Below are 99,936 nucleotides of genomic sequence, written 5' to 3' on the forward strand. Positions count from 1 at the left end.
CGGTCGGAATGACCCGCTCGGATCCCAACCGCGATGTCCGCCCGATCCGAGAACGTCAATGCTCTGCGCCCCACCAGGCAACTCCCTCTATCCAGTTATGTTGTTGCTACGACGCTATGACACCAAGCCGTGTACGCCACGAAGAAGCAGGCACGACGCGATGTCATTGCCTACATCGAAGGCTTTTACAACAGCCGCCGCCGGCACTCCGGACTCGGCCACCCGATACCCGAACGAGGTCTACTACAGTTACCGGCAGCCGGCCCTGGCAGCGTAAAGACAACCACCAACTCCGCTGTCCGAAATCACCGCAGCAGCCCAATCAGGGTGTGCCTGGATCGCCCGGGGTGGAGGTGACAGTGATCGCCGATTCCTTCGTCGCTGTTCTCACCCAGTGAATTGACGCACTCGTCGCCAAGCAGGGTCAGGTGTCGGTTCGATCGCTAGATGGTTGGAGCGGGCCCAGTCGTTCATGGCGGCTCCGACATTCTGGTCCTCGCCGTCGGTGTAGACATGGAACGTTCGACGGCCTGAGGTGGTCTCATGCCCTACCAGCAGACCGCGGAAGCCAAGAAGTGATTCCAGCTCGTCCTCGAGCCTTCGAAGGGGATCGAGGGCGGCTCCGTCCGCTGGAAGTCCATTGGCTTGCGCAGCGAACGCAGCATGAACGCCGTTGTGCACGTCAAGAGTCGGGTAATCGATCCACCGCAGGACTTGCCGGAAGCTCGCAATCGTCGGGACACCATCCGCGTCTTCCCAACGGAGCAGTGTCCATTTGTCCCGGTCTTGCTGCTCGGCAACCGACGCGACAGCATGAAGCAACCCGGCGCCGGTCACGAGCTCAGCCGGCGCCGTCTCGAGTGCCTCGATGTGGCCCAGCCACCGCTCGACGTCATCCTCGCCGAGAAGCCAGTCGAGAACTAGGAAGGTCACTTGCAGCCGTGCGGGCTCCGGTAGATCCGGGAACGCCGGGTGGTAGACACCAACGTGCACCCTGAGTTTCCGCGCCGAGGCCTCCGCCCTGAATCTTGTTTCTGAGAGATCAAGCTCGCTCCCGGCTATCTCCAGGACATTGCCCAGGGCGTTCGGGTCGGCCTCTTGACTCGAACGGAACTCCCAGACTGCATTCTCCGGCGGTGCGGCGTGCAGCCAGCGCTGGGCCGTCGGGCGTACTTCCGCAGTTCCCCCTGCTGAGACCGTGAGTCGGTGTTTGGACTCTCTGCCCGGGCCGAAACTCCAGGTCAGGTCTGGGTGGATCGCTGCGACCTTTCTGCTCAACTGTTCCAGCGCGGGCGATTGCTGGTGCGGATCGATCGTGTGGCCCTGGCTTGTCCACCATTCCCAAAAAGCAGAGATCGGGTGCGCGGAAATAGGGCTGTTACTTCTACGGAAAAGGCGCATAGCATGAAGACTTCCATTAGGGCCATGTTCACACAACTTCGTGGCATCCTCATGCCGCGTCGTGCGATTGTGTCAGCTCTTCGTGGCTTCCGCCAGTAATGCACGCGCAAATACCGACCAAGGACCTCGTAAAGAATGTTCTGCGGGCACTTACGCCGACTGGTCGAAGGAGCATCGCTCATACCGCTGATGGGGACAAAACTCTGCCCAGAACCCGGCCCAAAGACCACCGCCGACTTCCCGCACGAAGCCCGGCAGAATGAACACGGCAAGTGTTCTCGCCCGTATGCACATTCCGAGGACGACGCTGCTGACTGGAGTATCGGAGATCAAGCAAGGTATGCCATGGTTGCTCGCAACGTCTCTCACGCGTCAACGGCGTCGGCTCACGAGGACTCATCAGCGGGATGTCCCCACAGGATGGCGATGCTGTGCGCAGCAAGACGACCGCGCTCTTCAGGGACGATGACCGTGCGCTGTGCGTTCTGCGCCGAGCTCACCGGTGCAAGCGTCGCTGACCGTGAGCACCGGCTCCGGCCGATCGTCCGTGATCAGGTGAGGCGTTCGGTCAGGTGCACGGTGACCGCGTCGCCCAGCTCCTTGCCGAGCTTCTCCCGGAGCTTCGCACTGATCGAGAGCATGTGCCCGCCGACGCCCGTCGGCATCAGACCGGCTGTGACCGGTTCGCCGTCGACCGTCGCAACAACCTTGACGGTCTTTCCGGTGCCGAACCGCTCAACCGAATCCGGCACCTCCACGCAGGACCAAAGGTCGCCCTTCACGGTGACGCCGATCGGCGCGATGAAGGTGACGTCGAGTGGACCGGGGCTCTTGCTCACGGGGATACTCCTCATCCTCGATATCGGCTTATTCTCGATAGCGACGCGTTTCTCCTGAGGGTACCGAAGATCGGCAAGCCCGTCCCAGGACACCGGTAGCGGACCATTGCCGCTGTCTGCTTTCTCCCCTCGAAGGATTGCCTGGCGGGTGGCCCGAACGGCTGTCAGATCTGTTCGGTACCAGTTCCGTGCAGAGCCCGAGAACGAGGGCGGGCGCATCCTCCGGGGTCCACGGGCGCAACCCGACGGACATGGGTCCATTGTGCCGAATACGCGGACAACGATTGGCCCAGGGGCGTCGCCTCACGGCAGTACTACCGTGGTCTGCATGCCGAAAGACACGTGGTCGGCGGCCATCGCTCATCATGTCACCAACGCCGTCGGAGGTCTCGGCTTCTTTTCCCTCCCTTCCCGCGTGGTCGGAATCGGGAGCCATGACCACGGAAATCACTCGCTGCATCGAGGCGGCTCTGCTGATCACCAACCGAAGGGGGACCTACGGATCAGAACCGGCCTCGCAATAATGAGCTGAAGCGCCGTTGAGCTAGGCGCTTGCGGGGCTGTTTCACAAGCCGATCCCACTACAGACGAAGTGGCAATCGACTCAGTGCGCCGAGTCCGTATGCCGAGGTGGCCAGACAACCTCGAATCGCTCGAAGACGATCTCATCGCTTTCCGACCATTGACGTCCTTGAGCTGCGGACACCCGAGTCCAGTAGCGGCGGTGTTCACGCTGCCAGCTGTCGAGGCTTCGATCGTCTTCGCCTTCGTCAAAAGCGAACGCAGCATCAGCGCTTTCGAAAGAACCGATGCGCAGTTCAATACTGCGAATGATGATGCTCGGAGTGCCATTCCCATCACAGGCAATCCAGTGAGAGCCGATCCGGGGCACCTGTTCACCTCGCGCTGGGAAGTCCGCAACGAGCTCCGCGGTCGCCCGTTTCCTCCCGCTCACAACATGAGCGAGAAGTTCGTCAGCTAACCGCTTCGTGTCACCGAAGTGCTCGATTGTGTATTCCGGGGACGCCGCTACCGCCTCCGGGTGAGCAGCACAGTATTCCTGCCACATCCGAAGGCCTGCGTCATGGTCGGCTGGGCCAACAGATTGAGATTCCACGACTTCATGATGCCAGAAGCCGATGCCCGTAATCCGGTCGTCTCCGGTCCCTGCTGGAACCTCGAGGGTCCTTGATCATGAACGATGTAGGCGCGAGAAGTTCCACTTGCATCGGAGACTGGCGGAGGAATAGCCAAGGGATCTGACACCGAACACCACGGCCCGGAGCCCGAACACGAGTCGGTCTGCGGTCAGCAGTAACACTGCACTTACCGTGATCAATGCAGGAAGAATCAGCAGGACAATAAGCATGCTTTCAGGCTGTGCTCTCAATGCCCCCACGTGTCGAATTCACTCCCACTGAACATGCACCGTGGTGACTGCCTCACAAGGTCTAGGGTGAAGCACATGATCATTCGCAGTGTAGACATCTCTGATGAGCGGATCCTCGCTGATGCCTATAAGGTCGAGTGCGCTGCCAATGCAAAAGCACGGCCCAAATGGATCGGACGTGGTGTGGAAGCCCGCATTCTCGGGTGGCGCGCTGAGGACGGCTGGGCCAAACATCTCCTCGAGTCATGGGACAGTGCCGAATTACAGGGCTTCGTAGCCTCCAGGGCCTCCGAGGGTGAACCGGGAACGGGAACGACGTGGATCTTCCCGTGGGCTCATCCGCGGTACGAGGGCAAGGGGGTGGGCGCCGGGTTGATGCGTGCCGCGGAAGATGACTGGCCGTCAACGACGACACGATTCATCGCCAGCGCCTACCGTCCGGCCCTGGAGGCCATCGCTGCACTCGTGGAGCGGTTCCTCACTCCGCTCGGGTACACGGTCGCAACCACCGAGACCGTCGTCGACCTGGATCTAGAATCCTTTGGATCTGCCGCCCGTCCTGCTGGCAGAGCGATACAACATTCCCACCCACATCAACGGTGTGCCCGCTCCTCACCGTGAGCAAGTGCGTCAGATCAAGGGCCTGGTCGATGCGGAAGCACCTAACGGGGACCTGGGATGGGGTCGGCCGCGGTGACGCCGGCTGACCATGTGAGGGAGATTGACAGGTGGGTCGCACAAGGAGCGACTGCTGTGGAGTCGATAGCGGTCGATACTCGTGGTCATGTGCCCGCGTGGACGTGCGTGGTGAGCTCGACGACCAATGAGCGGCCGACCGCGGTGGAGGGGACCCTGGTTCTTCGCAACCATCGAGGACACGGTCGTGGAGCTGCAGTGAAACTTGCGTCCTTGTGGGAGGGGAAGGAACTCAGGAAAGCGCGTCGCGTGAGGTGAGAAGTCAGAAATTTGCAAGGATAGGAGGGCGCGGTTCTGATGACTTCAGCAGTAAATCTAATTCGGCCGACCACGTTGTCGGATGCAGTTCAGTATGCCTACGCCGCGACTGCGCCGGCCGATGCGCGACTGATCTTCCTTGCCGGGTCCTGTCCGCTCGACGAAGCGGGAGCAACGGTGGGCGAGGGCAACTACACGGTTCAGGCGGAACAGTGCGTTCGGAACATGACGGCTGCGCTCAAAGCAGCTGGAGCGACAATCGGGGACGTCATCAGTACCCGCGTACTCGTGGCGTCGACGAATCGGGATGATCTCGTCACCGCGTGGGAAGTTGTCCGTAGAGCGTTCGGTGCCCATGACGTTCCGAGCACACTACTGGGCGTGACGGTTTTGGGCTACGAGCACCAACTCGTGGAGATCGAAGCTGTGGCAGTTATCCGCGACTGATCATCCGCTCCAGCGTCCCAGCTAGCGAAAGTTCGCCGGTCCGCACGGGTCCGGTGACGTGTTGGCAGAGGTGATCGGCGATGATGCAGCGCCGGGGAGGGGCTGACCCGTTCTGGGAGAAGGTCGTCGAGGGCCTGCGGCCGTTTGATTCCTGAGTCTGCACCGGCGCAGTGGCCGACCATGGCGACGGGCGATTCTGGGTCCGCCCAGACGGCGCCCTTGCTGCAGGGGCAGGCCGGGGTCGTTCCTCGCCAAAGTGACGACGGATCGGGTGTGACTATTGTTAGCAGCGTGAATCGAGCTAATCAGGGTGGGGTCACGGGACAGGCGGCGTCATGAGCGAAGGCGCGAACCCTGATGCCACGGACGAGTCCATCCCTGAGGGACTTACTGCAGAGGATCTCCGTCTGGGCAAGAAGGCTTCCAGGTCGATCGACATCGCCTGCGTTGTCGCTTTCGCTGCGTGTGTCGCGATCGCTGCCTTCGTCTTCCTGAATGTTCCGTGGGACACCCGGATGCCGTACAGCGGTCGATTTGGCCGGAATGGCATCATTGCGCCGATCGCACTTTTTCCCACCTTGGTGGTCCTCTTCGGTTTTTGGAGGTCGGGGAAGAAGCCTGACGCCCATCACATGCGTAAAGGCTCCCGCGTCGGGTCATACGTCCTCGGTACAGCGATCATCGCTGCGTGCGTCTACTTCCAATCGATCTTCGCGGGGTCGATTCTGGAAGCCGCCGACTATGGCCGCTGATCATGAGCTGGAAGCAAAGAGGTCACTATGTTTGTTGATTGAGCCAGTATGCGCACCGCCGCCACGCGACCTGACTTCTCGTGCACCGGTTGCCTGGGTCATCACCACGGTACGGCTCTGGGTCCTCTACGCATTCCTGGTTGCTCGGCAAGGCTTCGTTCTTGCAGTCCTTCCGGCCGTCGTCGCATTGTTGTGGTCCGCCGATTGATTCAGTGGAGCGCACAGGCCTCAGTCCGGCAGTAAGCTGCCCTACTTCGACCAAATCAGTGGCACCGCCCTGGCTGACGGGACTGGGGCTTCTCAAGTTCCTCGTCATAGCGCTCGGTGGAGGAAGAGAAGCTGGCACCCTGAACCGCTTCGAAGTTGGCGACGGCGTGGACAACATTATTGAGATTCCTTCGGATTATGCGCCCCCGCTCCACAGCGTCAATCGGCTCCGTCAGTATCGGACACGCCAGTCCGTCGGGAGCGAGCGAACTCACCGGCAGGCAGAAGAGAACTGTGAGCCTTGCAGTGGCTGGTCTGGGACTCACGGCCATCGTCGTGGAACTTACCTGTTGAGGGCTGCCCGTAAGCCGGCCGTCTTCAGGGCCTGCTGGAACCTCAAGGGTTGGACGGCCCCTCAAACCGTGGGAGCGGGCGTATGCCCGGGACGATGAAAGCGGGCGCAGGAATGCCTTCGCAACACTGGGGCATCACCGGCACGAACGGCACCTGGCCAGGCCTGCGGGAGGCGCTGGCTTCCTGTCGACGCCGCCTAATACACGCGAGGCGAGATCGCCGAACTCGCGGCGTCTCCCGGACGACCGTTGGCCGGGAGATCCAACGATGAGCCCGACCTGCCACTTCAGGACCGCTTCAGCGGTGCCTCGAGGGCGGGGCCGAGGTCCCGCGGCGCGCGACGATCCGGGACCGGTTGGCTGGAGATACCTGCTGAGGATGACAATGGCGCCGTCGCAGCGTCTGCCCGCAGGTGAGAGATCGTGGGCTGGACCCGGAAGGACCTGGGAATGAAGCAGCTGCTGACGTCCGGAGGCGTGACCAACGCGTCGATCCGCAGGATGCTGGAGGCGATGCTCGGGAAGCCGGTGCGGAAGTGCGCTGCCCAGCATCGGGTCGGGCGGTTGGCTCCAGTGGGTGCACGATGCTGACGTCCTCCTCGCGGATGGCGGGGAGGCGATCCATCTCGCGCACTGGATGCGTGGTGATGCCTCCGCGCATCGGCCGGCAGTTCACGGACTGGACTCCCGGCGGGACCGACGAAGGGCTCGGCGTCGTGGACTTCTCGATCGTCCCTCACCTGGATTACCCGGGCTGGGCGTCGAACACGTCGGAGAGCGCACGTCGTTGGGCGGAGGACATCGGTGGACCGGCGTATGCGATGGATGATCAGACGGCCATCTCGGTGGTGGACGGCAGCGTGGAGGTCGTCTCCGAAGGTTCCTGGCACCGGTTCGCCCACAAGACCGAGGCACGGCGCTGAGGACGGCGGTCGGGACGTCACGCCCGGGGCACGCCGGACGGCGCATGGAACGGCCGCCTGGTCCTCCGCTGCGCGAATTCCCCGACCGCGCGGAGGCAGGCCTCCCGGAGCTGGCCGGCGGATTCCGCCCACGAGTAGGTTGCAGCACGCTCGAGCCCGGCACGCGACGCCTCGGCCCAGCGGGTCGGATCCTCGAGGGAGAGGACGGCATCCGCGAGCGCCGCGGGATCGTCGGGATCCACGAACAGGGCTGCAGTGCCGCCCACCTCGCGGAAGATCGGGATGTCGCTGGCGATGACGGGGGTTCCCGTCGCCATCGCCTCGATGAGCGGGAGCCCGTAGCCCTCGGCCCGGGAGAGGGTGACGAGCGCCGTGGAGTGGGCGAGCAGGTCCTCGTACTCGGTGTCGGTGACGCCGTCGTGGAAGACCACGCCTCCCGCCGCGGGGGAGAGCGCCTCGAGTTCTGCCCGGCGGTCGGGGGAGATCCTGCTCAGCATGTGCAGCGTGTGTCCGGGCAGGGACGCCATGGCACGGACGATGGTCTCGACGTTCTTGTACGGCATGAAGGACCCCATGTAGAGCAACGACGGCGACCGCGCGGCGTCGGGGTCCCGCCGCCGCGATGTGCTCCGGGGCGCGTTGCCCACGAGCACGACGGGCCGGCGGGTGAGCCGGTAGCGGCGCATCAGGTCCGCCGTGGTCGCGGAGATCGTGGCGACGACGTCCGCCCGGTCCAGCAGGAGCCGCTGGGGCCAGTACGCCAGGTGGTAGAGCCGCCAGAGCGCGCGGACCGGCAGCGGCAGGAAGGACGGCGGCGTCGGGTTCTGGTAGTAGATGAGGTCATGCAGCGTGAGGACCAGCGGATACCGTCGGCCCCAAGAGCCCATGGTCTGCATCGGGCAGACGACGACGTCGGGCTCCAGCCGGTTGATGCGTGCGGCGACGAACAGCTCGGCGGGGGAGAGCGGGCTGTTGATCAGCACATGCGGGACCTCCGGCAGGAGGGTGAGCTGGCGGCGGTCGCTGACGAGCATCACGACGTCGTCCGTCGAGGCAAGGGCGGCGATCAGGCTCGCGCCGTACCGGCTGATGCCGTCGTGGTGGTCGGTGCGGGTGAAGCGTGCGTCGAACAGGATCCTCATGCGGGGACGGCCTCCAGGAACTTCCCGATCAGGTGGGCCGCCTCGCGCGGCTTCTCGTAGTGGACGAGGTGGCCGACGGCGGGCAGGATCTCGAGGCTTGCCGTCGGCATGAGGGCCGCGAGCTCCCGCTGGCTCTGCACCGACCCGATATCGTCCTCCGCCGCGGCCACGAGCAGGACGGGCAGCCGCAGGTCGGCCGCCCGATCCCTGACGGTGCCCGAGATGGAGGCGCGGAAGGCCTCGAGCACCACCCGGCGGCTGGCGAAGGAACTGAAATACGCGCGGTGCTGGCCGTGGATCCAGCGGCGGAGCGCACGGTCCCTCGTCTTGGCCATGAAGCTGCTCATCCCGCGCACGATCGCAGGGTTGGCGAGGAGCGCCCGGCCGGCGGCCTCGGGCAGCCGGTCCGCCGCGACGTAATAGGCCTCCGCGACCCGGGACGCGGTGCGGCTCGGTCCCTCGAGGGCCGGGGCGCTGATGGGGTTGACCAGCACCAGGGCCGCGGCGAGGTCCGGGTCGAGCGCGACGGCCTCCGCCGCGACGATGGAGCCGAACGAGTGCCCGAGCATCACGCGCGGCCCCTGGGTGAGCTGCCGCGAGCAGGCGGTGATGAAGCGCGCGTAGGCTCCGACGTCGTGCGTGCCGGGCAGTTCCTCGCCCTGTCCGAACCCGGGCAGGTCCGGCAGGAGGACACGGTGTCCGGGGAGTTCCTCCGCGAGCCGCAGCAGGCCGTGGTGGTCACCGCGGAAGCCGTGCACCATGACGATCGGCGGGCCGGGCGTGATCCCGGGTCCCTCGGTCGCCGGGAAGTCCCACACGCGCTGGAGGGTGCCTTCCCACACCAGGGTGTGGACGACGGCCTGCCGCATCAGCCCACCTTGTCGGGATGCGAGCCGAAGCGCTGGTCGCGCTCCAGCGCGTCGAGCGCGTCGAGCTGGCCGTCGTCGAGCCGGAACCCGAAGATGTCCAGGTTGGAGGCGATGCGTTCGCGCGAACTGGCCTTCGGGATGGTCAGGATGCCGTGCTGCAGGTGCCACCGCAGGATCACCTGGGCGGGGGTGCGTCCCAGCTCCGCCGCGATCCGGGCGATGACCGGATCGGTGAGGACGTTGCCGCGCCCGAGTGGACTCCAGGCCTGCGTCGCGATGCCGTGCTGGTCGTGGAAGGCGCGGAGCGCGTGCTGCTGCAGGTACGGATGCAGTTCGACCTGGTTGAGGACCGGCACCACGCCGGTCTCGGCGATCAGCCGCTCGAGGTGGTCCTGCTGGAAGTTCGAAACGCCGATGGACCGGACGCGTCCATCCGCGCGAAGTCGCTCCAGTGCCCGCCACGACTCGACGTACAGGTCCCGGGACGGGCAGGGCCAGTGGATGAGGTACAGGTCGAGGTACTCGAGGCCCAGCCGCTCCAGGCCGGCGTCGAACGCCCGCAGGGTGGCATCGTACCCGTGGTCGTCGTTCCAGACCTTCGACGTGATGAACAGGTCCCCGCGCCCGCCGGCGTAGGCCCGGGCGGCGGCTCCGACGCCGGCCTCGTTGCCGTACAGGGCCGCCGTGTCGAGGAGGCGGTAGCCGGCGTCGAGCGCCGTCGTGCACAGTTCCTCGGTGTCCTCGGGCGGGACCTTGTAGACGCCGTACCCGATCACGTCGATCGAGTGGCCATCGGCCAGCGGCACGCGGGGAACGGAGGAGTCCATGGGTGAACTCTACCGAGAGCGCCGGGGCGGTGGTGCGGACGGGGCCTGACGTCGGTCAGTGCGGTGTGATCGCATCGAGGACCAGCTCCAGTCCGTGCTCGAACTCGTCCGCGAAGTCGTACCCGGGCTGCATCACCACCCCGCTCGCGATCTCCACCATCCAGGGGTACGTCCCGTCCGCGAACAGGTCCATGATGGGAGCCGCCACCTCGGCCACCGAGTCGACCCCCGCGAGGGGCAGGGCGGCCTCCTGGAGCGCGAAGCCGTAGAGGTAGCTGTCGAGCAGCGCGTAGGCGTGCGCCGTCGCCCGGAGGGGGAAGCCGTCGCTGCGGAGGGTGCCCAGCGTGGCGTCGTGGTGGCGCAGGGTGGCGGGGCCGGGAGCGGCCCTGGACTCGAGGAGGCCGACGGCCCAGCGGTGTCGCGCCAGCACCTCGCGCATCGATCGTGCGCGCCGCAGCATCTCCGGGCGCCAGGGATTGCCGATGACGGGCAGGTACACCTCCGCGAACACCAGGTCCACGATGCCGTCGAGGATCTGGTCCTTGGTGGCCACGTAGTAGTAGAGGCTCATCGGTTTGCTGCGGAGCTCCTGCGCGAGGGTGCGGATGGTCAGGCCGCTGAGGCCGTCGCGGTCGGCCAGGGCGAGGGCCGCCCGGAGCACGCCGTCCCGCGTCAGCCCGGTCCGGGCGCCGCCGTCGTTCCTCGTGACCATTGCACCCCTCGTTCTTTCGTACCTCGTACGATACGCTGCTCCGCATCTGGCGCCGCGCACGGTGTGCGGCCTGGAGGAGGCGGTCATGCGGCACCATTCACCCAGGAAGACAGTGACGCCGAACGCGGCACCCGGGGCGCGCGGGACCATGCGTGCCGTGGTGCAGGAGACATTCGGCGGCCCCGACGTGCTCGAGCTGCGGGAGGTCGCGGTGCCGAACATCGCGGGGGACGAGGTGCTGGTGCACGTGCGTGCCGCGGGCGTCGACAGGGGCGTGTGGCACACCATGACCGGGCTGCCGTACCTGGGGAGGCTCGCGTTCGGCCTGCGCCGACCGCGCAATCCCGTGCCGGGCATGGACCTCGCGGGCGTCGTCGTCGCGGTCGGTGCGGAGGTCACGGGCTTCGCCGTCGGCGACGAGGTGTTCGGGGGCGGGCGGAGCACCTTCGCGGACTACGCCGCCGCCGGGGAGCGGTCCCTCGCGCACAAGCCGGCGGCGCTGTCCTTCGCGCAGGCGGCCGCGGTCCCGGTATCGGCGGTCACGGCGCTGAAAGCGGTGCAGGACGTCGGACGCGTCGCGGAGGGTTCCCGCGTGCTGATCCTCGGCGCCTCCGGCGGAGTCGGCAGCTACGCGGTCCAGCTCGCGAAGGCGGCGGGGGCGCACGTCACGGCCGTCTGCAGCGGCGCGAAGACCGACTACGTGCTCTCGCTCGGTGCGGATCGCGCCATCGACTACGCGGCCGGGGACGTCGCCGGCGGCCCGGAGACGTACGACGTCGTCCTCGACATCGGCGGGAACCCGTCGGTGTCGCGCCTGCGGCTATACCTCACGGGCAAGGGCACCGCGGTCATCGTCGGAGGGGAAGGCGCCGACCGGTTGACGGGCGGCCTGCACCGGCAGCTCGGCGCGCTCGCGGTGTCCCCGTTCGTCCCGCAACGGCTGACGACGCTGCTGGCCCTGGTCCGGGCGGAGAGCCTCGAGCGGCTCCTCCCTCTGCTGGAGACGGGTGCTGTCGTGCCGAGCATCGACCGCACGTTCACGCTCGGGGAGGCCGCCCGGGCGATGGACCATCTCGCGTCGGGGAAGGTCCGCGGCAAGATCGTCCTCACGCTCTAGCCCCCGGGCCGCGCGGGGTACCTGCACGCGCGCGACCGCGGGCCCAGGCGCCGGGTCTAGGCGTGCAGGAGGCGGCGTGCGGAACCCTCGTCGAGGATGAGGTCCGTGGCGAGACTCGCGGCCAGGGCGCCCCGCAGGCCGTCGATCTTCGACTCCCCCGAGACCACGCAGATGCGCCGCCGGACCCTCCTCAGGGCGTCGAGGTCCGGACCGGTGCTGCGCTTGTTCAGGAGGATGTCGTGGTGGCTCCCGTCCGCGCGGAAGAACATGGTGGCCACGTCCCCGACCACTTCGTCCCGCTCGAGCGTGTCGAGATCCTCGCGGTCGAGGTACCCGCCGCTGTACACGTGGCTGGGAACCCCCGCACCGATGGACCCGACACCGAAGATCGCCATGGTCATCCGGCGCTGCAGATCGAGGATGCGCCGGACGCTGCGCTCGTCCCACATCGCTGTCTTCGTCTCCGCGTGGTCGAAGAACGCCGGCACGGGGAACTGCTCGACGCGCGCGCCGTAGGCCTGCCCGAAGCGGCGCAGGATCTCGCTCGCGTAGGTGATGCCGGTGGTCTGCGTGTTGCCCGCCCCGTTGAGCTGGACGATCGTGCTGTCGTGGGTCTGCTTGCGCGTGAGGTGGTGGCTGACCGCGCTGAGCGTCGAGCCCCAGGCGACGCCGATGATCGCGTTGGACTCGACCAGCGGGCCGATGGTCCTGGCTGCCTGGATCGCGACGCGATCGAGGACCTCGGTGTCGTTCACCGAATCGGCCACCGGGACCACGTGCGCCTCCACGGAGAAGCGCCGGCGGATCTGCTGCTCGAGCGCTGGTGCCCGCTCGGAGGGGTTGTTGACCTGGATCTGCACGAGGCCCGTCTCCCGTGCCATGGAGAGCAGGCGCGAGACGGTGGACCGCGAGGTGCGCAGTTCCCGGGCGATCGCATTCATGGTCAGGTCCTGCAGGTAGTACATCTGGGCGGCCCGCAGGGCATCCCGGGACCGGGATCCCGGGGAACGCTCGCGTGCTGCCTCGTCTGTCTCGGAACCACCCCACGTCGTCGTCATCCCCTCAGTCTGTCCTGCGCTGCACGTTTGTGCAATGCGGTTGACTGCTATTCCCAGTCCTCGAAGAATGAGAGGTGCAGTAACCAATCCCGACATTGACGTTACGGAGTAGTACCTTGAGCATTCCAGCCGACCGGACCGACGGTGAAGGCACGACGACATCGACCCGCAGGGTGGTGCAGGAGCTCCGGGACAACCCCCGGGCGAAGGTCCTGATCATCGGTGGCGGCATCAACGGGGTCGGCACGTTCCGCGACCTCGCTCTCCAGGGAATCGATGTCGCGCTCGTCGAGCGCGGCGACTACTGCCAGGGCGCCTCGGGTGCTTCCTCGCACATGATCCACGGAGGCATCCGCTACCTCGAGAACGGCGAGTTCCGCCTCGTCCGGGAATCCGTCGTCGAGCGCAACGCGCTCCTGCGCATCGCCCCCCACTACGTGAAGCCACTCCAGACCACGATCCCGATCTACACGACGTTCTCCGGGATCCTCTCCGCTCCGATGCGCTTCCTGACGCACCGCCAGGGCAAGCAGGTGGAGCGCGGAGCCGTGCTCATCAAGGCCGGCCTGACCATGTACGACTTCTTCTCCCGTGACGGCGGCAACGTGCCCCGTCACTCGTTCGTGGGCCGCAAGAAGGCCCTCGCGGCCATGCCCGACGTCCGCAAGGACATCAAGTACGCGGCCACCTACTTCGACGCCTCGGTGCACAACCCCGAGCGGCTGACCCTCGACGTCCTGCGAGACGGGAAGCTCGCCAACCCGTCGGCCCGCGCCGCGAACTACGTCAGTGCCGTCGGGACGAGCGACGACGGCGTGCAGCTCCGCGACGAGCTCACGGGCGAGACGTTCACCTTCCAGGCCGACGTCGTCGTCAACGCGACCGGCGCGTGGACCGACCGGACCAACGCCACCCTCGGCGAGGACACCCGCTTCATGGGCGGCACCAAGGGCTCGCACATCGTGCTCGACCACCCCGAGCTGCTCAAGGCGTGCAACGGCACGGAGATCTTCTTCGAACACGTCGACGGCCGGATCGTCCTGATCTACCCCATGGGCGACCGCGTCCTGGTCGGCACCACGGACATCGACGTCGACGTCGACGAGCAGGCCGTGTGCACCGACGAGGAGATCGACTACTTCTTCGAGCTGATCGGCCACGTCTTCCCGGACATCAAGGTCACGAACGACGACATCGTGTACAGCTTCTCGGGCGTCCGCCCGCTGCCGCGCCACGACGAGACCCAGCCGGGGTTCGTCTCGAGGGACTACCGGATCGAGAAGCGCGAGGAGAAGCTCGGCGACCGGAAGGTCACGACGCTGAGCCTTGTGGGCGGCAAGTGGACCACGTTCCGCGCCCTGTCGGAGCACCTCGCCGACGAGACGCTGGCCGCTCTCGGAGCCGCACGCAAGACCTCGACCGCCGGTGTCGCCATCGGCGGGGGTACGGACTTCCCGACCGACGAGGCCGCGGAGCGCGCATGGATCAGGAAGGCCGTGCGCCCCGGAGTCGACGAAGCCCGCGTCGAGGTGCTGCTCACCCGTTACGGGACACGCGCGACCGATGTCATCGACTACCTGACAGAAGGCCCCGACAGGGTGTTGAATTCCACGCAGGAGCTGAGCACGCGCGAACTCGCCTACATGGTCGAGAACGAGCAGGTCGGCCACCTGATCGACGTCCTGATCCGCCGTACCTCACTCGCATTCCGGGGACTCGTCACCGGGGAGCTGCTCGCGGAACTGGCCGACACCCTGGCGCCCCTCCTCGGATGGGACGCAGCGCGATCCGCAGCCGAGATCAAGCTCGCCGAGAAGGTCCTCGCGGACGCGCACCGGGTGCATGTCAAGAACCTGACGCCGTAGCGGCATCCGCCGTATCGGGGTCGAACCGCTGCTTCCCGCAGCGGTGCAGTACCAACGGCAGTGGTTGCCGGGGGAAGCGAACGGGTGCCGTCGAGGCGGCGGCACCCGTCGATAAGTGAATAGACAAAGGAGTCAAAGATGTCTCTGGACGTGTTCGTAGCCGAAGCATTCGGCACATTTATGCTGTTGCTGCTCGGTACCGGCGTGGTCGCGAATGTCGCGCTCGCAAGGACCAAGGGCAACAACGGCGGTTTTCTCATGGTCAACTTCGGGTGGGGGCTCGCCGTCTTCGCAGGTGTCTTCGTCGCCGCGCTGTCCGGCGCCCACCTGAACTTCGCCGTCACCGTGGGCCTCTGGGTGAACCCCGACACCGCCGAGTTCGCTCCCGGCGTCGACAAGGACTTCATCAACGCGATGGGCTACCTCGCCGCGCAGATGCTCGGCTCCATCCTCGGTGCGGTCGCGTGCTGGCTCGCCTACAAGCAGCACTTCGACGAGGAGCCGGAGCCCGCGAACAAGCTCGGTGTCTTCTCGACCGGTCCCGCCATCCGCTCCTACGGCTGGAACGTGGTCACCGAGATCATCGGGACGTTCGTCCTCGTGTTCGTGATCCTGTCCTTCGGCAACACGCCGTCCGGTCTCGGCCCGCTCGCCGTCGCGCTGCTCGTCGTCGGAATCGGCGCCTCGCTCGGTGGTCCCACCGGGTACGCCATCAACCCGAACCGTGACCTCGGCCCCCGTATCGCCCATGCCCTGCTGCCCATCAGGGGCAAGGGCAGCAGCGACTGGGGCTACGCCTGGGTCCCGGTCGTCGGACCGATCATCGGCGGTGCGCTCGCCGGTCTCGTGATCCAGTTCGTCTCGTTCCCTCCTGCAGCCTAGGAAGCCTTGCCACGTGGCGCCCCCACGGGCGCCCACTTCTCCACGTCGTCATCCAATGAAGGAGTAAGACATGTCGCAGCAGTACGTCATCGCCATCGACCAGGGCACCACCTCCAGCCGGGCCATCGTGTTCGACCACAAGGGCGATATCGTGTCCTCCGGCCAGAAGGAGCACGAGCAGATCTTCCCGAAGGCGGGCTGGGTGGAACACGATCCCGCCGAGATCTGGGCCAACACCCGCGAGGTCATCGGCAACGCGCTGTCCAAGGCGAACCTCACCCGCCACGATATCGCCGCCGTCGGCATCACCAACCAGCGCGAGACCGCCGTCGTCTGGGACAAGACCACCGGCCAGGCCGTGTACAACGCCATCGTCTGGCAGGACACCCGCACCCAGAACATCGTCGACGAGCTCGCCAAGAACGGTGGTGTCGAGCGCTACAAGGACAAGGTGGGTCTGCCCCTGGCGACCTACTTCTCCGGCACCAAGATCAAGTGGATCCTCGACAACGTCGAGGGTGCCCGGGCGAAGGCCGAGGCAGGCGACCTCCTGTTCGGCAACACCGACTCCTGGGTCACCTGGAACCTCACGGGCGGCACGGACGGCGGCGTGCACATCACCGACGTCACCAATGCCTCCCGCACCCTGTTCATGGACCTCGACACCCTGTCCTGGGACGAGTCGATCCTCGCGGACTTCGGCGTCCCGCTCTCGATGATGCCGGCGATCAAGTCCTCCTCGGAGGTCTACGGCACCGTCCATACCTCGCAGCTCCTCCGCGAGGTGCCGGTCGCCGGCATCCTCGGTGACCAGCAGGCTGCCACGTTCGGCCAGGCGGCGTTCGAGAAGGGCGGCGCGAAGAACACCTACGGCACCGGCAACTTCATGATCGTCAACACCGGCGAGGAGATCGTCCACTCGAAGAACGGCCTGCTCACGACCGTCTGCTACAAGCTCGGCGACGCGAAGCCGGTGTACGCGCTCGAAGGGTCGATCGCCGTCACCGGGTCGCTGATCCAGTGGCTCCGGGACAACCTCGGCATCATCCAGAGTGCCCCCGAGGTGGAGCAGCTCGCGACGACGGTCGACGACAACGGCGGCGTCTACATCGTCCCGGCGTTCTCCGGCCTCTTCGCGCCGTACTGGCGCTCCGATGCCCGCGGCGCCATCGTCGGCCTGACCCGCTTCGTGAACAAGGGACACATCGCCCGGGCGGCACTGGAGGCCACGGCATTCCAGACCCGTGAGGTGCTGGACGCGGCGAACGCCGATTCCGGCGTGAACATGGAGGACCTCAGGGTCGACGGCGGCATGGTCGCCAACGACGCGCTGATGCAGTTCCAGGCCGACATCCTCGGCATCCCGGTCATCCGTCCGAAGGTCACGGAGACCACGGCCCTCGGCGCCGCCTACGCCGCAGGCCTCGCCGTCGGCTTCTGGAAGGACACCGACGAGCTGTCCAGCAACTGGTCGGAGGACAAGCGCTGGAACCCGGAGATGGACGACGCCGAGCGTGAGCGCCAGCTGCGCATGTGGAAGAAGGCCGTGACGAAGACCTTCGACTGGATCGACGAGGACGTGCGCTAGCTGTACTGGGCTGGGACGTTGTTGACGCGGGGGTCTTGAAATGGAGGAGGACCTCCGGGCTAAGTGGAGCTGTCTAGTTCCCACACTTCGTGCTCGGAGGTCCTCGTGTCTCACGTTAACGCCCGCCTGACCGTTCATGGAAGGCGACTGCTTGTTGATCGGGTCGCCGCGGGCCGGCCGGTCGCGCATATCGCCGCGGAGCTCGGCGTGTCCCGGCAGACCGCGTACCGGTGGGTGCGACGGTTCCACCTTGAAGGCCCCGCCGGCTTGCAGGACCGCTCGAGCCGACCCCTGCATTCACCCGGACGGACCAGCCCGGACCGGGAACAGGCCGTCCTGGACGCCCGGCACCGGTTGCGGTTCGGGCCCTTACGCATCGCGGCGGCCACCGGGGTCCCGGCGCGGACCGTGACCCGGATCCTGCACCGCCACCATGTGCCGCGACTGGCGGACTGCGACCCGCTGACCGGGACCCCGATCCGTGCCTCCCGGGCGACGTCGACCCGGTACGAGCGCGATCGGCCCGGGGACCTGGTGCACCTGGATGTGAAGAAACTCGGACGAATCCCCGACGGAGGCGGCTGGCGCGCCCACGGCCGCTCCGAACAGGTCAGGAGCCGGGGCATCGGCTACGACTTCGTGCACGTCGCCATCGATGACCACACCCGGCTGGGCTACGCGGAGGTCCTGCCCGATGAGAAGGGCCTCACCGCGGCCGGGTTCCTGACCCGCGCCGCCGCGTACCTCAACACTCATGGCATCGACCGGATCGAACGCGTCATCACCGACAACGCGTTCGCCTACCGCAACTCCGCGGCCTTCAAGCAGGCCGTCGCGGATCTCGGCGCCGTTCAACGATTCATCAGACCGCACTGCCCCTGGACCAACGGCAAAGCCGAGCGCTTCAACCGCACCCTGCAAACCGAATGGGCCTACCGCCAGGTGTTCACCAGCAGCGCTCACCGTCAAGCCGCCCTTGCACCCTGGCTCGAGCACTACAACACTGAACGTATCCACACCGGCATCGGAACCACACCCATCACCCGAGTGTCACCAACCTGACGGCTCAGTACAGCTAGCACCGACGCGTCAGGGGCGTCCTGGGGTCCGACGGGCCGCAGGACGCCCTTTCCATGCCGCAGCGCGGCGGGGCACCGTCCCGCGCGCACTGCTAAAGTGAAGGCATGCTGCGCGCCTCGCTCCTTACGTAGCCGCACGGTCTCCGCCGTGCGGCCAGCCCCTCCCGTCTGCGAGGGGCTTTTGTGTGTCCGGTGCAGGACCGCCCCGGGGCCTCCGGGTTCGCAGCAGGAGCCAGGCAGCGACGCACCACCGCAGAACCACGTTCCACCGACAGGACAGGCCAACATACAGTGAGCAGCAACCCCGAGGTCGCTCAGCCGGACGACAACACCTATGACTTCCCGGCCATCGAGGCCAAGTGGCCGGCGGTCTGGGACCGGCTCCGGGCCTTCGCCCCGGCCGACGACGGGTCGCGCGAGCGGCGCTACGTCCTGGACATGTTCCCCTACCCGTCCGGCGACCTGCACATGGGCCACGCCGAGGCGTTCGCCATGGGAGACGTCGCCGCGCGGTTCTACCGGCAGAAGGGCTTCGACGTCCTGCACCCGATCGGGTGGGACTCGTTCGGGCTCCCCGCCGAGAACGCGGCGATCAAGCGCAACGCGCACCCGGCGGAGTGGACGTACGCGAACATCGAGACCCAGGCGAAGTCCTTCCGCCGCTACGCGATCAGTGCGGACTGGGACCGCCGGCTGCACACCTCGGATCCTGAGTACTACCGCTGGACCCAGTGGCTGTTCGTCCGGTTCTTCCAGAAGGGCCTGGCGTACCGCCGGGACTCCCCGGTGAACTGGTGCCCGAAGGACCAGACGGTGCTGGCGAACGAGCAGGTCATCAACGGTGCCTGTGACCGCTGCGGGACCATGGTCACCAAGAAGAGCCTGAACCAGTGGTACTTCAAGATCACGGACTACGCCGACCGCCTGCTGGACGACATGGAGCAGCTCAAGGGCCACTGGCCCGAGCGCGTGCTGGCCATGCAGCGCAACTGGATCGGCCGGTCCGAGGGAGCACACGTCCGGTTCCGGATCGGGGCCGACGCCGGCCTGCCGGACACGGACGTCACCGTCTTCACCACGCGCCCCGACACCCTGTACGGGGCCACCTTCTTCGTCGTCGCGGCGGACGCCGAGCTCGCGCTCGAGCTGGTCACCCCCGAACACCGTGCGGCCCTCGAGGCGTACCGTGAACAGGTCAAGGGCCTGTCGGAGATCGAACGGCAGGCGACGGAGCGGGAGAAGACGGGCGTCTTCACCGGCCGTTACGCCGTCAACCCCCTCAACGGCGAGAAGCTGCCCGTGTGGGCCGCGGACTACGTGCTGGCGGACTACGGCACCGGTGCGATCATGGCCGTCCCCGCGCACGACCAGCGCGACCTCGACTTCGCGCGGGCCTTCGACCTGCCCGTGCGCACTGTCGTCGACACCGGGGCGGACGACGCCGCCGCCACCGGGATCGCGACGACCGGCGAGGGCACCCTCGTCAACTCGGGGGAGCTGACCGGCCTGGACAAGACGACGGCCATCCGCCGCGCCGTCGAGCTGATCGAGGCGCAGGGCACCGGTGAGCACACCATCAACTACCGGCTGCGGGACTGGCTGCTGTCGCGGCAGCGCTTCTGGGGTACGCCCATCCCGATCATCCACTGCCCGTCCTGCGGCGAGGTGCCGGTGCCGGACGACCAGCTGCCCGTCACGCTGCCGGAAGGGCTCCGCGGGGAGGCCCTGGCGCCGAAGGGGACCTCGCCGCTGGCCGCGGTGGAGGAGTGGGTCAACGTGGCCTGCCCGTCCTGCGGAGGCGCCGCGCGGCGTGACACCGACACCATGGACACCTTCGTGGACTCGTCCTGGTACTACCTGCGGTTCATCGACCCGCTCCTGGAGACCGCGCCCTTCGACACCGAGGCGGTCAACCGCTGGCTTCCGGTGGGACAGTACGTGGGCGGCGTCGAGCACGCCATCCTCCACCTGCTCTACAGCCGGTTCTTCACGAAGGTGCTGTTCGACCTGGGCATGGTCTCGTTCACGGAGCCCTTCAGCGCCCTGCTCAACCAGGGCCAGGTGCTCAACGGCGGCAAGGCCATGAGCAAGTCCCTCGGCAACGGGGTGGACCTCGGCGAGCAGCTCGACCGGTTCGGCGTCGACGCCGTCCGCCTCACCATGGTGTTCGCGTCCCCGCCGGAGGACGACGTCGACTGGGCGGACGTCTCGCCGTCGGGCTCCGCGAAGTTCCTCGCCCGCGCCTGGCGGCTCGGTGGCGACGTGACGAGCGCCGCCGGGACGGATCCGTCGACGGGTGACCGCGCGCTGCGCTCCGTGACCCACAGGACGGTCGCCGACGCCTCCGAACTGATGGAGGCCAACAAGTTCAACGTCGTCATCGCCAAGCTGATGGAACTGGTCAACGCGACCCGCAAGGCGATCGACACCGGGGTGGGCGGCGGCGATCCGGCCGTCCGTGAGGCGACGGAGGCCGTCGCAGTGATCCTCGGACTGTTCGCGCCCTATACGGCGGAGGACCTGTGGGAGCGGCTCGGACACGAGGCGACCGTCGCCACCGCGGGCTGGCCCGTCGTCGACCCGAGCCTGCTGACGCAGGACAGCGTCGTCGCCGTCGTTCAGGTGCAGGGTAAGGTGCGCGACCGCCTCACCGTCTCGCCGGACATAGGCGAGGACGCCCTGCGCGAGCTCGCCCTGGCCAGCGATCAGGTGCAGCGTGTCCTGGACGGCCGCGATGTGCGCACGGTCATCGTGCGCGCGCCGAAACTGGTCAACATCGTCCCGGCCTGATGAGGTCCCGATGAGGCAGGCCCCGGCGGACGGTGGACCGGCACGGGAGGTTCGATGCGCATAGCGGTGGTCACCGACTCCGCCGCGGGCTTCCCGCTCGGCTGGCGCCTGCCCGGGGCGCCCGCCGAGGGGATCGAGGTGGTCCCCATGCCGGTGCTGGTGGGCGACGAGATCCTCACCGGCGAGTACGACGACGTCACCGGTCCGCTGATGCTGGCCCTCGCCGCCGGTGCGGACGTGCGTACCTCCCGACCGTCGCCCGGCCAGTTCGACCGGTTGTACGGCAGGTTGGCCGACGACGGGTACGACGGCATCGTGTCCGTGCACCTCTCGGGGCTGCTGTCCGGGACCGCGGACGCGGCGCGCCTGGCGGCGTCCCGCGCCGCGCTGCCCGTCGAGGTCATCGACACCCGGACCGCTGCCATGGCGCAGGGCAGGGCCGCCCTCGCCGCGCTGGCGGCCGCGCGCGGCGGCGGTGACCTGCAGTCCTCGGCCGCCGCCGCCGCCATGGCCGCCCGCGGCTCGGCGCTCTACTTCTACGTGCCGAGCCTCGAGCAACTGCGCCGCGGAGGGCGGATCTCCGGTGCTGCCGGGTGGCTGGGGACGCTGCTCTCCGTCCGCGTGATCCTCCATGTGCAGGGAGGGCGCCTGGTGCCGCTGGAGAGGATGCGCACCGCCGCCCGGGCACTCCAGCGGTTGCAGGAACTGGCCGAGGCGGACGTCACGCGGCGGGGCGGTGCAGCCCGACTGACCGTGCACCACTTCGGCAACGAGGAGGAGGCGTCGGACCTCGCCGAGCGGCTCGGCCACGGCGTCGGACCCGAGCGCGTGTCCCTCGCGTCCTGCCCGGCGGTGCTCGCAGCCCACGCCGGCCTCGGCGTCGTGGCCGTGACCGTCAGTGCGGAGCAGACCGGCATGGCCTGACACCGCGGGCGTGCGGGCCGGAGATGTCCACATAGCCGCACCGGCGACGGCCCGCGCGCCACGCCCCTCCTAGGTTGGCTGCATGGGTAAGCACCGATGGCCGACGGCCGGCGACGCCTGGCCGCCGCCCCATCCCGTTCCGCACCGCGAGGTCGACGGCGAGGGCGATGGCGACGGCTATGGACACCCCCGCGAGGACGACGCCGGTCCTTCCCCCCGCGGAGGCATCCAGTGGCGCGTCGCTCGCTCGGCGGCGCTCGTGTTCCTCGGGGTCGCGCTGGCGGTCGGAGCGGCGCTCTTCCTCGTGCGCAGTTCCGAACCCTCCGCCGCCGCGGTGTCGGTGGAGCTCGACGCCGGGCCACCCGATACCGGGCCTGCCGGTGACCGGGAGGCCGGTACCGGGCCTGCCGGAAGCGGTCCCGGGCCTACGGGTGGGGCGTCCGCGGCCGGGAGTGTTCCTCCTGGCGGAGGCGCAGGGCCCCACCCGCAGGCCGGGACAGGTCCGGGGGAGGGGCCGGTGATCGTGTACGTCACCGGGGCGGTGGCATCCCCGGGAGTCATCGAGGTCCCCGCCGGCACGCGCCTCGTCGAGGTGATCGAGCGCGCGGGAGGCGCCCTCCCGGAGGCCGACCTCGAAGCGATCAACCTCGCCGGCCTCCCGACCGACGGCCAGCACATCCACCTGCTGGCGGTGGGCGAGGAGCCACGCCCCGGCGCGGAGGGGCCCGCCCCCGGATCGGGCGGGACGGCGGCCCCGCCCGATCCTGCTGCCGGTGCTGCCGGTGCTGCCGGTGCCGCCGATCCCGCAGGGGGGATCATCGACCTCAACACCGCCACCCTGGCCGAGATCGAGTCGCTCCCGGGGGTGGGGCCCGTCCTCGGGCAGCGGATCATCGATTGGCGCGAGGAACACGGCCCCTTCACCCAGGCCGCCGACGTCGACGCCGTACCCGGCATCGGTCCCGCCCTGCTCGAGGGAATCCTGCCACGCGTCTCCGTCCGGTGAGCAGCTCGACCGCCCCGGGTACCCGCGGCCCCGGCGCCGGACCGGAACGACATCGGACGGCCGGTGCGACCGCGGACCCTGACGTATCGGACCTCCGGCCACCGGAACCCGCCGTGTCGTTCGCCGCGGCACAGGGCCGGGCAGCAGAGGTCCCGGCAGCACGGGACCGGGCAGTACAGGTCCGGGCAGCAGAGGATGGTCGGCGGTGGCTGCGCTGGAGCGGCGATCTCAGGCTCGTGCCCTCCGCCGCGGCAGCGTGGATCGCCGCCGCGACCGCGGTCCACGGCGGAGCGGCGGGCGCGACGGCGGGAGGCCTTCTCGCCGGCGCGGCCGGCCTCGTCCTTGGGTGCGTGCTCCTCCTGGCGCCCCGGGCACCGGTGGCGACACCACCACGGGTGTGGACCGTGCTGTCGGCACAGGCACTCGCCCCGGCCGCTGCGCTGGCCCTCGTCCTGCTGGCGGCAGGGGGCAGCCTCGCCCGCGCCGAAGCAGGACCGGTCGGGCGGGCCGTGCAGGCTGGCGTGCCGTTCACGGCGACCCTGCGGATCTCGGGCGAGCCGGCCCTCCTGCCCCCCGGCCCCTTCGGGGGCGGGAACCGCTACCTGGTGGACGCCGACGTCATCGGGGGCGTCCTGCAGGGGAACCGCTTCTCAGCCAGGACGCCGGTCGCGGTTCTCGCCCCCGAGCCGTGGGGCGGTGTGGGGACCGGGGACACCGTACGCGTGCTGGGGACCGCGAAGCCCTCCGATCGTGTCGGCAGGGCGAGGGCTGTCTTCCTCCCCGCCAGTGCGCCGACCGTCGACGAGGCGGACGGGTGGCTGGGCTACACCGACCGCCTGCGCACACGCTTCCGGGAGCACTCCCTGCGCGACGACCGGGACGGGGGCCTGCTCCCGGGAATGGCACTCGGTGACAGGACCGGCCTGGACCCCGGCCTGGCGGACGCCATGAGGACGACCGGCCTGACGCACCTGACGGCCGTCAGCGGGGCGAACTGCTCCTACGTCGTGGCGTTCGCCTTCCTGGCCCTGCGACTCGTCCGCGCCCCGCGCGTCCCGGCCGCCGCGGGAGCCGTGCTCGCCCTCGTGGGGTTCGTGATGCTGGTCCGGCCCGAACCAAGTGTCCTCCGCGCAGCCGTCATGGGTGCGATCGGCGTCGGAGCCGTCCTGTCCGGACGCGGCAGGGCGTCGCTGACCCTCCTCCTGGTGTCCGTCATCGTCCTGCTCGCCGCGGATCCCTGGCTCTCCGTGTCCTACGCCTTCGTGCTGTCCGTCACCGCGACCCTGGGCCTCGTGCTGGCGGGACCGCGGGTGTCGGAGGCCCTCCAGCGGGTGATGCCACGACCCGCCGCGCAGCTGCTGGCCATCCCCCTGACCGCGCAGCTGTTCTGCACACCCGTGCTCGTACTCATCCAGCCCGTGCTGCCGTTGTACTCGCTGCCCGCGAACGTCCTCGTGTCACCCGTCGTCCCGGCGATCACACTGCTCGGCATGCTCGCGGTCCTCGCGCTCGCCGGTGCCCCCGCCCTGGCGCCCGTGCTGGTCGGCGCGGCCCAGTGGGGAACGCGGTGGGTGGCGCGCGTCGCGGAGCTGCTGTCCGCCGGGCCGGGCGCGGGTATGCCCTGGCTCCCGGGGATCCCCGGCGCGGTCGCCGCAGCGGCGGTGTCGTTCGTGGTCTTGGCGGTCCTCGTCGCCGTCGCCCGGCGCGGCCCTCCCGGCACCACGCGGCGCTACTCATCCGTCGTCGTCCGGGGAGGCGCCGCCGGCAGCCGCCCGCAGCCCGCGGCCCGAGCCGCCCCGCACTCCGCCTCGAGGACCGCACGACTCCGCCGCGGGCGGGCGACGGTCGTCCTCGCGGTCCTGATCCTGTGCGTCGCCGTCGCCGTCGCGATCGTCCGGGTGAGGGCGGGACCGGCCGTCGCTGCATGGGATCTGGCCATGTGCGACGTCGGCCAGGGCGACGGCGTGGTCCTGGCGACGACGCCCGGGCACGCGCTGGTGGTCGACGCCGGGCCGGACCCGGACACCATGGACCGCTGCCTGGACGCGCTGCGGGTGGAGGTGATCGACGCCCTGGTCATCACGCACCTGCACGACGACCACTACGGCGGCGTGGAGGGCGTCGTCCGGGGACGGTCCCTCAGCGCCCTCTACTACTCCAGCGGGGAGCCCGGCCTCCCCGCGTCGGTGATCGACGTCGCGCGGGCGACCGGGATCGATCCCGAGCGGCTGGACACCACGACCACCCTGGACCTGCCGCCGCTCCGGGTGGACGTGGTGTGGCCCACCCCGGAAGCCGACGTGTCGGAGGAGAACAACGCGAGCGCGGTGCTCGACGTCGAGGTGCCGGCGGACGGCCGCCCGCTCAGGATCCTGCTGACGGGCGACCTCGAGGAGGACGCCGCGGCAGCCCTCCTGGGCGTCCATCCGGGTCTCGCGCACGGCGGGGTCGACATCCTCAAGATCGCGCACCACGGGGCGAGGAACGGGGGTACGGCGCTGATCGACGCGCTCGATCCGCGGCTGGCCCTCATCTCGGCGGGGGAGGACAACGAGTACGGCCATCCGCATCCGAGCATCCTCGACGCGCTCGGCCGGGCAGGGATCGTGGCGGCCCGCACGGACGACCTGGGGTCCTTCACGGTGGACGCCGTCGGCACGAGAGTCGACGTCCGCCCGCTCCGATGAGGCCCCTCCGCGTCGGGAGGGTGGGAACTTTGAGGCACGTCGGCGCCGTGCAACAGTAGGAGGTGTTTCGAGGGAAGGAACCCCGCCACGTGGCAACGAGATCACCGGCCGGCCGGACCGGCGCCGCCCACCAGCAGTCGGCCTCCTGGCGCGACGTGCAACCTGCCGGCGTCGTCCTGCTCGCCGGTCCGGAGGACTACCTCGCGTCGAAGGCGGCAGAGTCGATCCGGCAGCAGGTCCGCACGGCGCAGCCCGACGCCGAGCTGGTCCGGTTCGACGCAGGATCCTACGAGGCCGGCCACCTGGCGATGCAGGCGAGCCCGTCGCTCTTCGGGGACTGGAAGATCATCGAGGTGGCCGGGCTGGCCCAGATGAACGACGCCTTCCTGGTCGACGCGCTGTCCTACCTGGCCGACCCGGCGCCCGACGTCGTGCTGGTGCTGCGGCATTCGGGCGGCAATCGCGGGAAGAAGCTGCTGGACGCGGTCAAGGCCGCCCGGGCGACCGTCGTCGACTGCCAGCCGCTGAAGAAGGACGGCGAGAAGGCCGAGTTCGTCACGACCGAGTTCCGCGCCGCCCGCCGCCGCATCGACCCGGATGCCGTCCGCGCCCTCGTGGCGGCCGTGGGATCGCAGCTCCCGGAGCTCGCGGCGGCCTGCCAGCAGCTCATGGCCGACATGACCGGCGACGTCACCGTCGAGACGGTGGAGAAGTACTACGGGGGCCGCGTCGAGGCGACGGGCTTCAAGGTGGCCGACGCCGCGCTGGCGGGACGCACCGCGCAGGCCCTGTCGATGCTCCGGCATGCCCTCGCGACGGGGGCCGACCCCGTGCCCATCGTGGCCGCCCTCGCGATGAAGGTGCGGGCCGTGGCGAAGGTCCACGGGGTTCGCGGGTCCTCGATGCAGCTGGCCAAGGACCTCGGCATGGCGCCGTGGCAGGTGGATCAGGCGCGGAAGGAAGCCCAGCGCTTCAGTCCCGACGCCCTCGCCCGCTGCGTGCGGGCCCTCGCGGAGGCCGATGCCCAGGTGAAGGGCGAATCCCGCGACCCCGTCTACGCCGTCGAACGGGCCGTGACCGTCATCGCACTCGGCGACGGCTGACCGGGCGTCCGGCCGGGCGGCGGCCCTGACGGATTCCGATGGAACGACAAAGGGCCGGCCCCGTCAGGAGCCGGCCCTTCGTCGAAGGTTCCGTCGCTCAGAGCGCGTTGACCTTCTTGGAGATCGCGGACTTGCGGTTCGCTGCGTTGTTCTTGTGCAGCACACCCTTGGTCACAGCCTTGTCGAGCTTGCGGCTGGCCGCCTGCAGCGCCGTGGCGGCAGCATCCTTGTCCGCGCCCTCGACGGCCGTGTTCACGGCGCGGATCGCGGTCTTGAGCTCGGACTTGACCGAGTTGTTGCGCTGCCTCGCCTTCTCGTTGGTGAGGATGCGCTTCTTCTGGGACTTGATATTTGCCACGTATGAGAACTTTCTTTGTTTTTGCGGACTGGTCGTGAGGGTATTTCGGCCGACCGGAGACTGAGCGGCGTGGGGACACCGTGGAGAGATCGGCCAAAGTGCCCGAAGACCTGCGCGGACACACAGCTATACAGATTAGCAGAAAGCCGCCCGCAACCCGAGCGGTCCGGGGCCGGGAACCCGTTCCGGCCGCGACGTGGGCGACCGGCGACTCACCCGAGCAGATGCCGGGGGACCCTAGCGATCACCGTCTCGTAGTGCCGGCGCGGAAGGACGGCACCCTCCCTCCGGATGTCGTCCGGCCGGATCCGCAGCAGGCGGTCCACCTTCACTTCGCTCGGGCGCCCCTGCCGATCCCATGCCCCCGTCCCGATGTCGACGTAGCGATCGTCCTGGTCCCGCGCGTTGTTGCGGTCGCGGCTCGTGAGCATCAGGCCGAGCAGGGCGTTCCCCTCCCGGCCCACCAGCAGCACCGGGCGGTCCTTCCCCCGGGCGGGGTCGTCCTCGTACGGCACCCACGTCCAGACGATCTCCCCGGGGTCGGGCCTGCCGTCCGCGGTGGGGGAGTACGCGAGCAGGGCCGCCCGCCGGGCACCGTGGGCGGCCCGGGACGGAGGGGCGCCCGCGGGTCCGGTTGGGCGCCGCTGGGCAGGGGCGTCCTCCTGCCCGGGTACCGCGCGGCCCGCGGCGCGGACGACGCGGTTCGTGAAGGACAGGAAGGAGCGCAGGGTGATCGCCATGGTCGCATCCTAGCGAGCGCGTCGGGCGTCGCCGGCGGTTCCCGCGGCCGGCGCGGGCCGGGCGGGTGACGTCGTCGACGTGGGACCTGCGGCGATTGCCGCGGCCGCGCGGCAACATGGGACACTAGGGAGAGTGGCCGCGGACCGGTGCCGCCGGACACCGTCCGGGCACAGGGCCCCGTCCCACGAGAGACGTTCCACAAGAGTCCCTGTTCAGCAAGAGTGAGGAAGCTACGTGTCACCCATGGCCCGCACCGCTCCGGTGCCTGCCGCCACCGATCCGGCGATCATCAGGAACTTCTGCATCATCGCCCATATCGATCACGGGAAGTCCACGCTCGCCGACCGCATGCTGCAGCTCACGGGGGCCGTCGAGCAGCGGGACATGAAGGCGCAGTACCTCGACCGGATGGATATCGAGCGCGAGCGCGGCATCACGATCAAGTCCCAGGCCGTCCGGCTGCCCTGGGAGGTGGATGGCACCGCGTACGCCCTCAATATGATCGATACTCCCGGCCACGTGGACTTCACGTACGAGGTGTCGCGGTCCCTCGCCGCCTGCGAGGGCGCGATCCTGCTCGTGGACGCGGCCCAGGGCATCGAGGCCCAGACCCTCGCGAACCTCTATCTCGCGATGGAGAACAACCTCACGATCATCCCGGTCCTGAACAAGATCGACCTGCCTGCGGCCCAGCCGGAGAAGTACGCGGCGGAGCTCGCGAGCCTCATCGGCGGCGAGCCCGAGGACGTGCTCATGGTGTCCGGGAAGACCGGCGTCGGCGTCGAGGCCCTGTTGGACAAGATCGTGCGGGACCTGCCGGCGCCGACGGGTGATCCGAACGCCCCCGCCCGGGCCATGATCTTCGACTCCGTGTACGACACTTACCGCGGGGTGGTCACGTACGTGCGGGTCGTCGACGGCAAGCTCAGTCCGCGCGAGCGCATCCAGATGATGTCCACGCGGGCCAGCCACGAGCTGCTCGAGATCGGGGTCAGCTCGCCCGAACCGAAGCCCAGCAAGGGCCTGGGCGTCGGCGAGGTGGGGTACCTGATCACGGGCGTCAAGGACGTCCGCCAGTCGAAGGTCGGCGACACCGTCACCAACCTGGCCAAGCCGGCAGCGGAGTCCCTGGGCGGGTACCAGGACCCGAAGCCCATGGTCTTCTCGGGTCTCTACCCGCTCGACGGGACCGACTACCCGGTGCTGCGGGACGCCCTGGCGAAGTTCACTCTGAACGACGCCGCGCTGGTCTACGAGCCCGAGACGTCCGCGGCGCTCGGTTTCGGCTTCCGCGTCGGCTTCCTCGGTCTCCTGCACCTCGAGATCACGCGCGAGCGCCTCGAGCGCGAGTACAACCTGGACCTCATCTCCACCGCCCCGAACGTCGAGTACGAGGTGACCCTCGAGGACAAGCGCGTGCTGAAGGTGACCAATCCCAGCGAGTACCCCGTCGGCAAGATCGCCGAGGTGCGCGAGCCCATGGTGTCGGCGACCATCCTCGCGCCGTCGGAATTCGTCGGAGCCATCATGGAGCTCTGCCAGCAGCGCCGCGGCGTCCTCGGCGGCATGGACTACCTCTCCGAGGATCGCGTCGAGATCCGGTACCGGCTGCCGCTCGCGGAGATCGTCTTCGACTTCTTCGACCTGCTGAAGTCCAAGACCCGCGGGTACGGGTCCCTCGACTGGAAGGCCGACGGTGATCAGGTGTCCGACCTGGTGAAGGTCGACATCCTCCTGCAGGGGGAGCAGGTGGACGCGTTCAGCGCCATCACCCACCGCGACAAGGCCTACGCCTACGGCGTGATGATGACGGGCAAGCTCCGCGAGCTCATCCCGCGCCAGCAGTTCGAGGTGCCCATCCAGGCGGCGATCGGGGCACGGATCATCGCCCGGGAGAGTATCCGTGCGATCCGCAAGGACGTCCTCGCCAAGTGCTACGGCGGCGACATCTCTCGCAAGCGCAAGCTGCTCGAGAAGCAGAAGGAGGGCAAGAAGCGCATGAAGATGGTGGGGCGCGTGGAAGTGCCCCAGGAGGCCTTCATCGCGGCCCTGTCCTCCGACGAGTCGAAGGACAAAGCCAAGAAGTGACGCACAACCGTTCGGGACGTCGTGCCTAGCGCCCTGCCGCTCGGCCTCCCGGCGCCGGAGGACGGCGTCCTGCCGTCCTCGGCGGCCGAGGGCGCCGTCGACCGCGCCTTCTGCCTCTACGTCCACATCCCGTTCTGCGCGGTGCGGTGCGGCTACTGCGACTTCAACACGTACACGGCGACCGAGCTCGGCGGCGGCGCGTCGCAGGACGCCTACGCCGGCTCCGTCCTCGCCGAACTCGCGCTCGGAGCCCGGGCGCTGGAGGCCTCCGGGGTGCCGTCCCGACCGCTCGCGACGGTCTTCTTCGGGGGCGGGACGCCCACGCTGCTCCCGGCGGAGGACCTCGCCGCGATCCTGCGGGCCGCCCGCGACCAGTGGACCCTGGCGCCCGACGCGGAGGTGACCACCGAGGCGAACCCGGACTCGGTCACGCCCGAATCGCTGCGCGTGCTCAGGGAGGCGGGCTTCACCCGGGTCTCCTTCGGGATGCAGTCCGCGGTACCCCACGTCCTCGCCGTCTTGGACCGCACCCACTCCCCGGAACGGGTGCCGCAGGCCGTGCAGTGGGCCCGGGAAGCGGGGCTGCACGTCAGCCTCGACCTGATCTACGGCACTCCGGGGGAGTCCCTGGAGGACTGGCGGACCACCCTGACGACGGCGCTGTCCTACGCGCCTGACCACATCTCGGCCTACGCCCTCATCATCGAGGACGGGACGAAGCTCGCCTCGCGCATCCGCCGCGGACAGGTGCCGCCGATCGACGACGACGACCACGCCGACAAGTACGAGCTCGCGGACGAGCTGCTCACCGCGGGCGGACTGCAGTGGTACGAGGTGAGCAACTGGGCGCGCACCCCCGCTGACGCGTGCCGGCACAACCTGGCCTACTGGCGTGGCAGCGACTGGTGGGGGGCAGGTCCGGGAGCCCATTCGCATGTCGGCGGGACCCGCTGGTGGAACGTGAAGCATCCGCGCCCCTATGCGGACGCCCTGGCGGCGGGCCGTTCCCCGGCGGCCGGGCGCGAGGTCCTCTCGGCCGAGGACCGCTACGTCGAGGACGTGATGCTGCGGGTACGCCTGCGGGAGGGGCTGGCCACCGACACCCTGACGGCGCCGGGGCGCCGCGCCGTCGCCGGGCTCATCGCCGACGGTCTGGTCGAGCCCGCCGCGGCCTTCGCAGGGCGGGTGGTCCTCACGTTCAGGGGTCGGTTGCTGGCGGATGCCGTGGTCCGCCGACTGCTGCCCGACTGACCGGATCGGATCTGCCGGACCGGTCCGTCAGGCGTGCTCCGGGCCGCTCAGCGGATCAGGCGGAGATTCAGGGGGTAGCGGTAGGGCCGGCCACGGTTGACCTGGACGCCGGCCTTGACCGAGAAGACGGTGATCGTCAGCCAGATGAGCGCGTTCACGACCGCGAACACCCCGCCGACGACCGGCAGGAGCGAGAGCAGCCACGCGGCCAGCGCGAGGATCGTGGGAGGGAGCGTGAAGTTCAGCGCCTCCTTCGACTCCTGGGCCGTGAAGGGGCCGCGACCCTTGAAGATGAGGAAGATCAGCAGGGACGGGATGAACCCGAGGATCCCGCCGAAGTGCGCCAGGGTGGCGAACTGGCGGTCCTCCGACGCCGTCAGGGGGAGGGCGTTGGCCGGAGTGCCTTCGAACGCGGGCTGCGACCCGTCCCGTCCGTGGTGCTGTCGGTCGGCAGTGTTGGGCAACGTCGATTCCTTTGCTGGCTGTCGTGGAACTTCCCCCCGGAGTGCTCCAAGAATACGCGGTGGCGGCGCCGACCTGTTCAGGGACGGTCCGGGGTTGCGGTGAGGAAGTCGATCACTTCCTCCACGCGGCCCAGCAGCGACGGTTCCAGATCCGCGTAGGTGACGACACGACCGAGGATGCGCTTCCAGCCGTTGGCCACGGCGGCCTGATCGTGGTGCGGCCAGCCGAGACCGGCCAGGATGCCGGTCTTCCAGTCCTGGCCGCGAGGGACCACGGGCCAGGCCGTCAGCCCCAGCGCCGCCGGCTTCACGGCCTGCCATACGTCCACGTACGGGTGGCCGACGATCAGCACGTTGCCGCGGGCCCCGGGGGCGGTCATCGCCTGCTGGGCGATCCGGGACTCCTTGGTGCCCGGGAGCAGATGGTCCACGAGGATGCCGAGCCTGCGCTGCGGACCGGGACCGAAGGCACGGATGGCGCCTTCCAGGTCGTCCACGCCGTGGAGCGGCTCGACGACGATCCCTTCGAGGCGCAGGTCGTCACCCCACACCTTCTCGACGAGTTCGGCGTCGTGCTGGCCCTCCACCCAGATCCTGCTCGCGCGCGCCGTCCTCGCCCGCGCGTTCTCGACCCGGACGGATCCGGAGGCGGTGCGTGCGGCGGCAGGGCCGGCCGCACGGGCAGCGGCCGGGGCGGGCGCGACGACGTGCACCGGGCGGCCGTCGAGGAGGAAGCCGTGGCCGAGCCGGAATGTCCGGGTCGTGCCACGCCGGTCCTCGAGCACCATCACGTGGAGTCCGCCGGACTTCTCCACCCGGATCACCGCGCCGACGAATCCACTCTGCACGTCTTCGAGGACCAGGTCCTTCTCGACGGGGACATCCGGGAGCGCCACCCGCTTCGGAGCCGATATGTCCTGGGCTCCCCAGCCGTAGTCCATCCCCGGTTCGTCCTTCCCACGGGGGCTCCGGCGGTCTGCCGCAGCCCGGGCTCCCAATGCTAACAATCCACGCGGACGTACTAGACTTGGCACTTGGGTGTGTCGAGTGCTAACCGCCGGGACCACCCGCCGCGCGACCAGACGAACGGATCCGGAGGTGACACAGGAATGAGTGAACCGCGACGCCTGGAGGTGCTCCGGGCCATCGTCGAGGACTACGTCCACTCCCGGGAGCCGGTCGGGTCCAAGGCCCTGGTGGACCGCCATCGGCTCGGGGTCTCCTCGGCCACCATCCGCAACGACATGGCCGTCCTCGAGGAGGAGGGCCTGATCACCGCCCCCCACACCAGCTCGGGACGCATCCCCACCGACAAGGGCTACCGCCTGTTCGTGGACCGCATCTCCGAGGTGAAACCGTTGTCCGCGCCGGAGAAGAAGGCGATCCAGACCCTCCTGGAGGGCGCCGAGGATCTCGACGACGTCATGGACCGCACTGTGAGATTGCTCGCGCAGATCACCCAGCAGGTGGCCGTCGTCCAGTTCCCCCGCGTCGGCGGGGCGTCCGTGCGGCACATCGAATGCGTGCTGCTGGCGCCGCAGCAGGTCCTCGTGGTCCTGATCGCGACGAACGGCGTGGTGCAGCAGCGCATCGTGCGGACGACCGCGGACATCGAGGAGTCGGAGCTTTCGGAGCTCAAGCAGCGCATCCTGTCCGCCGTGGCGGGGGTGAAGCTCACGGCCCTGCCGGGCGAGCTCGCCGTCGCCCTCTCCCGGCTCCCTCCGGGGCTGCGCGCCCACGGGGGTACGATCGTGAAGGCGCTCGAGCAGCTTGCCGGGCTCGGTCGGGACGATCGCATCCTGCTCGCCGGCACGGCCAACCTGGCCCGCTCGACCGGGGACTTCCCCCTGAGCATCGGGCCCGTCCTCGAGGCGCTCGAGGAGCAGGTGGTCATGCTCCGGCTGCTGTCGGAGATGGAGTACGACGCCCGCGGGATCTCGGTGCGGATCGGGAGCGAGAATCCCTATGGAGGCCTGTCGGAGGCCTCCGTGGTGGCGACAGGGTACGGGCCGGACGCCGGGGCGAAGCTCGGGATCCTCGGGCCCACCCGGATGGACTACCCGACCACGATGGCGGCCGTACGCGCCGTCGCCCGCTACCTCTCGAGGATCCTCGAGGAATAACGGGGCAGCGGGCCGCGGTTCTGGGTTGTCGACGGCCGCCCAGGGCCGACCATGGCCTTTCCGCCGGCACAGCCGGTGAGCAGACGACAGAACGTTCAACAGGAAGTGATGTGCAGGAGTGAGTAATCACTATGAAGTTCTCGGTGTAGCGCAGGGTGCGACCGGGGAGGAAATCAAGAAGGCGTACCGCAAGCTCGCCCGGAAGCTCCACCCCGACGTCAACCCGGGCCCGGACGCGTCGGAGGAGTTCAAGCGCGTCAGCCACGCCTACGAGGTCCTGTCCGACCCCCAGAAGCGGCGGGTCTACGACACCACCGGCAACGAGAACGGGACGGACAGCGGGTACGGCGCGGGCTACTCGGGCTCCGGCTTCGCCTTCCAGGACATCTTCGAGACCTTCTTCGGCGGCGGCGGGCAGCAGTCCGGCGCGCCCTCGCGGACGCGCCGGGGCCAGGACGCGCTCATCAACGTGCGCATCGACCTGAAGGACGCGGTCTTCGGCACCAACAAGAAGATCGAGGTGGACACGGCGGAGACCTGCCCCACCTGCGACGGCAGTTGCTGCCAGCCGGGCACCTCGCCCCGGACCTGCGACATCTGCGGCGGGTCGGGCCAGGTCCAGCGGGCCGTGCGCTCGATCCTCGGCCAGGTCATGACGAGCGCCCCCTGCGGCACGTGCCAGGGCTACGGCACCGTCATCCCCAGCCCCTGCCACGAGTGCAGCGGCGAGGGACGGGTCCGCGCCCGCCGCACGCTGACCATCAAGGTCCCCGCGGGCGTCAGCACCGGCACGCGCATCCAGCTGGCCGGCCAGGGTGAGGCGGGGACCGCCGGCGGGCCGCAGGGCGACCTGTACGTCGAGATCCGGGTCGCCACCGACTCCACCTTCCTGCGGGACGGCGACGATCTGCACGTGACGCTGAGCGTCCCGATGACCGCGGCGGCGCTCGGCACCACCGTGCACCTCGACACCTACGACGGCGACCAGGAGCTCGACATCAAGCCCGGTACGCAGCCGGGGGAGATCCTGACCCTGCGGGGCCTGGGCGTCACGCATCTGCGGAGCCAGGGCAGGGGGGACCTGCGGGTGCACCTCAATGTGGAGACCCCGCGCAACGTGGACCCGCAGCAGGAGGAGCTCCTGCGCAAGCTGGCCGAGCTGCGCAACGAGGAGTACACCGACGGCCAGCTGGCCAGCAGCGGTTCCGGCGTCTTCGCCCGCCTGCGGGAGCGGCTCGGAAACCGCTGAACATGACGCGTCCCCTGTTCTTCGGGCCGGGCGAGGCGGTCCGTGCAGCGACCCCCGGCAGCGTGTTCGCGCTCGGGGGGGACGAGGGGCGCCACGCGGCCATCGTCCGCCGCCTCGGTGAGGGTGAGCGCCTCGACGTCTCCGACGGCGCGGGCTACCGGATCGGTGGCGTCATCACCGCGGTCGGCAACGGCACGGTCGATCTCACCGTCGAGGTGGCCGGCCAGGAGCCCGCGCCACGGCACCGGCTGGTGCTCGTCCAGGCGCTCGCGAAGGGCGGACGCGACGAACAGGCCGTGGAGGCGGCGACGGAGCTCGGGGTCGACGCCGTCGTGCCCTGGCATGCCGAGCGGAGCATCGTGCGCTGGCGCGGCGACAAGGCCGAGAAGGGCCGGCAGAAGTGGGCGTCCCTCGTGGGGGCCGCGTCGAAGCAGTCCCGCCGGTCGTTCGTGCCGGAGGTCCACGCCGTGCTGGACACCCCGCGCCTGGCCGCGTGGGCGGCGACCGTCGACCGCGTGATCGTCCTCCACGAGGACGCCGACCGGCCGCTGACCGACCACGTGTCCGCGCTGCTCGCCGTCGGATCCCCGGCAGCGACGTCGACGGCCGTCGTCGTCGGACCGGAGGGCGGCATCAGCGAGGCGGAGCTGGCGAAGCTGTGTGCCGCCGGGGCCCGAACCGCACGCCTCGGACCGCACGTCCTGCGCTCCTCGACGGCGGGCCCTGCGGCCCTCGCGCTGCTGAACCACCTGCTCGGGCGCTGGTAGCGGGCGCTCCGGCCCTCGGCTATCGGACGACGACGGTCTTCGAGTCCCCGGGCGCCGCGCCGCCGGGGGGAGCACCGGGCACCGAGACGGTGATCTCGTACCGGCCCGGCGGCAGGTTCACGGGGAACGAGTAGGCTCCCGGCGCGCCGTCCTGGGGAGCGACGTCCACGGAACCGTCCCGGAAGAGGCTCGTGGCCCCCGCCGCCGAGCCGTCGGTGCTGCGATCGATCCGCCAGGTCAGTTCGTCCTCCGACGCCGGACCGACCCCGTGGACGGTGAGGCTCCCGGCGTCGGCCTGCGTGTCCTCCTGCGGATCGATGATCCACAGCGGCGCGAGGGTCGCGGCGTCCCGCGTCCACTCCCCGCCGAGATCGATCGATCCGAAGGCGCGGTAGTGCGCCGCGCCGTCGACCAGGACGACCACGGAGCTCGCCTCCCCGCCCGCGATGAGCCCCGCGTCCGACGCCGCCGCCGTGGCCGTGTACACCAGCTGCTGCAGCGCGAGGCGGCCCTGCTCCTCGTCGAGGCGCGGCGGGAACGCATCCGAGGAGATGTCGAGGGTGATGACGTTCTTCGTCGAGATGGACGAACTGACCGACGACGCCGGCCGCCAGGACGAGTGGTAGTCGGGGTCGAGCGGCTGCCCCGCGGTCATGAGACGGACGGCGTCGGCGATCGGATCGCCGGCGGAGTCCCCGGGTGCGGGCAGGTACTCGCGGAAGAGGCGCTCGTCGTCGTCCCCGGCCCCGTCGCCGAGCCAATAGACGGGCACGAGTGCTCCGACGGCGTCCGACGGTCCCGTGCTGAGGGCCTGCCCGGACGCATCGGCGGGCGGCTCGGTGGTGGCTGCCTCGGTCGGCGTCGTCGCACGGGGATCCGGGAGGGGTGCCATCTGCGCATTGCCCGCCAGCAGTCCCAGTTCGGGGAAGAGGAAGGCTGCGCTCCCCAGCAGCACGCCACCGGACACCAGGAGGATGCCGCCGAGTCCCAGCCGGTTCTTCTTCAGGGGGTCCTCGCGGTGCATGCTCGCCTCCTTCCGTCGGGTGCGCGCCGGTCTCTCGTCGGGTCCCGGCGATGGGGGTGTCGTGGAGTCCGCCGGGCGCGGCCGGGGGACGGCTCGCGCGAGGAGGACGAGGTTCAGCTTGGCACAGCGCGGCCGCACGCCCCGGGCGAATTCCGGTGCCCGAAGCGACTGAAACCTGATCGATACGAAGCCGTGGCCGATTCGCTATGAATCCCGCGGTTCACCGGCGACGGAGGCACGGCCGGAGAAAATGCCTTGCATTTCGGACGTCCATGGGGAATCAGGCATGCCGCGGGGACGTTGCAGAGAGGGTCGGGACAGGCGGGATGGCGTAGCATTTGTATCCCTGCCCGCCGACGGATGCGGGACACGACCACCAGTACGACACATCGGATGAGGGGCGATCGAAGGCCGGACGGCCGAGCTATGAGCGAAACTTCAACAGGCATCAATGCGGCAGGACTCGACACCAGGCTGTTCCGCTTCGACTCGACGGAGCAGATGGTGCAGGCGCTGGGCTCCAACGACGAGGCGCTGCGGCTGATCGAGGAGTCCTTCCCCGGCGTCGGCCTCCACGCCCGCGGCAACGAGCTCACCATCACCGGTCCGTCGGCGGACGTCCTGCGGACCGAGCGGCTCGTCGCCGAGATCCGGACGATGGCGGCCAACAACGCGCCGGTCTCGCCCCAGGTCCTCGAGCAGTTGGTCACCATGCTGAAGACGCAGAGCGCCGCCCGCCCGTCGGAGGTGCTCTCGGTCAACATCCTCTCCTCCCGTGGCAGGACGATCCGCCCCAAGACCCTCAACCAGAGCACGTACGTCGACGCGATCGACCGCAACACCATCGTGTTCGGCATCGGCCCCGCGGGTACCGGCAAGACCTACCTCGCGATGGCGAAGGCCGTCCAGGCGCTGCAGCACAAGGAAGTCAACCGGATCATCCTGACCCGCCCGGCCGTCGAGGCGGGGGAGCGCCTCGGCTTCCTGCCCGGCACGCTCAACGACAAGATCGATCCCTACCTGCGCCCCCTGTACGACGCCCTGCACGACATGATGGACCCGGACTCCATCCCGCGCCTGATGGCGGCGGGAACCATCGAGGTGGCCCCGCTCGCCTACATGCGCGGCCGGACGCTCAACGACGCGTTCATCATCCTCGACGAGGCCCAAAACACCACGCCGGAGCAGATGAAGATGTTCCTCACGCGCCTCGGTTTCGGTTCGAAGATGGTCGTCACCGGCGACATCACCCAGGTCGATCTGCCCGGCGGCACGAGTTCGGGGCTGCGCGTCGTGAGCGAGATCCTCCGCGACGTCGACGACGTCTACTTCAGCGAGCTCGACGCCTCCGACGTCGTCCGGCACCGGCTCGTCGGGGACATCGTCAGTGCCTACGGCGTTTGGGACGAGGGCCAGCGGGCGTCCCAGCCGTTCGCCGGCCGGCCGGTGGCCGCCCGATGAGCGTCGAGGTCAACAACGAGTCGGGGCACGACGTCGACGAGCCCGCCCTCGTCCGCCTGTCGAACTTCCTGCTCGAATCGCTCTTCGTCCACCCCGAGGCGGAGCTGTCCATCATCCTCGTGGACACCGCCGCGATGGAGAAACTGCACATCGAGTGGATGGACGAGCCGGGTCCCACCGACGTGCTCTCCTTCCCCATGGACGAACTGCGCCCGGGCACGCCCGGCCGCGTGACACCGGCCGGTCTCCTCGGCGACATCGTGCTCTGTCCGGACGTGGCGGCATCGCAGGGCGCGGCCGCGGGGCACAGCACCGATGACGAACTGCTGCTCCTGACCACGCACGGCGTCCTCCACCTCCTCGGCTACGACCACGCGGAACCGGAGGACGAGAAGGAGATGTTCGGGCTCCAGCGCCAGCTCCTGTCCGACTTCCTCGGCGGCGACGCTCCCCGGGAGACACGCGCTTGACCATCTGGCTCCTCGCGCTGATGGGGCTGGTCTTCGCACTCACGGCTGCCCTCGTGACGGCCGCCGAGGCCGCGTTCAGCTACCTGCCGCGCCAGGAGGGTGAGGCGCTCGTCCAGGAGTCGCGGACCCCCTCGATCCGCCGCATCCTCGACGCGCCCGTCGCCCACATGCACGCCCTGCGGTTCTGGCGGGTCTGGTTCGAGATGGCCGGTGCCGTCGCCGTCGCGATCCTCTTCCACGACCTGCTCGACAACGTCTGGCTGGCCGGCCTCCTCGCCACGGCGGTCATGGCCGGCATCGGCTTCGTGATCGTCGGCGTGTCGCCACGACAGCTCGGGCGCACCCACGCCCCCGGCGTCGTCCGCATGACGGCGGGGCTCGTCTCCTTCCTGTGCGCCATCCTCGGCCCCATTCCCCGCTGGCTCGTGCGGATCGGCAGTGCCATCACGCCGGGCGCGGCACGGGACGAGGCCGCGTTCTTCACCCAGGAGGAGTTCCGCGAACTGCTCTCCCGCGCCTCCGACGCCGAGATGATCGAGGACAACGAGGCGGAGCTCATCCACTCGGTGTTCGAACTCGGTGACACCAAGGTCCGCTCGGTCATGGTCCCGCGCACCGACATGGTCACGATCGAGTCCGGCTCGACCCTGAGCCAGGCCATGTCCCTCTTCCTCCGCTCGGGGTACTCCCGCATCCCGGTCATCGGGGAGAGCTCGGACGACATCCGGGGGCTGCTGTACCTCAAGGACGTGGTGGCGAGCCTCCACGGGCGGCCCGCCTCGAACGTGTCCCGTCCCGTGGACGCGGAATGCAGGCCCGCGCGCTACGTCCCCGAATCGAAGCCGGTCGGGGACCTGCTGCGCGAACTGCAGCGCGAGTCGACGCACGTGGCCATCGTCATCGACGAGTACGGCGGCACGGCCGGGCTCGTCACGCTCGAGGACCTCATCGAGGAGATCGTCGGCGAGATCGTCGACGAATACGACTCCGAGGTGCCGGAACAGGAGCAGCTGGAGGGCGGCGGGTACCGGGTGAGCGCCCGCATGGGGATCGACGACCTCGGCGAGCTGTTCGGTCTCGACCTCGACGACGAGGAAGTGGACACGGTCGGCGGACTGCTCGCCAAGACCCTGGGCAGGGTGCCGATCGTCGGATCAGAGGTCACACTTGACGGTATCGGCCTGCGGGCCGAACGTGTGGAGGGCCGCCGGAACCGGGTCTCCCACGTGATCACCTACCGCCTGCCGCCGGAGCACGCGGCGCACGACGAACGAGAGACGATAGAGGCTGACAATGAGCGACGCTGAGCACAGGGCGGGATTCGTCTCGCTCGTCGGGCGGCCCAACGCGGGCAAATCCACCCTCACGAACGCCCTCGTGGGGCAGAAGGTCGCCATCACGTCGGCCAAGCCGCAGACCACCCGCCACACCATCCGTGGCATCGTGAACCGTGAGGACGCGCAGCTCGTGCTCGTCGACACGCCCGGGTTGCACCGCCCCCGCACGCTGCTGGGTCAGCGGCTCAACGACCTCGTCGCGGATACGCTCGCCGAGGTCGACGCCGTCGGGTTCTGCCTCCCCGCGAACGAGAAGATCGGCCCCGGCGACCGTTTCATCGCCGAGCAGCTGGCCCGGCTGAACCGCAAGCCGGTGATCGCGGTGGTCACGAAGACCGACCTCGTGGACCGTCAGGCCCTCACGGAGCAGCTCCTGGCCGTCGCGACGCTCGGCACCGAGGTGGCCGGGCCCGACGGGTGGGCCGATATCGTGCCGGTGTCCGCCGCGGACGGCTTCCAGGTCGACACGGTCGCCGAGGTCTTCAGCAGGCACATGCCCGCATCGCCCGTCCTGTACCCCGACGGTCAGCTCACCGACGAACCGGAGGCGGTCATGGTGGCCGAACTGGTCCGCGAGGCGGCCCTGGAGGGTGTCCGCGACGAGCTCCCGCACTCCCTCGCCGTCGTCGTGGAGGAGATGATCCCTCGGGAGGGACGGAGCGAGGACAACCCCATGCTCGACGTCCACGTCAACCTGTACGTCGAGCGTCCGTCGCAGAAGGCGATCATCATCGGCAAGGGCGGGGCGCGGCTGCGGGAAGTGGGCACGAACGCACGGCGCGGCATCGAGGCGCTGCTCGGCACCCGGATCTACCTCGACCTCCATGTGAAGGTGGCCAAGGACTGGCAGCGCGACCCCAAGCAGCTGGTCAAGCTAGGGTTCTAGCGGGCACGACTGCCCGGCACCGCTCGTTGGACCGCAGGGACATCCCCGCCGGCCTTCCCCCAGCACGCCGACGTGGTCGGGCGCACCGATGTGCGCGACCCGCGCCGGCGATACGATTCAGATCCGACCATCCGAAGGAGCCCGGGCATGACCCCCCGACCGTCCAGTGACGGCGCGCAGAGCGCCGGCGACGCCCCTGAGGGCATTCCCGGCGGTGCACCCGGGGGAGCGGTCCCGGCGGGGCGGCATCTGGGCCGCGGCGGGCGGCATCGGGGGCTCGCGGTCGCGGCCATGGTCATGGCGTCGGTGCTCGTGGCCGCGGTGGCCTTCGTCGCGGTGCAGGTGTTCCGCCTGCAGTCGAACGTGGCGACCTCCCCGCTGAACCTCGGCGAGAACGGGGAATCGGCGCTCCCCGTCGACTCCAGCACCGACCCCCTCCAGATCCTCATCCTCGGCACGGACACGCGCACGGGCAACTCGGGGGAGTTCTTCGGCAGCGAGGACGATTCCGCCGGCGAGGGCAACTCGGACGTCATGATGCTGCTGACGCTGTCCGCCGACCGGGAGGACGTCGCCGTCGTCTCCTTCCCCCGCGACCTGCTCGTCCCCCTGCCCAGCTGCGTGGACCCTGAGACCGGGGACGTCTCCCAGGCGATGGACCTGGGCCAGCTCAACGGTGCGCTCGGTGAGGGCGGGCCGGGCTGCACGGTCGCGGCGATCAACAACCTCACCGGTCTGTCGATCGACCACTTCATGATGGCCGACTTCAACGCGGTCAAGGAGCTGTCCTCCACCCTCGGCGGCGTCGAGGTGTGTGTCGAGGAAGCCGTCGACGACGAGTACTCGGGCCTGTCCCTGCCCGCGGGAACCAGCGAGGTCGAGGGGGACCAGGCCCTGGCCTTCCTGCGTACGCGCCACAGTTTCGGCGACGGCGGCGATGCCGGGCGGATCGCGGCGCAGCAGTCGTTCATGGCCTCCATGGCCCGCAAGGTGCAGGCCGAGGGGACCCTCACCAACCTTCCCCGGCTGTACTCCATCGCCGAGACGGTGACGCGGAACCTCACGGTGGACGAAGCCCTGTCCAGGCCCTCGGAGCTCCTGAAGATCGCCGACCGCCTGAGGGACGTCGATCTCGCCAACATCGCCTTCGTGACCGTCCCCACCGAGCAGTGGGTGGAGGACCCCAACCGCCTCGTGCTCGACGAGGACGCGGCGTCGCCGCTGTTCGACGCGCTGCGCGAGGACCGCGGTCTCACCGAGGACAAGCCCGAATCGTCCACGGCGGCGACGACGCCTCCCGCCACCCGGGTCCCCGGCACCGTCCCCGGGTCGACCGTCGGCGCCTCGGCGGTCGACCCGGGGACGGTGCCGGTCCTCGTGGTCAACGGCACCTCGAACCCGGAACGCTCGACCGAGGTGCAGGAGCTCCTCGTCGCGGCCGGGTACACGCAGGCCGCGACCTACGCGTCGGTCCCCACGGAACAGACGCAGGTCTACTTCAGCACGGGCTACGACGCCGCCGCGGCGGAGATCGCCGCACGGTTCGGTGTGCCGCGGAGCCAGGTCACCCTCGACGAGTCGGCCGCCGGGGTGCAGCTGCTCGTCGGCGCGGACCTCGCCACGGGCTCCGAAGTGGTCGTGCCGCCGCTGGGCAGCGCCCTGGAGGGCCAGACGGCCGACGAGGTGACCTGCCAGTCGGCGTCGGGCCTGTAGGCCCACCCGCGACGGCGACCGGCCCCGCCCCGGAGGGGGACGCCGGCCGGCCGTCGCGGACGGACGGGTCTACCAGATCCGGACGCGGTCCTCGGGCTCCAGCCACAGCCGATCCTCCGCGCGGAGGTCGAAGGCCGCGTGGAACTCGTCCAGGTTGCGGACCACCTGGTTGCAGCGGAACTCGTTGGGGGAGTGCGGGTCCACGGTCAGACGCCGCTTCGCCTCCTCCGGACGGATCTTCTGCTGCCAGCACGTGGCCCAGGAGAGGAAGAAGCGCTGGGTCCCGGTCAGCCCGTCGATCACCGGTGCCTCCGCTTCACCGAGGCTCAGCAGGTAGGCGCGGTAGCTGATGCCGAGGCCGCCGAGGTCGCCGATGTTCTCGCCGAGGGTGAGTTCGCCGTTGACGGTCTGGCCGGCCACCTCGGACGGTTCCAGCGCCGCGTACTGGGCCACGAGGCGCCCCGTCAGGGCGTCGAACGCCGTCCTGTCCGCCTCGCTCCACCAGTTGCGCAGGCGCCCGGTGCCGTCGAACTGGGACCCCTTGTCGTCGAAGCCGTGCCCGATCTCGTGGCCGATGACCGCTCCGATCGCGCCGTAGTTGACGGCGTCGTCGGCGGCGATGTCGAAGAACGGCGGCTGCAGGATGGCCGCGGGGAAGACGATCTCGTTCATGGTGGGCATGTAGTAGGCGTTGACGGTCTGCGGTGTCATGAGCCAGGTCCCGCGATCGATCGGTCCGCCCAGCTTGTCCAGCTGCCGGCGGTGCTCGAACTCGGCGGCGCGGAGCACGTTGCCGTAGACATCGGACGCCTGCACCTCCAGGGGACCGTAGTCGATCCATGTCTCCGGGTAGCCGATCTTCGTGGTGAACTGCGAGAGCTTCTCGAGGGCGCGGTCCCGCGTCTCGTCCGTCATCCACGCCAGGGACGCGATGCTCGCCTCATAGGCGGCGATGAGGTTGCCCACCAGGTCGAGCATTGCGGCCTTGTGCGTGGCCGGGAAATGCCGCTCGACGTACCGCTGCCCGATCGCCTCGCCGAGCGCCCCCTCGACCAGGGCCACGCCCCGCTTCCAGCGGTCCTTGATCCGGGGAGTGCCGGCGAGGTGCGTGCCGTAGAACGCGAACGCCGCGTCGACGAACCGCTCGTCGAGGTAGTCGGCCGCGTGCAGCAGGACGCGGCTCTCGAGCCACTCCCGCCAGGTGCCGAGGTCCTCGGTCCGCAGCGCGGCATCGAGCCCGCGGACGAAGTCCGGCTGGTTGACCACGAGTTCCGCGGTCTGCTCCGGGGCGTCGGCGACCACGCGCAGCCACGGGAGGAGGTGGTCCGACAACCCGGCGACGGCGTCGTGCTGCACCAGGTTGTAGGTCTTCTGCGGGTCCCTGCGCTCCACCGACCCCATCGACGACGCGGCGAGGCGCGTCTCGAGGCCGAGGACCCGGGCCGCCGCCCCGGCGGGATCGGCCGCTCCGGCGAGTTCGAAGAGCCGTGTGAGGAGCTCCGCGTACCGTTCGCGCGTCTCGGCGAAGCCGTCCTCCCGGTAGTAGGACTCGTCGGGCAGCCCGAGGCCCGACTGGGAGAGGTGCAGCAGGTAGCGCTCGGGGTTGCCGGCGTCGTTGCTCACATACGGTGCCACGAAGCCCTGGACCCCCGAGCGGGTGAGGCCCGCGCTGAGGTCGACGAGGTCCTCGACCGTGCCCACCGCCCTGATGCGTCCGAGCAGGGGCCCGATCGGGGCGGCCCCTTCGGCCTCGATGCGGCCCGTGTCCATGAAGTCCGCGTAGAGGGTGCCGATCTTCGCGTCGAGCCCGTCGGTCGACGCGGCGGCCGCCTGCACGGCCGCCTCCTCGATGATGGTCCGCACGGCGAGCTCCGAGGCGTCGCGCAGGGCGGTGAACGAGCCGGTGAGCGGCCGGTCGTCGGGGATGGCCGTGTCCTTCAGCCAGACGCCGTTCGCGTGCCGGAAGAGATCGTCCTGGGGGCGGATGGTCGTGTCGAGAGTGGTCGGATCGAAGGTGCTGATCGTCATAGTCGCTTCCTGGTTCCTCGTGGTGCGTCCGGGGTCGGCGCTCGTCCGAGCGGCCCCGGAAGCCATCCTATGTGCCGTGCTATCGTGGAAATGTGCGTGCACAGAGAACTCTCCTTCGGTGCCGCGGCGAGGCCATTTAGGACTTCGAGCCATTGGCCATCCCTCGCCGCGGTGTTCGCGTCGCCCGGCCGCCGGCACACTCAGTTCCCATAGACAAGGCCGATCCCCCCATGCGAAACGCACAGAAGACCTCCGGTATGCCGTTCGGCAAGTACCGTCCCTTCCAGGACCAGATCACCGTCGAACTCCCCGACCGCACCTGGCCGGACCGCCTGATCACGAAGGCGCCGCGCTGGTGCGCCGTCGACCTCCGCGACGGGAACCAGGCCCTGATCGATCCGATGAACCCGGAGCGCAAGCACAAGATGTTCGACCTGCTCGTCGGCATGGGCTTCAAGGAGATCGAGGTCGGCTTCCCGTCGGCGTCGCAGACCGACTTCGACTTCGTCCGTCAGCTCGTCGAGGGCGACCGCATCCCCGACGACGTCACCATCCAGGTCCTGACGCAGTCCCGCGAGCACCTGATCGAGCGGACCTACGCGTCCCTCGAGGGCGCGGACCGGGCCATCGTGCACCTCTACAACTCCACGTCCGTGCTGCAGCGGCGTGTGGTGTTCGGCCAGGACCAGGACGGCATCATCGACCTCGCCCTCCAGGGGGCCCGGCTGTGCCGCAAGTTCGAGGAGAACATGGGCAGCACGGCGATCACCTACGAGTACTCGCCGGAATCCTTCACGGGGACGGAACTCGAGTTCGCCGCCCGCATCAGCAACGAGGTGTCGGCCGTGTTCGAGGCCTCCGCCGACCGGCAGATGATCCTGAACCTGCCGGCCACCGTCGAGATGGCGACGCCGAACGTGTACGCCGACTCCATCGAGTGGATGGGCCGCAACCTCACGGACCGGGACAGCATCATCCTGTCGCTGCATCCCCACAACGACCGGGGGACCGGGGTGGCTGCCGCGGAGCTCGGCTACCTCGCCGGCGCCGACCGCATCGAGGGCTGCCTCTTCGGCAACGGCGAGCGGACCGGCAACGTGGACCTGGTGACGCTCGGCATGAATCTCTTCAGCCAGGGCATCGACCCCGAGATCGACTTCTCCGACATGGACTCCATCCGCCGCACCGCCGAGTACTGCAACCAGCTCAGCGTGCCGGAGCGTTCCCCCTACGGCGGGGACCTCGTCTTCACCGCCTTCTCCGGCTCCCACCAGGACGCCATCAAGAAGGGCTTCGAGAGCATGGAGCGCGACGCCGCGGCCGCCGGCGTCGGCGTCGACGACCTCCCGTGGGCCGTCCCGTACCTGCCGATCGACCCGAAGGACATCGGGCGCTCCTACGAGGCCGTCATCCGCGTGAACTCGCAGTCCGGCAAGGGCGGCGTGGCGTACCTGCTCAAGCACGAGCACAGCCTCGACCTGCCGCGCCGGGCGCAGATCGAGTTCTCCGGCGTCGTCCAGCGCCGCACGGAGACCCAGGGCGGCGAGGTCAGCGGCGAGCAGCTGTGGTCGGTGTTCCAGGACGAGTACCTGCCCACGCGCGCGGAGGGCGGCTCGGAGGCCTGGGGGCACTACGAGCTCACCTCGGTCAACACGGACACGGCCGAGGACGGCTCGTTCAAGCTGGTCGCGACGCTCCTGGTCGACGGGGTGCAGCAGCGGAAGTCGTCCGGCGGCAACGGACCGATCGACGCACTGCTCGCCATCCTCCGCCAGGACGGAGTGGACGTCCGCGTCCTGGACTACACCGAGCACGCCCTCTCCTCCGGCGGCAACGCGCGTGCGGCGGCCTACGTGGAGTGCGCCGTCGGCGAGCGGGTGCTGTGGGGCGTCGGCATCGACGCCAACACCACCATGGCCGCCCTGAAGGCCGTCGTCTCGGCGGTCAACCGCGCCGTCCGCGACGCCACCTGACCGGAGGCGGATGATCGCCCCCGCCGTCCCGCGTCGAGCGGACCGGCGGGGGCGGCAGGTGGGACAATGATCGGGTGCCCTCCTCGTCAGCATCACGTACCTACCGCACCGAAGGTGTCGTGCTGCGCACCTACAAACTCGGCGAGGCGGACCGCATCGTCGTCCTCCTGACGCGGGAGCACGGGCAGGTCCGTGCCGTCGCCAAGGGTGTCCGCCGCACCAGCAGCAAGTTCGGGTCCCGTCTGGAACCGTTCATGTCCGTGGATCTCCTGCTCGCGCACGGGCGGAACCTCGACGTCGTCACGCAGGCGCAGACCAAGGGCGCCTACGGCCACGGCATCGCGTCCGACTACGGGCGGTACACCGCGGCGACCGCCATCGCCGAGACCGCCGAACGCCTCACGGACCTCGGCGAGGCCGGGGGAGCGCAGTACGCCCTCGTCGCGGGGGCGTTCTCCGCGCTCAGCCGCGCCCTGCACCCCTCGGAACTCATCCTCGACTCCTATCTGCTGCGCGCTCTGGCGACGGCGGGATGGGCCCCGAGCTTCACGGACTGCGCCCGCTGCGGCGCGCCCGGCCCCCACTCCGCCTTCTCCGCGCCGCTCGGCGGCGCGGTCTGCCCGGCCTGCCGGCCGCCCGGCTCGGCGTCGCCGTCGTCCGCGACCATGGAGCTGCTCGCGGCGCTGCTCACCGGCGACTGGACGATCGCGGACGCCTCGGAGCCGGGCGCACGGCGCGAGGCCGCCGGCCTCGTCGCCGCCTACCTGCAATGGCACCTCGAACGCGGGGTCGCCTCCCTCAAACATGTGGAGCGTGTATGAAGAACCCCGCCCGTCCCGTGGCGCCGTGGCCCCACCCGAGCGGCGAGCGGGCCCCGTCCATCCCGCGCCAGTTCGTCCCCGCACACGTGGCGATCGTCATGGACGGCAACGGCCGCTGGGCGAACGAGCGCGGCCTGCCCCGCACCGAAGGGCACAAGGCGGGAGAAGCCGCACTGCTCGACGTCATGGCGGGAGCGATCGAGATCGGCGTGCGCCACGTCTCCGTGTACGCCTTCAGCACGGAGAACTGGAAGCGGTCCCCCGAGGAGGTGCGGTTCCTGATGGGGTTCAACAAGGAGGTGCTGAGGCGCCAGCGGGACCAGCTCGACGCGTGGGGGGTGCGGATCCGCTGGTCGGGGCGCCGGCCGAAGCTGTGGCAGTCGGTCATCCGGGAGCTGGAGGACGCCGAGCGGCACACCGCGGGCAATACGACCTGCACCCTGACCATGTGCGTCAACTACGGCGGCCGCGCCGAGATCGCCGACGCCGCGCGGGCCATCGCCGAGGACGTCGCGGCCGGCACGCTGAAGGCGTCCTCGGTCAGCGAGAAGACCGTGCAGCGGTACCTCGACGAGCCGGACCTGCCCGACGTCGACCTGTTCCTGCGCACCTCCGGCGAGCAGCGGCTGTCCAACTTCATGCTCTGGCAGTCCGCCTACGCGGAGATGGTCTTCATGGACACCCTGTGGCCCGACGTCGACCGCCGCACCCTGTGGCGCGCCGTCGAGGAGTACGCCTCCCGCGACCGCCGGTACGGGGGAGCGGTGGACCAGGCGGCGGACCGGGTGTCCTCCTAGGGGCCTCAGCGGGGGAGCGACCGACCGGGCGGACCGGGGACCGGCGCCAGGGACCCTGCGGGGACCTGCACGTCCATCCACCGCGTGGCCGCCAGGATCGCGGCGCCGCGGACCTCGGGGCGTGACAGGAAGACGTCGTGCAGCGCCCCGGGCAGGCGCCGGATGGTGACGTGGTGCCCGAGCTCCGCGGCGCGGCGCACCATCGGCACCACGTCGAGGATGATGTCGGACTCCAGCATCGCCTCGTTCCAGGTGGCGCTGATCATCGATGCCGTGGAGCACAGGACGAGGACCGGCACGTCGACCGTCACGCCGCGGGCCAGGGCGGCGTGGCCCGCCAGGACCGCCGCGAGCCACCCCGCCCGGACGGGGAAGCCCTTCTCGGGTCGCCAGGCCGCGTCGATGGGCCATTCGCCGTCGAGCGTGTCGCTGATGCTCCTGAAATAGAACCCCAGTGCCGGGATCCGCAGCCGCGCCTTCGGCCGGCGGCGTGAGAGGGGGTCGAGGATGCCCTGCGCGGCGCTGCGCAGCAGCGCACTGCCCTGCGTGTCGAGCCACGGACTGTTGAGGACGAGGGCCGCGATCCGCCCCGGATTGCGCGCCGCCCACAGCGTCGCGGTGAGCCCTCCCGTCGAGTGCGCCATCAGGACGACCTCCGGGTCCGCTGCCGCGTCGACCCCCGTACCGGCCCGTGCCGCCAGGCGCGTCCGCAGAGCGGCCAGTGCGGCCTCGAGGTCGGCGTCGTACTCCTCGAGGGACAGCGCGAAGCCGGGCGTCTGGCCGGGCAGCAGGCTGCGTCCGTACTTGTGCAGGTCCAGCGCGAAGAACGCCCAGCCCTGCGCCGAGAGCGCCTTGGCGAGCTCGGTGTGGAAGAAGTAGTCGCTGAAGCCGTGGACGTAGAGCACCGCCCGGGTGGGGCCGGGCTCCTCCGTGCCGGTGGGCGCGTCCGGTTCGTACGCGACGAGCGTGGCCACCCGCGGGCCCTCGTCGTCGGGCTCGAGCGGGAGGGTCAGGGCGTGGAAGGGGTGCCCCAGGATGTCCTCCGACCAGCGCTCGTCCATGCCCCGACCCTACCGGTGCACCCCGCGCGACGCCCACGAATCGTCCTGGCGGATTGGCGCCCGCCACGGGACCGTGGAACGCTGGTGGCATGCGCTTCTACCCGACCTTCTTCCGGATCGTCTTCTCCGGGATGGACGCCGAAAGGGCCCACAGGATCGGCTTCGCGCTGATCCGAGCGGTCGACCTCACGCCAGCGGGCTGGGTGCTGCGCCGTGTCTGCGGTCCGGACCCGAGCCTCGCCACCACCGCCTTCGGCGTGGAGTTCCCCTCGCCGTTCGGCCTCGCCGCCGGCTTCGACAAGGGCGGCAAGGGCGTGCCCGCGCTCACCGCACTGGGCTTCGGCCACGTGGAGATCGGGACCGTCACCGGCCAGGCGCAGCCCGGCAATCCCGCGCCGCGCCTGTTCCGGCTCGTCGAGGACCGGGCCGTGATCAACCGGATGGGCTTCAACAACGACGGCGCCGCCGCCGTCGCCCCCCGCCTGCGGTCGGCGCGCCGCCGGCTGGAGCGGCGCTACGGGGCGAGGCCGCGCCCCGTGATCGGCGTCAACATCGGCAAGACGAAGAAGGTGGACCTCGTCGACGCCGTCGCCGACTACCTCGTCAGTGCCGAGCAGCTGGCGGACACGGCGGACTACCTCGTGGTCAACGTGTCCTCGCCGAACACCCCGGGCCTCCGGCTGCTCCAGGGTGTCGAATCCCTGCGCCCGCTCCTCGAGGCCGTCCGCCGCACGGCGGACGCGGCGGCCGGCCGGCGCGTCCCGCTGCTGGTGAAGATCGCACCGGACCTGACCGACCAGGACCTCGACGACGTCGGCGCGCTCGCCCTCGATCTCGGTCTGGACGGCATCGTCGCCACCAACACGACCATCACGCGCGAGAACCTGGTCACCGACCCCGCAGAGGTCATCGCGAAGGGCGTCGGTGGACTGAGCGGCGCCCCACTGAAGGCCCGCGCACTGGAGGTCCTCGAGCGGCTGCGGGCGACCGTCGGCGACCGGCTGGCCATCGTCTCCGTCGGTGGCGTCGAGACCGCCGAGGACGTCCTCGAACGGCTCGACGCCGGCGCCACCCTCGTCCAGGGCTACACGGCCTTCCTCTACGAGGGGCCCTTCTGGGCCCACCGCATCAACCGCGGACTCGTGCGGGCCCGGCGCACCCGGGCGGCCTGAGCACCGGTGGACGTAGAAGAGCCGGGCCCGACGGGCCCGGCTCTTCTACGTGGTGCCGCACCTGCTCGGCGCAGAGGCCTGGTCAGGCGGGGTACTCGCCCCGGCGGACCTGCGGCTTGGGCAGGCGGAGACGTCGCAGCTGCAGTGCCCGCGTGACCCCGTACCAGAGGTCGCCCTGGTTGGGGGAGCCGAACTTCTCGGTCAGCTTCTTCCTCAGCTTGCGGCGCAGGAGGACGCAGTCCAGGATCACCGCGACAATCAGGACCCAGAACGCCATCAGCACGGCGCTCTGCACGGCGAGCGACTGGAAGAAGCTGAGGATCACGAACACGAGGGCCGCGATCATGAGGAACTCGCCGACGTTCACCCGGGCGTCGACGAACTGGCGGACGTACCGGCGGTTCGGGCCCTTGTCCCGCAGGGGGAGGTAGCGCTCGTCATCGGTGTCGAGCGCCCGCCGCATCTTCGCGCGCTCGTCCCGGACCGTGGTGCGGCTCTGCTCGCGCGCCGCCTTGCGGTCGTTGGGCACGAGGGGCCGCTTGCGGGCGGCCTCCTGCACGCTGCGCTTGGGCGTGGGCGCACCCTTGCCCGGCGCGCGGGGCGCCTCGGGGGTACGTGAAGCGCTGTCGACGGCTTCCTGGGCAGAGGGGGCTTCTTTGTTTCGTCCGAACACCCTCTCAGGATACCGGGTCCGCACCGGGCGGTCGCCCGGCGGACCCTCCGGTTCCTGACCGGCCTCCGGCCTCCGCCCGTGCTGCGTGTGTAGGGTGCTGGCATGACTTCCGTGACCCCTTCGCCAGACCACCCGCTCGATCCGACGTCCGTCGGCGACCGCCTCCGGACCAGTGTCGATGCGTCGTTCCCCCGCATCGTCGAGGAGCTCTCGAACCTCGTGGCCATCCAGGGCATCGCCTGGGAGGCGTTCGACGCCCGGGAGCTCGACCGCAGCGCCGAGGCGGTCGCCGACCTGATCCGTGGTGCGGGGATCGACGACGTCCGTATCCTGCGCGTCGACAACGACGGCACGCCGGGAGGCCCCGCGGTCGTGGCCCGACGCGCGGCGGCCGACGGGCAGCCGACGGTCCTCCTCTACGCCCACCACGACGTGCAGCCGCCGGGGGACCCCGCGCTCTGGGAGTCGGAGCCGTTCGTCGCGACGGAGCGCGACGGCCGCCTGTACGGCCGCGGGGCCGCCGACGACAAGGCGGGCATCATGGCGCACGTCGGCGCGTTCAGGGCGCTCACCGAGGTGCTCGGTGACGGTCTCGGCGTCGGTGTAACCCTGTTCATCGAGGGCGAGGAGGAAGCCGGCTCGCCGACGTTCCGCTCGTTCCTCGAGACCTACCGGGACGACCTCCGGGCCGACGTCATCGTCGTCGCCGACTCCAGCAACTGGAAGGTGGGCGTCCCTGCGCTGACCACCAGCCTGCGAGGACTCGTGGACGGCACCATCGAAGTGCAGGTCCTCGACCACGCGGTGCACTCGGGCATGTTCGGCGGCCCGGTGCTGGACGCCCCGACGCTCCTGGCCCGGCTGATCGCGACCCTGCACGACGACGCGGGCGACGTCGCCATCGCGGGCCTGCACGGCGGGGACCACGCGAGCGTCGAGTACGAGGAGGACGACTTCCGTGCGGATGCCTCGGTGCTCGACGGCGTCCGCCTCGCCGGCACCGGCTCCATCGCCTCGCGCCTGTGGCACAAGCCCGCACTGTCCATCATCGGCATGGACATCCCGTCCGTCGCGCTGTCCTCCAACACGCTCCTTCCGCGGGCCCGCGCCAAGTTCAGCCTGCGGCTGGCGCCGGGGCAGGACCCCCGCGCGGCGATGGACGCGGTCCGGGCCCACGTCGACGCCCACGCACCGTTCGGCGCCCGGGTGACGTTCACGCCGGGGGAGACGGGGAGCCCGTTCCTCACCGACACCGCGGAACCCGCGTCCCGGCTCGCCCTGTCGGCGCTCGAGGAGGCCTGGGGCGTCGAGCCCGTGGAGGCGGGCATGGGCGGCTCGATCCCGTTCATCGCCGACCTCACCGAGCTCTTCCCGGACGCGCAGATCCTCATCACCGGGGTGGAGGACCCGGACTCCAGGGCCCACAGCGCGAACGAGTCACTGCACCTCGACGAGTTCCGGAAGGCGGTCCTCGCCGAGGCTCTCCTGCTGGCCCGCATCAACGACGGCGGTCTGCGCCGCGACTGAACGGTGGGGCGGAAATGTTTCCGCCCCACCATCCGTTATCACTGGTGCAGGCCCGGCGTACCATGAAGGAAACCCGTGCGTGCGCCATACCGCGGACGGCACTGAGAGCGGGCACACCACGGTGGGGTCCGAGCGAGGAGATACACCATGAGCACATCGACCACCGAGACCGGATCCGCCCAGGAATCCGTGGAACTGGCCGCGCACGAGGTCACACTGTCCGACGTCGCGGCGGGGAAGGTGCGCAGCCTCCTGGAGCAGGAAGGCCGGACCGACCTCCGTCTGCGGGTCGCTGTCCAGCCCGGCGGCTGCTCCGGCCTCATCTACCAGCTGTACTTCGACGAGCGCGTCCTGGACGGCGACGCCGTCCGCGACTTCGACGGCGTCGAGGTCATCGTGGACAAGATGAGCGTCCCCTACCTTTCGGGGGCCTCCATCGATTTCGAGGACACCATCTCCAAGCAGGGGTTCACGATCGACAACCCCAACGCGGGCGGATCCTGCGCCTGCGGGGACTCCTTCCACTAGCACGACGGCAAGGCCCGGAACGTCACCGACAAGGTGTGTTCCGGGCCTTTTGCGTGTCACAGGATCGCGGGTCTTCCGGGTAAGCTCTACAGTGAGTAGTAAAACTGGATGTGCACCCCGGGCCACTTCACGGGCGGGTGGCATCGCACGTAGAAAAGGAAGGTCCGTCTGTGAGTTCGCAGGACCGAACCGGTAGCAAGCGCGTCAGGATCACGAAGATCTCCAGCATCTCGCTGGCCGGCGCCCTCCTACTGACCGGCTGTTCGGCAGAAGCCCAAAGAGGCTGGCTGCCGGCAGATCGGGACAACACCAACCACACCGCAGCAATCACGGACCTGTGGGTCAACTCGTGGATCGCGGCCATGATCGTCGGCCTGATCACGTGGGGCCTGATCATCTGGTGCATGGTCGCGTACCGTCGCCGCAGGAACGACACCGGCTACCCGCGGCAGATCAGCTACAACCTGCCGCTCGAGATCTTCTACTTGACCATCCCGCTGTTCATGGTCCTCGTGTTCTTCTACTTCACGGAGCGCGACATCGCGAAGATCGACGCCCGCGTCGAGGATCCCGACGTGATCGTGGACGTCCGCGGCAAGCAGTGGTCGTGGGACTTCAACTACGTCAAGGAAGACAAGTACTCCACGGGCGTCCAGGGGAACCTGAACGGCGAGGAGGGCGTGCCCGAGAACCTGCCGACGCTGTACCTCCCGGTCAACCAGTCCGTCGAGCTGCAGCTCAACGCCCGCGACGTGCAGCACTCGTTCTTCGTCCCCGGGTTCCTGATGAAGCGCGACCTGTACCCCGGCCGCACCAACTACATCAACCTCACTCCGACGAAGGAGGGGGTGTTCGCCGGCAAGTGCGCCGAGCTGTGCGGCCAGTACCACTCGGAGATGCTCTTCAACGTGGAGGTCGTCTCGCAGGAGGAGTTCGACGCGCAGATGGCGCAACTCGAGGACGGCCAGCTCGGAGACGAGTACGACCGCGATTCCTACCCCGGGGACGATCCCGACACCGACCCAGCCAGGAGCAGCAGCTGATGTCCACCTTCGAATACACCCTCGAGGAAGCCGGCACCGTCGCGGCTCCGCGTGTTGTTCCGAGGTCCAAGGGGCGCATCGTCGTCAACTGGATCACCTCGACGGACCACAAGACCATCGGGTACATGTACCTGATCTCCTCCTTCGTGTTCTTCTGCTTCGCCGGCGTGATGGCCCTCATCATCCGGGCGGAGCTGTTCGAACCCGGCATGCAGATCCTGCAGACGAAGGAGCAGTACAACCAGCTGTTCACGATGCACGGCACCGTGATGCTCCTGATGTTCGCGACACCTCTCTTCGCGGGCTTCGCGAACGTCATCATGCCGCTGCAGATCGGCGCCCCCGATGTCGCCTTCCCGCGCCTCAACGCGCTGGCCTTCTGGTTCTTCCTCTTCGGCAGCACGATCGCCGTCTCCGGCTTCATCACCCCGCAGGGCGCCGCGTCGTTCGGCTGGTTCGCATACGCCCCGCTGTCCAGCACGACGTTCTCGCCGGGCGTGGGCGGTGACCTCTGGGTCTTCGGTCTCGCGCTCTCGGGCTTCGGCACCATCCTCGGCGCCGTCAACTTCATCACCACCATCATCTGCATGCGCGCTCCGGGCATGACCATGTGGCGCATGCCCATCTTCACCTGGAACACGCTGATCACGGCGATCCTGGTCCTGATGGCGTTCCCGCCGCTGGCCGCCGCGCTGTTCGCGCTCGGCGCCGACCGCCGGTTCGGGGCGCACATCTTCGATCCCGAGGCCGGCGGAGCCATCCTCTGGCAGCACCTCTTCTGGTTCTTCGGACACCCCGAGGTGTACATCATCGCCCTGCCGTTCTTCGGCATCGTCTCCGAGATCTTCCCGGTGTTCAGCCGCAAGCCGATCTTCGGCTACAAGGGCATCGTCTACGCGACGATCGCGATCGCTGCGCTCTCCGTGACCGTATGGGCCCACCACATGTACGTCACCGGCGCCGTGCTGCTGCCGTTCTTCGCGTTCATGACCATGCTCATCGCGGTCCCCACCGGCGTGAAGTTCTTCAACTGGATCGGCACCATGTGGCGCGGTTCGATCACCTTCGAGACCCCGATGCTGTGGAGCCTCGGCTTCCTCGTGACGTTCCTCTTCGGCGGGCTGACGGGCATCATCCTGGCCTCACCGCCGCTGGACTTCCACGTCTCCGACACCTACTTCGTGGTGGCGCACTTCCACTACGTGGTCTTCGGTACCGTCGTCTTCGCGATGTTCGCCGGCTTCTACTTCTGGTGGCCGAAGTTCACGGGCAAGATGCTCAACGAGCGCCTCGGCAAGATCCACTTCTGGATGCTGTTCCTCGGCTTCCACGCCACGTTCCTCATCCAGCACTGGCTCGGCGTCGAGGGCATGCCCCGCCGCTACGCGGACTACCTCCCGGAGGACGGCTTCACGGCCATGAACCAGTTCTCCACCATCGGGTCGTTCGTGCTCGGCGCGTCGCTGATCCCGTTCTTCTGGAACGTGTACGTCACCTGGCGTACCGGCAAGAAGGTGGAGGTCGACGATCCGTGGGGCTTCGGTGCTTCGCTGGAGTGGGCGACGTCCTGCCCGCCGCCGCGGCACAACTTCACCTCGCTGCCGCGTATCCGGTCCGAGCGCCCCGCGCTCGACCTGCACCATCCGGAACTGCAGCAGACGCACACCCCCGATGAAAGTGCTGCCAGCTTCATGGGTGCCGCTGACCGAAAGGACGCCAACGCATGAGGATCGAGACCAAGCTCTTCACCTACCTGACGCCGTTCTTCCTGCTCGTCGGTACGGTCTACGGTGTCCTGGTGGAATGGATGGAGCCCGTGGGCTTCCTGGCGCTCTACCTGACCGCCGGCCTCTCGGGGATGATCGGCTTCTACCTCGGCTTCACCGGCAAGCGCGTCGGCAATCGCCCGGAGGACCGTCTCGACGCGGAGATCCACGAGGGGTCCGGCGAGCAGGGGCACTTCAGCCCCTGGAGCTGGTGGCCGCTGGTTCTCGGCCTGTCGGCCGCGACCTGCTTCGCAGGGCTGGCGGTCGGCTTCTGGATCACCTACATCGGTCTGGGGCTCGCGACGATCGCCCTCGTCGGCTGGGTCTACGAGTACAGCCGCGGGTACCACGCGCACTGACCCGAACCCGAACGTCTGTCACCTGGAAGGGAGTCCGCCTCGAGCGGGCTCCCTTTCGCTTGTTCGGCGTCCTTTCACCGGCCGGCGTCGTACAGTCGTAGCGACCGATGCCCCGATCACAGGAGATGGAAGCCATGACCGTGGTGCCGCGACGTTTCGACGCCGAGCCGATCGACGACGCGTCGGCGACCCCGAAGCACGTCCAGCTGCGTGAGAGCCTGCGACGCTATCTCCGCCAGCACGGTGAGCCCGGCGCCGGCATCCCCTCCGAGCGGGCGCTGGGCAGCTACTACGGGGTGGCGCGGATGACGGTCCGCCAGGCGATCGACGCCCTCGTCGCGGAAGAGGTCCTGGAGCGTGTCGTGGGGCTGGGGACGTTCGTCGCGCGCAGCAAGATGGATCTCCACATGAAAATGACGTCCTACACCGAGGAGATGATCCGCCGGGGGATGGTCCCCGACGCACGCGTCCTCAGCTTCGAGCAGCAGGGGGCGTCACCCCTCGTCGCACGGGAGCTCCAGATCGAGATCGGCCAGCCGGTGGTGCGCTTCCGCCGTCAGCTCCTGGCCGACCGCGAGCCGATGAGCGTCGACGAGAACTTCATCCCGTCCCACCGCGTGCCCGGAATCCTCGACGATCCTCCTCCGACGTCGCTGTACAACGTCCTGAGCGAGAAGTACGGCCTGGTCATGGAGTGGGGGGAGGACACCATCGAGGCGACCGCCGCGTCGCCGTCGATCGCGCGACTGCTCAACGTGGAGATGAATGCGCCCCTGCTGAAGATCCAGCGGCACGCCTACGTGGCCCGCACCATGGTCGACTACTCCGTCTCCTACTATCGGGCCGACCGGTACAAGCTCTGGGTGCCCCTCCAGCGGCCCGGCGTGCGCACGCCGCGGGCCTACAGCGCCAAGCGCGTCCGCTGACCCCGGGAGCTCCCCTGGACGCCTGCCCACCATTTCTGGCACCACCCTCGGGGGAGCTCCCCGGAGCAGCCGGTGGGGCGGCGTCCGCGACCCGGGTAGGAGGCCACGGACAGCCGGCGACCGGAGTCGTGGCCGGCCCGGGGCGGGGACGCACGAAGGGCCCGGACATGGCGTCCGGGCCCTTTGGTCATGCTGTCGGGACGTGGTCCCTAGTGGCTGGCGATGGACTCGCGGTCCTTCGCGCCGGCAACCTCTTCGTGGTGGTCGCCGTGCGAGGCCTCGAGCTCCCTCGGCGTCACCGGTGCGACGCGGTCCTCGAAGAAGAAGCTGGACACGCGGCCGTGGACCTTGTCCAGGAGCGAGACCTTGCCGTTCCGGTCGGGCTTCGGGACCATGACCTCGGGCGACTCGAACGCGGTCAGCTTGTACAGCTGGTACGCGTCCACGGGCTCGTGGACCTCGATGAACTCGCCATGAGGCAGGCGTACGATGCGTCCCGTCTCCCGACCGTGCAAGGCGATCTCACGATCCTTGCGCTGTAGCGCGAGGGAGATCCTGCGCGAGACCATGAAGGCGATGATCGGCCCGAAGATCACGAGGAAGCGCAGCCAGTACGTCACGTCGTTCAGCGACACCATGAAGTGCGTGGCGATGAGGTCCGAACTGGCGGCGGCCCACATGACGCAGTAGAACGTGACTCCTGCGACGCCGATCGCGGTGCGGGTCGGTGCGTTGCGGGGACGGTTGAGCAGGTGGTGCTCACGCCTGTCCTTGGTCACCCAGGCTTCGATCCACGGCCAGGCGAACATGGCGCCGAAGACGATCATCGCGGGGACCAGCGCGGGGAACAGGACGTTCAGCGAGAGCGTGTTGACACCCCAGGGGAAGGGGAGCAGGAACTCGAAGTCGAAGTTGTCCCCGAGCGTCCCGGGCATCAGACGCAGGGCACCGTCGACCCAGCCGATGTACCAGTCGGGCTGGGTACCGGCGGAGACGGGCGACGGGTCGTAGGGGCCGTAGTTCCAGATCGGGTTGATGGTGAAGGCCGCAGCGATCGCCGCCAGGACACCGAACACGATGAAGAAGAATCCACCGGCCTTCGCCGCGTACACGGGGCCCACGGGGTAGCCGACGACGTTCGTGTTCGTCCGGCCGGGGCCGGGGAACTGCGAGTGCTTGTGCAGGACGACCATGAACAGGTGGATCCCGATCAGGAGCAGGATCACCGCCGGGATCAGCAGGATGTGCAGCACGTACAGCCGGCCGATGATCATCGTCCCCGGGAACTCCCCTCCGAAGAGGAAGAAGCTGAGGTAGGTGCCGACCACGGGGATGGCCTTCATGACGCCGTCGATGATCCGCAGGCCGTTGCCGGAGAGGAGGTCGTCCGGGAGCGAGTAGCCGGTGAAGCCGGCCGCGAGGCTCAGGATGAGGAGGATGCAGCCGACGACCCAGTTGAACTCGCGGGGGCGGCGGAAGGCGCCGGTGAAGAAGACACGGAGCATGTGGACCGCGACGGCGGCCACGAACAGGAGTGCTGCCCAGTGGTGGACCTGCCGCATGAACAGGCCGCCGCGGATGTCGAACGAGATGTCCAGGGAGGAGGCGTATGCCACCGACATCTCGACGCCGCGGAGGGGCAGGTAGCTGCCCTCGTAGTGCGTCTCGGCCATCGACGGATCGTAGAAGAAGGTCAGGAAGGTCCCGGAGAGCAGCAGGATGACGAAGGTGTACAGCGCCACCTCGCCGAACATGAAGGTCCAGTGGTCGGGGAAGATCTTCCGGCCGAACTCCTTGACGATCCCCGAACCGCCGACCCGGGAGTCGACGTAGTCGGTGACCTTACCCACGCGCGTCTTCGGCACGTAGGGTTGCGCCGCAGTGGAACTGCTCATGTCAGCCTCGCTCCCAGAAACTAGGTCCTACGGGTTCTTGAAAATCGCTGGACGCGACCAGGTAGCCCTCGTCGTCGACCTCGATGGGCAGCTGCGGCAGCGGACGTGCGGCCGGACCGAAGATCACCTTGCACTCCTGCTCGAGATCGAACGTCGACTGGTGGCACGGGCACAGCAGGTGGTGGGTCTGCTGTTCGTACAGCGCCACCGGGCAGCCCACGTGCGTGCAGATCTTGGAGTAGGCCACGATGCCGTCGTACGCCCAGTCCTCGCGACCGGGGGAGGGGTTGAGTTCCTCGGGGTCGAGGCGCATCAGCAGGACGACCGCCTTGGCCTTCTCCTCGAGCTTGTGCTCGGCCTCGTTCAGGCCCTCGGGGATAACGTGGAACGCCGAGCCGATGGTGACGTCCGAGGCGCGGATGGGCGTGCCGCTCGGATCCCGCGTCAGGCGGACGCCGGTGTCCCACATGGTCTGCCGCAGCACGTTGCCGGGCAGCGGGCCGAGGTCGCGGAAGATGGCGATCGCAGGCAGTGGTGCGAGGAGCGCGGCCCCGAGGAGCGTGTTCCGGATGAGGGGGCGCCGCTTGATGCCGGACTCGTCGAGGATGTCGTTGACGATCTTCTCGGCGTCCTGCCGGTCCTGCTCGGGCCGGATCTCGTGCCGCTCCTCCGTGACCTCGTGGTCTGGCATGAGGGTCTTCGCCCAGTGGACGATGCCGACGCCGATGCCGAGCATGGCGAAGGCGGTCCCGAGACCGAGGAGCAGGTTCTGGAGGCGCAACCGCTCGATGGTCTGGTCGAGCGGTACGAAGAAGTACCCCGCGAAGAAGAGGAGGGTTCCGAGGACGGAGATGAGGAACAGCAGGGCGACCTGGCGTTCGGCCCGCTTCTCGGCCCGCGGATCGCGGTCGGCGAGACGAGGGCGGTGGGGCGGGAGGCCCGGGTTCTCGAACTGGTCCAGCGTCCGCCCGGGCGTCGCGACGGTGACCGAGCTTCCGGGAGCGCCGTGACTAGAGTCGGCCATGATCCCTCTTATCTTTCATTAGGTCCTGCGAGTCTGTAGATGATTCGTTCACGGGGCGCTCACGGATGGTCAGGATGACCGCGACGTGAGCCACACGGTGAAGGCGATGATGACGCCGAGTCCGGCGATCCAGATGAACAGGCCCTCGGACACCGGGCCGAGCGAGCCGAGGTCCGCTCCGCCGGGGGAACCCTGCTCCTCGATGGTCTTCAGGAAGGCGATGATGTCCTGCTTGTCCTCCGGTGACACGTTGGCGTCGCTGAAGACCGGCATGTTCTGCGGGCCGGTGACCATCGCCTCGTAGATGTGCTTCTCGCTCACGCCGTCGAGGGACGGGGCGTACTTACCGCGCGTCAGGGCTCCACCTGCGGCTGCCGCGTTGTGGCACATGGCGCAGTTGACACGGAACAGCTCCCCGCCGTGGGCGGGGTCGCCCTCGGACGCGTCGAGGATCTCCTCGTCGGGAATGGACGGACCGGCACCGAGCGATGCGACGTACGCGGCCATCTGGCTGATCTGTTCGTCGGTGAACTGGACGGGCTTGGCCTGCGCCTGGGGACCGTCCATCTGCATCGGCATGCGGCCCGTGCCGACCTGGAAGTCGACGGACGCGGCGCCGACGCCGACGAGCGACGGTGCGGCGTCGGACCCGGTGGCGCCGATGCCGTGGCAGGAGGCGCAGTTCGCGACGAAGAGCTTGCTGCCCTCTTCGACGTCGTCGGCCGTGAACGTGGTGGTCTGTGCCTGCGCCTCATTCGCTGTACTGGCTGCGGCGTAGAGACCGCCGGTGAAAAGGAGCGCCATCACCAGCAGCGCCAACGCTGCGAGTGGGTGACGCCGCCTCTGGGAGAGTGCCTTCACGGAGTGGTTCCTGCCTTTTCGATGCGAGCGCTGCGGAAATTCTTCACTGAATTCTACCTCTAGTAGAAGAGCCTACAGGAGGAGTCACTTGAGGAAGTAGATGATGATGAACAGGCCGATCCAGACCACGTCGACGAAGTGCCAGTAGTAGGACGTGACGATCGCCGAGGTGGCCTCGAAGTGCCCGAACTGTCGGGCGATGAACGCACGACCGATGATCAGCAGGAAGGCGACGAGTCCGCCGATCACGTGGAGCCCGTGGAAGCCGGTGGTGATGTAGAAGGCCGATCCGAAGGCGTTGGAGTTCAGGGCGATGCCCTCGGCGACGAGCTCCGCGTACTCGTAGGCCTGGACGGAGACGAAGATCGCGCCCATGACGAACGTCAGCAGGAACCACTCGACCATGCCCCAGCGGGCGAGCTGGAAGAGGCCGCCCGTCCTGCGCGGCTGGAGCCGCTCTGCGGCGAACACGCCGAACTGGCAGCTGAACGAGCTCGACACCAGGATCACGGTGTTCACGAGCGCGAAGGGGACGTTCAGCTTCTCGGTCTCCATGGCCCACAGGTCGCCTGAGGTGGAGCGCAGGGTGAAGTACATGGCAAAGAGGCCGGCGAAGAACATCAACTCGCTCGACAGCCACACCACGGTTCCGACGGAGACCATGTTGGGGCGGTTCAGGGCGGGATGCGCAGCGGCGCTGGGGGCTTGGGTCGCAGATGTCACAGACTCATTATGTCCCCAAGATCAACGCGATCACCAACGCGTAACCTCCGCCGCGCGGGCCGCGCCAGGCCGGGGGGAGTGGTACTGCCCGGAATTCCGCGGAAGTTCTCGGAGATGACTTTCTACAATTCGTAGATAATCTGGACCGGTGAGCATCACCACCAGCCCCGCCGCGCAGCACCCCGCCTGGCCGTCGATCTTCTCGTCCCTCCTCGCGGGCACCGATCTGAGCGTGGATCAGAGCCGATGGGCGATGGACACGATCATGGCGGGTGAGGCGAGCCATGCACAGATCGCCGGCTTCCTGGTCGCACTGCGTGCCAAGGGCGAGTCCGTCGACGAACTCACCGGACTGGTCGAGGCGATGCTCGGGAGGGCGCACCGGATCGAGGTGGACGGACCCACCCTGGACATCGTCGGGACGGGCGGGGACGGACTGGGTACCCTCAACATCTCCACCATGTCCTCGCTCGTCGCCGTGGGCGCGGGCGCGACGGTCGTGAAGCACGGGAACCGGGGGGCGTCGTCCGCGTCCGGCGCCGCGGACGTGATCGAGGAACTCGGTGTCCGCCTGGATCTGCGGCCGGCGGATGTCGCCAGGACGGCAGAGCGGGCCGGCATCACCTTCTGCTTCGCGCAGGTCTTCCACCCGTCCATGAAGCACGTCGCGGTGCCGCGGCGTGAACTCGGTATCCCGACGGCCTTCAACTTCCTCGGGCCCCTGAGCAACCCGGCCGGCGTCAGCGCGCAGGCGCTCGGCTGCGCGGACGCGAGGATGGCGCCCCTGATGGCCGGCGTCCTGGCGGCGCGGGGGATCCGCGCGCTCGTCTTCAGGGGCGACGACGGCAGGGACAAACTGACCACCAGCGGCTCCTCGACCGTGTGGGAGGTCCGGAACGGACAGGTCGAGGTCCACCAGGTGCACCCGGGGGATTTCGGGCTCGACGTCGTCCCCGTCGACGCGCTGCGCGGCACCGACGCGGCGGGGAACGCCGCCGTGGTCCGCGCCGTACTGGGCGGTGGGGCCGGGCCCGTCCGGGACGCCGTAGTCCTCAACGCCGCCGCCGGTCTCGTGGCGTTGGATCCCGCCGCGGAGGGGACCCTCGGGGACCGCATCACCGCCGCCATGCAGCGTGCGCGGGCCTCGATCGATTCCGGCGCCGCGGCCGGCGTGCTGGAGCGCTGGATCGAGGTCAGCCGCTCCTTCTGACCGTCGAGCCGGCGGCCGGTGCGCCTCTCAGCTCTCGAACCCGAGGGAGAAGGCAGCGTCGAGGTCGTGCTGGGAGTAGGAGCGGAAGGCGATCTGCGTCGTCGTCGAGCGGACTCCCTCGATCTTCGACAGGCGGTCGGCGATGACGTCCGCGAGGTCCTCGTGGCGGCTCATGCGTGCGATGGCGATGAGGTCCCACTCGCCGGTCACCGAGTACACCTCGCTGATGCCGGCGATCTCGGAGATCGCCTGCGCGCTCTCGGGGATGCGGGAGGCGTCGGTCTGGATGAGGACGAATGCGGTGATCATGGCGTGCCTTTCGGTGCAGGACGAGGAACCGGACCTACGCTACCGGCCCACGGCGACGCTGGACGGCGCGGAGGACGACGCGCGGGAGCAGCAGGAACGCTGCGAGGACGATCAGCGTCACGATCTGGAAGCTGGGCGCGACTCCTGCGCCGGACAGTGCCCGCACCGTCAGGCCGCCGCCGACGGTCCCGGCCCACAGGACCACACCCGTCGGCCAGGGTGCGCCCGGCGACCGCCAGGCGCGTGCGGCCAGGGCCGCGGCGGCGTAGGCGAGGAGGAAAGGCCAGGCGGTCTCGAGCACTCCCGCGGCGGTGACGCCGTGCTCGTGCGTGCGGCGTCCCGACACGGCGAAGACGATGATCAGGACGACGTCGGCGAGGGTCCACGCGGCCGCGTTCGGACGGGAGCGTCCCGGCCGGGCGGGAGCCGGGTCCGCGGGACGAAGGGAGGTGCTACGGGGCATGGAACCAGCCTAGTCGGAGCGAACCGCACGGGTGTCGCCGTCCTGCGTCCCGTCCGCTCGGACGGCCCGAGCGGGTTGCGGCCCCTGGAGTCCCCCTGGGCCGACCGGCGGTGGAACAGCCATCCGACGGCGATGCCGACGACCTGACGCTGTTCCGGTCCGACATGACGATCCTCTCCTTCGACGGGCACCCTATCGGAGCCGGGCGATCATCTCCCGGACTCCTCGTGGGGCTCGTGGGCTACCGGCGCTCGGGGAACCAGCCGGGCCAGCACTACCGGAGGATGCTGTCCGGTCCGCGCCTCCTCCTGGACGGCCTGTCGATCGCCGTCGTGCACGCCGTGATCGTCGCCACCGTCCCGACCGGTTACCTCCTGCTCCAGCGGGGCGTCGAGGATCTGTGGACCCACCCCGTCGCCGCGGCGGTGATCGTGGGCTTCGGCTGCGGACCGGCCGTGTACTGGACATACACCTCGGTCTTCGCGCTCACCATCGGCAGGCTGTTCGGCCTGTTCGTCGCCCTCGTGATGCTCAGCGTCGCGGCCGGCATGACGACGGCGCAGAACCCTCTGTGGTGGGAGCACAGTTTCAGCAGGCTCGGGAACCCGAGCGAGAGGTCCGGCGGACTGTTCAACATCACGTTGGTCGTCGCGGGCGTCTTCCTTATTACCTTCGCGTCACACCTGGAGCGCGGACTGCGAGGCCTGCACGGACGGCGGGTGCTGCGCCACGCGTGGAGCGCCGGTGCTGCTTTCGCGACGGGGAGCAGCGCTCGGCACCCTCACGCCGGCCTTACTGCAGCCCTACGGCAGGCGGGAGGCCCGGAGAGCCGATGCCAGTTGCGCCCGGGCGGGATCCAGGGGCACCGGGCTGACCAGGACGGCAGGTCCCCGGTGCAGGGTCCCGCTCCCCAGTGGCCGGCACCGCACGCCACCCCGGCCGCGCATGGCGCGGTGGGCCCCTGGCGCCAGGACCCGGTCCATCCAGACGCAGGGGTGGGCGTGGCGGCCGCCGTGGAGCGTGACGGTCCCGCCGGCACCCTCCAGGGCGAAGTCGTGGCCGATGAGCGGCGTGAGCTCCGCGCCCCGGAGGACCACGTTGCGGCGCGGAAGCAGCGGATCGAAGGGGGACGCTCCGAGCTCCGCCGCGATGGCTTCGAGCGACTCGATGGCGAACAGCGTCACCGCGGCATCCATGTGGGCCGCCTTCCCGAAGAAGCGGTCGCCCACGATGCCCTTGCCGGCCACGACCTCCGCCCGGTCCGCATCGATGGTGGGCACATCGGCTGCTCCGTCCCGGGCCCGCCCGAAGTAGGCGTGCCGGGGCGAGACGAGCAGGTGCAGGATGTCGACGTCGTACCGGAACTCGTGCGTCATGGCTCCTACGCTAGCCGCTGCCCGTCGATCCTCGCGGTGCACCGACGGGGCCGGAGCAGCGTCCTGGGGTGCGGGGTCCTCGTGGTGGGCAGGCGGCCATGGGGACTCCTAGGCGTAGGTCGGAGCGATGGACGGGGTGGCGGACGGGACGGTCCCGGCGGCGCCGGGCACGACGGCGGAGACCCGGGTGGCGTCGACAGGCGCGGCGTCGTCGCCGAGGTTGGCCCCGCCGCGGTAGCGCGCACCGGGGTGCTGGTCGAAGAGCCGCGTGGCGCCGGGCCCGAACAGGCGCTCGCGGAGGGTCGATTCCTCGTAGGACCTCCGGTACAGCCCGCGCTTCTGCAGTTCGGGGACCACGAGTTCGATGAAGTCCTCCGCGGTGCCCGGGGTGAGGAACTGGCGCAGGTTGAACCCGTCGAGGTCGGTGCCCTCGACCCACCGCTCGATCTCGTCGGTGACCTCCGTGGGGGTGCCGATGGCCACGAAGGGGCCGCGGTCGAAGCGTGTGATCCGCTCGAGGGCCTCGCCGACGGTCGTGCCCGCCGGGTGCCGCCGGCTGCTGGGCTGCCGGTCCCGGCCGGGACGGTCCTCACGCGCGAGGATGTCGTCGATCACCTCGTCGGGGCGGTAGGCCGCGAGGTCGATCCCGCCGCCGCCCGCGTGGGCGAGGTATCCCTCCGCACTGGAGAGGCGCCGGTACGCCTCCGCCTTCCGCTGGGCGTCCTTCGACGTCCGGCCGACGATCACGACGGCGCTCGCGAAGGTCTTGATGTGGTGGGCGCCGCGGCCGTTCGCCACGGCGAGCCGGCGGAGGTCGGCGACGTTCTCGCGGTAGGCCGCGGCGTCGCGGCCGCCCACGAACACGCCCTCGGCGTGGCGGGCGGCGAAGGCCTTGCCGGCCGCGGAGCTGCCGGCCTGGAAGAGCACCGGGGTGCGCTGCAGCGAGGGTGCGCTGAGGTGCGGACCGGCCACGGAGAAGTGCGGGCCGCGGTGGTTGATGTAGCGGACCTTCGCCGGGTCGGTGTAGACCCGCCGCTCGCGGTCCTCGATCACGGCGTCGTCGTCCCAGGAGCCCTCCCACAGCTTGTACAGGACCTCGAGGTACTCGTCCGCGATGGCGTAGCGGTGATCGTGCTCGATCTCGTCGGCCAGTCCGAAGTTCCGGGCGGCGTTGGGCAGGTAGGAGGTGACGATGTTCCAGCCGAACCGTCCCTTGGTCAGGTGGTCGAGCGTGGATGCGCGCCGCGCGAAGGCGAACGGCGGCTCGTAGGTCGTGGAGAACGTGGCCGCGAAACCCAGATGCTTCGTCGCCGCCGCCATCGCCGGGACGATCAGCAGGGGGTCGTTGCTGGGGATCTGCACGGCCTCGCGCAGCGCCGTCTCCGGGCCGCCGCGGTACCCGTCGTAGGTGCCGATCACGTCGGCGAGGAAGACGCTGTCGAAGAGCCCGGCCTCGAGGAGCTTCGCTGTCTCCACCCAGAAGTCGAGGTCGTTGAAGCGGTGACGGTTGTTCTCGGGGTGGACCCAGAGGCCGTGGGAGATGTGCCCCACGCAGTTCATCTCGAACAGGTTGAAGGCGATCTGGCGTGTCATGGGCGGGGAGTGTCCTTCCGGGCGGCGGGGAGTTCGGGGATGGCGTGGATGAGCCGGCGCGTGTAGTCGTGCCCTGGTGCGTCGAAGACCTCGTCGACGGGCCCCCGTTCGAGGACCACGCCGTCCTTCAGGACCAGCACGTCGCGGCTGACGTGCTGGATGACGCCGAGGTCGTGGGAGATGAAGAGGTAGCTGAGCCCGAGACGCGCCTGCAGGTCCGTCAGGAGGTCGAGGATGCGGGCCTGCACGGACACGTCCAGCGCGGAGACCGGCTCGTCGCAGATGATGACCTCCGGATCGGCGGCGAGCGCGCGGGCGATGGCCACGCGCTGCCGTTGACCTCCCGAGAGGTCGAGCGGGCGGGCACGGGCTCTGTCGGACGGGAGCCCGACGAGGTCGAGCAGGTCCAGGACGCGTCCGGCCCGTGCGCTCCGGCGGGTCCCCGCCGCGGCAGCGGCCTGCCCGATCACCTGTCCGACGGTCCTCCGGGGGTCGAAGGACTGCAGGGGATCCTGGTAGATCATCTGCACGGAGCGGCGGGCCGCGAGGTCGCGGGACGCCCGGTGTTCGGCCCAGGTGCGCCCACGGACGTGGACGGTGCCCGTATCGGGTGGCTCGACGCCGAGGGCCATGCGCGCCACGGTGCTCTTGCCGCTCCCGGATTCGCCCACGATGCCGAGGGTGGCGCCGCGGTGCAGCGTGAAGGACACGCCGTCGACGGCCGTACGGCGGCTTCCGCCGGGCCCGGCGAAGGACTTGGTGAGCCCCTCGACCACGAGCGGGTCGGCATCCGACGCGGGGAAGGCGCGGGCGGGCGGGGCGCCCTGTCCGCCGTCGGGCCCCGGACGCCCCTGTCCGGATCCGTGGTCCTGTGCGGACGGCCGGTCCCCGACCGTCAGGCGCCGTCCGCGCGTGGATCGCGAGGGGATCGCCGCCAGCAGTCCCTGCGTGTAGCGGTGGCGGGGGTCCTGCAGGACGGCCTGGACACTGCCCTGCTCCACGATCTCGCCGTCGCGCATCACCGCCACCCGGTCGGCGAGGTCCGCGACGACGCCGAGGTCGTGGCTGACCACGAGCATCGCGGTGCTTCCTCCTTTCAGGTCGCCGAGCAGGCGGAGGATCTGCGCCGCGATGGTGGCGTCCAGCGCCGTCGTCGGCTCGTCCGCGATGAGGAAGCGCGGGTCCGCGGCGATCGCGGAGGCGATCAGGGCACGCTGGCGCAGCCCGCCGGAGAGCTGGTGCGGGTACTGGCCCGCGCGGATCTCCGGGTCGGGGACGCCCACGGCGGCGAGGAGTTCGACGACGCGCGCGCGGCGGGCACCGCGGTCGAGGTCGCCGTGCAGGCGCAGGACCTCTCCCACCTCGTCGCCGACCGTGCGCAGGGAATCGAGCGAGGACAGCGCGTCCTGCAGGATGAAGCCGGCCTCCCTGCCCCGGACACGGGTCCACTCGCGCTCGCCCCAGGACGAGGCGTCCCGGCCGTCGAAGCGCTGCGCGCGGGAGCGGACCTCGGCGCCCGGGCCGGTGAGGCCCACGAGTGTCCGCGCCGTGACGGATTTTCCGGAGCCGGATTCGCCCACGAGCGCGAGGCACTCGCCCGGCCGGATGGACAGGGTGAGGTCGTGGATGATCTCCCTGCGGTGCGCGCCCCGACCGAACGCCACGGCGAGCCCGTCGAGCTCGACGACGGGTGTGTCCGCCGCGGGGGAGGAGGCGGGACCACCGGGAAGGGTGAGGATGGTGGAGCTCATGTGAGCCTTCCTTCGGCACGGCGTCGGAGCTCGCGCCCGATGACGGTGATGGACAGGACGGTGGCGACGAGGAACGCTGCCGGGACGGTGATCATCCAGGGCGCGTTGGAGATGAAGTTGCGGCCGGCCGAGAGCATCGCCCCCCATTCGGGCGCTGGCGGCGGGGTGCCCAGTCCGAGGAAGCTCAGGGACGCCCCGGCGCCGATCGCGGAGCCGATGCCGATCGTTGCGAGGACGAGGACGGGCCTGAGGACGTTCGGCACGACGTGCGTGACGAGGATCCGCCACGCCGGCAGGCCGAGGGTGCGCGCCGCCTCGACGAAGCCCGACTGCCGGACGAGGTGCGTCTGGGCCCGCGTGATCCGCGCGTAGTAGGCGATGCTGCCGGCGCCGATGGCGAGGATCGCATTCTCCGTCCCACCGCCGATGATGCCGATCACCACGAGGGCGAGGAGGATCTCCGGGATGGCGAGGGTGACATCGAGGAGCCGCATCACCGACGCCTCGACCAGCCGTCCATTGAGCCCCGCGAGGATGCCGATCGCCGTTCCGCCGACCACGCCGATCGTGGTGGCTCCGACACCGATGTACAGCGAGGTCGCCGCCCCGTGGACGATCCGCGTGTAGTTGTCGGCGCCGGAGTCATCGGTGCCGAACCAGGCCGAGGCGCCGGGCGCCTCGAAGCTCCTGGCCGGGTCCACGGCGTACGGGTCGGCCGGGGCGAGCAGGCCCGGGCCCAGGACCGCCGCCGCCAGCCACAGGAGGAACAGGGAGGCCAGCAGGACGGCCGGACGCACCCGCCGGCGGCGGTGCCGCCGCTGCGTCCCGTCCGGTGGTGCGGATTGCACAGGGAGCCCGGCCGCCGGGGCGACGGCGGAGGGAACGACGGGCGGGGCGATGCTCATGCGGTCACCACTTTCGGGTCGATGAGTGTGTACAGGAGGTCGAGGACGAGGTTCACGACGACGTAGACGGCCGCCGAGAGGAGCACGACCCCGATGATGACGGGCAGGTCCTTGTTGTAGACCGACGCCAGGGTGAGGGATCCGATGCCCTGTCGGCTGAAGAGGGTCTCGACGACGACCGACCCGCCGAGCAGGGCGGCGACGACGAACCCGGACATGGTCATCACGGGGATGGCCGCGTGGCGGAGGGCGTGGCGGATCCGGACCGGGAACTCGCGCATGCCGCGCGAGCGGGCCGTGAGGATGAACGGCTGCTCCAGGACGTCCTCGAGTTCGTTCCGCAGGACCTGCGAGAGCGTCCCGAAGATCGCGAGGGCGAGGGTGAGGGCGGGAAGGATGAGTGCGGCGGGCCCCTCGTTCCCGCCGATCGGGAACCAGTGCAGCGTGAACGAGAAGGTGATGAGCAGCGCGAAGCCGATGATGAAGGTCGGCGTCGCGGCGAGGACCACCTCGATGCCGGAGACGATCGACCGGATCCAGGCGGCCCGCTGCGCGGACAGGATCGCCACCGCGACCGTCAGTGGCAGGGCGACGGCGACGGCGGCGGCGGCGAGCGCCGCCGTCGCCCCGATCTGCTGCCCGATGGCCTCCGTGACGGGCAGGCGCAGCCGGTAGGACTGGCCGAGGTCGCCCTGGAGGAGGTTCCCGAGGTAGCTGCCGTACTGGACGGGAAAGGGCTGGTCCAGGAGGTAGTCGGCACGGACCTGCGCGAGCGTCTCGGCGGTGGGCCGTGCGTCGGGTCCGCCGAGGATCAGCAGCGCCGTGTCGCCGGGGATCAGGTGGACCGCGACGAACGTCAGGGTCGCAGCCCCCCAGAGGACGCCGAGACCGACAGCGAGCCGCATGAGCACCCGTCGGAGCACGGCCATCTACTCGGCCTTCCATGCGTAGGTGAGCACGGGCACCGGGTGGGAGGTGTCCACGGCCACGTCGTGCAGCGTGTTCGCGTAGGCGAACTGGCTCGGGTTCTCGTAGAGCGGCAGGCCGGGAACGAGTTCGAGCAGGCGGTGCTGTGCCTTCGAGTACGCCTCCCCGACCGCGGGCCCGTCACCGGCCTCGCGGGCAGCGGAGAGCAGCGCGTCGAGCTCGGGGTCGTCCACGTACGACGAGTTCTGGCCGATCCGCTCTCCCGTGATCTCCGAGGAGTGGTAGCGGATGAACAGGACGTCGGTGGTGTTGGTGTGCCATACCCCGGCCAGGGCGTCGTAGTCGCCGGCGTAGCGCAGCTCCGTGAGCTGGGCCTGGGGGAGCTGGATGATCCGGAGGTCGAAGCCGACCTTCCGGGCCTCGCCCTGCAGCTGCACGAGCAGCGGGCTCGGCGTGGAGCTCTCCACCGTGGGCACCTCGACCGTGAGTCGTTGTCCGTCCCGGGTGCGGAAGCCCTCGTCGTCGCGGCCGGTCCAGCCGGCCTCGTCGAGGAGGCGGGCGGCCCGCTCGGGGTCGTGAGTCAGGACGCCCTCGACCGACGGGTCGTAGTACTTGCTCTCCTTCGACAGGTACCCGTCGATGGGGGTGTAGGTGCCGAAGCCGAGGCTTTCGGTGACGGCCTGCGTGTCCACGGCAGCGGCGAACGCCTGCCGGACCGCGAGGTCGTCGAACGGCGCCCGGTCGAGGTTGAAGCCCAGCATGTAGGGGCTGCCGGTACGGGGGAGGTTCCGGTAGGTGAAGCGCGGGTCCGCCTGGACGGCGGCCGCGTTCTGCGGAGCGAGGTTCTCCGTCAGGTCGTACTGCCCCGAGACGAGCGACTGGTGGCGGATGACGGGTTCGCTGACGAGGGTCACCTCGACGCCGTCGAGGTGCGCCTCGCCGTCGCCGTCCAGCCACTCCGGCGCCCAGTCGTAGCCCTCCCGCTTGGTGTAGCTGATGCTCTGGCCGGGCTTGTACTCGGCGACGGTGAAGGGACCGGTGCCAATCGGCTCCTGGCACAGCGTCTCCGGCGACTCGGTGATCGCCTTGCCCGACGTCATGCCGAGCCAGGACTGCGCGAGCGTGTAGAGGAACGGCGTGTAGGGGTGGGCGAGGTGCGCCTCGAAGGTGTACTCGTCGATGACCGTGCCGTCCACGTACGGGGCGATGTACGCGGCGGCGAGGGGCGACTTCGTGGCGGGGTCCCTCATGTGCTCGAAATTCTGGCCGAGGACCTCCGCGTTCCAGGGTGAGCCGTCACTGAACGTGACACCCTCCCGGAGGTGGAAGGTGTAGGTCCTGCCGTCCTCCGAGATCTCCCAGGACTCGGCGAGATACGGCGCGATCTCCCCGTTCTCGTCGAGGGTCACCACGTTGTCGTAGACCAGGCGCCCCAGGAACTGCTGCTGGGTCGCCGAGATGCCGTGCCCGTCGAGGCAGCCGGGCTCGGCCGAGATCGACACGTCGAGCACGCCGCCGGTCACCGGCTCGCCGCCGGCCTCCACCGGGGAGACGGCCGCGCCCCCGCAACCGCTGAGCAGTGCCGCGAGGGCGACGACGGACAGTGCTGGGAATCGGCGGCCATGCGGTCGATTCCGGGCAGGGGGTAGTACGGATGCGTTCATGGGTATTCCTAGGGAGGATCCGGCCCGACGGCGGGCGAAGGTCAGGGAAGAGGGAAATGCGCAGGAATCGCGTCGACGCGCGTGCCTGTCAGGGGAAGGTGCGGTGTGCGGTGCAGCTCACGATGTGGCCTCTCGATGTGCTCTTGCCCCCGCCGGACCAGCACTGTGTGCCAAGGCGAAGGCCGCTTCGTCATCCGAACCACCCACGAACATGGGGTTGGTGCGCGGCCTAGTCGGAGCTTGGCGGCCGCATCTCTTGAAGCTGGAACAACTATAGGCATGCCGTCGGGTGCTTCGGTCAACAAGAAGTAATGTGACTGCGGTGCCGGTGCGGCTACGTGCGTGCGGACTGCCCGACGTCGATGGGGGCGCGGACGCCCGACCGCGGGGCACCCGCCGCGCGCAGGGCGTAGAGGATCGTCAGCAGATCGATGGCCTCCTGTCCGAACGCGCCGGCCAGCGGGGGGACGAACCCCAGCGCCGCGCCGATCATCAGTACGAGACTCAGCCCGATACCGATCCAGATGCTCTGCAACGCTATGCGCAGCGTCCGCCTCCCGATGAGCACGGCTTCCGTGACCTTCGCGAGGTCGTCGACCGTGATGACCACCTCCGCCGATTCGCTGGCCGCCGTCGATCCCCTCGCCCCCATGGCGATGCCTACATCCGCGGCGGCGAGGACCGGGGCGTCGTTGACGCCGTCGCCCACCATGACGACGGGGCGCTCGGAGAGGTGCCTGACGATCTCCACCTTGTCCGCCGGCAGGCAATCGTGGTGGATCGTCGTGAGACCCGCTTCCCGTGCGATGTGGCGTGCGGTGGCTTCGACGTCGCCCGTGAGCATGAGCACCTCCCGCACGCCGAGGGCGACGAGCGAGCGGACCGTGGCCGGCGCGGCGCTGCGCAGGGCGTCCCGCAGCACGATGACCCCGGCGAAGCGCTCGCCGATGCCCACGTAGACGGCGGTCTCGCCCGCCGACAGGGGAGGGTCCGGGACGCGCCCGACGAGGCCTTCCACGAAACGGCGCTTGCCGACGGCGACGGTGGTCCCGGCGACGTCCGCGCGCACGCCGTCCGTGGCGAACTCCTGTGCCCTGCTCGCCGGACGGAGTGCCAGGCCGCGCCGCGCGGCCTCAGCGGTGATGGCCGCGGCGAGGACGTGGGAGGAGTACTGTTCCGCGGAGGCGGTCAGGGCGAGGACCTCCTCCTCGGTGAGCGGCGCTGCCGTCGGGGCGAGGACGACCGCGCCGACCACCGGCGTGCCGGAGGTCAGGGTGCCGGTCTTGTCGAAGGCGACGCTCCGGGCCCGCGCCAGCTGCTCCAACGCCTGGGTGCTCCTGATGATGATGCCGGCGCGGGCGGCCCTGCTGATCCCCCCGACGAAGGCCACAGGGGCGGCGATCAGCAGGGGGCAGGGTGTGGCGGCGACCAGCACCGCGGCAGCCCGTGTCGGGTCCGAGCTCAAAAACCAGGAGAGCGCGGCGAGGGCCAGGGCGAAGGCGGTGAAGGGAACCGCGAAGCGGTCGGCGAGCCTGACCGTCGGGGACCGGCTGGCCGACGCCTCCGCGACGAGGGCGACGATCTGGCTGTATTGCGATTCCGCGGGAGTCGCCGTCGTCCGCAGGGTCAGGGCCTCCGCCCCGTTCAGCGATCCGCTGAGGATGTGCGCGCCACGCTCGTAGTCGACGGGCAGACTCTCACCCGTGATCATGGACTCGTCGAGGGTCGCGGAATCCGTGGTCAGCGTCCCGTCGGCGGGCACGACCTCCGAGGGCCTCACCAGCACGAGGTCGCCCACGTGGAGGTCGTCGATCGGGACGTCCTCGATCGCGCCGCCCCCGGTCCCGCCCTCGTCCGTTCCCTGCCCCCGGCCGTCTGCCGCGATCCGGTGAGCCGACCGGGGTGCCCGCTCGAGCAGCGCACGGAGCTGGGTCCGCGCGCGTGTGGACGCGTACTCGTCCAGCGCCTGGCCGCTGGCGATCATCAGCACGACGACGATGCTCGCGTAGTACTCGCCGGTGGCGGCCGTCGCGAGGATGGCCATCAGCGCCAGGAGATCGACGCCCCAGTGTCCCTTCCGGATGTCCCGGAGCATGCCGTAGGCCTGCATACCGGCCACTGCCAGGGAGTAGGACGTCGCCGCGATCTGCGCGGCCGCGCTGTTGCCCGCCGCATCGAGGAGCACGGTGACCACGATGACGACGCACGTGAGGACGACCAGCCAGGGCAGTTTCGGGAGCGAGGTCCTCGGCGGCGGCCGCGGGACCGCGGACGGACCGTCCCGTCGACCACCCGCGTGGGGTGGCCGTGGAAGGGCGGGAGAGGTCACGGGAGGATCTTCAGCGCCGTGTCCCAGTTGAAGTGAGGGTGGGCGTCACCGACCTGCAGCCCCATGACCAGCAGCATCATCGCCTCGAGTTCACGCGAGCGGCGCAGCGGTCCCGCGTCGACCGGGCGAAGACCCGAACCTGCCACGAGCCTGCTGACCACGGCCTTGGCGTCCTCGGAGTCGCCGGCGAGGAAGACGTCCAGCGGCTGACCGGCCACCTTGCCCTCCTGGAGGGTGGCGGCGAACACGGTGTTGAAGGCCTTGACCACATCGGCCCGGCCGCCCAGCAGCTCTGCGGTCTGCTCTGCCGACGACGTCCCCGCCGGCGTGAGGAGACGGTCGAAGTCGGAGACATCGACCGGGTTGCTGATATCCACGACGATCTTGCCGTCGAGGCCGGACCCGTACTCGAGGACCAGCTCCCGTATCTCGGCATAGGGGATGGCGAGCACCACCACGTGGCCGTCCACCGGCTCGCCCGGATAGCCGCCCTGGGCGCCGGGTCCCAGCTCTTCCACCAGGGCACGGGTCTGCTCGCCGTCACGCCCGAAGATCCTGACCTGGGATCGCGCCTGAAGCATGCGCATGGAGATACCCCTGGCCATCCTTCCGCTTCCGATGATCGTCACTGTGCTCATGTCCTCTGCCCTTCCGACAGGCCGCACGGTAGTGCGGCAGGATCCAGCGATGCAGCATGCGTCAGCCTAGGCCGCGCCTCTGGAGGGGTGCAGGGGCCTTAGGCCCCGAACGGCCGGCGTGTCCGGCGTCGCCCGGGGCGCTCACGCAGGGCCGGAGGAGATGGTCAGGTTGTTGTAGACGGCACGGACGGTCGGGTCGCACCAGCACGCGAAACCCGCGCGTGACTTGTCCTCGCGGCGCAGTGCCATGCCGGAGAGCATCACGACGCCGCCGGCCACCGTGATGTCGAGGACCGGGCACTCGGCGGCGCGGCGCACCGCGCGGCGCAGAAGGTCCTCGAGGTGAACGGGATCACCCGCCGCGCGGCCTGCGGCATCCGCCACGACATGGTTGTCGACTGAAATCGCCATCCTCCCACTCTGGGGCCCGGCCCCGGGTCGATTAAAGGGTCCAAGGTCCTCTCACCTGCCGTGCCGGCGCGCATTCACGGGGAAGAGCGCCGGGTGGGACTTTAGGCCCTAGTAGTCGTTCGGCCTCTCGCGTGTGATGTTCGTGCCAGTTGAGACACCGATCCGAGAGGTTCGCACCGTGACCACCATCAGTTCAATCTGGACCAGGATCGATCCGGGCGTCCAGCAGTGGGTCCTCGAGAATCCGGGATGCGTGGTTCTTCCGCGCACCCTCGTGAACCGTGTGGAGGCTACCGTCGGCGAGAGCCTGCACGCGGACGCCCACGGGGAGTACTGGTTCTCGGGGGAGGAGCTGCTCTTCCTGAAGGCACGCCGTCGGGCACAGGACCTGGGAGGGTTCCGTGCCGACGGGAACGCCGATTCCCGCCGGAGCGAACACGCAGAAATGATGGACCGGTGAGGAGGCGTACGATCGAGTCCGCCGGAGCGGTCCAGGGGTCCGCGAGGACCGCCCGCCGTCGCCGAGCCACCGCAGGGCCGGTCGGCCTCGGCGCCGAGTCCGAGGAGACGATGCGTCGCCGCGCCATGGCGATGCACCCATCGGCGTCGAACCGGAAGCTGAAGATCCTCGTCAGCGCCGACGCCGAGGCGCACGTGGTGCAGATCCTCGTCCACGGGTGCGTGTCTGCGGTCAACCTGCATGCCCTCGACCTCGTGGTGAGGCGGGCGGCAACCCTGTCCCCGGGAACGAACGTCGTGCTCGACCTGAGTGAAGCACAGGCCTGGGACTCGGTGCGGGCGGATCTGCGCCCCGATTCCATCACGGCGCGTCTCACGGCCCAGGGTTGCGCACCAGCACCCTTCCCCCTCGGGGTCATACCTCCCGCACCCTAGGGTGCGGGGCGATGGACGGGCGCACCCTGGGCTCAACGGCGAGCGCGGGGTGCGCCGATGTGTGGACGGTCACGGACCGTTCAGGTGCACCAGAACCATCCCGGCGGCCGCCAGTTCGCCGGCACCTCGTGATGACGGCTCCGTCCGCAGCGGGCGCAGCAGTACGTCGCCCGCGCATGGCGGCGCCGTCCGTTGGGGAGGATCACCTGCTCGGAGAAGGTGGAGTAGACGAGCGCGTCATCCGTGCCGCAGACCAGGCAGACAGGGACCTGCCCCCGAGGCCGTTCGGCCCCGCGCGCGCGTTCACGGAGGGCTCCTGGATCGAGGACGTTCCCGCCCTGTACCGCCGATATCGCCGACGAGGCGGGGTGGGACGCGGACGGGTCCCACCCACTGATCCGGATCATCATGGCCGACGGCGCTAATGCGTGGTCGACAGGCGACGACCGCGTATCCGGGTGGGGGCCATCTCGTAGAAGAGATCGCGCAACCCGGGCGCCCACGGCTCCTCGGAGACCTTCCCCCACAGGGTGGTCAGGAGAGCGGGGTCCTCGACGCGGGTGGCCGGCCCGTTGGCCAGGACGGTCCATCCACTCTGGGTGTTCCGGTCGGTGAAGTCGACCTGGAACCCGGCGTGCTCGAGGTAGCTGCTGGCGATCGTGCCGTCCGCCCGGGTCCGGAAGTACAGGCGCTCGTCCAGCACGAAGTAGTTGACCGGGAAGATGTTCAGGAACCCCTCGTGGAAGAAACCGAGACGGCCGATCGTCTGCGTCGTGGCCAGCGCCCAGCACTGTGACGGGGTGAGGGCCTCCGACGCGTGGAGGGCGCCGGGCATGTCCCAATAGCTGTCCTGACGTGGCGGTGTTGACACGGTGTCGTCCTTCGTCCGTAGGGGTGGTCCGATCGCGGCGTCGTACCCGGTGGTGACGGGACGGAGGGCCTCCCGTCGACGCTACAAACACTTCGACCCTCGTATCAGGGCCCAAAGGCCCTGATCAGCGCCCCCGGAATCTGTGATCGTGGGATGGTGCCCACGCTCATCGCGCTCGACGCTGCGGGGCTTTCCCCCACCGCCGAAACATGGGGCAGCGCTCCAGCACGGATAGGATGCACCATGACCACGGTCCTTCCAGCGGCGACAGCAACAGCACCCTCGGCGCAACGCTCCGAACCGATGCTCGTCGCGATGCGCGATCCGGCGGCCGATCGGACCGCTGTGGAATGGGCGGCCGCCCGCGCGGCGGCCCTCGACGCCCCGCTGACGGTGCTGCACGCTATCGCCGACCCGTCCCTCATGCCGCCCGGCCGGCTGTACGGCGACGAGGTCATCGGCGGACGCGTCATGGTCGGTCGTGAAGCGTCGCGCGTCGCACACCGGCATCCCGGTCTGCGGGTGAGCACCTACCTCCACTGCGGCGACGTCGTCGAGGCGCTGTTGGGCCTTTCGACCGCGGCGCCCATGATCGTCGTGGGTGCCGACCGCAAGGATCCCGCCACGGGGGAGTACAAGGGCTCCGTGGCGCTGCAGGTGGCTTTGAACTCCGCGACGGCGGTGGCGGTCGTGCCGCCGTCGTACGGCTACGGGACGGTCTCCGGCCAGGCCAGAGGTGGTGTCGTCGTAGGAGTGGACGGCTCCGACATGTCGCACGCCGCCCTCATGCGAGCGGCCGAGGAGGCCCACGCGGCGGGCATGGCGCTCACGGTGGTGACCGCGCTGGGTTCCTCGCCCCAGCGCATGGCGATCGGTGCCTCGCCGATGCTCCTGGACGTGCGTACACGGTACCCTGACCTCCTCGTGAGCTGGATCGTCGATGAGCTGCACACGCCCGTCGAGGCCCTCGAGCTCTACGGAACCGGCTCCGACCTGCTGGTGATCGGTCGGCACGGAAGCGGCGCACGTTCAGCGATGTCCCTCGGCTCGGTCACGCATACCCTGCTGCTGGAGCCACCCTGCCCCACGCTGGTCCTCACTCGTCGTGAGCTCGAGCCGTCCGGGAATGGGCCGACACCCGCTGAGGAGCGAATGACCGTCCCGTGATCGTCTCCGGCACGAGCCGCATGAACCGGTCCTTGCGGCCCATCTCCCACGGATGCAGCGGCAAGGTGACGGTGTCCATGAGTTCACTCGTGCGGCTGATGGTCGCCGCCTGTCCGTGAACGATGACGCTCCACACCCGGGCGCCGTCGTCGAGGAAGCCGTCCGCCTCAAGGGCGACCGAGGCCTTCTCCGAGAACCGGGACTTCGTCCCCTCCGAGGTCCGGAAGACGATCGTGCCGTGTTCGACGACGAAATTGACCGGAAAGATGCCCGGAACGCCCTGAATGCACAGGGCAAGGCGCCCGAAGGGAGCATTTCGGAGCAATTGCCAGCATTCGTGCGCCGGGAGGATTTCCGTAGGTGTATTCTCGGCTTCCATGGATCGACAGTAGGAAGCGACCCACGGACCGGATAGGGCACTCAGACCCTTCTTCCGGGTCGGCATTCCGGTCTCGTCGTGAAGGACGTGTCGTGATTCCCCGGGGGCGGGACATCACGTCGACAGTACGGAGTGCGGCGCGTGGTCACCTATTCTGAAGAACTCTCCAGCGGAGCGCCGTCACGAACGCCGACGCTGGCCGGGATGGAGGACCTGCTTGCTGCCTTCGCGGCCATCGCGGACGACCTGGGCCTCGACACCGTGCTCGAACGCGTCATCTCGGCCGCGTGCCGACTGGTCGATGCACGGTACGGAGCCGTGGGGGTCATCGGGCCGAACCGCACGCTCGGTCACTTCACCACCGTAGGACTACAGGACGACGAGATCCGCCGGATCGGGCAGTTCCCCACGGGGCACGGCATTCTCGGCCTGCTGATCTCCGAGCCGCACTCGCTCCGCCTTCCTGATCTGCGCGAGCACCCTCTCGCCCACGGCTATCCCGAAGGGCATCCGCCGATGAGGTCCTTCCTGGGCGTCCCGATCCGCATCCACGATCGAGTCTTCGGCAACTTGTACCTGACCGACAAGAACGGCGGCGCCGAATTCTCCGCCGACGACGAACGGCTCGTCATAGCGCTCGCCTCGGCCGCCGGTGTCGCGATCGAGAACTCCCGTCTGTTCGATGAGGCGAGCCGGAGAACCCGGTGGCTCGAGGGCGGGCTGAACGCCGTGAGGGAACTGCTCAATCAGCACGACGAGTCCCACCACGATCTGGACATCCTCGCCACGCATGCTCTGAACGCCTCGCAAAGCATCTTCGCGGCCGTGCTCCGGGACTTCGGGGACAGGCGGGGAGTGGGCTGCGAGGCCGTGGACGGCGTCGAGATCGAGACCCTGCTCGACCGGTCGAGCCTTGATCCTTCGCTCCGCGACAAACTTCCGAGCACGCTGTCACCCGTCGTCCTCGACGCCGCCGAGCTCTCACGGGTGCTTCCCGACGCTCCGGAGGGCATGATCGGGACGGCGCTGTGCAGCAGGTTGCCGAGGGACGGCGACCGCCGGTTCCTCGTCGTCGGCCGGTCGTCGGGCGGCTCGCCGTTCTCCGATATCGACCACGAGATGATGACGACCTTCGCCTCGCATGTCTCCCTGGCCCTGGAACTGCTGAGGGTGCACCGCCAGCGGGAACAGGAGGCGGTCTTCGGCGACCGTGACCGGATTGCGCGTGACCTGCACGACCTGGTGATCCAGCGGCTCTTCGCGGCAGGACTGAGTGTCCAGAGCCTGCGCAAATACACCCCGGAAGGGGAAGCCCTCAACCGGATCTCCGCCGTGACGACGGAGTTGGACGAGACCATCCGGGAACTGCGCGACACCATCTACTCCCTGCGCAGGGTGCCTCAGGTCACCCCGACATTCACTTCGACCATTTTCTCCCTCGTGGCAGATGCTTTCGACGGCCACGACCTCGCGCCCGTCCTCCAGTTGTCCGGCCCGCTCGACGCAGCCCTGGATGATGAACGCGCCGACCACGTGAGGGCTGTGCTGCTCGAGGGCCTGTCGAACGCGCTACGCCACGCCGACGCGCAGACCATCACGGTGACGCTGCGGGCGATCGGTGATCACTTCGAGTTGAGGATCGCCGACGACGGCCGTGGGTTCGAGAACCCCGGCCGCAGCAGCGGCATGAGCAACATGAAGCGCCGGGCCGAGCTGTGCGACGGTACGATCACCATCACGAGTGAGCCGAACGGGGGGACCGAGGTGCACCTCAGGATCCCGCTGGCCCCGATGGGGGCGAGCCCGGGCGGGAGATGAACACTGCCGCCTGGGTGCGGCGCTGGAACCCCAATTTCGACAGCAGCGACGAGACATAGTTCTTGACGGTCTTCTCCGCCAGGAACAGTTCCGCGCCGATCTCCCGGTTGGTCAGCCCCGCTCCGATGAGCGCCAGGACCTTCTTCTCCTGAGTGGTCAGGCCCGCCAGCCGCGGGTCCTCGACCGGGGCGTCCTGGAGGCCGGCGATGATCCGTTCCGCCATGCCGGCCGGGAACAGCGACTGACCGGAGGCCGCCCTGCGGACCTTGTCGACGAGATCCGATCCGAGGATCTCCTTCAGGATGTATCCCGAGGCGCCGGCCAGCACGGCCCCTCGGAGCGCCTGGTCATCGTCATAGCTCGTGAGGATCACGCACGCCAGGGAGGGGTCGACGGAGCGCACGTCGCGGCACACTTCGATGCCCGTGCCATCGGGCAGCCTCGCATCGAGGATCGAGATGTCCGGGGACAGGGCAGGAATCCTCCGGGCGGCCTCCTCGGCCGATCCGGATTCTCCGATGATGGAGAAGCCCTCGCTCTCCAGCAGCTCGCGCAGCCCGCGTCGGACCAGCTCGTGATCGTCGAGGAGGAACACCGTGGCCTCTTCCGGATGCGCGTCCGTCACCGGGTAGTCCATCTGCAGCCTCCGACGTCGTCGGCACCCCGTTGCTGTCGTGCTGGGTGCGTTGTATTCAAACACCATCATCACCCGGTATCGTGCTCGTCGTAAGGGCATAACGACCCCGATCGGGTGGGTCTTCCGCCTCTACCTCGCGCAGGTCGACACGGAGACGATGCGGGGGCGCAGGTTCATCCGGCAGAAGGAGAATGACCCATGACGGACACGACCACCCCGCCCAGCAGGCCCCGCGTGATCGTGGTCGGCGTCGACGGGTCGGAGGAGTCGATCGCCGCCCTGGAACTCGCGGGCAGTCTCGTCCCGCTCGCCGGTGACGTCATCAGGGCGTTGACGGTCTGGCAGTACCCCATAGGTTTCGGAACCTTCGCCCCCATCTCCTGGAATCCCGACGAACTGGCCGAGACGGCACTCGACCACGCGTTGTCGGCGGCCTTCGGGGACGAGCCCCCGTGCCCGGTGGAGCGGCGGGTGCTGCAGGGACCCACGGCCCAGGTGCTCATCGAGGAGAGCCGGAAGGCATCGATGATCGTCGTCGGTTCCCGGGGCCACGGCGGGTTCGCGGGTCTCCTCCTCGGATCCGTGAGTTCTGCGGTCGCAGAGCGTTCCGCCTGCCCGGTGCTCATCGCGCACGGCTCGCTTCAGCCACCCGACGGCGAATCCGCCACGGCCCAACCAGCCTCCGCCTCGGCATGATCGGCGTCGGAGGTACCGCGGGGTTCCGCAACGGCAAGCCGGTCATGGTCGGTTACGACGGATCCGCCGAATCAAAGAGAGCGGTTCTGTGGGCCTCCCGCTATGCCGGAGCGGCCGAGCTGCCGCTCGTCGTCGTCCACGCCTTCATCTGGCCGTACTTCACCGATCGGCTGGGACCGGTGGCGGGCGTCGAGGACAGCGGGCTGCGTGCCGAAGCGCACCGGATCCTGGCCGAGGGACTCGAGTTGGCACGGCGGTCCGAGCCGGACCTCGAGGTGCACGACCGGATGGTGACGGGGGCGCCCACCGGCGTTCTCACGAGGCTCTCGGACGAGGCCTCCCTCCTCGTCACGGGAACGCGGGGCCTCGGCGGCTTCTCCGGGTTGATGATCGGATCGGTGAGCCTCCATCTCGTCTCCACGGCGTCCTGCCCCGTCATGGTCGTGCGTGATGCGCGACCGACGCACGACACCGTGCTGGTCGCCGTCGACGGTTCCGACGAGAGCGACAGGGCGGTGATGGTGGCGGCCGAGCTCGCCCGCACCCTGCACAAGTCGCTCCGTCTTCTGCACGTGGGCGCCCCGCACCGTCACGGGGCGGTCGACCCCTCCACACGGGAGCGGGAACAGGACCCGGTCCTGGAACAGGCCGCCGCCCTGCTCGGCGAACACGCCGACCTGACGGCAACGCCGGACCTCCTGCTCGCCGGCTCCGTTCCGGGCGCGATCGTCGAGGAGGCACGGCGAGCCGCCTGTGTGGTCCTCGGAGCCAAGGGCCGCAATACGCTGGGCGTACGGCTCGGATCCACGGTGCACGCGGTGCTGCACCATGCGGACGGCAACGTCGTCGTCGTGCGGTAGTTCAGGTCCGCGAAGGGATCCTGGTGCTCGCGGCCAACGGCGCCGTCACTTCCGGATCGTGTCGGAACGGCATCTCGAGTGCGGCCCGCAGGAACCAGCGGACCCGCAGGACGGACGAGGTCACCGTGGGCGCAGGAACGGCGCGGACGGTCAGGGTGAAAGGGACCGCCGAGCCCCTGGCCGCGTGGGCCGGGAACCGGACCTGGTCGATCACGGTCTCCTCGACGAGGACGTTCTCAGGACGATGCGCCTCGGTGGCGTGCTGGTCGGCCCGATACATCACCTCCTCCTGCATCACGATGCTGACATTCAGCATGCGCGCCCTGGAATCCGCGACCATCACGACGCCGGACACCTCCGTCCCGGCGTGTACGGACTGCGTCGATACCTCCGACATCTGCAGCTCCTTCCGGGCATGACGCCCGGACACCGGGTGCATCCCGGATTCGACGTCGGCCGTGTCCGACTGCACGACCAGCGGGTGGGAGCGCACCACGTCCGCGTTGCCGTCGGAGGACACCCGCACACGCACGGACCAGCCGGACTGCGCCAGCTTGCCGTGCAGGGTAGGGATCGCGTCGGCGGGCACCATCAGCTGGCTCACCTCGAAGCACGACTCGCCCTCGCGCAGGGTGATGTCCGTGCCGACGGTGGTGCTCCCGATGTCCCGCGAACTCCGTTCGGCCGGGTGGTAGGTCCCGCCGATCTGGTTTCCGCGCGTCTGCGAGAGTTCCAGCGAATGCACGAGGGTGAACTGGACAGAGGTCACCCGTACGCGGCGGGCCGCGTGGATCTCCACGCTCACGGGAGTGCTGCAGCCCAGTGCTGCAGTGCCTTCCGTGCCGCGCTGCAGGATGGAGAGATCCATGATCTCGTGGGTGTGGATGGATGCCATGGTCGGTAGGCCTTTCCGCGGGGATCGTCGGGGGATGTCGCCGTACGTCAGGAACCGGGCGGACGGGGCGGGGCCGGCGGGAACGGTCTTCCTGCCGCAGCCCACCCTGCGGTGTCGCGCGGACGGAACTCTGCGTCCTCCGGTCCCTGGTCCAGGCGGAACGGCGGGTATTCATCCCGGAGGAGGAACACGTAGGCCGCCACGCGATACGTCCAGCGGTGGATTCCCACCACCAGGGCGAAGAGCGGTTTGGGATAGCGTGCCGTGAACAAGAGGGCGAACCCTGCGATGAAGGCCAGCAGGCCCAGCAACGACGGCGCGGTGGTCCTGATGACGTCCCCCGAGCCGGGCAGGACGACGACGCTCGTGGACCACGCACCGGTCAGGGCGGCCACAATGATCAGATGCGGGAGGGCCAGTAGCCACCACTTCACGAGGACGAGACCGCGGTGCAGCCGTGCGGGGAAGGGGACGTCGAAGTCGGCGGGATAATCGGGTACACGGGCGAGGGTGAAGGGCGGATATAGGTCGGTGCCAAACGCCGCGGCGTAGAACTGCACCCGCCAGGTCCAGCGGAAGACACCCACGGAGAACGCGAACAGGCCGGCCGGGTACCGCCCCGTGAACAGGATGACGAACCCCGCGGCGATCGTGCTGACGAAGCACGCCGTCCACAGCAGCCACAGCACCACGAGGTGCGGAATGACGAGGAACCACTTCACCAGCCACAACCACCGTGAGAGCCGGGGCTGCAGGTAGCCGGTGAGCCGGGCCGGGTAGGCCAGGACGTCGCGTGTCGGGTCGTCCGACGAGGAACGGTGGGGATTCTCGGGCAAGCCCCCGCGCCGGTCCACGTCGGCCGTCAGCGACGGGTCGAGCCCCTTGCCGAGCAAGTTCGCGCCGATCAGCATGAGGGGAATGCCAACCAGCGTGAGGAGGCCTGCAACCGTCAGCAGCGTCAGGCCGACGGGCGCGAAGAGGCTGGACCGGAAGCCCGCCTGCAGCGCCACCGCGCCGGTCGGGCTGCCGTCGGCGTTCATCACCACCACCGCCCAGCTCCCGGAGCGCACATCCACGGAGATCACCTGGGTCCCGGTGCCCGAGGCCGACGCCGTCCAGAACGTCTGTTCTGTGGGAGGGGCCGGCACGGAGGAACCCGGGACATCGCGGTACACGGCGCGGAAGGGGTCCGTCCGCACATCGGTGAGTTCGGTGTGCCGTACGGACGAGAGGTATGCGTCGACGTCGGCCTGTCTGGCGACACCGATGAATACCGCGTTCGTGCTCGGTATGCTCGTGGCCTTCAGCTGGATCGTTGCAATGCCTGCGGGGAGTGCGCCGTCCCCGGCATCCAGCTGGATGTCCCGGGGCTGGGTGGTCAGCGCGTAGGAGTCGTACGCGAAGCGCTCCGTGGACGTGTTCAGGAATTGTCCATCCCGTTGGACGCCTGCAAGCGCACTGATGAGCAGACCGCCGAACGCGAGGCCCCCCGCTATCGAGACGAGCAGAGCACCGAGCAGGACCATGACCAGGGGACCTGCCCGCATGGGTGTGTGAGCGGGTGGGGTAGCGGTACTCGATGAAGTCGAACTCATGACGGCCGTCCTCCGGGTGATGCCCGGATCAGGAAGGAGAAACCCGTACCGTCACGAGCGCGAGATTCTGGGTCACTCCTTCGGGGGGAGAGGGTGCGTTTCCCGGTACTTCTGGATGTGCAGGGCGAGCTTCCGCTCTGCTTCCCGCCGACGCTCCATCAGACGCTTGAGGTCGGATCCTGTGGGCCTGAGACCGACTGGCCGGATATCGTCTGCTCCGGCGGAGGGATCGAGGTGGATAGGGGGAGTTGCGCGCGTCGGTGGGGCGGTCGGGCGCTCGGTCGGGCTCATTCATCTGTCCTTCATTCGCTCGCGAAGTGCTCGCCGACCGGCTGATGCTTCCCGTGCGCTTCCTGCCGGCGTCGCACGACGACCACTCCCGAAAGGGGTGCGTCCAGTGTCCTTCGGGGTCGGACCGTCATCTAGGGCCTTTCGTCACCATCGCGTCGCCCCGGCATCACGCGGTCGGCCGTGACGCGGCGTCATTCGGCGGGAGGGCGGACGAGTGCTGGAGTCATAGCCAGAGACGCGGCCGGAGGAGCATCCGCACCGGCATGGAACCCAGGAGCTCGCGCTCCTGCAGCGGGGTGGTGCGCTCGTCGAGAAAGTCCAGGATCAGATCCGCGTCCAGGGATGCGAACGCGGCCCGCATGAACCGGACGGCCGCTTCGGGATCGTGCAGCCACATGCGGAGGACGGGCTTGTCGTAGAAGCGGAACCGCCGCGGCGGTTCCGGGCTGCGGGGCGACCCCGTCGCGGCGAAGCTTGAGGCGACGAGCTGGGACTGATGGAGGATGCGGGTGAAGCCGTACCCGGTGGTGGCCTTGATGATCCCGGACGCTGCACCGACATACAGATGCCGTCCCCGGGGTGCCTGGCGATGCAGGCCGAGGGGGATGGCACCCAGTTCCACGGCAAGCGTCGAGAAGCCGGTCACGCCGCAGGTACTGCGCAGGTAGTGGGCGGCCACGGCGTCGAAGGGCCTGCGGGGGAGGGGTGCGTCGCCGCGTGTGATCCTCGTCGTCTCCACGAGGGCCTCGCGCGGCGAGACCGGGAGCAGACAGTGGAAGCGGCCGGGTTGGCCATCGTCGCTCGACCTGAAATCCATGAACGTCGCGACCGACGGGTCGAATGATTCGCGTTCGGTGCGCACCCGGCGGATCTCACCGGTCATGAGCAGGGGAGGGGCCGCCCCGGACGGGGGTGCGGTGCTGTCGCAGCAGTGCGAACCATCGACGACTCGTCCGTCCGCCAGCGTCACCACCACCCGGCCCCTCTGGACGTGGACGCGCGCGGCATGGGCGTGGAGTCGCGTGATGCGCGGATCGGAATCGATCACCTGGTCCAGGCAGTCGAAGATTCGCTGTGAGGACGTCAAGGACAGCGTGTGGCGATCGAGCGACAACCTCCGCAGGCCGGCCGCGGAATCGACGGCGAGTGTCGTGTAGCTCGCCGAAGGGGTCAGGTGGAGCGGCAGAGCGCCGTCGTACCAGTACACGATGGAACGGTGCTGGTAGCGGCTGCTGTCGTCGATCAGGAGGATCCGCACATCGCCCACACCCGGGTGGATGCTCAGGTAATAGGCGAGGCTCCGTCCGGCGAGTCCGCCGCCGGCGAGGATGATGTCGAAGTCGGGGGTCCCGCGCGTCACCGGGAACCACGCCCCTGACCGACCGACGCCGGCGGAGTGACGACGGGATCCTCAGGTGCCTGCGTCTTCAGCCGCCCTGTCCTTGTCCTTGTCCGCCCCGTCCTCCGACCCGTCCTCGTTCGCCACCTGGTGGACGACGAGGACCGGACAGTGGGCGTGGGAGACACAGCTGGTGCTGACGGAGCCCAGGAGCAGTCCGCGAAACGTTCCGTGGCCCCGCCGTCCCACGATGAGTAGGGCGGCGTCGCGGGAGGCCTGGACGAGGGCCTTGCCCGGGTGCGCGAAGACCACCCTGGTCTCGAGGCCCTCCGGCGCGGTGCCCCCGAATGCCGTGGTGACGGCGTGCTCCAGATGGATCTTGGCGGCGTCTGCGAACTCACTGGTGCCGAGCGGAACGTACCCCGGGTATTCGGCGGGGTAGTCCCACGCCGCGACCGCAAGGATCGTCGCATCGAAGACGGGGGCCAACCGCTGGGCGTACCGCAGCGCCTCGACGGACTGCGGCGAACCGTCGACGCCGACGACGATGCGGGGCGCGGCTGCTGTGCTCATGGATTCTCTCCTCGGTATTCGCTGCGATCAGGGTGGTGCTGCTGCTGCCTGAAGCGTGCCTACCGGTAGCCGAGCACGACAGGGTCTTTCGTCCTGTTGGGAGAGGATCAGACGGGGTGCTTTCCGGAAGGGGCGTTCGTCCGCGGCCGGGATCGCCGCGAAAGGTGAATGGTCCTCAGAATGGCTGCTGTAGTTGCGCTCTCCAGACACCGCGGAGATCTACCTCGTTGCAGAGGGAATGGAACCCAACACAATTCGTATTGCTTCTGGCTCCGGATGCTTCATCCTGCCCGAGGAAGAGTTCATAGGTGGGGGCTTCTAGGCATACCCGATGGGCGAGCCAGGCCCGTGACGCACCGTCGGCGACGGTCCACGCGACAGGCAGCAATTGCAGCATGTCCGATCTCAACCAACGTGGCACTCCAACCTAGCTCTGACAAGGACTAATGCCATCTTCGATGAGACGAGCATGTAGCTTTCGTCTCACTCGACATGGCATCTTCGGATCTTGCTCGATCTGACGCCCCCAACTGGGGATCTTCATATGCTCGGCCGGCGTCAAGGACTTCGTTCATGAACTACGCTCCAGGCTGTAGGGCATGAGGTCCAACTCGGACGCGCCCGTGCTGCCCTGTCCACCTTGCCAGGATGTCAAGAACTTCCCCCACCAACGTGAACCGTACGACCCGGTCAGCGCTGTCACCGAACGCTGACGAGAACTACAACTTCTTCTCGGGGTCAGGGAAGGCGTCGGTTCGACGCTACGTGCCCCATCCAGCGATGATATGTTGCGTGGAGTTCGCGACTGCCGTGAAAGACTAGTTCTAGTTCAGAGATGTGACGTCCAAATTTACGCGACGAAACTTCCGGTCTATAGCGAGTAAGAAGAGGGTTTGTGGCATACGAATTCGATCCATCCCATGTCCCAGTCGTGGCTGATCTGCTCGACAGAGTTGCGGACTCCGCGCCCGACCTTATGAGGTCTTGGGAACGCCTTGCTGCCCTCGAGGAGTACCAGCTTTTAGATGAAGACCTGAAAGCAGAGATGGATTTTCTCTTTGTTTATGAGCTGCAGGAGGATTTGGGTAGCGCAGGTGACGTCAAACTCGTTGAATCTGGCCTCTCCTTAACAGCTACTCGCCCTATGTCGCAGACGCCAGCAAGTGCCTGGCAGTTGTGGTCTAATGTGGCTGCACATCTCCGGTCCCTAGTGATCCAAGCTCACATTGCCGACATGCTCCTCACCGGAAAGCTACAGAGAAAACCTGAACACGCAGCATCGACAATTGCTTGGTATTTGAAGGCCTCAGAGATTGTTGAATTGCCTGCGCAGGAGGTCGCCCTTGCGCTTGGTAGGGCAAACACTATTGCGCGTTCCAGGGGAATGGCAGAGGAACTAACTGTGCGCGCGAAGATGCACCTTCGAAGCGAAGCTTTTGTCGCCAATCGGGCGGATGGCGGCCCGGCGCTGACCCTCTTAGCTGCGCTATCGGTGCCTCCGCGTGGCGGAGTGTTTGAACCCAATGAGCGAGAATCTGTACGCACAAGGCTTTTGGCACTAGGGGAATCATCGAGCACCTTTATTGACGAGATAGGTAAGACACTCGCGCGTCTAGCTGACAACGTCGCCGAGTTGGAGTTCGCAAGGAGATGGCATGTAGAGCAATACCTAACGTTGGCCACTTCCGCTGATCACGGGATGCGGAAGATGCATCACGCGCAGACTGCGGCAGATTTGGCAAGTAAATACGGCCTACAGGATTTGAAAGACTCTGCAGTGTTGGTCATGCAATCGGTGGACCCTGACTCCATGGGTTGGGAAACCGTGAGGACCGAGGGGACAATGTCCAAGAACGTCTTCCGGGCATATCTTCGCAGATACCGTCGCGCACGGCACTGGGGCCATGCTCTGTCGGTTTTTCTCGCCGGCCCCTCTCCTTCCGGAGACCATCAGTCAAATGTTAGGAGCGCAGAACGCGCCGCTATGGGATCGATAAGAGCTTTCATCACTCGTACGGTTTTCGGAACGCACGGACTTCCTGAGCGCACGGACGGCGACTTTATGAATGATGAGATCGTTCGGGCCGAGACAATTATGCTGAGCACGACCTCGATACTGCTCAACCTTGAACTGGAATATGTTCGTGATCGCTTCTCACCACCGAAGGCTGACCAGATTGCCGACTGGATGGTGGACAAGCTATCGGCTGACTCGACGCTTGCTGGACAATTCGCGAATGCACTGGTGTTGCACTGGGATGCGAAATATTCTGATTCCGCTCGCCTGTCAATTCCGCTCGTCGAGAGTGCTGCGCGCGGCCTGCTTCTCACACTCGATGAACCCCTCTATCGAACCCAGCAAGGCAAGTCCCCGGGCCGGTACCCCGCACTGGATTTTTACATTGATCCACTTTCTGACCGAAACCTAGACCCCGACTGGGTTAGGGCACTCCGTGTGACTCTCCTTTCTCCTGGCATGAACCTACGAAACCTTGCAGCCCACGGATTCCAGATGAACTTTTCTGCCAGTCAATCTGCACTTCTACTTCGCCTTGCGGGCCTCTTCTGCGCGATGCCTATCGGTATGGGTCAGGACATGCTCGAAGCCCAACCGGTAGTGATAAGAAAGCGGCTTCGGCGCCGCCTGGGGTGGGTTTGGGTCTGACAACCACCAATGCTCGAGCGTTCGCTGAACTATTTCTGTGGGGTGGGCGACTATATGGTCTTCATCAGTTTTGACAGCCATATATTCTCATACGGGCAATTCCCGCAGGGCCCAAAGTGTCAGACGAGGGCGATAAGGCAGCGGTCCGCCACATAGCCTGAGACAAGCATGCGAAGTACAGATTCCGCCACTTCCGACGAGAATTCCGCCACCTGCGTTGAAACAGGACACAGCAAATGGCACCGAGGAGGAGGGGCCGCTCGGCTTTACTTGACATAATGTAGATTATCGGCGATTTAAGCACCGGAGTAAGAGCCGACTGAGAGGGGCGGCTTCCACAGCTGCTATGCCAGCCGGATGGCAGGCATAGAGCGTGAAGAGCGCCTAGCGGCGTGCGCTGGAGCGGAGGCGCTGCACGGCGATGAGGGCTGCCGATGCGACGAGGACAACGAGACCCACGTAGAGCAGGAACTTCAGGGTCTCGACGGCTATGCCGATGACGAGCAGGACGAGTGCGACCAGGGCAAGGACGATCAACAGGGGTCTCATGATTCCAGTATGTCGGCCATGGGGCCGCTCATCGAATCCGCCGTCTTCCGACCGCATCGTCGCTGTAGTAGACCCCGGTCAGAGGCGTGGACGGTCGGAATCTTCTGCACCTGGGTGAATCCGGCACTTTCGAGGGTTGGACGGAGTGTCACACTGACGGCGCGGCTGCCTCTACCATCGGCGATGGTCATTGGCGCCGAATCTAGGGTCTGACGCCGCCCCTCGCCGGGCACGTCCTCTGTGGCTCGTTCTCCTGCATCATGGTTGCCGTTGTGACCGGTGGTGTTGGCCGCGGCTGCCGTCAGATCGGTGTTGGCGCGCAGCCGCCCCCTCTGCCTTTCTGCCATGCTGTATTTCTTTGCTGCCGCTCTCCTTGCGCCTCCTGAGGGATGTGGGACCCGCTGGTGCGGGAGCGCTCGAGCAGCACCGCAGGCCAACGCGGTTGGTCGTTCTACATCATCGGTGCCGGCTTACCCAACCTCCCCACCACCCTCAGTGAAGCCCGGACTTATGCCGAAAGGCTCTTCACCTACCGCACCATCGGCCCACTCGCTGACGCAGATGCGCAGTACGCCCTGACGCGGCCGGCGAAAGAGATGGGCGCCGAGTTCTCCCAGGAAGCGCTCACCGTCCTGCTTGATGCCTCCGGCCGATACCCCTACTTCATCCAGGAGTTCGGCAAAGCGATCTGGGACGCAGCTCCAAGCACACCCTTCAACGAGGAAGACGCCGAAGTGGCAGTGTCCATCGGCCGGAGCCAACTCGACGCGGGTTTCTTCTCCTCTCGCTGGGGACGCGCGACACGCAGGGAACGCGGTTATCTTGGGGCGATGGCAGACGATGGCGATGCCGGATCCAGTACCAGCACGATTGCCGAGCGCCTCGGCGTCAGAGTCACTGCCCTTGGCCCCGCTCGAGCGCAACTGATCGACAAGGGCATCATCTACTCCCCCGCATACGGACACGTCGCTTTCACCGTCCCAGGCATGTCCGCCTTCATCCTCAGACAGCAGGACGATTGACTCCCCGCACGACAATTGGCTTCGCAACGGGTTCCTGCAGAAGCCAGCCCTGACTGCGCCATAACCCTGTGGTGCAGTCACCGGGCAACGACGAGGAAGCCTGCGGCGAGTCGACCCGACAGAACATCGCTTATCGTCGGTTTCTATAGATCTACACAGCCCCCTACTCGTTCCGGGTTGCTGGCGGTGGACGGTGCAACCAGGGGTTTGTCGCTCGAGTCTTCGAGGCGTTCAACTTGAGTTTCGGAGGCTGCGCTCTTGGCCGTTGTAGGAGAATCGGACGATGACATCATTGACGCTGCGCGCGTCGTTGCCGAGGTCGTTCGGGGAGTTGGACGGCGCCGGGTTGCGAGGATCCGACGAGGAGGACGTCGAGACGAACCAGTACACGCAGGATGATTTGAAGTATCCGGTGTGCTGCGTACTTGCCACATAGAACTCGGAGGGGTCCCTCCTGACGTCCTGCCCCTGGATGAAGGTGTATTCAAGAATGGTCGGTTGGGCGGCGGAGTTACTTTTCCTCCACCGGAAGCCACTTCCCCATGTCGAGGGATCCCACCATACGGAGGTGACGCGCCGTTTCCTTTCCGTGGTGAACTCGTACCCGGCTTCGTGGAAAACCGCGAGGTGCGTGCAGATCGTGGAGATCACGAGGCGATCGTCACCACCGTTGGAGGTAAGGGTGATGCTGGCCATGACGGTGACGTCCTCACTGCATAGGGCTGGTCGGGATATTCGGTCTAGTCGAGCCCGATCCTGCCCCGTAGACTCCAGTCGCCGTGGCCTTCGTCGGGGAGGTCCTCGCCGATCTCCAGGTCCTCCCCGAGTGCGATCTGCAGATGAGACATCTGCACCTGGGCGACGCCCAGCGGGTCGTCCTGGTCCGCGATGACGCCGAGCCCGATCGTTCCGAACAAGAGCCACCACCAGTTGATCCCGTTGACGACGGCGTCTGTGACCTCCTGCCGGATCCGGATTTCGATTTCCTCTATGACTGCTTCAGTTGGTCCCTGCTGCGACAGGGAGATCGAAGGCATGACGGTATCCGTCATCTCTTCCCTGAACGAGTCGCGCAGTGCCCGGCGCGCGTCTTCGGCGACGTCGTCGGCGGTGAAGTCTTCTTCCATGAGCAGGTAGATGGCACCGAAAACACCGGGAATCCCGCCGACGGTACCGGTAACGAACTCGATCGCTAAATCGGCGAGAAGCTGACTGGAGTCACCCGTGCTCGGGGGGCAGGCATAGCCTCCTCCGAGCGAGTCGAGAATGTCCTGGAGCGACACCGCGGCGTCGTCGATGAACTCGGCAACAAGCGAATCGGGCTGGATGGTGATGCTTGTTGGAAGTGGCGTCAAAGTGGTGCGGTACTGGCCTACCGCTGGAGGGACAGGGACGGTTTTGGTGCCTGAGAAGAGGCCTCCAGCATCGACTCCGTCTCCGGCAAGGTTCAGATTGCCGTGGCTCCCCGCGGGTGAGCGGACGGTCGGTTCGCCGTCGAGGGAAAGATGGAGGCCAGTGTTGTCGACCTCGATCGATGCCGACGCCCGGCTGTCCTCACCATCGATCTTGAAGAAGACCGACCAGAGGTAGGGTTCGGCTCCCCCGACGGCCTCGCCGTCGTCGCGGACAACCAGTCGGTCTATCTCGCAGACCACGTCGGTCGGATTGAGAATGGTTGCCATGGATTGTCCCCTCAGTGTGAAAGATAGGTGAGCCGGACGCCGCTGAAGCGGATTCGTGGTCTTGAGGCTGTGCCGGCCAGATCGACGCGAGTCGCTATCAACTTGGCGACCATCTGTGTCGGCCCGAGACGAACCGTGAGTGGCGGCACGTCCAAGGGCCGTGAAAGATGCGGCGTGCGGCCCCGCCGCAGGCTGATGACAGCGTTGCCGAGCGGAACGATCACGTGTGTCGTTTCGGCGTCCTGCCATCGGCCGTTGCGTTCGATGACGGGGCGTGCCGTCCCGCGGGGTAACCGGAACCGCAAGGCCCCGGAAATGTCGACGCCGCTGAGCTGGCCATGCTCAGGTTCACGGATGAAGACCAGACGGCACCGATCGGGTTCCTTCACTGTTCGATTCCTGCCGAACAGCGCGACCATTCCGTGCGGCTGGGGTAGTTCGATCGAGATCTCACGCGTCGCGGAGAACTCGACGATGTGCTGATAGCTGCCGCGCAGCGGACCCTTGGTGACGCGCTGGCCTGTGAAGCGCTCCAATCGCACATCTTCGGTCCATGCGGGTGGCCCGGAGGGGGTTACGGGGCGGCCGGGCCTGGCTGGTGTCGATGCTCCGAGCCAGGCGGTGAACGGGTCGGTCCCATAGAAATACGACAGCGGGAAACCCGCCGGGACATGGGGCAACAGGTCATTGTCAGTGGGCCCGTGCACGATGCCGCCGACGAACGGACGGCCACCAGGTCCGGACGGGAGCTCCCCACCAACGGGTCTTATGGGCATGTCGTCTCCGGATTCATGAGGACGAACGGAATGAACCCCGGATCACAGAATCGGGGCTGCGGAACGGTGTGGACGAGGACGTGGCCGGTGGGCTGTCCCAGACCGGCCGGCCAACCGCGGGGCGATCCATCAGTATTGAGCGGATCCTCGATGGTTGACCCGAGATGCTCCCGCCACAGGTGCATCCTGTAGTCGCGTGCGAATCGGCAGGCCTGCACTGGTTGCCCACCGATTTCCGCGTCCTCGATCACCGAGTCGACGATGGCCACCCCGATCTCGGTGTCGGTGGACATACTCCGACGGTTGATATTCGCGGTGCCGATTACGGCGTACCGGTCATCGACGATCATCGTCTTGGCGTGGACGTAGATGTCATCGTTTCCCTGCCCCGATTGCCGGAGGTGAAAGGTGAAAAGACGATCGGGGGCAGCTGCGCGGATCAAGTCGATGCATTGCTGGCGAAGGAAGTTATGGTACGGAAGCAGACCTGCCACGTCGTAGTTGTTGGTCAGCAGTAGGATCACGGATACGTCGCGCGCTGCCGCGCGGGCGAGGGCGTCGACGACGCGGCACGGCCACAGGTACTGGTCCTCGATGTACACATAGAACTCGGCCGCATCAATGGCCCTAATCAGGGCGGCCTCGTAGGTGTGATCGCCGTCTGGGGCGAACGGATAGACCTTCCGGTCGCCCGCGCTGTGCGCCCTGGTCTGGCACGGGTACGTTGCCACCACCTGGACGTGACAGGTCCCAGGACCTGGCGGGCTCGGACGATCCGAGACCGGGATCGGGGCGGGTGAGCTGTTGCCGGCAGTGAATGGTGCTCCGTTGGGGCGGCGCGGGTCATTCCAACGCTCCGTAAATCCGTCCCACAGCTGCCCGACGGCAGGACCTTCGATGCGGGCCTGAACGTCATGCCAGGCATCGAACAGTTCGCGCTGGCGTCCTGCGGGTTCATCGTGCGCGGGGCGGTCCCACCGGTCCGGAGCGACATCGAGCCCTCCCACGAACGCAACATCGTGGCTGCTATCGCCCATGACCACGAACTTCTGGTGATGCGAGGCGAACGTTCCCCCAGGCAGCCGGTCGTCGAGCACGACCTCGCCACCGCCTCGATCCACGATCTGTGCCATCTCAAGATTCTCTGCGCCGTGACCGGCCCCGAAATCGCCCACCGTTCCCGGAACATACCAGAGCAGCGCCCGGAGGGAGACGCCAGCGTTCAGCTGACCTTCGAGGATTTCCCGCACAGAAGGAGAATTCGGCAGGTCGCCGAGAAGACGGGTGGTCGGCGCCAGACGCCACCCAACGAAATGGATATAACCGTCCTGCGATACGGCAAGCAGTTCGTCACGCAACCTGGACATGTAGGCTTGACCATCAACAAGAGCCGTAACAGCATTGCCCGAGGTACTGGAGGGTTGCTGACGGGTTTCCGACGAACTGAGGAACCAGTCCTGAGGCGTCACGCCGGACATGGCGCTTCCTGGCTCCCCCTCAAGGGCGAATGAGCAGTTGCCAGCCCCTCCCCAGTGGTCAGGCCACTGCGTGACGACGACCGGCGGGCCTCCCAATGGGCGTCTACCGAGTGCTCATGGCCGAATGTGGTGACTGCCGCTGGAGCTGCGGACTGACACAAGTACCGGTCGGCCTGTCGTACTTCAAGGCTGGGTGATGCACCGCATTGTCCGGGTAATGGAGCCGCTCCGGATCGTCGGGCAGATGACCGGTCTGATCCAACGCTTCCCGTGGCCGCGCGCATAGGCTTCCCTTACCCGCAACGTTGCTTGAAATGGCCGACCCACCGCGGCAACAGTGGAGGCCTTGGTGAAAGCAAGGGTGCGCTTTTCGCGCTGCCAGGTCAAGACCGCGCTATCGGTAAGACCTTTAATTGACCAAAGTTCATCGAGGGTTGAGATCACCGGTCCCGCGCTGAAGGGCTTCCGGCAGCTTGGAGGGAGTTGATCCTGAGTTGCAGACGTAGCCCGAGCCGCACCTATGACATTGGAGTGTCAGGCCCGAACTCCCGGACTCAGTAACTCTGTGAGTACACGAGTTGATACGTGCGGCGTTCCGGTGGAAGTTTTTCCGAGCGACGGCACACCCGCCGGTCGCCCGGCGGCGCTGGTCGCTGTCGCGCACGGTTGAGTCGTTGACGGAACGACCTCTGATAGTTGAGGCTTGGCACCGGACACACTTGGCGTGTCACGCTTGCTGCGTGGATCTTAAGGTGACACCGGACGTGATCATTCCGGCGACCGAGTTGCAGTGGAAGTTCTCCAGGTCGTCCGGGCCTGGCGGGCAGCACGTCAACACTTCTGACAGTCGGGTGCAACTCACCTGGGTGCCGTCGGAGTCTGGTTGGGTTCCCGGGTAGGAGTCCAGTGGTTGTGTGAGTTTCGCATCCGATAATGGGTGCAGGAGGAGATTCACGAATCATGGCACGTAGACATACCCCGGAGCAGGTCATCGCGAAGGTCCGGCTCTACAATCATGAACGGCCCCACGGCTCCCTCGACGGAATGACACCCTCGACATACTGGAAACGCTGGACCGCAGAGAACCAATTAGCTATCGCATAGCAACTGGACTGCTAACGGGGACCCAATCAAGTCGTCAGCGCTCAGCGATGAGCAACGAATGCGAATCGTTGACCAGTTCGCCCGGAGCTCTGTCTCGGGTGCGATCACGGTAACGGTGTCGGAGCAGCGGTCCCAGTTGCGTAACCGCGAAATCGCCCTTGGGTCGCTCCGCGACATTGTGGCCGCTGGACTTGCCCCTGCGCCTCCATTGCGCAGCGCGACGCGACCCACGCGCGGCTCGGAACGTCGCCGTTCCGCGCACAAGCAGCGGCGATCCGCGACCAAGCGGCAACGTCGACGGCCCACCAGCGAGTAATGGCTCCTGTGGCTGGTGCCTTGTGACGCAGGCGGACTCTGCAAGATGTCCCAGTACTGGTCCTGCGCGGATTCGAGGATCCGCGTCTAGGAGCGGAGGTCTCCTGCATCTTTGCATCAGTAGTGGTTGATCACTCCGGACCAATCTTCTGGCGCGCTGGAACTCTGTGACTCTGTCGGTCTGCGCTGTGCTGACCCAGTGCGTGCCTGCAGGCGAGCGTCAACGCATGACTGGTCCTGCCCGATGCTCCCCCGGTCGGATCCGCGGCCGTCAACCCGCCGATGTCACCTATCGGAGCGCGGGGTGCATGCCGAAGAGAGCGCCCCTCCTAGCGCTCGGAGGCTTGCGTGTCTATGCCTCTGTGTATCTGTTTTTCAGTGGAGCATGCAGTGGGCATGGCCCGATTGCGTGGGTTGGAGTATCAGCGTTCCATCCGGGAACCGGTCGCGAATCTGTGGGCAGTCAATAGCGGAGTGCCCGGGAGCTCACGGAGCCGCTGATCGGGCGACAGCCGATGCTGCCCCGGCGAGTCCTGTAACTGCGTCGACGAGGAGCGCGAGTTCAGGCACCTCACGGGCCTCCTGCAGCGCTTTCCTTAGCGCCCGCTCGTGGGCGGGCTGGACCGACCCCAGCAACTCCGCTCCGGCCTGGGTCAATTCCGTGTAGATGCCGCGCCGGTCATCGTCGCAGAGGATGCGGCGCAACAGCCCGCGCTTCTCAAGACGTGTCACGAGGCGGGTCGTCGCACTCGGGCTCAATGCTGTTGCCCGGCTGACCTGCTGCATCCGCATATGCCACGATCCCGGCTGACGGCCCAGGACACTGAGCATCGTGAACTCCACGACGGAAAGCTCGCCGGCGTCCTGCAGCGCCCTCTCCAGTTCCGCTTCGATCCGATTATGCAGCGCCGCCAGAGTGCGCCAGCCCTGGGCTTGAACCTCGATTGCACTGTCGTCGACACTCATCGCAGACACCTCTCCACAGTAGTTGTTTGCGCGGCATACCTTCTTGTGCAACGATATAACCCGCGCCTGCAACTAGTTTAGTCGATGGGCCGGTCGGGTTGTCGCCACTGCTGCAACCACTCGTACCGCGGCACGCCCCGATCGAACACGCATGCGCGTCTCCCACGTAGTTCCCCTCGAAGAAGGATCATCATGCCCAAAGGTCTTGTAGCCCTCGCTCTGGGCGGGTTCGGTATCGGACTGACCGAGTTCATCATCATGGGGCTCATGCCCGAGGTCGCCGGCACCTTCGGAGTCACCGAAGCCCAGGCCGGTTGGCTCATCACCGGCTACGCCCTCAGTGTCGCGGTCGGAGCTCTGGTGGTCACGGCCGCAGTGACCCGACTCCCCCGGAAACAGGTCCTGCTCGGTCTGCTGGTCCTGTTCATCATGGGAAACATGCTCGACGCCGTGGCACCGACCTACAACCTCATGATGCTGGGTCGCATCATCGCAGCCCTCTGCCACGGCGCGTTCTTCGGCATCGGTTCCGTGGTCGCCGGCTCGATGGTGGCCCCCGAGAAGAAGGCGAGTGCCATCGCCGTCATGTTCACCGGCCTCACGGTCTCCAGCGTCCTCGGTGTCCCCCTTGGCACCTTCCTCGGCCAGGCCTTCGGATGGCGTTCGACGTTCTGGGCCATTACCGTCATCGGGGTCGTCGCATTCATCGGCATCGCCCTCCTGGTACCTGCGACCGGGCGCGATGACACTGCCATCAGCCTGCGCCGCGAACTCCGTGCGTTCCGTTCCGGCCAGGTATGGGCGTCTTTGAGCATCACCATCCTCGGCTACGGCGGCATGTTCGGCGCCTTCACCTACATCGCCTACCTCCTGACCGAGGTCAGCGGCTTCCCCTCCAGCGGTGTCCCGTGGCTCCTCGTCGTCTTCGGCGTAGGGCTCTTCGCGGGCAATCTCATCGGCGGACGCGCCGCCGACCGTGCGCTGGACCGCAGCCTGCTCATCATCCTCTCGGCGCTCACCGTGGTCCTCGTCGTCTTCGCCCTGCTCGCCGAGAACAAGGCCGCCACAATCATTTCACTCATTCTGATGGGCGGTTTCGGATTCGCGACCGTTCCCGGTCTGCAAATGCGCGTCATGAAATACGCCGGCGAAGCCACCACGCTCGTCTCCGGCGCCAACATCGGCGCGTTCAACATCGGCAACGCACTCGGCGCCTGGATCGGTGGTGTCACCATCAGCGCAGGACTCGGGTACACCTCCCCGATCTGGGCCGGCGCCGTGATCACGCTCGCCGCAGTCGTCGTCCTGACGCTCTCCACGACGCGCGCGGCCCGGCCGCATCGGCCCGTTCAGCTCGACCTCCTCGACGCAAGCCGACACGTCGCACCAACACGATGACCGTCTGCTCCGTCGGACCGGCGAGACGAGATACTCCTTTTCGATTACGGCCGCAATAATTCGAGGTGAGGTTTCTCGCTCAGAGGGTGGAAAGTTGCGCTGCGCCGAAGGACACCCCGAACTGCACACACCAGAGGTCGACGGCCGGGAACCGGTCGAGATCGACGTCATCCGGGATGGGGTAGACCTGGTCCCCCTGGTTGCCCTTGATCGGGCCGAGATCCACGCGCTCCGCTGATCCGGCCGTGTACCACCCGTCCAAACCCTCGACCACGTCGGCCGCGCTGAGCCAGACATGGACGTCGGGCCCGTTCGTGGTCTGGAGCCCTTCGATGGCCAGCAGCCGTGAGCCGTCGGGCTGAACGA

The 99,936-nt window shown here is 68.3% G+C and carries 92 protein-coding genes, 1 pseudogene and 1 riboswitch; of the genes and pseudogenes, 47 read left to right on the plus strand and 46 right to left on the minus strand.

The genetic code is table 11. The annotated features are described in order from the left end of the window. Window positions 1–120 precede the first annotated feature (120 nt). Window positions 121–277, plus strand: a pseudogene (locus ACSGDB_RS08690) (IS3-like element ISAar4 family transposase); the annotation flags it as partial. Window positions 278–387: 110 nt separating this feature from the next. On the opposite strand, the gene ACSGDB_RS08695 reads toward ACSGDB_RS08690, so the two are convergent. The 3 genes from ACSGDB_RS08695 to ACSGDB_RS08705 form a co-directional block, all read right to left on the minus strand. Then, on the minus strand, window positions 388–1,401 hold the full coding sequence (locus tag ACSGDB_RS08695) for a hypothetical protein (protein WP_434994180.1): 1,014 nt from the start codon (window positions 1,399–1,401) through the stop codon (window positions 388–390). Between the two features lie 551 nt (window positions 1,402–1,952). After that, the gene (locus tag ACSGDB_RS08700) at window positions 1,953–2,240 is read right to left on the minus strand and encodes a DUF1905 domain-containing protein (protein WP_434994181.1); all 288 of its coding nucleotides are present in this window, start codon (window positions 2,238–2,240) and stop codon (window positions 1,953–1,955) included. A 604-nt stretch (window positions 2,241–2,844) separates the two neighbouring features. Continuing rightward, window positions 2,845–3,309, minus strand: coding sequence for an ASCH domain-containing protein (locus ACSGDB_RS08705; RefSeq protein WP_434994290.1), 465 nt, complete (start codon window positions 3,307–3,309; stop codon window positions 2,845–2,847). A 396-nt stretch (window positions 3,310–3,705) separates the two neighbouring features. Between ACSGDB_RS08705 and ACSGDB_RS08710 the strand changes: the two genes are divergently transcribed. From ACSGDB_RS08710 to ACSGDB_RS08725, 4 genes are all read left to right on the plus strand, one after another. Further along, window positions 3,706–4,251, plus strand: coding sequence for a hypothetical protein (locus ACSGDB_RS08710; RefSeq protein ID WP_434994182.1), 546 nt, complete (start codon window positions 3,706–3,708; stop codon window positions 4,249–4,251). A gap of 372 nt (window positions 4,252–4,623) precedes the next feature. Further along, window positions 4,624–5,031 (plus strand): RidA family protein, encoded by a 408-nt coding sequence (locus ACSGDB_RS08715; protein WP_434994184.1) that lies wholly within the window; start codon window positions 4,624–4,626, stop codon window positions 5,029–5,031. Between the two features lie 335 nt (window positions 5,032–5,366). Next, window positions 5,367–5,783, plus strand: coding sequence for a hypothetical protein (locus ACSGDB_RS08720; protein WP_434994185.1), 417 nt, complete (start codon window positions 5,367–5,369; stop codon window positions 5,781–5,783). 1,207 nt (window positions 5,784–6,990) lie between these two features. Beyond that, window positions 6,991–7,266, plus strand: coding sequence for a hypothetical protein (locus ACSGDB_RS08725; protein WP_434994187.1), 276 nt, complete (start codon window positions 6,991–6,993; stop codon window positions 7,264–7,266). A 17-nt stretch (window positions 7,267–7,283) separates the two neighbouring features. On the opposite strand, the gene ACSGDB_RS08730 is transcribed toward ACSGDB_RS08725, so the two are convergent. Genes ACSGDB_RS08730 through ACSGDB_RS08745 form a run of 4 tightly spaced genes read right to left on the minus strand, consistent with a single transcriptional unit; the run spans window position 7,284 to window position 10,816 of the window. After that, window positions 7,284–8,408: a glycosyltransferase family 4 protein gene (locus ACSGDB_RS08730; protein WP_434994188.1), complete on the minus strand. Its 1,125-nt coding sequence runs from the start codon at window positions 8,406–8,408 to the stop codon at window positions 7,284–7,286. After that, window positions 8,405–9,277, minus strand: coding sequence for an alpha/beta fold hydrolase (locus ACSGDB_RS08735; protein WP_434994189.1), 873 nt, complete (start codon window positions 9,275–9,277; stop codon window positions 8,405–8,407). The genes ACSGDB_RS08730 and ACSGDB_RS08735 overlap by 4 nt, the downstream gene beginning before the upstream one ends. Then, a complete protein-coding gene (locus ACSGDB_RS08740; RefSeq protein WP_434994191.1) occupies window positions 9,277–10,104 on the minus strand; it encodes an aldo/keto reductase in 828 nt (275 codons plus the stop codon). Before ACSGDB_RS08740 ends, ACSGDB_RS08735 begins: the two co-directional genes overlap by 1 nt. Window positions 10,105–10,159: 55 nt before the next feature. Further along, the gene (locus ACSGDB_RS08745; RefSeq protein WP_434994193.1) at window positions 10,160–10,816 is read right to left on the minus strand and encodes a TetR/AcrR family transcriptional regulator; all 657 of its coding nucleotides are present in this window, start codon (window positions 10,814–10,816) and stop codon (window positions 10,160–10,162) included. Window positions 10,817–10,901: 85 nt separating this feature from the next. Here ACSGDB_RS08745 and ACSGDB_RS08750 point away from each other — a divergent pair, with 85 nt between their 5' ends. Next, window positions 10,902–11,933 carry an NAD(P)-dependent alcohol dehydrogenase gene (locus ACSGDB_RS08750; RefSeq protein WP_434994194.1) on the plus strand — a complete coding sequence of 344 codons (1,032 nt, stop codon included), beginning with the start codon at window positions 10,902–10,904 and terminating at the stop codon, window positions 11,931–11,933. A 56-nt stretch (window positions 11,934–11,989) separates the two neighbouring features. Here ACSGDB_RS08750 and ACSGDB_RS08755 read toward each other — a convergent pair whose 3' ends face one another. After that, entirely contained in the window at window positions 11,990–12,991 is a 1,002-nt protein-coding gene (locus ACSGDB_RS08755) for a sugar-binding transcriptional regulator (protein ID WP_434994195.1), read from the minus strand. 122 nt (window positions 12,992–13,113) lie between these two features. Here ACSGDB_RS08755 and ACSGDB_RS08760 point away from each other — a divergent pair, with 122 nt between their 5' ends. From ACSGDB_RS08760 to holA, 9 genes are all read left to right on the plus strand, one after another. Then, on the plus strand, window positions 13,114–14,856 hold the full coding sequence (locus tag ACSGDB_RS08760) for a glycerol-3-phosphate dehydrogenase/oxidase (RefSeq protein WP_434994291.1): 1,743 nt from the start codon (window positions 13,114–13,116) through the stop codon (window positions 14,854–14,856). Window positions 14,857–14,994: 138 nt separating this feature from the next. Then, window positions 14,995–15,738 carry an MIP/aquaporin family protein gene (locus ACSGDB_RS08765; RefSeq protein ID WP_434994196.1) on the plus strand — a complete coding sequence of 248 codons (744 nt, stop codon included), beginning with the start codon at window positions 14,995–14,997 and terminating at the stop codon, window positions 15,736–15,738. 70 nt (window positions 15,739–15,808) lie between these two features. Then, a complete protein-coding gene (glpK, locus tag ACSGDB_RS08770; RefSeq protein ID WP_434994198.1) occupies window positions 15,809–17,326 on the plus strand; it encodes a glycerol kinase GlpK in 1,518 nt (505 codons plus the stop codon). Between the two features lie 105 nt (window positions 17,327–17,431). After that, window positions 17,432–18,388 carry an IS481 family transposase gene (locus ACSGDB_RS08775; RefSeq protein WP_434993093.1) on the plus strand — a complete coding sequence of 319 codons (957 nt, stop codon included), beginning with the start codon at window positions 17,432–17,434 and terminating at the stop codon, window positions 18,386–18,388. 308 nt (window positions 18,389–18,696) lie between these two features. Further along, the gene (leuS, locus tag ACSGDB_RS08780; protein WP_434994199.1) at window positions 18,697–21,195 is read left to right on the plus strand and encodes a leucine--tRNA ligase; all 2,499 of its coding nucleotides are present in this window, start codon (window positions 18,697–18,699) and stop codon (window positions 21,193–21,195) included. A 54-nt stretch (window positions 21,196–21,249) separates the two neighbouring features. Continuing rightward, window positions 21,250–22,119 carry a DegV family protein gene (locus ACSGDB_RS08785; protein ID WP_434994200.1) on the plus strand — a complete coding sequence of 290 codons (870 nt, stop codon included), beginning with the start codon at window positions 21,250–21,252 and terminating at the stop codon, window positions 22,117–22,119. An 82-nt stretch (window positions 22,120–22,201) separates the two neighbouring features. Next, entirely contained in the window at window positions 22,202–23,125 is a 924-nt protein-coding gene (locus tag ACSGDB_RS08790; RefSeq protein WP_434994201.1) for a helix-hairpin-helix domain-containing protein, read from the plus strand. Window positions 23,126–23,238: 113 nt separating this feature from the next. Beyond that, window positions 23,239–25,812, plus strand: a complete 2,574-nt coding sequence (locus ACSGDB_RS08795; protein ID WP_434994202.1) for a ComEC/Rec2 family competence protein — start codon at window positions 23,239–23,241, stop codon at window positions 25,810–25,812. An 89-nt stretch (window positions 25,813–25,901) separates the two neighbouring features. After that, window positions 25,902–26,915 (plus strand): DNA polymerase III subunit delta, encoded by a 1,014-nt coding sequence (gene holA, locus ACSGDB_RS08800; protein WP_434994203.1) that lies wholly within the window; start codon window positions 25,902–25,904, stop codon window positions 26,913–26,915. A 97-nt stretch (window positions 26,916–27,012) separates the two neighbouring features. Here holA and rpsT read toward each other — a convergent pair whose 3' ends face one another. Next, entirely contained in the window at window positions 27,013–27,273 is a 261-nt protein-coding gene (gene rpsT, locus ACSGDB_RS08805) for a 30S ribosomal protein S20 (protein WP_104120398.1), read from the minus strand. A gap of 212 nt (window positions 27,274–27,485) precedes the next feature. After that, the gene (locus ACSGDB_RS08810; protein ID WP_434994205.1) at window positions 27,486–28,013 is read right to left on the minus strand and encodes a type II toxin-antitoxin system PemK/MazF family toxin; all 528 of its coding nucleotides are present in this window, start codon (window positions 28,011–28,013) and stop codon (window positions 27,486–27,488) included. A 235-nt stretch (window positions 28,014–28,248) separates the two neighbouring features. Here ACSGDB_RS08810 and lepA point away from each other — a divergent pair, with 235 nt between their 5' ends. Together lepA and hemW are read left to right on the plus strand one after the other, a co-directional pair. Further along, window positions 28,249–30,102 carry a translation elongation factor 4 gene (gene lepA, locus ACSGDB_RS08815; protein WP_434994207.1) on the plus strand — a complete coding sequence of 618 codons (1,854 nt, stop codon included), beginning with the start codon at window positions 28,249–28,251 and terminating at the stop codon, window positions 30,100–30,102. Window positions 30,103–30,123: 21 nt separating this feature from the next. Next, window positions 30,124–31,353 carry a radical SAM family heme chaperone HemW gene (gene hemW / locus ACSGDB_RS08820; RefSeq protein ID WP_434994209.1) on the plus strand — a complete coding sequence of 410 codons (1,230 nt, stop codon included), beginning with the start codon at window positions 30,124–30,126 and terminating at the stop codon, window positions 31,351–31,353. 47 nt (window positions 31,354–31,400) lie between these two features. Here hemW and ACSGDB_RS08825 read toward each other — a convergent pair whose 3' ends face one another. Both ACSGDB_RS08825 and ACSGDB_RS08830 read right to left on the minus strand, forming a co-directional pair. Continuing rightward, window positions 31,401–31,817, minus strand: coding sequence for a DUF4870 domain-containing protein (locus ACSGDB_RS08825; RefSeq protein WP_434994210.1), 417 nt, complete (start codon window positions 31,815–31,817; stop codon window positions 31,401–31,403). A gap of 77 nt (window positions 31,818–31,894) precedes the next feature. Continuing rightward, entirely contained in the window at window positions 31,895–32,758 is an 864-nt protein-coding gene (locus ACSGDB_RS08830; RefSeq protein ID WP_434994211.1) for a DUF3097 family protein, read from the minus strand. 168 nt (window positions 32,759–32,926) lie between these two features. Here ACSGDB_RS08830 and hrcA point away from each other — a divergent pair, with 168 nt between their 5' ends. The 3 genes from hrcA (at window position 32,927) to ACSGDB_RS08845 (ending at window position 35,956) form a co-directional block, all read left to right on the plus strand. Further along, window positions 32,927–33,940: a heat-inducible transcriptional repressor HrcA gene (hrcA, locus tag ACSGDB_RS08835; protein ID WP_434994212.1), complete on the plus strand. Its 1,014-nt coding sequence runs from the start codon at window positions 32,927–32,929 to the stop codon at window positions 33,938–33,940. A gap of 118 nt (window positions 33,941–34,058) precedes the next feature. Continuing rightward, the gene (dnaJ, locus tag ACSGDB_RS08840) at window positions 34,059–35,189 is read left to right on the plus strand and encodes a molecular chaperone DnaJ (protein WP_434994214.1); all 1,131 of its coding nucleotides are present in this window, start codon (window positions 34,059–34,061) and stop codon (window positions 35,187–35,189) included. A gap of 2 nt (window positions 35,190–35,191) precedes the next feature. Then, a complete protein-coding gene (locus ACSGDB_RS08845; RefSeq protein ID WP_434994215.1) occupies window positions 35,192–35,956 on the plus strand; it encodes a 16S rRNA (uracil(1498)-N(3))-methyltransferase in 765 nt (254 codons plus the stop codon). 19 nt (window positions 35,957–35,975) lie between these two features. Here the strand turns inward: ACSGDB_RS08845 and ACSGDB_RS08850 are convergent, their stop codons facing one another. Continuing rightward, entirely contained in the window at window positions 35,976–36,980 is a 1,005-nt protein-coding gene (locus ACSGDB_RS08850; RefSeq protein WP_434994216.1) for a GerMN domain-containing protein, read from the minus strand. Between the two features lie 426 nt (window positions 36,981–37,406). On the opposite strand from ACSGDB_RS08850, the gene ACSGDB_RS08855 reads away from it, so the two are divergent. From ACSGDB_RS08855 to ACSGDB_RS08875, 5 genes are all read left to right on the plus strand, one after another. Next, a complete protein-coding gene (locus ACSGDB_RS08855) occupies window positions 37,407–38,441 on the plus strand; it encodes a PhoH family protein (RefSeq protein ID WP_434994218.1) in 1,035 nt (344 codons plus the stop codon). Further along, the gene (ybeY, locus tag ACSGDB_RS08860; RefSeq protein WP_434994220.1) at window positions 38,438–38,911 is read left to right on the plus strand and encodes an rRNA maturation RNase YbeY; all 474 of its coding nucleotides are present in this window, start codon (window positions 38,438–38,440) and stop codon (window positions 38,909–38,911) included. The genes ACSGDB_RS08855 and ybeY overlap by 4 nt, the downstream gene beginning before the upstream one ends. Continuing rightward, on the plus strand, window positions 38,908–40,218 hold the full coding sequence (locus ACSGDB_RS08865) for a hemolysin family protein (RefSeq protein ID WP_434994221.1): 1,311 nt from the start codon (window positions 38,908–38,910) through the stop codon (window positions 40,216–40,218). Before ybeY ends, ACSGDB_RS08865 begins: the two co-directional genes overlap by 4 nt. Continuing rightward, window positions 40,205–41,134: a GTPase Era gene (gene era, locus ACSGDB_RS08870; RefSeq protein WP_434994222.1), complete on the plus strand. Its 930-nt coding sequence runs from the start codon at window positions 40,205–40,207 to the stop codon at window positions 41,132–41,134. The genes ACSGDB_RS08865 and era overlap by 14 nt, the downstream gene beginning before the upstream one ends. A gap of 147 nt (window positions 41,135–41,281) precedes the next feature. Further along, a complete protein-coding gene (locus tag ACSGDB_RS08875; RefSeq protein ID WP_434994223.1) occupies window positions 41,282–42,847 on the plus strand; it encodes an LCP family protein in 1,566 nt (521 codons plus the stop codon). Between the two features lie 69 nt (window positions 42,848–42,916). Here ACSGDB_RS08875 and ACSGDB_RS08880 read toward each other — a convergent pair whose 3' ends face one another. Further along, window positions 42,917–44,875: a M13 family metallopeptidase gene (locus tag ACSGDB_RS08880; RefSeq protein ID WP_434994224.1), complete on the minus strand. Its 1,959-nt coding sequence runs from the start codon at window positions 44,873–44,875 to the stop codon at window positions 42,917–42,919. A 230-nt stretch (window positions 44,876–45,105) separates the two neighbouring features. Here ACSGDB_RS08880 and leuA point away from each other — a divergent pair, with 230 nt between their 5' ends. From leuA to ACSGDB_RS08895, 3 genes are all read left to right on the plus strand, one after another. Next, window positions 45,106–46,848 carry a 2-isopropylmalate synthase gene (gene leuA, locus ACSGDB_RS08885; protein WP_434994226.1) on the plus strand — a complete coding sequence of 581 codons (1,743 nt, stop codon included), beginning with the start codon at window positions 45,106–45,108 and terminating at the stop codon, window positions 46,846–46,848. Between the two features lie 74 nt (window positions 46,849–46,922). Continuing rightward, window positions 46,923–47,669, plus strand: a complete 747-nt coding sequence (gene recO, locus ACSGDB_RS08890; protein ID WP_434994227.1) for a DNA repair protein RecO — start codon at window positions 46,923–46,925, stop codon at window positions 47,667–47,669. Continuing rightward, window positions 47,666–48,466, plus strand: coding sequence for an isoprenyl transferase (locus ACSGDB_RS08895; RefSeq protein ID WP_434994228.1), 801 nt, complete (start codon window positions 47,666–47,668; stop codon window positions 48,464–48,466). Before recO ends, ACSGDB_RS08895 begins: the two co-directional genes overlap by 4 nt. A gap of 5 nt (window positions 48,467–48,471) precedes the next feature. Here ACSGDB_RS08895 and ACSGDB_RS08900 read toward each other — a convergent pair whose 3' ends face one another. Beyond that, window positions 48,472–49,527 (minus strand): alpha/beta hydrolase, encoded by a 1,056-nt coding sequence (locus ACSGDB_RS08900; RefSeq protein WP_434994229.1) that lies wholly within the window; start codon window positions 49,525–49,527, stop codon window positions 48,472–48,474. Between the two features lie 89 nt (window positions 49,528–49,616). On the opposite strand from ACSGDB_RS08900, the gene ACSGDB_RS08905 reads away from it, so the two are divergent. Then, a complete protein-coding gene (locus tag ACSGDB_RS08905; RefSeq protein ID WP_434994230.1) occupies window positions 49,617–50,699 on the plus strand; it encodes a quinone-dependent dihydroorotate dehydrogenase in 1,083 nt (360 codons plus the stop codon). Between the two features lie 82 nt (window positions 50,700–50,781). On the opposite strand, the gene ACSGDB_RS08910 is transcribed toward ACSGDB_RS08905, so the two are convergent. Next, window positions 50,782–51,372 (minus strand): DUF3043 domain-containing protein, encoded by a 591-nt coding sequence (locus ACSGDB_RS08910; protein ID WP_434994231.1) that lies wholly within the window; start codon window positions 51,370–51,372, stop codon window positions 50,782–50,784. A gap of 102 nt (window positions 51,373–51,474) precedes the next feature. On the opposite strand from ACSGDB_RS08910, the gene ACSGDB_RS08915 reads away from it, so the two are divergent. The 6 genes from ACSGDB_RS08915 to ACSGDB_RS08940 all read left to right on the plus strand — a co-directional run bounded on the left by ACSGDB_RS08915 (window position 51,475) and on the right by ACSGDB_RS08940 (window position 57,521). Then, the gene (locus tag ACSGDB_RS08915) at window positions 51,475–52,899 is read left to right on the plus strand and encodes a dipeptidase (RefSeq protein ID WP_434994232.1); all 1,425 of its coding nucleotides are present in this window, start codon (window positions 51,475–51,477) and stop codon (window positions 52,897–52,899) included. A 147-nt stretch (window positions 52,900–53,046) separates the two neighbouring features. Next, the gene (locus tag ACSGDB_RS08920; protein ID WP_434994234.1) at window positions 53,047–53,427 is read left to right on the plus strand and encodes a HesB/IscA family protein; all 381 of its coding nucleotides are present in this window, start codon (window positions 53,047–53,049) and stop codon (window positions 53,425–53,427) included. A 170-nt stretch (window positions 53,428–53,597) separates the two neighbouring features. Continuing rightward, on the plus strand, window positions 53,598–54,470 hold the full coding sequence (gene ctaC, locus ACSGDB_RS08925; RefSeq protein WP_434994236.1) for an aa3-type cytochrome oxidase subunit II: 873 nt from the start codon (window positions 53,598–53,600) through the stop codon (window positions 54,468–54,470). Next, window positions 54,470–56,197: an aa3-type cytochrome oxidase subunit I gene (gene ctaD, locus ACSGDB_RS08930; RefSeq protein WP_434994237.1), complete on the plus strand. Its 1,728-nt coding sequence runs from the start codon at window positions 54,470–54,472 to the stop codon at window positions 56,195–56,197. The genes ctaC and ctaD overlap by 1 nt, the downstream gene beginning before the upstream one ends. Next, window positions 56,194–56,595, plus strand: a complete 402-nt coding sequence (locus ACSGDB_RS08935; RefSeq protein ID WP_434994239.1) for a cytochrome c oxidase subunit 4 — start codon at window positions 56,194–56,196, stop codon at window positions 56,593–56,595. The genes ctaD and ACSGDB_RS08935 overlap by 4 nt, the downstream gene beginning before the upstream one ends. A gap of 134 nt (window positions 56,596–56,729) precedes the next feature. Then, window positions 56,730–57,521 (plus strand): GntR family transcriptional regulator, encoded by a 792-nt coding sequence (locus ACSGDB_RS08940; RefSeq protein ID WP_434994292.1) that lies wholly within the window; start codon window positions 56,730–56,732, stop codon window positions 57,519–57,521. Window positions 57,522–57,730: 209 nt separating this feature from the next. On the opposite strand, the gene qcrB is transcribed toward ACSGDB_RS08940, so the two are convergent. The 4 genes from qcrB to ctaE form a co-directional block, all read right to left on the minus strand. After that, window positions 57,731–59,416 carry a cytochrome bc1 complex cytochrome b subunit gene (gene qcrB, locus ACSGDB_RS08945; RefSeq protein ID WP_434994240.1) on the minus strand — a complete coding sequence of 562 codons (1,686 nt, stop codon included), beginning with the start codon at window positions 59,414–59,416 and terminating at the stop codon, window positions 57,731–57,733. Between the two features lies 1 nt (window position 59,417). After that, window positions 59,418–60,440, minus strand: coding sequence for a cytochrome bc1 complex Rieske iron-sulfur subunit (gene qcrA, locus ACSGDB_RS08950; RefSeq protein WP_434994241.1), 1,023 nt, complete (start codon window positions 60,438–60,440; stop codon window positions 59,418–59,420). Window positions 60,441–60,509: 69 nt separating this feature from the next. Then, window positions 60,510–61,301, minus strand: coding sequence for a cytochrome bc1 complex diheme cytochrome c subunit (gene qcrC / locus ACSGDB_RS08955; protein ID WP_434994242.1), 792 nt, complete (start codon window positions 61,299–61,301; stop codon window positions 60,510–60,512). Between the two features lie 84 nt (window positions 61,302–61,385). Then, a complete protein-coding gene (ctaE, locus tag ACSGDB_RS08960) occupies window positions 61,386–62,024 on the minus strand; it encodes an aa3-type cytochrome oxidase subunit III (protein ID WP_434994243.1) in 639 nt (212 codons plus the stop codon). A 148-nt stretch (window positions 62,025–62,172) separates the two neighbouring features. Here ctaE and trpD point away from each other — a divergent pair, with 148 nt between their 5' ends. Continuing rightward, window positions 62,173–63,234: an anthranilate phosphoribosyltransferase gene (gene trpD / locus ACSGDB_RS08965; RefSeq protein ID WP_434994245.1), complete on the plus strand. Its 1,062-nt coding sequence runs from the start codon at window positions 62,173–62,175 to the stop codon at window positions 63,232–63,234. 27 nt (window positions 63,235–63,261) lie between these two features. Here the strand turns inward: trpD and ACSGDB_RS08970 are convergent, their stop codons facing one another. From ACSGDB_RS08970 to ACSGDB_RS09025, 12 genes are all read right to left on the minus strand, one after another. Beyond that, window positions 63,262–63,543 carry an Lrp/AsnC family transcriptional regulator gene (locus ACSGDB_RS08970; protein WP_434994246.1) on the minus strand — a complete coding sequence of 94 codons (282 nt, stop codon included), beginning with the start codon at window positions 63,541–63,543 and terminating at the stop codon, window positions 63,262–63,264. 34 nt (window positions 63,544–63,577) lie between these two features. Further along, window positions 63,578–64,006, minus strand: a complete 429-nt coding sequence (locus ACSGDB_RS08975) for a DUF3054 domain-containing protein (protein WP_434994248.1) — start codon at window positions 64,004–64,006, stop codon at window positions 63,578–63,580. Between the two features lie 367 nt (window positions 64,007–64,373). Then, a complete protein-coding gene (locus ACSGDB_RS08980) occupies window positions 64,374–64,643 on the minus strand; it encodes a hypothetical protein (RefSeq protein WP_434994250.1) in 270 nt (89 codons plus the stop codon). Window positions 64,644–64,809: 166 nt separating this feature from the next. After that, window positions 64,810–65,382: an MOSC domain-containing protein gene (locus ACSGDB_RS08985; RefSeq protein ID WP_434994252.1), complete on the minus strand. Its 573-nt coding sequence runs from the start codon at window positions 65,380–65,382 to the stop codon at window positions 64,810–64,812. Window positions 65,383–65,490: 108 nt separating this feature from the next. Further along, window positions 65,491–66,975, minus strand: coding sequence for an LLM class flavin-dependent oxidoreductase (locus ACSGDB_RS08990; protein WP_434994254.1), 1,485 nt, complete (start codon window positions 66,973–66,975; stop codon window positions 65,491–65,493). Further along, window positions 66,972–68,726, minus strand: a complete 1,755-nt coding sequence (locus ACSGDB_RS08995) for a dipeptide ABC transporter ATP-binding protein (protein ID WP_434994255.1) — start codon at window positions 68,724–68,726, stop codon at window positions 66,972–66,974. The genes ACSGDB_RS08990 and ACSGDB_RS08995 overlap by 4 nt, the downstream gene beginning before the upstream one ends. Next, window positions 68,723–69,631, minus strand: coding sequence for an ABC transporter permease (locus tag ACSGDB_RS09000; protein WP_434994256.1), 909 nt, complete (start codon window positions 69,629–69,631; stop codon window positions 68,723–68,725). The genes ACSGDB_RS08995 and ACSGDB_RS09000 overlap by 4 nt, the downstream gene beginning before the upstream one ends. Then, window positions 69,628–70,560 (minus strand): ABC transporter permease, encoded by a 933-nt coding sequence (locus ACSGDB_RS09005; protein ID WP_434994257.1) that lies wholly within the window; start codon window positions 70,558–70,560, stop codon window positions 69,628–69,630. Before ACSGDB_RS09005 ends, ACSGDB_RS09000 begins: the two co-directional genes overlap by 4 nt. After that, window positions 70,561–72,222 (minus strand): ABC transporter substrate-binding protein, encoded by a 1,662-nt coding sequence (locus ACSGDB_RS09010; RefSeq protein WP_434994258.1) that lies wholly within the window; start codon window positions 72,220–72,222, stop codon window positions 70,561–70,563. It abuts the gene before it with no gap. A 134-nt stretch (window positions 72,223–72,356) separates the two neighbouring features. After that, window positions 72,357–72,484, minus strand: a riboswitch (SAM riboswitch). A 72-nt stretch (window positions 72,485–72,556) separates the two neighbouring features. Further along, the gene (locus ACSGDB_RS09015; RefSeq protein ID WP_434994259.1) at window positions 72,557–74,551 is read right to left on the minus strand and encodes a heavy metal translocating P-type ATPase; all 1,995 of its coding nucleotides are present in this window, start codon (window positions 74,549–74,551) and stop codon (window positions 72,557–72,559) included. After that, complete coding sequence (locus ACSGDB_RS09020) at window positions 74,548–75,189, minus strand: NADPH-dependent F420 reductase (protein WP_434994260.1); 642 nt, start codon at window positions 75,187–75,189, stop codon at window positions 74,548–74,550. Before ACSGDB_RS09020 ends, ACSGDB_RS09015 begins: the two co-directional genes overlap by 4 nt. 141 nt (window positions 75,190–75,330) lie before the next feature. Further along, window positions 75,331–75,600 (minus strand): hypothetical protein, encoded by a 270-nt coding sequence (locus ACSGDB_RS09025; RefSeq protein WP_434994261.1) that lies wholly within the window; start codon window positions 75,598–75,600, stop codon window positions 75,331–75,333. A 178-nt stretch (window positions 75,601–75,778) separates the two neighbouring features. Between ACSGDB_RS09025 and ACSGDB_RS09030 the strand changes: the two genes are divergently transcribed. Then, window positions 75,779–76,060 carry a hypothetical protein gene (locus ACSGDB_RS09030; RefSeq protein ID WP_434994262.1) on the plus strand — a complete coding sequence of 94 codons (282 nt, stop codon included), beginning with the start codon at window positions 75,779–75,781 and terminating at the stop codon, window positions 76,058–76,060. Next, window positions 76,057–76,494 (plus strand): hypothetical protein, encoded by a 438-nt coding sequence (locus ACSGDB_RS09035; protein ID WP_434994263.1) that lies wholly within the window; start codon window positions 76,057–76,059, stop codon window positions 76,492–76,494. Before ACSGDB_RS09030 ends, ACSGDB_RS09035 begins: the two co-directional genes overlap by 4 nt. Window positions 76,495–76,915: 421 nt before the next feature. On the opposite strand, the gene ACSGDB_RS09040 is transcribed toward ACSGDB_RS09035, so the two are convergent. Beyond that, window positions 76,916–77,365: a pyridoxamine 5'-phosphate oxidase family protein gene (locus ACSGDB_RS09040; protein WP_434994264.1), complete on the minus strand. Its 450-nt coding sequence runs from the start codon at window positions 77,363–77,365 to the stop codon at window positions 76,916–76,918. Window positions 77,366–77,608: 243 nt separating this feature from the next. Here ACSGDB_RS09040 and ACSGDB_RS09045 point away from each other — a divergent pair, with 243 nt between their 5' ends. Continuing rightward, window positions 77,609–78,532 carry a universal stress protein gene (locus ACSGDB_RS09045; RefSeq protein ID WP_434994265.1) on the plus strand — a complete coding sequence of 308 codons (924 nt, stop codon included), beginning with the start codon at window positions 77,609–77,611 and terminating at the stop codon, window positions 78,530–78,532. On the opposite strand, the gene ACSGDB_RS09050 is transcribed toward ACSGDB_RS09045, so the two are convergent. Continuing rightward, complete coding sequence (locus tag ACSGDB_RS09050; protein WP_434994266.1) at window positions 78,462–78,911, minus strand: pyridoxamine 5'-phosphate oxidase family protein; 450 nt, start codon at window positions 78,909–78,911, stop codon at window positions 78,462–78,464. The genes ACSGDB_RS09045 and ACSGDB_RS09050 overlap by 71 nt on opposite strands. A 141-nt stretch (window positions 78,912–79,052) precedes the next feature. Here ACSGDB_RS09050 and ACSGDB_RS09055 point away from each other — a divergent pair, with 141 nt between their 5' ends. Continuing rightward, entirely contained in the window at window positions 79,053–80,729 is a 1,677-nt protein-coding gene (locus ACSGDB_RS09055; protein ID WP_434994267.1) for a GAF domain-containing sensor histidine kinase, read from the plus strand. Here the strand turns inward: ACSGDB_RS09055 and ACSGDB_RS09060 are convergent. Continuing rightward, window positions 80,683–81,366, minus strand: a complete 684-nt coding sequence (locus ACSGDB_RS09060; protein WP_434994268.1) for a response regulator — start codon at window positions 81,364–81,366, stop codon at window positions 80,683–80,685. The two genes, ACSGDB_RS09055 and ACSGDB_RS09060, sit on opposite strands and share 47 nt — an antisense overlap. A gap of 198 nt (window positions 81,367–81,564) precedes the next feature. On the opposite strand from ACSGDB_RS09060, the gene ACSGDB_RS09065 reads away from it, so the two are divergent. Both ACSGDB_RS09065 and ACSGDB_RS09070 read left to right on the plus strand, forming a co-directional pair. Continuing rightward, a complete protein-coding gene (locus ACSGDB_RS09065; protein WP_434994269.1) occupies window positions 81,565–82,062 on the plus strand; it encodes a universal stress protein in 498 nt (165 codons plus the stop codon). After that, window positions 82,059–82,922 (plus strand): universal stress protein, encoded by an 864-nt coding sequence (locus ACSGDB_RS09070; protein WP_434994270.1) that lies wholly within the window; start codon window positions 82,059–82,061, stop codon window positions 82,920–82,922. Before ACSGDB_RS09065 ends, ACSGDB_RS09070 begins: the two co-directional genes overlap by 4 nt. Before the next feature lies 1 nt (window position 82,923). Here the strand turns inward: ACSGDB_RS09070 and ACSGDB_RS09075 are convergent, their stop codons facing one another. From ACSGDB_RS09075 to ACSGDB_RS09090, 4 genes are all read right to left on the minus strand, one after another. Beyond that, window positions 82,924–83,817 (minus strand): hypothetical protein, encoded by an 894-nt coding sequence (locus ACSGDB_RS09075; RefSeq protein ID WP_434994272.1) that lies wholly within the window; start codon window positions 83,815–83,817, stop codon window positions 82,924–82,926. Between the two features lie 47 nt (window positions 83,818–83,864). Further along, the gene (locus ACSGDB_RS09080) at window positions 83,865–85,364 is read right to left on the minus strand and encodes a DUF4389 domain-containing protein (protein WP_434994274.1); all 1,500 of its coding nucleotides are present in this window, start codon (window positions 85,362–85,364) and stop codon (window positions 83,865–83,867) included. Window positions 85,365–85,926: 562 nt separating this feature from the next. Next, a complete protein-coding gene (locus ACSGDB_RS09085) occupies window positions 85,927–87,063 on the minus strand; it encodes a lycopene cyclase family protein (protein ID WP_434994276.1) in 1,137 nt (378 codons plus the stop codon). Between the two features lie 51 nt (window positions 87,064–87,114). Next, window positions 87,115–87,615: a universal stress protein gene (locus tag ACSGDB_RS09090; RefSeq protein ID WP_434994277.1), complete on the minus strand. Its 501-nt coding sequence runs from the start codon at window positions 87,613–87,615 to the stop codon at window positions 87,115–87,117. Window positions 87,616–88,510: 895 nt separating this feature from the next. Here ACSGDB_RS09090 and ACSGDB_RS09095 point away from each other — a divergent pair. Then, a complete protein-coding gene (locus tag ACSGDB_RS09095; RefSeq protein ID WP_434994278.1) occupies window positions 88,511–90,280 on the plus strand; it encodes a hypothetical protein in 1,770 nt (589 codons plus the stop codon). Window positions 90,281–90,664: 384 nt separating this feature from the next. Here ACSGDB_RS09095 and ACSGDB_RS09100 read toward each other — a convergent pair whose 3' ends face one another. Then, entirely contained in the window at window positions 90,665–90,829 is a 165-nt protein-coding gene (locus ACSGDB_RS09100) for a hypothetical protein (protein WP_434994280.1), read from the minus strand. Window positions 90,830–91,233: 404 nt separating this feature from the next. On the opposite strand from ACSGDB_RS09100, the gene ACSGDB_RS09105 reads away from it, so the two are divergent. Further along, window positions 91,234–91,851 (plus strand): hypothetical protein, encoded by a 618-nt coding sequence (locus ACSGDB_RS09105; protein WP_434994281.1) that lies wholly within the window; start codon window positions 91,234–91,236, stop codon window positions 91,849–91,851. A gap of 231 nt (window positions 91,852–92,082) precedes the next feature. Here ACSGDB_RS09105 and ACSGDB_RS09110 read toward each other — a convergent pair whose 3' ends face one another. The 4 genes from ACSGDB_RS09110 to ACSGDB_RS09125 all read right to left on the minus strand — a co-directional run bounded on the left by ACSGDB_RS09110 (window position 92,083) and on the right by ACSGDB_RS09125 (window position 95,787). Beyond that, entirely contained in the window at window positions 92,083–92,547 is a 465-nt protein-coding gene (locus tag ACSGDB_RS09110; RefSeq protein ID WP_434994282.1) for a hypothetical protein, read from the minus strand. A 44-nt stretch (window positions 92,548–92,591) separates the two neighbouring features. Continuing rightward, on the minus strand, window positions 92,592–93,533 hold the full coding sequence (locus ACSGDB_RS09115; protein ID WP_434994283.1) for a hypothetical protein: 942 nt from the start codon (window positions 93,531–93,533) through the stop codon (window positions 92,592–92,594). An 11-nt stretch (window positions 93,534–93,544) separates the two neighbouring features. Further along, window positions 93,545–94,069 carry a hypothetical protein gene (locus ACSGDB_RS09120; RefSeq protein ID WP_434994284.1) on the minus strand — a complete coding sequence of 175 codons (525 nt, stop codon included), beginning with the start codon at window positions 94,067–94,069 and terminating at the stop codon, window positions 93,545–93,547. A 230-nt stretch (window positions 94,070–94,299) separates the two neighbouring features. Beyond that, on the minus strand, window positions 94,300–95,787 hold the full coding sequence (locus ACSGDB_RS09125; RefSeq protein ID WP_434994285.1) for a phospholipase D-like domain-containing protein: 1,488 nt from the start codon (window positions 95,785–95,787) through the stop codon (window positions 94,300–94,302). A 764-nt stretch (window positions 95,788–96,551) separates the two neighbouring features. On the opposite strand from ACSGDB_RS09125, the gene ACSGDB_RS09130 reads away from it, so the two are divergent. Both ACSGDB_RS09130 and ACSGDB_RS09135 read left to right on the plus strand, forming a co-directional pair. Next, window positions 96,552–96,686: a peptide chain release factor-like protein gene (locus ACSGDB_RS09130; RefSeq protein ID WP_434994293.1), complete on the plus strand. Its 135-nt coding sequence runs from the start codon at window positions 96,552–96,554 to the stop codon at window positions 96,684–96,686. Between the two features lie 61 nt (window positions 96,687–96,747). Beyond that, on the plus strand, window positions 96,748–96,891 hold the full coding sequence (locus ACSGDB_RS09135; RefSeq protein WP_434994294.1) for a hypothetical protein: 144 nt from the start codon (window positions 96,748–96,750) through the stop codon (window positions 96,889–96,891). Between the two features lie 801 nt (window positions 96,892–97,692). Here the strand turns inward: ACSGDB_RS09135 and ACSGDB_RS09140 are convergent. Next, window positions 97,693–98,172 carry a MarR family winged helix-turn-helix transcriptional regulator gene (locus tag ACSGDB_RS09140; RefSeq protein ID WP_434994286.1) on the minus strand — a complete coding sequence of 160 codons (480 nt, stop codon included), beginning with the start codon at window positions 98,170–98,172 and terminating at the stop codon, window positions 97,693–97,695. A 192-nt stretch (window positions 98,173–98,364) separates the two neighbouring features. On the opposite strand from ACSGDB_RS09140, the gene ACSGDB_RS09145 reads away from it, so the two are divergent. Continuing rightward, on the plus strand, window positions 98,365–99,570 hold the full coding sequence (locus ACSGDB_RS09145; protein ID WP_434994287.1) for an MFS transporter: 1,206 nt from the start codon (window positions 98,365–98,367) through the stop codon (window positions 99,568–99,570). Window positions 99,571–99,649: 79 nt separating this feature from the next. On the opposite strand, the gene ACSGDB_RS09150 is transcribed toward ACSGDB_RS09145, so the two are convergent. Then, the coding region (locus tag ACSGDB_RS09150; protein WP_434994288.1) for a DM13 domain-containing protein at window positions 99,650–99,936 on the minus strand (287 nt) is incomplete at its 5' end.

Origin of the sequence: Arthrobacter sp. Ld5, assembly GCF_051172775.1 — a bacterium.
Classification (GTDB): domain Bacteria; phylum Actinomycetota; class Actinomycetes; order Actinomycetales; family Micrococcaceae; genus Arthrobacter_D.

What these genes read in the sequence shown, in the direction of transcription:
- ACSGDB_RS08695 (WP_434994180.1), bottom strand. Translation starts at nt 1,401, where the DNA reads ATGCGCCTTTTCCGTAGAAGTAACAGCCCTATTTCCGCGCACCCGATC.
- ACSGDB_RS08705 (WP_434994290.1), bottom strand. Translation starts at nt 3,309, where the DNA reads ATGTGGCAGGAATACTGTGCTGCTCACCCGGAGGCGGTAGCGGCGTCC.
- ACSGDB_RS08710 (WP_434994182.1), top strand. Translation starts at nt 3,706, where the DNA reads ATGATCATTCGCAGTGTAGACATCTCTGATGAGCGGATCCTCGCTGAT.
- ACSGDB_RS08715 (WP_434994184.1), top strand. Translation starts at nt 4,624, where the DNA reads ATGACTTCAGCAGTAAATCTAATTCGGCCGACCACGTTGTCGGATGCA.
- ACSGDB_RS08720 (WP_434994185.1), top strand. Translation starts at nt 5,367, where the DNA reads ATGAGCGAAGGCGCGAACCCTGATGCCACGGACGAGTCCATCCCTGAG.
- ACSGDB_RS08725 (WP_434994187.1), top strand. Translation starts at nt 6,991, where the DNA reads ATGCCTCCGCGCATCGGCCGGCAGTTCACGGACTGGACTCCCGGCGGG.
- ACSGDB_RS08730 (WP_434994188.1), bottom strand. Translation starts at nt 8,408, where the DNA reads ATGAGGATCCTGTTCGACGCACGCTTCACCCGCACCGACCACCACGAC.
- ACSGDB_RS08735 (WP_434994189.1), bottom strand. Translation starts at nt 9,277, where the DNA reads ATGCGGCAGGCCGTCGTCCACACCCTGGTGTGGGAAGGCACCCTCCAG.
- ACSGDB_RS08740 (WP_434994191.1), bottom strand. Translation starts at nt 10,104, where the DNA reads ATGGACTCCTCCGTTCCCCGCGTGCCGCTGGCCGATGGCCACTCGATC.
- ACSGDB_RS08745 (WP_434994193.1), bottom strand. Translation starts at nt 10,816, where the DNA reads ATGGTCACGAGGAACGACGGCGGCGCCCGGACCGGGCTGACGCGGGAC.
- ACSGDB_RS08750 (WP_434994194.1), top strand. Translation starts at nt 10,902, where the DNA reads ATGCGGCACCATTCACCCAGGAAGACAGTGACGCCGAACGCGGCACCC.
- ACSGDB_RS08755 (WP_434994195.1), bottom strand. Translation starts at nt 12,991, where the DNA reads ATGACGACGACGTGGGGTGGTTCCGAGACAGACGAGGCAGCACGCGAG.
- ACSGDB_RS08765 (WP_434994196.1), top strand. Translation starts at nt 14,995, where the DNA reads ATGTCTCTGGACGTGTTCGTAGCCGAAGCATTCGGCACATTTATGCTG.
- glpK (WP_434994198.1), top strand. Translation starts at nt 15,809, where the DNA reads ATGTCGCAGCAGTACGTCATCGCCATCGACCAGGGCACCACCTCCAGC.
- ACSGDB_RS08785 (WP_434994200.1), top strand. Translation starts at nt 21,250, where the DNA reads ATGCGCATAGCGGTGGTCACCGACTCCGCCGCGGGCTTCCCGCTCGGC.
- ACSGDB_RS08790 (WP_434994201.1), top strand. Translation starts at nt 22,202, where the DNA reads ATGGGTAAGCACCGATGGCCGACGGCCGGCGACGCCTGGCCGCCGCCC.
- ACSGDB_RS08810 (WP_434994205.1), bottom strand. Translation starts at nt 28,013, where the DNA reads ATGGCGATCACCCTGCGCTCCTTCCTGTCCTTCACGAACCGCGTCGTC.
- ACSGDB_RS08830 (WP_434994211.1), bottom strand. Translation starts at nt 32,758, where the DNA reads ATGGACTACGGCTGGGGAGCCCAGGACATATCGGCTCCGAAGCGGGTG.
- hrcA (WP_434994212.1), top strand. Translation starts at nt 32,927, where the DNA reads ATGAGTGAACCGCGACGCCTGGAGGTGCTCCGGGCCATCGTCGAGGAC.
- ACSGDB_RS08845 (WP_434994215.1), top strand. Translation starts at nt 35,192, where the DNA reads ATGACGCGTCCCCTGTTCTTCGGGCCGGGCGAGGCGGTCCGTGCAGCG.
- ACSGDB_RS08850 (WP_434994216.1), bottom strand. Translation starts at nt 36,980, where the DNA reads ATGCACCGCGAGGACCCCCTGAAGAAGAACCGGCTGGGACTCGGCGGC.
- ACSGDB_RS08855 (WP_434994218.1), top strand. Translation starts at nt 37,407, where the DNA reads ATGAGCGAAACTTCAACAGGCATCAATGCGGCAGGACTCGACACCAGG.
- ybeY (WP_434994220.1), top strand. Translation starts at nt 38,438, where the DNA reads ATGAGCGTCGAGGTCAACAACGAGTCGGGGCACGACGTCGACGAGCCC.
- era (WP_434994222.1), top strand. Translation starts at nt 40,205, where the DNA reads ATGAGCGACGCTGAGCACAGGGCGGGATTCGTCTCGCTCGTCGGGCGG.
- ACSGDB_RS08875 (WP_434994223.1), top strand. Translation starts at nt 41,282, where the DNA reads ATGACCCCCCGACCGTCCAGTGACGGCGCGCAGAGCGCCGGCGACGCC.
- ACSGDB_RS08880 (WP_434994224.1), bottom strand. Translation starts at nt 44,875, where the DNA reads ATGACGATCAGCACCTTCGATCCGACCACTCTCGACACGACCATCCGC.
- leuA (WP_434994226.1), top strand. Translation starts at nt 45,106, where the DNA reads ATGCGAAACGCACAGAAGACCTCCGGTATGCCGTTCGGCAAGTACCGT.
- ACSGDB_RS08895 (WP_434994228.1), top strand. Translation starts at nt 47,666, where the DNA reads ATGAAGAACCCCGCCCGTCCCGTGGCGCCGTGGCCCCACCCGAGCGGC.
- ACSGDB_RS08900 (WP_434994229.1), bottom strand. Translation starts at nt 49,527, where the DNA reads ATGGACGAGCGCTGGTCGGAGGACATCCTGGGGCACCCCTTCCACGCC.
- ACSGDB_RS08905 (WP_434994230.1), top strand. Translation starts at nt 49,617, where the DNA reads ATGCGCTTCTACCCGACCTTCTTCCGGATCGTCTTCTCCGGGATGGAC.
- ACSGDB_RS08915 (WP_434994232.1), top strand. Translation starts at nt 51,475, where the DNA reads ATGACTTCCGTGACCCCTTCGCCAGACCACCCGCTCGATCCGACGTCC.
- ACSGDB_RS08920 (WP_434994234.1), top strand. Translation starts at nt 53,047, where the DNA reads ATGAGCACATCGACCACCGAGACCGGATCCGCCCAGGAATCCGTGGAA.
- ctaD (WP_434994237.1), top strand. Translation starts at nt 54,470, where the DNA reads ATGTCCACCTTCGAATACACCCTCGAGGAAGCCGGCACCGTCGCGGCT.
- ACSGDB_RS08935 (WP_434994239.1), top strand. Translation starts at nt 56,194, where the DNA reads ATGAGGATCGAGACCAAGCTCTTCACCTACCTGACGCCGTTCTTCCTG.
- ACSGDB_RS08940 (WP_434994292.1), top strand. Translation starts at nt 56,730, where the DNA reads ATGACCGTGGTGCCGCGACGTTTCGACGCCGAGCCGATCGACGACGCG.
- qcrB (WP_434994240.1), bottom strand. Translation starts at nt 59,416, where the DNA reads ATGAGCAGTTCCACTGCGGCGCAACCCTACGTGCCGAAGACGCGCGTG.
- qcrA (WP_434994241.1), bottom strand. Translation starts at nt 60,440, where the DNA reads ATGGCCGACTCTAGTCACGGCGCTCCCGGAAGCTCGGTCACCGTCGCG.
- ACSGDB_RS08970 (WP_434994246.1), bottom strand. Translation starts at nt 63,543, where the DNA reads ATGATCACCGCATTCGTCCTCATCCAGACCGACGCCTCCCGCATCCCC.
- ACSGDB_RS08975 (WP_434994248.1), bottom strand. Translation starts at nt 64,006, where the DNA reads ATGCCCCGTAGCACCTCCCTTCGTCCCGCGGACCCGGCTCCCGCCCGG.
- ACSGDB_RS08980 (WP_434994250.1), bottom strand. Translation starts at nt 64,643, where the DNA reads ATGTTGAACAGTCCGCCGGACCTCTCGCTCGGGTTCCCGAGCCTGCTG.
- ACSGDB_RS08985 (WP_434994252.1), bottom strand. Translation starts at nt 65,382, where the DNA reads ATGACGCACGAGTTCCGGTACGACGTCGACATCCTGCACCTGCTCGTC.
- ACSGDB_RS08990 (WP_434994254.1), bottom strand. Translation starts at nt 66,975, where the DNA reads ATGACACGCCAGATCGCCTTCAACCTGTTCGAGATGAACTGCGTGGGG.
- ACSGDB_RS08995 (WP_434994255.1), bottom strand. Translation starts at nt 68,726, where the DNA reads ATGAGCTCCACCATCCTCACCCTTCCCGGTGGTCCCGCCTCCTCCCCC.
- ACSGDB_RS09000 (WP_434994256.1), bottom strand. Translation starts at nt 69,631, where the DNA reads ATGAGCATCGCCCCGCCCGTCGTTCCCTCCGCCGTCGCCCCGGCGGCC.
- ACSGDB_RS09005 (WP_434994257.1), bottom strand. Translation starts at nt 70,560, where the DNA reads ATGGCCGTGCTCCGACGGGTGCTCATGCGGCTCGCTGTCGGTCTCGGC.
- ACSGDB_RS09010 (WP_434994258.1), bottom strand. Translation starts at nt 72,222, where the DNA reads ATGAACGCATCCGTACTACCCCCTGCCCGGAATCGACCGCATGGCCGC.
- ACSGDB_RS09020 (WP_434994260.1), bottom strand. Translation starts at nt 75,189, where the DNA reads ATGAGCACAGTGACGATCATCGGAAGCGGAAGGATGGCCAGGGGTATC.
- ACSGDB_RS09025 (WP_434994261.1), bottom strand. Translation starts at nt 75,600, where the DNA reads ATGGCGATTTCAGTCGACAACCATGTCGTGGCGGATGCCGCAGGCCGC.
- ACSGDB_RS09045 (WP_434994265.1), top strand. Translation starts at nt 77,609, where the DNA reads ATGACCACGGTCCTTCCAGCGGCGACAGCAACAGCACCCTCGGCGCAA.
- ACSGDB_RS09050 (WP_434994266.1), bottom strand. Translation starts at nt 78,911, where the DNA reads ATGGAAGCCGAGAATACACCTACGGAAATCCTCCCGGCGCACGAATGC.
- ACSGDB_RS09060 (WP_434994268.1), bottom strand. Translation starts at nt 81,366, where the DNA reads ATGGACTACCCGGTGACGGACGCGCATCCGGAAGAGGCCACGGTGTTC.
- ACSGDB_RS09065 (WP_434994269.1), top strand. Translation starts at nt 81,565, where the DNA reads ATGACGGACACGACCACCCCGCCCAGCAGGCCCCGCGTGATCGTGGTC.
- ACSGDB_RS09070 (WP_434994270.1), top strand. Translation starts at nt 82,059, where the DNA reads ATGATCGGCGTCGGAGGTACCGCGGGGTTCCGCAACGGCAAGCCGGTC.
- ACSGDB_RS09075 (WP_434994272.1), bottom strand. Translation starts at nt 83,817, where the DNA reads ATGGCATCCATCCACACCCACGAGATCATGGATCTCTCCATCCTGCAG.
- ACSGDB_RS09080 (WP_434994274.1), bottom strand. Translation starts at nt 85,364, where the DNA reads ATGCGGGCAGGTCCCCTGGTCATGGTCCTGCTCGGTGCTCTGCTCGTC.
- ACSGDB_RS09090 (WP_434994277.1), bottom strand. Translation starts at nt 87,615, where the DNA reads ATGAGCACAGCAGCCGCGCCCCGCATCGTCGTCGGCGTCGACGGTTCG.
- ACSGDB_RS09100 (WP_434994280.1), bottom strand. Translation starts at nt 90,829, where the DNA reads ATGAGACCCCTGTTGATCGTCCTTGCCCTGGTCGCACTCGTCCTGCTC.
- ACSGDB_RS09110 (WP_434994282.1), bottom strand. Translation starts at nt 92,547, where the DNA reads ATGGCCAGCATCACCCTTACCTCCAACGGTGGTGACGATCGCCTCGTG.
- ACSGDB_RS09115 (WP_434994283.1), bottom strand. Translation starts at nt 93,533, where the DNA reads ATGGCAACCATTCTCAATCCGACCGACGTGGTCTGCGAGATAGACCGA.
- ACSGDB_RS09125 (WP_434994285.1), bottom strand. Translation starts at nt 95,787, where the DNA reads ATGTCCGGCGTGACGCCTCAGGACTGGTTCCTCAGTTCGTCGGAAACC.
- ACSGDB_RS09135 (WP_434994294.1), top strand. Translation starts at nt 96,748, where the DNA reads ATGGCACGTAGACATACCCCGGAGCAGGTCATCGCGAAGGTCCGGCTC.
- ACSGDB_RS09140 (WP_434994286.1), bottom strand. Translation starts at nt 98,172, where the DNA reads ATGAGTGTCGACGACAGTGCAATCGAGGTTCAAGCCCAGGGCTGGCGC.
- ACSGDB_RS09145 (WP_434994287.1), top strand. Translation starts at nt 98,365, where the DNA reads ATGCCCAAAGGTCTTGTAGCCCTCGCTCTGGGCGGGTTCGGTATCGGA.